The sequence below is a fragment of the Paraburkholderia sp. RL17-337-BIB-A genome (genome assembly GCF_046025895.1).
GTDB classification, from domain to species: Bacteria; Pseudomonadota; Gammaproteobacteria; order Burkholderiales; family Burkholderiaceae; genus Paraburkholderia; species Paraburkholderia fungorum_C.
In genome coordinates this window covers 1,377,523-1,492,865 of sequence record NZ_JARESY010000001.1, presented here as the reverse complement: position 1 = coordinate 1,492,865, position 115,343 = coordinate 1,377,523, and the positions used below count along the sequence as shown (strand labels likewise).

The 115,343-nt window shown below is 61.9% G+C and carries 91 protein-coding genes, 1 tRNA gene, 1 pseudogene and 1 riboswitch (1 of these 94 running past the window's edge); of the genes and pseudogenes, 34 read left to right on the top strand and 59 right to left on the bottom strand.

The window, feature by feature from the left end; all coding sequences use genetic code 11:
- Nucleotides 1–108: 108 nt before the first annotated feature.
- From P0D84_RS06875 to P0D84_RS06845, 7 genes are all read right to left on the bottom strand, one after another.
- Nucleotides 109–2,418: a putative bifunctional diguanylate cyclase/phosphodiesterase gene (locus tag P0D84_RS06875; protein WP_408333975.1), complete on the bottom strand. Its 2,310-nt coding sequence runs from the start codon at nt 2,416–2,418 to the stop codon at nt 109–111.
- Between the two features lie 114 nt (nt 2,419–2,532).
- Complete coding sequence (locus tag P0D84_RS06870; RefSeq protein WP_408333972.1) at nt 2,533–2,715, bottom strand: hypothetical protein; 183 nt, start codon at nt 2,713–2,715, stop codon at nt 2,533–2,535.
- Nucleotides 2,716–3,028: 313 nt separating this feature from the next.
- Nucleotides 3,029–3,820 carry an SH3 domain-containing protein gene (locus P0D84_RS06865; protein ID WP_408333969.1) on the bottom strand — a complete coding sequence of 264 codons (792 nt, stop codon included), beginning with the start codon at nt 3,818–3,820 and terminating at the stop codon, nt 3,029–3,031.
- A 415-nt stretch (nt 3,821–4,235) separates the two neighbouring features.
- Nucleotides 4,236–4,784, bottom strand: coding sequence for a nucleoside deaminase (locus tag P0D84_RS06860; protein WP_408333966.1), 549 nt, complete (start codon nt 4,782–4,784; stop codon nt 4,236–4,238).
- A gap of 43 nt (nt 4,785–4,827) precedes the next feature.
- Complete coding sequence (locus tag P0D84_RS06855) at nt 4,828–5,970, bottom strand: BMP family ABC transporter substrate-binding protein (RefSeq protein ID WP_408333963.1); 1,143 nt, start codon at nt 5,968–5,970, stop codon at nt 4,828–4,830.
- A 221-nt stretch (nt 5,971–6,191) separates the two neighbouring features.
- Nucleotides 6,192–6,500, bottom strand: coding sequence for a helix-turn-helix domain-containing protein (locus P0D84_RS06850; RefSeq protein WP_408333960.1), 309 nt, complete (start codon nt 6,498–6,500; stop codon nt 6,192–6,194).
- 28 nt (nt 6,501–6,528) lie between these two features.
- The gene (locus tag P0D84_RS06845; protein WP_408333957.1) at nt 6,529–7,962 is read right to left on the bottom strand and encodes an aminotransferase-like domain-containing protein; all 1,434 of its coding nucleotides are present in this window, start codon (nt 7,960–7,962) and stop codon (nt 6,529–6,531) included.
- A gap of 170 nt (nt 7,963–8,132) precedes the next feature.
- Between P0D84_RS06845 and P0D84_RS06840 the strand changes: the two genes are divergently transcribed.
- Nucleotides 8,133–10,451 (top strand): FdhF/YdeP family oxidoreductase, encoded by a 2,319-nt coding sequence (locus tag P0D84_RS06840; RefSeq protein WP_408333954.1) that lies wholly within the window; start codon nt 8,133–8,135, stop codon nt 10,449–10,451.
- A gap of 92 nt (nt 10,452–10,543) precedes the next feature.
- Here P0D84_RS06840 and P0D84_RS06835 read toward each other — a convergent pair whose 3' ends face one another.
- The 4 genes from P0D84_RS06835 to P0D84_RS06820 all read right to left on the bottom strand — a co-directional run bounded on the left by P0D84_RS06835 (nt 10,544) and on the right by P0D84_RS06820 (nt 13,741).
- Nucleotides 10,544–11,047: a YgjP-like metallopeptidase domain-containing protein gene (locus tag P0D84_RS06835; protein ID WP_408333951.1), complete on the bottom strand. Its 504-nt coding sequence runs from the start codon at nt 11,045–11,047 to the stop codon at nt 10,544–10,546.
- A gap of 92 nt (nt 11,048–11,139) precedes the next feature.
- Complete coding sequence (locus P0D84_RS06830; protein WP_408333948.1) at nt 11,140–11,514, bottom strand: hypothetical protein; 375 nt, start codon at nt 11,512–11,514, stop codon at nt 11,140–11,142.
- Nucleotides 11,515–11,599: 85 nt separating this feature from the next.
- Entirely contained in the window at nt 11,600–12,499 is a 900-nt protein-coding gene (locus P0D84_RS06825) for a ribosome-inactivating family protein (protein ID WP_408333945.1), read from the bottom strand.
- Between the two features lie 594 nt (nt 12,500–13,093).
- Nucleotides 13,094–13,741 carry a hypothetical protein gene (locus P0D84_RS06820; RefSeq protein ID WP_408333942.1) on the bottom strand — a complete coding sequence of 216 codons (648 nt, stop codon included), beginning with the start codon at nt 13,739–13,741 and terminating at the stop codon, nt 13,094–13,096.
- Between the two features lie 603 nt (nt 13,742–14,344).
- Between P0D84_RS06820 and P0D84_RS06815 the strand changes: the two genes are divergently transcribed.
- Nucleotides 14,345–15,388 carry an AraC family transcriptional regulator gene (locus tag P0D84_RS06815; RefSeq protein ID WP_408333940.1) on the top strand — a complete coding sequence of 348 codons (1,044 nt, stop codon included), beginning with the start codon at nt 14,345–14,347 and terminating at the stop codon, nt 15,386–15,388.
- Nucleotides 15,389–15,448: 60 nt separating this feature from the next.
- Here P0D84_RS06815 and P0D84_RS06810 read toward each other — a convergent pair whose 3' ends face one another.
- From P0D84_RS06810 to P0D84_RS06790, 5 genes are all read right to left on the bottom strand, one after another.
- Nucleotides 15,449–16,612, bottom strand: coding sequence for an HlyD family type I secretion periplasmic adaptor subunit (locus P0D84_RS06810; protein WP_408333937.1), 1,164 nt, complete (start codon nt 16,610–16,612; stop codon nt 15,449–15,451).
- Between the two features lie 8 nt (nt 16,613–16,620).
- Nucleotides 16,621–18,738 (bottom strand): ATP-binding cassette domain-containing protein, encoded by a 2,118-nt coding sequence (locus P0D84_RS06805; RefSeq protein ID WP_408333934.1) that lies wholly within the window; start codon nt 18,736–18,738, stop codon nt 16,621–16,623.
- Nucleotides 18,735–20,018 (bottom strand): TolC family protein, encoded by a 1,284-nt coding sequence (locus P0D84_RS06800; protein ID WP_408333931.1) that lies wholly within the window; start codon nt 20,016–20,018, stop codon nt 18,735–18,737. The genes P0D84_RS06805 and P0D84_RS06800 overlap by 4 nt, the downstream gene beginning before the upstream one ends.
- 148 nt (nt 20,019–20,166) lie before the next feature.
- Nucleotides 20,167–32,913 carry a hypothetical protein gene (locus P0D84_RS06795; protein WP_408333928.1) on the bottom strand — a complete coding sequence of 4,249 codons (12,747 nt, stop codon included), beginning with the start codon at nt 32,911–32,913 and terminating at the stop codon, nt 20,167–20,169.
- 345 nt (nt 32,914–33,258) lie between these two features.
- The gene (locus P0D84_RS06790) at nt 33,259–33,525 is read right to left on the bottom strand and encodes a hypothetical protein (RefSeq protein ID WP_408333925.1); all 267 of its coding nucleotides are present in this window, start codon (nt 33,523–33,525) and stop codon (nt 33,259–33,261) included.
- On the opposite strand from P0D84_RS06790, the pseudogene P0D84_RS49035 reads away from it, so the two are divergent.
- Together P0D84_RS49035 and P0D84_RS06785 are read left to right on the top strand one after the other, a co-directional pair.
- Nucleotides 33,421–33,651, top strand: a pseudogene (locus P0D84_RS49035) (hypothetical protein); the annotation flags it as partial. The gene P0D84_RS06790 and the pseudogene P0D84_RS49035 overlap by 105 nt on opposite strands.
- 102 nt (nt 33,652–33,753) lie before the next feature.
- Entirely contained in the window at nt 33,754–35,061 is a 1,308-nt protein-coding gene (locus P0D84_RS06785; protein ID WP_408333922.1) for an MFS transporter, read from the top strand.
- Between the two features lie 244 nt (nt 35,062–35,305).
- Here the strand turns inward: P0D84_RS06785 and P0D84_RS06780 are convergent.
- Nucleotides 35,306–35,390: transfer RNA gene (locus tag P0D84_RS06780), tRNA-Leu, on the bottom strand.
- A gap of 183 nt (nt 35,391–35,573) precedes the next feature.
- Here P0D84_RS06780 and P0D84_RS06775 point away from each other — a divergent pair.
- From P0D84_RS06775 to P0D84_RS06750, 6 genes are all read left to right on the top strand, one after another.
- Entirely contained in the window at nt 35,574–36,656 is a 1,083-nt protein-coding gene (locus P0D84_RS06775) for a LacI family DNA-binding transcriptional regulator (protein WP_408333919.1), read from the top strand.
- A gap of 66 nt (nt 36,657–36,722) precedes the next feature.
- A complete protein-coding gene (locus tag P0D84_RS06770) occupies nt 36,723–37,802 on the top strand; it encodes an ABC transporter substrate-binding protein (protein ID WP_408333916.1) in 1,080 nt (359 codons plus the stop codon).
- Nucleotides 37,799–38,623 carry an ABC transporter permease gene (locus tag P0D84_RS06765; RefSeq protein WP_408333913.1) on the top strand — a complete coding sequence of 275 codons (825 nt, stop codon included), beginning with the start codon at nt 37,799–37,801 and terminating at the stop codon, nt 38,621–38,623. Before P0D84_RS06770 ends, P0D84_RS06765 begins: the two co-directional genes overlap by 4 nt.
- Before the next feature lie 44 nt (nt 38,624–38,667).
- Nucleotides 38,668–39,576: an ABC transporter permease gene (locus tag P0D84_RS06760; RefSeq protein ID WP_408339706.1), complete on the top strand. Its 909-nt coding sequence runs from the start codon at nt 38,668–38,670 to the stop codon at nt 39,574–39,576.
- Nucleotides 39,573–40,619, top strand: coding sequence for an ABC transporter ATP-binding protein (locus tag P0D84_RS06755; RefSeq protein WP_408333910.1), 1,047 nt, complete (start codon nt 39,573–39,575; stop codon nt 40,617–40,619). Before P0D84_RS06760 ends, P0D84_RS06755 begins: the two co-directional genes overlap by 4 nt.
- Nucleotides 40,620–40,665: 46 nt before the next feature.
- Nucleotides 40,666–41,493: a phosphodiesterase gene (locus P0D84_RS06750; RefSeq protein WP_408333907.1), complete on the top strand. Its 828-nt coding sequence runs from the start codon at nt 40,666–40,668 to the stop codon at nt 41,491–41,493.
- An 18-nt stretch (nt 41,494–41,511) separates the two neighbouring features.
- Here P0D84_RS06750 and P0D84_RS06745 read toward each other — a convergent pair whose 3' ends face one another.
- Nucleotides 41,512–41,997 (bottom strand): DUF2569 domain-containing protein, encoded by a 486-nt coding sequence (locus P0D84_RS06745; RefSeq protein WP_408333904.1) that lies wholly within the window; start codon nt 41,995–41,997, stop codon nt 41,512–41,514.
- 276 nt (nt 41,998–42,273) lie between these two features.
- Between P0D84_RS06745 and P0D84_RS06740 the strand changes: the two genes are divergently transcribed.
- A complete protein-coding gene (locus tag P0D84_RS06740; RefSeq protein ID WP_408333901.1) occupies nt 42,274–43,467 on the top strand; it encodes an MFS transporter in 1,194 nt (397 codons plus the stop codon).
- An 851-nt stretch (nt 43,468–44,318) separates the two neighbouring features.
- On the opposite strand, the gene P0D84_RS06735 is transcribed toward P0D84_RS06740, so the two are convergent.
- The 5 genes from P0D84_RS06735 to P0D84_RS06715 form a co-directional block, all read right to left on the bottom strand.
- Complete coding sequence (locus tag P0D84_RS06735) at nt 44,319–44,747, bottom strand: response regulator (protein ID WP_408333898.1); 429 nt, start codon at nt 44,745–44,747, stop codon at nt 44,319–44,321.
- 20 nt (nt 44,748–44,767) lie between these two features.
- A complete protein-coding gene (locus P0D84_RS06730) occupies nt 44,768–45,400 on the bottom strand; it encodes a response regulator (protein WP_408333895.1) in 633 nt (210 codons plus the stop codon).
- A gap of 432 nt (nt 45,401–45,832) precedes the next feature.
- Complete coding sequence (locus P0D84_RS06725; RefSeq protein ID WP_408333892.1) at nt 45,833–46,405, bottom strand: ferritin-like domain-containing protein; 573 nt, start codon at nt 46,403–46,405, stop codon at nt 45,833–45,835.
- Nucleotides 46,406–46,492: 87 nt separating this feature from the next.
- Nucleotides 46,493–46,654, bottom strand: coding sequence for a DUF1328 domain-containing protein (locus P0D84_RS06720; protein WP_006052455.1), 162 nt, complete (start codon nt 46,652–46,654; stop codon nt 46,493–46,495).
- 142 nt (nt 46,655–46,796) lie between these two features.
- Nucleotides 46,797–46,973, bottom strand: coding sequence for a DUF1328 domain-containing protein (locus P0D84_RS06715; protein WP_179733025.1), 177 nt, complete (start codon nt 46,971–46,973; stop codon nt 46,797–46,799).
- Nucleotides 46,974–47,219: 246 nt separating this feature from the next.
- Between P0D84_RS06715 and P0D84_RS06710 the strand changes: the two genes are divergently transcribed.
- Nucleotides 47,220–48,692, top strand: a complete 1,473-nt coding sequence (locus P0D84_RS06710) for a sensor histidine kinase (protein ID WP_408333888.1) — start codon at nt 47,220–47,222, stop codon at nt 48,690–48,692.
- A 232-nt stretch (nt 48,693–48,924) separates the two neighbouring features.
- Entirely contained in the window at nt 48,925–49,059 is a 135-nt protein-coding gene (locus P0D84_RS06705; RefSeq protein WP_012433647.1) for an entericidin A/B family lipoprotein, read from the top strand.
- 1 nt (nt 49,060) lies between these two features.
- Here P0D84_RS06705 and P0D84_RS06700 read toward each other — a convergent pair whose 3' ends face one another.
- Nucleotides 49,061–49,213 (bottom strand): hypothetical protein, encoded by a 153-nt coding sequence (locus P0D84_RS06700; RefSeq protein WP_408333884.1) that lies wholly within the window; start codon nt 49,211–49,213, stop codon nt 49,061–49,063.
- 104 nt (nt 49,214–49,317) lie between these two features.
- Entirely contained in the window at nt 49,318–50,112 is a 795-nt protein-coding gene (locus tag P0D84_RS06695; protein ID WP_408333881.1) for a DUF4397 domain-containing protein, read from the bottom strand.
- Between the two features lie 362 nt (nt 50,113–50,474).
- Between P0D84_RS06695 and P0D84_RS06690 the strand changes: the two genes are divergently transcribed.
- Nucleotides 50,475–52,574 carry an oxidoreductase gene (locus P0D84_RS06690; protein ID WP_408333878.1) on the top strand — a complete coding sequence of 700 codons (2,100 nt, stop codon included), beginning with the start codon at nt 50,475–50,477 and terminating at the stop codon, nt 52,572–52,574.
- Between the two features lie 127 nt (nt 52,575–52,701).
- Here the strand turns inward: P0D84_RS06690 and P0D84_RS06685 are convergent, their stop codons facing one another.
- The 4 genes from P0D84_RS06685 to P0D84_RS06670 all read right to left on the bottom strand — a co-directional run bounded on the left by P0D84_RS06685 (nt 52,702) and on the right by P0D84_RS06670 (nt 55,995).
- On the bottom strand, nt 52,702–53,643 hold the full coding sequence (locus P0D84_RS06685) for an EamA family transporter (RefSeq protein ID WP_408333875.1): 942 nt from the start codon (nt 53,641–53,643) through the stop codon (nt 52,702–52,704).
- A 480-nt stretch (nt 53,644–54,123) separates the two neighbouring features.
- On the bottom strand, nt 54,124–54,372 hold the full coding sequence (locus P0D84_RS06680) for a pentapeptide MXKDX repeat protein (protein WP_408333872.1): 249 nt from the start codon (nt 54,370–54,372) through the stop codon (nt 54,124–54,126).
- A 121-nt stretch (nt 54,373–54,493) separates the two neighbouring features.
- Entirely contained in the window at nt 54,494–55,297 is an 804-nt protein-coding gene (locus P0D84_RS06675; protein WP_408333869.1) for a molybdopterin-dependent oxidoreductase, read from the bottom strand.
- Nucleotides 55,298–55,347: 50 nt separating this feature from the next.
- A complete protein-coding gene (locus tag P0D84_RS06670) occupies nt 55,348–55,995 on the bottom strand; it encodes a cytochrome b/b6 domain-containing protein (RefSeq protein WP_408333867.1) in 648 nt (215 codons plus the stop codon).
- Nucleotides 55,996–56,587: 592 nt separating this feature from the next.
- Between P0D84_RS06670 and P0D84_RS06665 the strand changes: the two genes are divergently transcribed.
- From P0D84_RS06665 to P0D84_RS06645, 5 genes are all read left to right on the top strand, one after another.
- Entirely contained in the window at nt 56,588–56,998 is a 411-nt protein-coding gene (locus tag P0D84_RS06665) for a GreA/GreB family elongation factor (RefSeq protein ID WP_408333864.1), read from the top strand.
- A 154-nt stretch (nt 56,999–57,152) separates the two neighbouring features.
- Nucleotides 57,153–57,271: riboswitch (TPP riboswitch) on the top strand.
- A gap of 177 nt (nt 57,272–57,448) precedes the next feature.
- The gene (gene thiC / locus P0D84_RS06660; protein WP_408333861.1) at nt 57,449–59,380 is read left to right on the top strand and encodes a phosphomethylpyrimidine synthase ThiC; all 1,932 of its coding nucleotides are present in this window, start codon (nt 57,449–57,451) and stop codon (nt 59,378–59,380) included.
- 403 nt (nt 59,381–59,783) lie between these two features.
- On the top strand, nt 59,784–60,305 hold the full coding sequence (locus P0D84_RS06655; protein WP_408333858.1) for a hypothetical protein: 522 nt from the start codon (nt 59,784–59,786) through the stop codon (nt 60,303–60,305).
- Between the two features lie 411 nt (nt 60,306–60,716).
- Nucleotides 60,717–62,315, top strand: a complete 1,599-nt coding sequence (locus P0D84_RS06650; protein WP_408333855.1) for an L-lactate permease — start codon at nt 60,717–60,719, stop codon at nt 62,313–62,315.
- 680 nt (nt 62,316–62,995) lie between these two features.
- The gene (locus tag P0D84_RS06645) at nt 62,996–63,922 is read left to right on the top strand and encodes a DMT family transporter (protein ID WP_408333852.1); all 927 of its coding nucleotides are present in this window, start codon (nt 62,996–62,998) and stop codon (nt 63,920–63,922) included.
- A 1,144-nt stretch (nt 63,923–65,066) separates the two neighbouring features.
- Here the strand turns inward: P0D84_RS06645 and bamC are convergent.
- Nucleotides 65,067–66,299 (bottom strand): NlpB/DapX family lipoprotein, encoded by a 1,233-nt coding sequence (gene bamC / locus P0D84_RS06640; RefSeq protein ID WP_408333849.1) that lies wholly within the window; start codon nt 66,297–66,299, stop codon nt 65,067–65,069.
- A gap of 38 nt (nt 66,300–66,337) precedes the next feature.
- On the opposite strand from bamC, the gene P0D84_RS06635 reads away from it, so the two are divergent.
- Nucleotides 66,338–66,697 carry a hypothetical protein gene (locus P0D84_RS06635; RefSeq protein ID WP_408333846.1) on the top strand — a complete coding sequence of 120 codons (360 nt, stop codon included), beginning with the start codon at nt 66,338–66,340 and terminating at the stop codon, nt 66,695–66,697.
- 22 nt (nt 66,698–66,719) lie between these two features.
- Here P0D84_RS06635 and P0D84_RS06630 read toward each other — a convergent pair whose 3' ends face one another.
- Nucleotides 66,720–66,869: a hypothetical protein gene (locus P0D84_RS06630; protein WP_408339924.1), complete on the bottom strand. Its 150-nt coding sequence runs from the start codon at nt 66,867–66,869 to the stop codon at nt 66,720–66,722.
- On the opposite strand from P0D84_RS06630, the gene P0D84_RS06625 reads away from it, so the two are divergent.
- The 3 genes from P0D84_RS06625 (at nt 66,817) to P0D84_RS06615 (ending at nt 70,745) form a co-directional block, all read left to right on the top strand.
- Complete coding sequence (locus P0D84_RS06625; RefSeq protein ID WP_408333843.1) at nt 66,817–67,236, top strand: DUF2844 domain-containing protein; 420 nt, start codon at nt 66,817–66,819, stop codon at nt 67,234–67,236. The genes P0D84_RS06630 and P0D84_RS06625 overlap by 53 nt on opposite strands.
- 54 nt (nt 67,237–67,290) lie before the next feature.
- Complete coding sequence (locus P0D84_RS06620) at nt 67,291–68,574, top strand: DUF3443 domain-containing protein (protein WP_408333840.1); 1,284 nt, start codon at nt 67,291–67,293, stop codon at nt 68,572–68,574.
- A gap of 299 nt (nt 68,575–68,873) precedes the next feature.
- Entirely contained in the window at nt 68,874–70,745 is a 1,872-nt protein-coding gene (locus tag P0D84_RS06615) for a glycosyl transferase family 1 (RefSeq protein ID WP_408333837.1), read from the top strand.
- 218 nt (nt 70,746–70,963) lie between these two features.
- Here the strand turns inward: P0D84_RS06615 and P0D84_RS06610 are convergent, their stop codons facing one another.
- Nucleotides 70,964–71,542: a hypothetical protein gene (locus P0D84_RS06610; protein ID WP_408333834.1), complete on the bottom strand. Its 579-nt coding sequence runs from the start codon at nt 71,540–71,542 to the stop codon at nt 70,964–70,966.
- Nucleotides 71,543–71,965: 423 nt separating this feature from the next.
- Between P0D84_RS06610 and P0D84_RS06605 the strand changes: the two genes are divergently transcribed.
- Nucleotides 71,966–72,589 carry a cadmium resistance transporter gene (locus tag P0D84_RS06605; RefSeq protein WP_408333831.1) on the top strand — a complete coding sequence of 208 codons (624 nt, stop codon included), beginning with the start codon at nt 71,966–71,968 and terminating at the stop codon, nt 72,587–72,589.
- Between the two features lie 139 nt (nt 72,590–72,728).
- Here the strand turns inward: P0D84_RS06605 and P0D84_RS06600 are convergent, their stop codons facing one another.
- Nucleotides 72,729–73,055, bottom strand: coding sequence for a hypothetical protein (locus tag P0D84_RS06600; RefSeq protein WP_408333828.1), 327 nt, complete (start codon nt 73,053–73,055; stop codon nt 72,729–72,731).
- Between the two features lie 430 nt (nt 73,056–73,485).
- Between P0D84_RS06600 and P0D84_RS06595 the strand changes: the two genes are divergently transcribed.
- The gene (locus P0D84_RS06595) at nt 73,486–74,364 is read left to right on the top strand and encodes a class I SAM-dependent methyltransferase (RefSeq protein WP_408333825.1); all 879 of its coding nucleotides are present in this window, start codon (nt 73,486–73,488) and stop codon (nt 74,362–74,364) included.
- A 364-nt stretch (nt 74,365–74,728) separates the two neighbouring features.
- Nucleotides 74,729–76,447 (top strand): 2-isopropylmalate synthase, encoded by a 1,719-nt coding sequence (gene leuA / locus P0D84_RS06590; protein ID WP_408333822.1) that lies wholly within the window; start codon nt 74,729–74,731, stop codon nt 76,445–76,447.
- Between the two features lie 238 nt (nt 76,448–76,685).
- Here the strand turns inward: leuA and P0D84_RS06585 are convergent, their stop codons facing one another.
- The 9 genes from P0D84_RS06585 to P0D84_RS06545 form a co-directional block, all read right to left on the bottom strand.
- A complete protein-coding gene (locus P0D84_RS06585; protein ID WP_408333819.1) occupies nt 76,686–77,633 on the bottom strand; it encodes an IS110 family RNA-guided transposase in 948 nt (315 codons plus the stop codon).
- A gap of 362 nt (nt 77,634–77,995) precedes the next feature.
- Nucleotides 77,996–78,784: an amino acid ABC transporter ATP-binding protein gene (locus tag P0D84_RS06580; protein ID WP_408333816.1), complete on the bottom strand. Its 789-nt coding sequence runs from the start codon at nt 78,782–78,784 to the stop codon at nt 77,996–77,998.
- Complete coding sequence (locus tag P0D84_RS06575; RefSeq protein ID WP_408333813.1) at nt 78,784–79,461, bottom strand: amino acid ABC transporter permease; 678 nt, start codon at nt 79,459–79,461, stop codon at nt 78,784–78,786. Before P0D84_RS06575 ends, P0D84_RS06580 begins: the two co-directional genes overlap by 1 nt.
- A gap of 22 nt (nt 79,462–79,483) precedes the next feature.
- Entirely contained in the window at nt 79,484–80,266 is a 783-nt protein-coding gene (locus P0D84_RS06570) for an amino acid ABC transporter substrate-binding protein (RefSeq protein ID WP_408333810.1), read from the bottom strand.
- Between the two features lie 354 nt (nt 80,267–80,620).
- Entirely contained in the window at nt 80,621–82,072 is a 1,452-nt protein-coding gene (gene hydA, locus P0D84_RS06565) for a dihydropyrimidinase (RefSeq protein WP_408333807.1), read from the bottom strand.
- Between the two features lie 84 nt (nt 82,073–82,156).
- Nucleotides 82,157–83,668, bottom strand: coding sequence for an NCS1 family nucleobase:cation symporter-1 (locus P0D84_RS06560; protein WP_408333803.1), 1,512 nt, complete (start codon nt 83,666–83,668; stop codon nt 82,157–82,159).
- 129 nt (nt 83,669–83,797) lie between these two features.
- Nucleotides 83,798–85,138, bottom strand: coding sequence for an NAD-dependent dihydropyrimidine dehydrogenase subunit PreA (gene preA / locus P0D84_RS06555; protein ID WP_408333800.1), 1,341 nt, complete (start codon nt 85,136–85,138; stop codon nt 83,798–83,800).
- Nucleotides 85,139–85,222: 84 nt separating this feature from the next.
- A complete protein-coding gene (locus P0D84_RS06550; RefSeq protein ID WP_408333797.1) occupies nt 85,223–86,572 on the bottom strand; it encodes an NAD(P)-dependent oxidoreductase in 1,350 nt (449 codons plus the stop codon).
- A 142-nt stretch (nt 86,573–86,714) separates the two neighbouring features.
- A complete protein-coding gene (locus P0D84_RS06545) occupies nt 86,715–87,995 on the bottom strand; it encodes a Zn-dependent hydrolase (protein ID WP_408333794.1) in 1,281 nt (426 codons plus the stop codon).
- A 302-nt stretch (nt 87,996–88,297) separates the two neighbouring features.
- Here P0D84_RS06545 and P0D84_RS06540 point away from each other — a divergent pair, with 302 nt between their 5' ends.
- Complete coding sequence (locus tag P0D84_RS06540; protein ID WP_408333791.1) at nt 88,298–89,062, top strand: TetR/AcrR family transcriptional regulator; 765 nt, start codon at nt 88,298–88,300, stop codon at nt 89,060–89,062.
- Between the two features lie 83 nt (nt 89,063–89,145).
- Here P0D84_RS06540 and boxA read toward each other — a convergent pair whose 3' ends face one another.
- From boxA to P0D84_RS06520, 4 genes are all read right to left on the bottom strand, one after another.
- Complete coding sequence (boxA, locus tag P0D84_RS06535; RefSeq protein ID WP_408333788.1) at nt 89,146–90,390, bottom strand: benzoyl-CoA 2,3-epoxidase subunit BoxA; 1,245 nt, start codon at nt 90,388–90,390, stop codon at nt 89,146–89,148.
- A gap of 65 nt (nt 90,391–90,455) precedes the next feature.
- Nucleotides 90,456–91,883: a benzoyl-CoA 2,3-epoxidase subunit BoxB gene (boxB, locus tag P0D84_RS06530; protein WP_408333785.1), complete on the bottom strand. Its 1,428-nt coding sequence runs from the start codon at nt 91,881–91,883 to the stop codon at nt 90,456–90,458.
- A gap of 97 nt (nt 91,884–91,980) precedes the next feature.
- Entirely contained in the window at nt 91,981–93,651 is a 1,671-nt protein-coding gene (gene boxC, locus P0D84_RS06525) for a 2,3-epoxybenzoyl-CoA dihydrolase (RefSeq protein WP_408333782.1), read from the bottom strand.
- Nucleotides 93,652–93,767: 116 nt separating this feature from the next.
- Nucleotides 93,768–94,775 carry a helix-turn-helix transcriptional regulator gene (locus tag P0D84_RS06520; RefSeq protein ID WP_408333779.1) on the bottom strand — a complete coding sequence of 336 codons (1,008 nt, stop codon included), beginning with the start codon at nt 94,773–94,775 and terminating at the stop codon, nt 93,768–93,770.
- Nucleotides 94,776–94,960: 185 nt separating this feature from the next.
- Here P0D84_RS06520 and P0D84_RS06515 point away from each other — a divergent pair, with 185 nt between their 5' ends.
- The 6 genes from P0D84_RS06515 to P0D84_RS06490 all read left to right on the top strand — a co-directional run bounded on the left by P0D84_RS06515 (nt 94,961) and on the right by P0D84_RS06490 (nt 102,268).
- Nucleotides 94,961–95,440 carry a DUF4863 family protein gene (locus P0D84_RS06515; RefSeq protein ID WP_408333776.1) on the top strand — a complete coding sequence of 160 codons (480 nt, stop codon included), beginning with the start codon at nt 94,961–94,963 and terminating at the stop codon, nt 95,438–95,440.
- 8 nt (nt 95,441–95,448) lie between these two features.
- Entirely contained in the window at nt 95,449–97,047 is a 1,599-nt protein-coding gene (locus P0D84_RS06510) for a 3,4-dehydroadipyl-CoA semialdehyde dehydrogenase (protein ID WP_408333773.1), read from the top strand.
- Between the two features lie 100 nt (nt 97,048–97,147).
- Nucleotides 97,148–98,740, top strand: coding sequence for a benzoate-CoA ligase family protein (locus P0D84_RS06505; RefSeq protein ID WP_408333770.1), 1,593 nt, complete (start codon nt 97,148–97,150; stop codon nt 98,738–98,740).
- Between the two features lie 8 nt (nt 98,741–98,748).
- On the top strand, nt 98,749–99,579 hold the full coding sequence (locus P0D84_RS06500; protein ID WP_408333767.1) for an alpha/beta fold hydrolase: 831 nt from the start codon (nt 98,749–98,751) through the stop codon (nt 99,577–99,579).
- A gap of 163 nt (nt 99,580–99,742) precedes the next feature.
- Complete coding sequence (locus tag P0D84_RS06495; protein WP_408333764.1) at nt 99,743–100,075, top strand: hypothetical protein; 333 nt, start codon at nt 99,743–99,745, stop codon at nt 100,073–100,075.
- Nucleotides 100,076–100,156: 81 nt separating this feature from the next.
- Nucleotides 100,157–102,268 (top strand): phosphocholine-specific phospholipase C, encoded by a 2,112-nt coding sequence (locus P0D84_RS06490; protein ID WP_408333761.1) that lies wholly within the window; start codon nt 100,157–100,159, stop codon nt 102,266–102,268.
- A 107-nt stretch (nt 102,269–102,375) separates the two neighbouring features.
- On the opposite strand, the gene P0D84_RS06485 is transcribed toward P0D84_RS06490, so the two are convergent.
- Genes P0D84_RS06485 through P0D84_RS06455 form a run of 7 tightly spaced genes read right to left on the bottom strand, consistent with a single transcriptional unit; the run spans nt 102,376 to nt 108,213 of the window.
- The gene (locus P0D84_RS06485; protein WP_408333758.1) at nt 102,376–103,665 is read right to left on the bottom strand and encodes an MSMEG_0569 family flavin-dependent oxidoreductase; all 1,290 of its coding nucleotides are present in this window, start codon (nt 103,663–103,665) and stop codon (nt 102,376–102,378) included.
- Nucleotides 103,666–103,691: 26 nt separating this feature from the next.
- Entirely contained in the window at nt 103,692–103,976 is a 285-nt protein-coding gene (locus P0D84_RS06480; protein WP_408333755.1) for an MSMEG_0570 family nitrogen starvation response protein, read from the bottom strand.
- Nucleotides 103,977–103,989: 13 nt separating this feature from the next.
- Nucleotides 103,990–105,009: a sll0787 family AIR synthase-like protein gene (locus tag P0D84_RS06475; protein WP_408333752.1), complete on the bottom strand. Its 1,020-nt coding sequence runs from the start codon at nt 105,007–105,009 to the stop codon at nt 103,990–103,992.
- Nucleotides 105,006–105,605, bottom strand: a complete 600-nt coding sequence (locus tag P0D84_RS06470; RefSeq protein ID WP_408333749.1) for an MSMEG_0567/Sll0786 family nitrogen starvation N-acetyltransferase — start codon at nt 105,603–105,605, stop codon at nt 105,006–105,008. The genes P0D84_RS06475 and P0D84_RS06470 overlap by 4 nt, the downstream gene beginning before the upstream one ends.
- Before the next feature lie 2 nt (nt 105,606–105,607).
- A complete protein-coding gene (locus P0D84_RS06465; protein WP_408339704.1) occupies nt 105,608–106,678 on the bottom strand; it encodes an MSMEG_0568 family radical SAM protein in 1,071 nt (356 codons plus the stop codon).
- Nucleotides 106,671–107,711 (bottom strand): Nit6803 family nitrilase, encoded by a 1,041-nt coding sequence (locus tag P0D84_RS06460; RefSeq protein WP_408333746.1) that lies wholly within the window; start codon nt 107,709–107,711, stop codon nt 106,671–106,673. The genes P0D84_RS06465 and P0D84_RS06460 overlap by 8 nt, the downstream gene beginning before the upstream one ends.
- Before the next feature lie 19 nt (nt 107,712–107,730).
- A complete protein-coding gene (locus P0D84_RS06455; RefSeq protein WP_007181138.1) occupies nt 107,731–108,213 on the bottom strand; it encodes an MSMEG_0572/Sll0783 family nitrogen starvation response protein in 483 nt (160 codons plus the stop codon).
- A 347-nt stretch (nt 108,214–108,560) separates the two neighbouring features.
- Here P0D84_RS06455 and P0D84_RS06450 point away from each other — a divergent pair, with 347 nt between their 5' ends.
- Complete coding sequence (locus P0D84_RS06450; RefSeq protein WP_408333742.1) at nt 108,561–109,952, top strand: aminotransferase-like domain-containing protein; 1,392 nt, start codon at nt 108,561–108,563, stop codon at nt 109,950–109,952.
- 30 nt (nt 109,953–109,982) lie between these two features.
- Here P0D84_RS06450 and P0D84_RS06445 read toward each other — a convergent pair whose 3' ends face one another.
- From P0D84_RS06445 to P0D84_RS06420, 6 genes are all read right to left on the bottom strand, one after another.
- Entirely contained in the window at nt 109,983–110,363 is a 381-nt protein-coding gene (locus P0D84_RS06445; RefSeq protein WP_408333740.1) for a DUF5594 family protein, read from the bottom strand.
- A 120-nt stretch (nt 110,364–110,483) separates the two neighbouring features.
- Complete coding sequence (locus P0D84_RS06440) at nt 110,484–110,834, bottom strand: ribbon-helix-helix domain-containing protein (protein WP_408333737.1); 351 nt, start codon at nt 110,832–110,834, stop codon at nt 110,484–110,486.
- 147 nt (nt 110,835–110,981) lie between these two features.
- Nucleotides 110,982–112,568 carry a GMC family oxidoreductase gene (locus tag P0D84_RS06435; RefSeq protein WP_408333734.1) on the bottom strand — a complete coding sequence of 529 codons (1,587 nt, stop codon included), beginning with the start codon at nt 112,566–112,568 and terminating at the stop codon, nt 110,982–110,984.
- A gap of 25 nt (nt 112,569–112,593) precedes the next feature.
- Complete coding sequence (locus tag P0D84_RS06430) at nt 112,594–113,283, bottom strand: tat (twin-arginine translocation) pathway signal sequence (protein WP_408333731.1); 690 nt, start codon at nt 113,281–113,283, stop codon at nt 112,594–112,596.
- A gap of 56 nt (nt 113,284–113,339) precedes the next feature.
- A complete protein-coding gene (locus P0D84_RS06425; RefSeq protein ID WP_408333728.1) occupies nt 113,340–113,738 on the bottom strand; it encodes a VOC family protein in 399 nt (132 codons plus the stop codon).
- 315 nt (nt 113,739–114,053) lie between these two features.
- Nucleotides 114,054–115,343: the 3' portion of an acyl-CoA synthetase gene (locus P0D84_RS06420; protein ID WP_408333725.1), read on the bottom strand. The gene runs 387 nt beyond the window's last position; only the last 1,290 of its 1,677 coding nucleotides appear in the window; its start codon lies beyond the right edge, outside the window — the gene reads right to left on this strand; the stop codon is at nt 114,054–114,056.

Below are 115,343 nucleotides of genomic sequence, written 5' to 3'. Positions count from 1 at the left end.
GAACAATCGAGTCTGGGCGACTGCGGCAACAGAGTCCAATGCTGTATTAGCCCGTCCGGCAAAGTGGTTTTGCCGCGCCTGCGACCGTGGCCGGAAGCATCAGGACAGTCATGACGCCCCGGCCAGCCCCATCTGCGCGTCGCACAGACTGCGCGCATAAGCGCTCGCCCCAACCGGCCGGCTATAAAAATACCCCTGCTGCTTGTCGCAAGCGATCCCGCGCAAAAACGCCGCCTGCTCGGCAGTCTCCACACCTTCAGCAGTGACATTCATGCCGAGCGAATGGGCCATCGCCACCACCGCCTGGGTGATCGCGATCGAATCGCGATGATCCGGCAAGCCCGCGACGAAGGATCGATCGATTTTGAGGTTATGCAGCGGAAACCGCTTCAAATACGACAGCGACGAGTACCCCGTGCCGAAATCGTCGACGGAAATCCGCACGCCCATTGCGTTCAACGCGCTTAGCATTGGCAACACGGCGTCACTGTCGCTCATCAACAGCCGCTCGGTGATCTCCAGTTCCAGCGCCTCCGGCTCGAGCCCCGACTGCGCGAGACAGCGCTCGATCCGCTCCACCAGCCCGCCTTTGAACTGGCGCGGCGACAGATTCACCGCGACGATCAAATCCGGCGCCAGCGTGCGCCGCCATTGCGCGATCTGTTCGCAAGCCCGCGCCAGCACCCAGCCGCCGATTTCGCCGATCAGGCCGGCGTCTTCGGCCACCGGGATGAATTCCACCGGCGAGACGTTGCCCAGCTCGCTGTTGTACCAGCGCAGCAGCGCTTCGGCGCCGATCGTGCGGCCGCACTGGCTGTCGACGATCGGCTGATACACAAGGCTCAGTTCGTTGGCGGCGAGCGCGCGCCGCAAGGCCTGCTCGATCATGAAGCGGCGCTGCAGATGCTGATTCAGCTCGGCGGTGAAGAACTGAAAGTTGTTACGGCCGCATTGTTTCGCGTGGTACATCGCCGAGTCGGCGTTGCGCATCAGCGTGGGCACGTCCTGGCCGTCCTCCGGAAACAGGCTGATGCCGATCGATGCCCCCATGTAGTATTCGTTGTCCGCCACCGCGAACGGCACCGCGATCATCTCGAGAATGCGCTGGGCGAGCGCGATCAGATGAGCCGTGCTTTCGTACGCGCTGGCCACGATCACGAACTCATCGCCGCCCACGCGCGCGAGCGTGTCGCTCGATGCGACACACGCCGAGAGCCGCTCCGCGACGCTGCACAGAAGCGCATCGCCGGCCTCGTGACCGGCGGTGTCGTTGACCTTCTTGAAACCGTCCAGATCGACGAACAGCACGGCGACCCGCGCCAGCTCACCCATCCCCGTCACGCCGCCCGGTGCGAACAGATCGCGCATTCGCTCGGCCAGATAGGCGCGGTTGTAGAGGCCGGTGAGCGGATCGCGGGTAGCCAGAAACCTGAGTTGCCTTTGTGCCTCGCGCACCGGCCCGATGTCGGTGAACGAGATCAGCACCGAGCTGGGTTCGCTGTCGCCCGGCTTGACGATCGGCACGACATTCTCGGTAATCCAGACGATATCGCCGTCAGTCAGCTCCAGGCCGATCGTGGTGCCGAGCACGGGTTTGCCGGTCGCCAGCACCCGGGTGGTCGGGCGCTCGGCCTCGGTTAAGGGCGAACCGTCTTCGTGGTACACCCGCACCATCACCGTGAGAATGTCGCGGCCGATCAGGTCGACGTTCGCCCGCAAAATACGTTGCGCACTTGGATTGCAGGCCAGCACCACGCCGTCGCGCGATTGCACGACGATGCCCTCGTTGAGATGATCGACGACCAGCCGGTGATGCTCCTCGCTGCGCGCGAGGCGTTGCGCCATGGCGTCCTGATGAACGGCGAGACCGACACTGCGGCTGATGTCGTGGAGCATCGCCTCTTCTTCGAGGGTCGGCCGGCGCGACGTGCGGTAATAGACCGCGAACGCGCCCAGCACCGTGCCGGCATCGTTTTCAAACGGCACCGACCAGCACGCGCGCAAGCCGAGCGGCAAGGCGAGGTGCCGGAAATCGGCCCACAGCGGATCGGTTTCGATATCTTCGACCGCGACCATGCGCCGTTCGTACATGGCGGTGCCGCAGGACCCGGCCCGTGGACCGATCGCGACGCCGTCGATCGCGGCACTGAAATGCGCCGGCAGCGAAGGCGCGCCGCCCACGCGCGCGCGAACGCCGTCCGCATCCAGTAACAGGATCGAACAGGTTGCCCCTTTGCCGAGCAGCGCTTCCGCGCGACGGCATACTTCATTCAGCAATTCCGGCAGCGGCGTGTTGCGGGTAATCAGCCGCAACACCGTACGCTCCGACGCCAACACCCCCTCGGCCAGATTCGACCCATAGTGGGTGCCCTCAGGCGTTGCTCCCATCGTGCTATCTGATGTCGCTTCGCGTGTCATTTGTGCGCCCCCTAACCCGACATCGGCAAGGTAGTGTACGCGGCGTACCGGGGTTTACGCGAGGGTGGCGCACTTTAATCGCGATACATGGCGCGAACCGCATAAACCGGCCGGTCAGCCGGTCAACCAATGCGGCGACAGCACCATCAACACGGCGAATCCGAGGATCACGGCCGGCGCCAGCGCGAGGCCCGCCAAGTGAGCGATTAGCGCCGCGCGGGCATCGGGCGGCGGCGTGGACGGATGACAACGGACCATCGGCCCAACGTTGCCGACCTCAAAGTAGTGGTATTGCATACGCGGCTGAGCGACCCGCGCTCCCAGGAGACCTTGCGGGCGGTTAGTTCGGCGTTTCTGAATGCGGCGTATTGACTGGACGCGCCGGCTCACTCTGTCGTCGGTATCAGGACGGCGATGCGCTGAGGTACACCTCAAAAGGCCCCAAGACATGCCACGGCGCAGTTCGGCTTCCCGAAAACCGTTGCGCGGCTAAAGCGAATGGGTGACGCATCGGACGGGTTCCGCTTACGTGTCGCATCGATACGGAACACGAATCGGGCTAAAGCGGGTCGAGGATCACTTGTCCCCGCCGCCTGTGCCCGTTGTTCGATCAGCCGTGCTGATCCGGTGGCCGGCCACCGCCGCCACCGCCGTTTCCTCCACCTGAGGGTCTGCCGCCACCACCTTGCGGGTGACCACCGCCGTTGCCTTCCGGCGGACGGCCACCTGCATTGCCGCCCGGCGGATGACCGCCTCCGTTCCCCGGTGGGCGTCCACCCGCATTCCCCGGTGGCGGACCGCCCGGCGGCCGTCCACCCGCATTCCCCGGTGGCGGACCGCCCGGCGGCCGTCCGCCCGCATTCCCCGGTGGCGGACCGCCCGGCGGCCGTCCGCCTGCATTCCCCGGCGGCGGACCACCCGGCGGCCGTCCGCCAACATTCCCCGGCGGTCGCCCGCCCGGCGGCCGTCCTGCACCCGGTCTCAGCGGCGGAGGCGGCGGATGATGCGCCCAGCGGGATTGCTGGCCATACCACGGCCGGCCTCGATAATAATTGCCCCAATAAGTACCGATCGAGAACGTCACGATCGGCAGTCCGATCACGGTGCCGTAACTCATCACCGGCACGTTGCTGCCCTGATAGGGATAGCTGAGCCGCCCGGCATAAACCCAACCGCGCAGGTTCGGCGCGGCGACGTCACACCATTGGTAGTTGCTGACGCAACCCATCACCGTAACCGGGACGCCGCCCGGCAACTGCGTCACGATCGGGTAATCCGAAGCGGGCCCGGCGCGCACGTTGACCGTGCTACTCGTATAAGCCTGCGACTGCGCAAACGCCACTGCGGGCAACGCCAGCAAACCAGCCGCCGCGCACCCCCATCGAACGAGGTGTTGTTTCATTTTTCTCCCGTTTTTAGTCCCGCATTTGTGTGCGCGCCGCTATGGCCCGCACGCGTGCCTGTCTGCTCGCATGTGTGAATGCGTCGGGCGTGTGATCGCCCCTGCTGACGTAGCGGCCAAAGCATGCCTGCTATTCTCGCCTGCAATGCTCATGCCTGAAAGCGTCCGGTAAACGCGAATCCGGGGATCATTGTGAATGACCGGTTGCCCTACTGGGATCAAGGGAAGCATGGTCAGTGAAAATATCCCGCACGGCGGCGACCGGTTCTGCTGACCAGCTATGCTCGCACCCGTGGAGGCTGGCTCGCCACAGTGAGATTTTGCGTCGTTGTGTTTGCCCGCGGCGTCCAATTTTAATTTTCATTCCGGCCCGCCGCAGGCAAACAGACCTCAGCAACGCCGAGGAACAAACACGCTATCTGCCGCTCCAGAACCGCCGCTGAACCTCCATCACCTCGGTCTCCACCTCGGCCACTGGACCGATCACCTCGACGGGCTTCTGGCAATGATCGAACACATACCGGCAGTCCACGCTCATGGTCGGATTCTCGGCATGATCGCCGGTCGCCTCCAGCAAGCGCTTCTCGGTCATGCCAAACACCACGCGGCCGATATTGGCCCAATACATCGTCCCGGCACACATGCAGCAAGGCTCGACCGAGGTGTACAAGGTACAACTCCATAAGTACTCCGGCGTGAAATTCAACGCCGCCACGCGAGCCAGCACCGACTCGGCGTGATTCACCGTGTCCACATTGCCCTGCTCCATCAGGACGGTCTCCTGATCCGGGCCGACCAGCACCGCGCCGAACGGGTGGTGGCCCAGCAGCGTCGCCCGCTCGGCCACCCGGCTCGAATGCCGCAGATGCCGCATGATCTGCTCGTGCGTCGGCGTTAAACCCTGCGGCGGATAAGTCGCCGCCGCGCCAGCGGCTGCGGCATCGGTCGAGACGGTAAGACTCACGGGCGATCTCCTTTGGTAATAGTTAGGCAAACCAATCAATTCATTACTTCGGGAGCGACCCATCCACGCCTTGCACGAACCAGTTCAAACGCAGCAGTTCCACATCGCTCAAGGATTTGCCCGCGGCGACCTTCACCACGCCGGACTGATCCGCGATCGGGCCGGCAAACGGATTGAACTTGCCAGCGATGATATCGTCACGCTTCTGGTTCAGCGCCTTTTGCGCCGCCGGCGACACCGCGTCCGTATTGATGTCGGCCAGATCGATCGCTTTCTCTTTCAGCCCCCACCACACCGGCGAATTGTTCCATGTACCCGCCATCACCTGCTGCACCAGATGCGTGTAGTACACGCCCCAGTTGCTCACGCAGGCGCCCAGCTGCGCGTTCGGCCCGAACTTCTTCATGTCGGAGTCCCAGCCGAATGCATGCACTTTCTTCTGTTCGGCCGTCTGCATCGTCGCCGTCGAATCGGTGTTCTGGATCAACACGTCGGCGCCCTGGCCGATCAGCGTCTCGGCGGCCTGCTTTTCGCGGCCCGGATCGAACCAGCTGTTGATCCACACGACCTTCACACGCGCCTTCGGGTTGACCGAGCGCGCCCCCATCGTGAACGCGTTGATGTTGCGCACCACCTCCGGCACCGGCACCGAGCCGACAAAGCCAAGCGTGTTGGACTTCGTCGTATAGCCGGCGACCAGGCCGGCCAGGTAGGCGCTCTGATAGGTCCGCACGTCATAGGTGGCGAAGTTGGCCGCCTTCTTGTAGCCGGTCGCATGTTCGAACACGGCGTCCGGAAAGTCCTTGGCGACCTTCAGCTCGAAATCCTGGAAGCCGAAGCTCGAGCCCACCACGATCTTGTTGCCCTTGGACGCCAGGTCGCGAAACACGCGCTCCGAATCCGCCGACTCCGGCACGTTCTCGACGCGCGTCACTTTGATCTTGTCGCCGAATTTCGCCTCGACCTCTTTCACGCCCTGCTCATGCGCATAGGTCCAGCCGGCGTCGCCCGGATTACCGAGGTAGACGAAGGCGATGCCGAGCGGTTGCGCGCTCGCCGCTGCGGCCGCCGCGGCGTTGAACGCGAGCGATGTGCAAAGTGCTGCGCCGAACGCCGCGGCGAGAACCGTCCGCACAGATTTGATCCGCAATGAGTGATGCAGTGCGCGCGCCAGCTTTGTTTTCATGAATTCTCCGACGATGGTTTCCAGGTGCCTGCCACAGCGCCCGGGACACGCCCGGGCAAGGCTTCAGCATAGGGGGCCATATTCGAAGGCCAATTTCAGCGGAAAAATTATTATTCGTTATCCCGCTCATATCGGAATCTTTATCTTTGCGCGCCGAAAATATGCTCGGCATCGCCGAGCGGATACACCGGCAAAGCCCGCGCGCCCAATTCCGTTGCCACTCAATGGACCTGTGGCGGCGGGTCCGACTGCTCATGCTCCGGCGGCCCACCCTCATCGAACAGCTCAGCGCACAAGCCCTGGCCGAGCTCGCTCAGGCGCGCCGTTCCCGTGCCTTCCTCGGTGAAGGTGGTGTCCACCAGACCACCGTCGACCAGCGCCGTTAACTGTCGCCGCAAGCCGCTCATCGGCACGTCAGCCTGCTTGGAAAGCTTGGCGAGCGACCACGCGCCGCCAGGCGTTTCCTGATACGCACGCCACAGTTGCGCCAGCACGGCCACCAGCACCGGATCGAGTTCGTCTTCTTCCATAGTGAGTCTCCTTACCTCTCCAAACCTGTCAAGCCATATGCGCGACCAGTTCGCCCAGCGTCTTCAAAGCCGCCTCGGTCTGCGCCGTCCACGGATAGCTGTAATTGAGCCGGATGAAGTGGCGAAAATCGTCGCGCATCGAAAACATCATGCCCGGCCCGATCGTGATGCTGCGCGCGAGTGCCGCCTGATAGAGCCGCATTGAATCGACGCGTTCGGGCAATTCCACCCACAGCACGTACCCGCCTTGCGGCGTCGACATGCGCGTGCCCGCCGGGAAAAACCGCTGCACCATCGCTGTCATGATGCTTGCCTGCTGCCGGTACACCTTGCGCACGTGCCGCAGATGGCGGTCGTAGCCATCCTGCTTCAGATAATCGGCGACCGCGACTTGCGGCACCGAGGGCGTGGTCAGCGTATTGAGAAACTTCAGCTTCTCGACCTGCGCGCGGTAGCGCCCCGGCATGGCCCAACCGATCCGGTACGAGGCCGTCAGGCTCTTCGAAAACGACGCGCAATGCAGCACCAGCCCCTTGGTATCGAAGTTCTTCAACGTCGACGGCCGCGCCTCGCCGAAGTACAGCTCCTGATAGACATCGTTCTCGATGACAGGAATCTCGTGCGCGGCGAGCAGTGCGACCAGTTGCTGCTTGCGCGCGTCCGGCATCTGGAAACCGAGCGGATTCTGGAAGTTCGGCATCACCATGCACGCGGCGATCTTTTGCCTGGCGATGACGTGGGCCAACGCCTCGATATCGATGCCGTGGACCGGATGCGTGGCCACTTCGATTGCCCGCATACCGAGACGCTCGATGGCGTGCAACATCGCGTAGTAAGTCGGCGACTCGACGGCGACCGTATCGCCCGGCTTGGCGACCGCCTGCAAGCTGAGATTGATCGCCTCGGTCGCGCCGAGCGTGATGATGATTTCGTCCGGATCGACCGGCACGCCGTTCTCGGCATAGCGCCGCGCGATCTGCCGGATCAGCTCGGAATTGCCGGGCGGCAAATCGTCGATCAGGTTCCAGCTCGCCTGGCGGCGGGCAATCGCGTTCGCGTACTGGTTGATGCGGCGCCACGGGAACAGCGACGGATCGGGGTACGGTGAGCCGAGCGGCACGGCGTCGTGCGCGCGGATGCTGCGCAGGGTCGACAGCACCAGCCGGCTCACGTCGACGGCGGCGGCCACCGGCGGCGTTTGCGCGGCCGGCTGGCGGCTTAGACGCGACTCGTCGAGCGCCACTGCCGTCGCCACCGCGTCGCGCACGAAATAGCCCGACTGCGGACGGGTCTCGACAATCCCCCGGCTTTCCAGCAACGCGTACGCGTGCAGCACGGTCTTGATGCTGACGCCGTGCTGCTGGCTTGCCTGCCGCACCGATGGAATCCGCTCGCCCGCCGCGAAGACGCCGCGGCGCACGGCTTCGGTCAATTCATCGGCGAGTTTTTCATACAGTTTCAAGGACGTGGCTCAAACAAACGTGTGGGCGGGAACGTCAGTCTATGACAAATATCAAACAACTGTATCCCTCGGCTTTCCGATTTTCTGTATGCTGCGCCGCTTTTGGAACACAGTAGGCTACTGGGCATCGGCATTAAAGCCTCGTCCAGGCCTCATCCGGGGGCAAGATCATGAAGAAACCCGCAGCTCGCATTGAACCGTATACGCACCCCGCCGCTGGCTGGGGCGCGCTCAAATACGTCGCCATCAACCTGATCAAGGAAAAGGTGACGGGCGGCGACTACCGCATGCTGTTCAAGCAGAATCAGCCAGACGGCTTCGACTGCCCTGGTTGCGCATGGCCGGATCGCGAGCATGCGTCGACCTTCGAGTTCTGCGAAAACGGCGTCAAGGCCGTGGCTGCCGAGGCGACCAGCAAGCGCGTGACGCCGGCGTTCTTCGAGAAACACACGGTTGAAGAACTGATGGCACAGTCGGATTTCGAATTGGAACAACACGGCCGTCTGACCGACCCGCTCGTCTACGACGCCGTGCGCGACCGTTACGTGCCGATCGGCTGGGACGAAGCCTTCGACCTGATCGCCGAACACCTCAAGCGCCTCGACAACCCCGACAGCGCCGCCTTCTACACCTCGGGCCGCGCCAGCAACGAAGCCGCATTCCTGTACCAGTTGTTCGTGCGCATGTACGGCACCAACAATTTCCCCGATTGCTCGAACATGTGCCACGAAGCGACCAGCCGCGGTTTGCCGCACACGGTCGGCATCGGCAAGGGCACGGTCACGCTCGACGATTTCGAACATGCCGATACGCTCCTGATCTTCGGCCAGAATCCGGCGACCAACCATCCGCGCATGCTCGGCGAGCTGCGTGAGTGCGCGAAACGCGGCGCGACCATTGTGTCGATCAATCCGCTGAAGGAACGTGGCCTGGAGCGCTTTGCAAGCCCGCAACATCCGGTCGAGATGATCACGATGGGCAGCACCAAGATCAGCTCCGTGTTCATCCGGCCGAAAGTCGGCGGCGATTTCGCGCTGCTCAAGGGCGTCGCCAAACGCGTGATCGAACTCGACGACGAAGCGTTGGCCTCGGGCCTCGAACGTGCGCTCGACGTCGCGTTCATCGCCGAACACACGGTCGGCTTCGACGCGTTCGCCGACGATTTGCGTGCGGAAAGCTGGGACACCATCGTCGCCGAATCGGGCGTGCCGTTTGAAGACGTGTTGAAGCTCGCCGACATCTACGTGAAGGGCCGCGCGGTGATTTCGACGTGGGGCATGGGCCTCACGCAGCACAAGAACTCCGTGCCGACGGTGCAGATCCTGTCGAACCTGATGATGATGCGCGGCAATATCGGCCGCCGCGGCGCGGGCTTGTGCCCGGTGCGCGGACACTCGAACGTGCAGGGCGACCGCACGGTCGGCATCGAGGAAAGGCCGACCCAGGCGTTTCTGGACCGGCTCGGCGAAGTCTATGATTTCGAGCCGCCGCGCGAGCATGGCCTCGACGTCGTCAACACGATCCAGGCGATGCTCGACGGCAAGGTGAAGGTGTTCATCGGCCTCGGCGGCAACTTCTCGATCGCGACGCCGGACACGCCGCGCACGTGGGAAGCGATGCGCTCCTGCGACTTGACCGTGCACATCACCACCAAGCTGAATCGCAGCCACCTCGTGCATGGCCGCGACGCGCTGATTCTGCCGACGCTCGGGCGCACCGAGATCGACTTGCAAAATGGCGTGGCGCAAGGCGTGAGCGTCGAGGATTCGATGAGCATGGTGCACATCTCGTACGGCATGAACAAGCCGGCCTCGGAGAATCTGTTGTCGGAGATTGCGATCGTCGCGCGCATGGCACACGCCACGCTCGGCAGCGGCAAGGTCGACTGGCTCGCGCAGGCGGCCGACTACGCGTTGATTCGCGACGGCATCGCGCAGGTGATCGAAGGCTTCCAGGACTACAACGAGCGCCTGAAGAATCCGGGCGGCTTCCACCTGGGGGTGGCATCGCGCGAGCGGATCTGGAAAACGCCGAGCGGCAAGGCGCAGTTCCTCGTGCATGCGATTGACGTCGACACGCCGATTCATCAAGCGCGCGCAGAGCACGGCGAGCGTCTGATGACCTTGATGACGACCCGTTCGCACGACCAGTACAACACGACGATCTACGGCCTCGACGACCGTTACCGCGGCGTGTACGGGCAGCGGCGCGTGCTGTTCGCCAACAAGGACGATCTGGCGATGCTGGGATTCGTTGCGGGCCAGCGCGTGGATATCACGAGCGTGTGGGCCGATGGAATCGAGCGTCACGCGGCCGGGTTCCTGCTGGTGGAGTACGACATTCCGCGCGGGTGTCTTGGCGCTTACTATCCGGAGACGAATCCGCTGGTGCCGCTTTCTTCGGTTGCCGATGGCGCGGGGACGCCGACTTCGAAGTCGATTCCGGTGTTGTTGAAAGCGTCGGCGGTGGTTGAGGCGATTGCTGCTTGAGGGAGGTTGGTTGAAGGGTGGTGGTTTCAGGGGCGCTGTGTTCCGGGTGGCGAAAGCTGCCCGGCGCGCGATACCTGAAGCGTGAACGAAGCTCAGCTCTGGTTCTTTGTCAGATCGCGATACGTCAGATACAAACGCAGATCGAATTCGATCTGATGGTAGCCTGGTTGCATGAACTCGCAGAGACGGTAGAACGCCTTGTCATGGTCGCTTTCTTTCAAATGAGCGAGCTCATGCACGACGATCATTTTCAGGAATTCCGGCGCTGCTCCTTTGAATAGCGACGCCACGCGGATTTCTTTTTTCGCCTTCAGCTTGCCGCCCTGCACACGCGAGATGCTCGTGTGCAGGCCGAGCGCATGCCGCACGACGTCGAGCTTGCTGTCGTAAGTGACTTTGTCGATTTGCGCGCCGTTGCGAAGATGTTCGCGCTTGAGCTCCGCGCAGTACTCGTACAGGGCCCTGTCTGTTTGCACGTCATGCGTGCCGGGGTACCTCGCGGCGAGGTACGGGCCGAGTTGCTCATCCGCGATCAGCTTGCGGACTTTTTCCTGTAACTGGGCGGGATAGCCGGTTAGGTATTTCAAATGCGGCATAGGGTTGCTCTTCAAAACGTCGCTTATGATACCCCGGCGGCGACGCCCCTATGCCTTTGGCGGCAACATTGCTCATTCACCTCCGCCCTCGGTCAGTTTGAAACTTCAACAATCAAAATTGTGTTCGGACTCGTCCTGTTGTCAACGCAAAGGTTAACGGGCAATCCCGCAAAAAATGCGAATTGTAGAATTTTTCGAATTTCCGTGTTTTGAGACGGGGATTTTTCATTCAGCGAGCCATCGATCCTGAATACCGCCCCGCTTGGGAAATACAAACGCGCTTCACCACTTTTGTCAGTCGAACTTTCGATGTAGCGATTGGGTGGACGGCTCTGTTCATGTATTTCTCCTCCTGCCGCGCGACACATATCCGCGAACCCCGGAGTCGCGGCATGCGCCGCATTTGCAGCGGGGACATGAAAAGCAAGCGCGCATACTGCAGCAACCTTTTCCTGGATTTTTATCATGACGCCGACCTCCACTTAAAAGTAAAAATTCAATCAGTATTTATCAATCACCACCCAGACCAGACAGAAAACCACCCTGCGAAATTCACCTAAACATATAGAACAGGGCAGCTCGGTACTTTACATCCATATAATTACCGCCAAACAGGACGAGATCAGCTTTATTCTCACCGCAGCCTCCCCCTGCCGCATTGCCGACGCCATTCAGACTGCGTGGCGAACGGGCTATACAAGTCAAGGCAAGCGCCAATATCCCGTAAAGGTGGTCCCTTCTTACGCCGTTGGCTCCATCTGAATAGAACCTTGCGTTCGAATTGGCCTGGGCAGACATGGTCATTGCGTACTGGCTAAATGCCCCCCAGTTTTGCGTTAGCCGTGCCAACCGCGGACCCAGCTCCCAGGTTGGATCATTGTAATTAGCAACGACGGCAGTTGAGATCGCACTGAACCTCGCCGATTCAGATATCGCCGTGATGAGCATTAACAACTCCCTCGCCACCAATCGCAACGGGACACTGCCGTTTCCATAACGGGAAATATTCCGGATAGCGCCTTCAAATGCCCGATAGCCGATATTTATACTTTCCCTGTTCGTTGCCCCAACCCGCTCAAGACTGCTGTAGTGCGACGACATCCGGAGATCATTCAAAACAGCATTCGCAACTGTTATGTTTTCAAATTCCCTATCATTGAATCTATAGAAAATCCCGCCCGCGACATATCCAACGACGTACAGGTTTTGACGAAGCAGAACAAGGCGAATTGTATCGGCCGTTGAATTTGCAAGCGTAACGTACAACAGACTTTGCCCCGCTCCTGCATGCATGACAAGAAGGCCAGGGACATTTTGCAAAATCCGGCCAACTTCATTTCTGATTTTCTTTATCGACGCAATATAAGTTCGCTCATTCGTATAATCGAAATTCTCTTGTGAATACGAATACTCGCAGAAAACCGCAAATATGACGGCCCAAAGGAACTTCATCGAACACCTCCACAGCCCATCAATGGCCTGAGTACGCACAATCTGATGCGCACTCATCCTTTTCGATAGACAGGTCTCAAATTCAACAGTCAGGCGTCACGCGAGTTATCGGCGCGCATGCCTTATATGCTCCGAGATAGAGAGTCACGTCGACCGTAGTGGATCGGGCAAATCTCAGCAGATAGACGAAAGGCTGGTGCTGCGGAGCCGTTCGTCAGTGCATGACTTCATCATAGGTGAACCGGTGCGCCGGGTAGCGGCGCGGATTGTCGCACGCCACGCACACCGCACACCGCAGCGGGCCGGAGACGGCGAAACGCCCACGATCCACATAACTGAACCGTGGGCAGTGACAGGATCAATGTGAGGCCGGGGACGGAATACCAGCCGAAACTGACGCCAGCGTTACGCGAATGCCCCTATGTGCACGCGAGTAATGACGATTCGGCGATAGTCACCGCCTGATCGTTTCCGGTACGCATTGGGAGTCCATCGAATTGAGGAAGGCGAACTGATGAAAGCCAGTCTTGATGCCTGGCGACCGCTCTGTTTGGTCTTGCCAAATGCGACGCGCTGATCTTTCAGAAGTTTGGGCTAGTTACCACAGTTACGCTCGCAGTCTGACCAATAACGCAACGGATCCCGATGCAGCGGAAACTGCCCGTCAAGCCACGCAGACAGCCTCGCCCAATCTGGATGATGGGTACCCGTCTGCGCCGACCAGCTCGACGATCGCTCAAGAATGTGTCCGTTCTCGCGATCACGTACAAGCAAACTGCCGAGACCGTTCGAGCTGTTCTCCTGCGATTCCACCAGATAGCGCGGCAGAATCCTGAGTTCGGCATCTTCTGCCCAACCGTATAGGGCGCGGACAACCCCGTTCGCGTCCCGTAACTCCACCGGCCCGCTTTTTGGCCTGACGGCCGACCAGTCTTCGGGGAATTCCGCAACGATCTCGTTCCTCGCTTCCCGGACCCATTTCATCCGCCACGCCCGCGCCATCGCTTCGCGCACACGTGAGGCCGATTCATACCCAGGCGGCAACTCGATCCCCATGGGCAAGGTGACGAGGTTCTCTTTCCAGAGAGATTTTTCGTCACGGTCATGCCGGTCGACTGCCTCGAATGCCTCGCTGCCAAACGGATTGTCGGGCCGACTCCCGATGTGGGCGCCGCTCGGTTTCAAATCAGGGAACAGTCCGTCAGCATGCTGACGCGTGAACTTCGGCTTTCCGTTCTTCATTGGCCTCTCCGCTCCATGGCGCTCGCATGAACACCTAACGTGGTTAGACCGGCTGCGTTCCGACAACGCGCTGCAGATCCGGCTTGTCGCGCGTGTTAGCCACGACTGGACTTCAGGGTCGATTGTAACGGACGGTCAGCTCGAGCGAACGGACCGCGCGACGTGGCGCGATCTGCCGGCATGTCTCGTCGGGCAATTAGCGTGAGATTGCCGTTTCGGCGTGAGAGGCCCACGCCAGTCAATGGGTGGCAAGTAATGCCGGAAAAGGTCAGCGCTTAGGGCCTCTCCTTATACTGCTCATCCCGCTATATCCACTTCAGCAAACCCCGAATAAAACGCGCCTCGCAAACGTTTTCCATAGGATAACTTTACGTTTTTGGAATCAACGGCTCGACTTCCTCAAGACAGCCCTCTGAAGGAGGCTGGCCACTTTTGTCACTCGCTCCCACGTGCCAGACTTTTTGTTAGCGGTTTCGAGCAAATCTTCTTTTAAATAGTGCCTCGTCAAGAGCATTTTCCGGTTACATTCCGACACGTTTCTGGTTAAATTCGGACACTGTTCGATCCACCCCTCTTTGCCTATTTCCGTAAAGGAGCGCCCGCATGAACCTCGGCGCGAACCCAATTCAAGTTCATTCTCCGCTCAAACCCGGCATTGCCCATAGTCATTTCGACGTGCGTACGAAACCGCCCCAGCGGCAGTTGCTAGCCTGGCGGGATCGGGTCGGCCATGTGATCGACGTGCTGCCCTCGCTATCCCAGCTCGACGAGCCGTTCCAGGCTTCGATTGATCGCTATCAGGTTGGCCAACTCGCGTTTACCGATTGCCGGTCCGACCGGATGCTGCTCGAGCGCTCCCAGGCCCGAATTTCGACCGACAAGGTGCGTGATGTCGCTTTTCACGTGTTTCTGGAGGGCGGCGTTGAGAACATCACACTGCGCGCCACGCCCCCCAAAAGCGCGCCTGCGCCCGCGGCAACGATCCTTGCACTCGATTTGAACCAACCGGTCAGGATGCAGCGCAACGCCTGCAGGGTGCTCACGCTGTTCGTGCCGAGCGAGACGGTGCAGGCAGAATTTCCTGATGCGGAGGCCATCCATGGCCGCACGATCCACGGGACGACACCGTTCACGCGGTTAATCGTCGACCATCTGAGCGCGCTCAGTCAGAACATCGCACAGATGAGCGCCGAGTCAGCGGACGAAGCCGTCCGCTCGGGCGCGCAGATGCTGATCGCACTGTTTGGCAAACAGGCACTCCTGAGCGGGAATGCGCGCGCAGCCGGCCGCGCGGCCATGTTCGGCCAGGCGAGACGCTATATACAGGCCAACCGGCACAACGCGGCACTCTCTCCCGAAAGCGTGATGAGCGCGTTGGGACTTCCTCGCCAGACCCTGTACCGCCTGTTTCAGCATGAGGGCGGTGTGGGCGCCTACATCCGTCACATCAGGCTACGTCATGCTGCCGATGACCTGATCCGCAAGCCGCAGACGGCGGTGGCAAATATTGGCTACGAACTCGGCTTTAAAAGCGCCACCGATTTCACGCGTGCCTTCCGCCGGGCCTATGGAATGACGCCGCTGGATTTCCGCACGCTCACCGCGCAAGACCGGCAAAGCGCGCTCAAGCCGGTTCGCCGGACGTAAAGTCGGACCGGTTCGAGCGAGCACGGTGACGGGCGCATCGCTGCGCCCTCCTGACGCGCACTAGCGCTCGCCCATCGATTCGGTCACGGTCTTGGTGATCGGCTTGGTCAGGTAGTTCAGCACCGTGTTCGAACCGGTCTTGATTTCCACGGTGGCCGTCATACCCGGCTGCACGGAAATCCGATGCCCCACCGCGCGCCCCAGATCATTGCCGTTTGTCTTCACCTGCACGCGGTAGAAGGGCTGCTCATTGGCAGGATGGGTGTCGTCATTGAGCGTATCCGCACTGATGTACGTCACTGTGCCCGACAGCGTGCCGTAGATCGTGTAGTCGTAGGCATCCAGCTTGATCTTCGCCGGCAGCCCTGGCTTGATGAAGGCGATGTCCTTCGGCTTGACCTTAGCCTCGATGATCAACTCGTCGTCGACCGGCACGATCTGCATGATTTCATCGCCGGCGCGCGCCACGCCACCGGGCGTGCTAATGCGGACGTTGCGCACAATGCCGTCGACCGGCGAATCGATCACCGTGTGGTCGAGCTGGTCCTTGCGCTGCGCAACGACCTGGTCAACGCCCGCGAGATCCTCAAGCGCCTTGGACAGATCGGTCTGCGAATCCTGCATGTACTTGTTGCGCCGGTTGGTAATCTGCCCCTGGAGATCGGCGACCTGCCGCTCGAGCTTGAGCACGTCGGCCCTGCTGACATCGCCCGATGCCAGCAGCGGCAGGTTGATGTTGAGCTCGTCCTGCACGTATTCCAGCGACTTGCGCATCGCCGCTACCTCGTCGTCGACCGCCGCTTGCCGTTTGCGGAACAGCAGTTCCTCGTTCGAGCGGATATCGGAATAGGCGTCGAGTGATTTCGGAAACTGCGGCGTGCCGCCGTAAACTTCCGCGTGCAGACGCGCCACCTCCGCCTCGAGCGACATCTCCTTGCTCTGCGATTCGAGATAGGCTGCCTCGGCGCGAGTGCGCTCAAAGCGCACCAGCGGCTGGCCGCGCTTGACGTCCGCACCTTCCTTGACCAGAACGGCGTCGATGGTCATCAGATCCTGGGACTGGATGATCTGGTCGCGCGAACTGGCGATCACTTGCCCTTGTGCCCGCGTGATCTGATCGAGCGAAGCCCAGCGCGCCCACACGATGAAACCGACTATCGCCACCCCGCAGCATGCGGTCAGCGCCCACCGGGCACGCGGAATTTCTTGTGTAATGTCCGACATAAAGCGAATCAAACCTCAGAGGTAGAAGCAACCGGCGACGTGCCGAACAGTTTGTCGATGACCTGATCGCGTGGGCCGTCCATCACAACACGGCCGTCGCGCATCACCAGCAGCCGCCGGGTCACCGGCAGCAGCGCGGTCTTGTGGGTGGCGACCAGCACGGTTGTGCCGCGGGCGGCGATCGCGTCGATCACGGCAACGATGCGTTTCTCGGTGGCCGAGTCCATCGATGCGGTCGGCTCGTCGAGCACCAGCACTTTGGGCCGCATCAGCAACAGCCGTGTGAACCCGATCAATTGCCGCTGTCCGCCGGAAATGCCGCGCCCGCCTTCGGTGATCGGCAGTGCGAGTCCCTTCGGATGCCGGGTGATCAGGTCCATCAATCCGGTCAGCCTGGCGACTTCGAGCAGGCGCTCGTCGCCGGGATCGGGCAGGCCTTGCACGAGGTTGCCGCGCAAGGTGCCGCTGATCAGGCGGATTTCCTGCGGCAAGTAGGCGATCTTTTCATGCAGGACCTCAGGGAGGATCAGCGCCATGTCGATGCCGTTGATCGAGATCCGGCCAGCGGCGGGCCGGAACAGGCCCGACATCAGTTTCAGGAGCGTGCTCTTGCCCGAGCCGATCGAACCGATGATGCCGATCCGCTCGCCGGTCTTGATGTCGAGCTGCTCGATATCGACGGCCGCGTCGCCACCGTGGCCATAACTGAACTTGACGCCGTCGATGCGCATCGCGCCGTCGACGATTTCCGGAACCAGTGCACGGCCGCGCGCGTCGTTGTCGTTGGGCAGGGAGATCAGCTTGTCGAGACCGTTCGCCGCGGCGCGCGCATTGGACCACTGCACCAGCGTCGCAGGCAATTGCGCGATCGGCGACATGGCCCGCCCGCTGATAATGGTGCAGGCAATCAGCGCGCCCATGGTCAACTTGTTATCGGCGACCAGATACGCGCCGAACGCAACCAGCCCGACATAGCCGAGCTGCTGCAGCGCCACGGTCAAGTGCTGCGACAGCGACGAATAGTTTTTCACCTTGTAGTCAGACGCGCCGGCATCGTCGACGAGTCCCGACCAGCGGCGCTGCAGCGACCAGTCGGCACCGTTGGCCTTGAACGATTCCGCGCCGTCGATCGACTCCACCAGCAAACCTGCCTTGCGGTGGCTCTGCCCCTGGTTCTGCCGCGAATGGAAGGCAATCTGTCTCTGGAACATCAAGCCCGCGCACAGCGAGATCGGGAACATCAGCAGCGGCACCAGCACGAGCCGGCCGCCGATCAGCCCGATGATCAGGATAAAAAGCAATGCGAACGGAATATCGACCAGCACGAACAACGAGGTCGAACTCAGGATCGCGCGCACCGACTCGAAGCCCTTGACCTGTGAGGCGAGCGAGCCGATCGACGACGGCCGGTGTTCAAGCCGTATGTTGATCAGGCGGTTGTAAAACCATACCGACAGACTCTCGTCGATGCGCCTGGCAGTGCGCTCGATCGACGCGCCGCGCACCTGTTTGAGCAGCAACTCCAGCAGGATCGCCGCGCCGACGCCGACCGACAGCACCACGAGCGTGGCGAAGCCGCGGTTCGGGATCACGCGGTCATACACCTGCATGCTGAAGAGCGAGGTCGTGATCGCGAGGATGTTGGTCAGCACCGTCGCCAGGATCGCTTCGAGGTAGTGCGACTTGTTGCGCCACAATGCGTCCAGCACGAGACGCTTGGCGGACGTGTTTGGGCTGGAGGGGTCGGCCGGATCGGACCCGCCGAACGCGTCGTCGTGCTCGACAGGCAGGCCGATGCACACCGCGCCCTCGAGGCCGTCGAGCCGCGCCATCTGGCCGTCGGCCGCGCGCGCGGTCCAACTGCCGTCGGCGTTGCGGGCCAGCACGATCCACCATTCGCCCGACTCGGCACGCGCGAGAAACGGGCCTTGTCCGGCGCCTGGCGCAGCGAGTTCGTAGACTTCGCCGGTGAGGCTGCCGGCCTGCCAGGCTGCCCTGACCCGCTCGAGCACCGGCGCATCGGCGCCCACCTCGAGCACAGTCTGGACATCTTGCAGCAGCGCTTGCGGGACGGTCTGGCCGACTGCCTTGGCAGCCAGCGTAATTGCGGAGAGGAGCGGGTTCATGGGGTCGAATTGTTTTGAGCGGGGGGGACGTTGCTGGCTTCGTCGAGGAACGGCGTCTCGCCGGTCCTGACCTCGAGCCGCAACGCCGCGGCGGTCATCTGCGCCTTGGCGTCCGCAGTCGTCATCTCGGACTGGGACGCTTCCCGCACGGTATTCATCACGTCGAGCCACGACTTCTTGCCGATCGTGTACTGGCGCACGTACGACTCGTACACCGCCTTCGAACTGGCAGTGGACAAGGTCGAGCTCTGGAAGCGTTCGCGGGCGCCCATATACTCGTCCCAGTCGGTCGACACCAACAGCCGCAGGTCGCGCAGCGCGGCGGTGCGTGCTTCGATTGCGGCGTTCTTTGCGGCGACAGCTGCGCCGACGCCTGCAGCGGCCGACAGGCCCGCGCCCGGTTCCGCCTGGATAACGAGCATGACGCGGCTTCCACGCGTGGTGTCTTGCGGCGTGATCAGATCCTGCCCGTAGAACTTGTCGAAGCGCACCGAAACCTGCGGCAGGTAGGCCGCCTTTTTCACTGTGATATCGGCTTCGGCGGCCTTTTCCTGATAATCGTATCGCTTGAGCGTCGGCGACACGCCGGTGGCCAGGTCGACCGCGGTATCGACGGAATCGGGCATCATCTGGTCGATGCTGTAGTCGTCGACGGCCGGCACGCGCTGCCCGACGAGCTGCGAGAGCTGCGAGAGCGCCGTGGCAAGCGCCTGCTTTGCCGCCGATAAATCGTTGTCCGCCTGGTACAGGCGGGACTGCGCCAGGTCCCGGTCCACGGTAGCGCTCGCCTGGGCGTCGACGCGCCGGCTGATCATGTCGAACAGCTGCTGATGCTGCTCCACTTCCTTTTCGGCGATCGCCGTGCGCGCCTGCTGCCGCATCGCCTCGACGAAAGCCGTCGCCACGCGCAGCAGAATATCTTCGCGGGTTTCGTCGACGCTCGCCGAGGCCGCGTCCTTTTGCGCCTCAGCGGAGGCGATGGTCCCCGAGATGCGGCCGCCGGCCCAGATCGGCTGCGTCAGGCTGATATCGGTAAAGCGCGGGTTGCCGTCGTTGGCCTTGCCGCCTTCGACGGCGAGGGTCGGAAAGCGTTGCCACGACGCGGCCTTCACATTCGCTTCCGCTGCATTGAGCGAATATTGCTTGCCGACAATTTCCGGATGCGTGGCGAGCGCCTGCCGCGCCATCTGGCCTAGCGACCAATCGGCGGCCGAGGCCCCGAGGCTCGCCGTAACAAGCGCGGTTGCTACCGCACCTGCCATGTAATTCTTCAAGAACATTTTGTACACCAACTTCTGGTTTTTTTACGGCCGTTCGACCCCCGTTATCTGTCGAACGCTTTTCTAGCTCAATCGAGAAACGGCCCCACCGGACTTCGGTGGGGCCATTCGGTCTTACTCAGTCTTTACCGGCGCTGCTTCGACACGGTCAGATCACCGTGAACGTGTGCTGATTCGGCTCCAGCGTGACGCTCGTCACGTTGGCCAGCACGACCGAATGAACATGCGAACTCGAGTCGTCCCAGGTCAGCGTCTTCGCGCTGGTGTCGAAGAAGTACTCGCCTGCCTGGTTGACTGCCTGCGCACTGCCCACCGCTGACGTCAGGGTGCTGGTGCCGACGTTCAGCGTGTCGTTGTGCTGCAGGCCCGCGATGGTCACCGTGGCGTTCGCCGCCACCTCGTCGTTCAGGTCGAGGTTGAGGGTCGTCGTCGAGTGCGTGACCAGCGAAAGCGTGTCGCCGTTGTTCAGCGCATGCGTATCGGATTCCGTCACCGAGCCACCGCCCAGCGTATCGTTCACGAAGTTGATCTGGCCGAGCTGCGTATCGGTCAACGTCACCGAATTGCCGTTCAGATCGAGTCCGTGCACGAGGCTGTTGAGTGAGCTCGACGTCAGGTCGCCGCCTGTGGTGAACTGCTCCACCACCGACCCGGTGAGGCCCGACGACGAATCGATGAGACCGTGGGTCAGCCCGCTGGCCAGTTCCGTGTCCGTCAGCTTGACCGTGTAACCGGCGAGATCGAGCTCCTGAACATGGCTGTTGAGGCCGGTCGTCAGGTTGGTCGAACCCTGGAGCTGCTCGATCACGTAGCCGCCACCCACTGAGTCGCTGATGGTGAGCGAGTTCAGCTCAGCTGCCGTCATCGTTGCCACGTGACCGTTGAGGTCGATGCCCGTGATCAGGCTCGTCGACGCCAGGGTCGTCAGGTTCGTGTCCTGCGTCAGCTGTTCGGTAATCGTGCCGCCACCCACCGAGTCGCTCACCGTGAGGTTGCTCAACTCGGTGCCTGTCAGCTTCACCGTATGGCCTTCGAGGTCGATTGCCGTAACGTTCGAATTCAGGGTCGTCGTCAGGTCGAGGTTTGCAGTCAACTGCTCCTTGATCGAGCCGCCGACGGCCGAATCGGTAATCGTCAGCGCGGCCATCGCGTTCGCGGTCAAGGTGGCCTGGTGGCCGTCGAGGTCGAGACTGGTCACGAAGCTGTTCAGCGGACCGCTGACGTTGGCCGACAGTTGCTCGGCGACGCTGCCGCCGCCGATGCTGTCCGTGAGGCCGCCGACCAGCAGGGCGAGCTCGGCGCTGGTGAGTTGCGCCGTGTGGCCGTTCAGGTCGAGGGCAGTTACCGCCCCGTTGAGCGCGAAGCTGCCGCTCATCAGGTTGCGGTTCGCCGACAGAACTTCTGTCACGGTACCGATGCCGACCAGGTTCAACTGCGCCTGGCTGTCAGTCATCTTGACGGCCTGACCGTTCAGGTTGATGGCGGTGACGCCTTGATCCAGTGTCACCGTCGTCAGGTTGGTCGACGTCGAAACGACGGCCGTGACGCTGGTTGCCCCTGTGAAGGTCGCCCAGTTGTGCTGACCGGTGCTGAGATTGGCCACCGTATCGGAGATCGTGTAGCTCTTGGCGCCCGTCACGGTGAAACTGTTGATGGTCACCGCCTGCGTCGCGTTCGCCGGGTCCGATACCGTCAGGTTGACCGCGTGGCCGTTGATCACGGCTGCGTTGGCAGCAACCAAGTCCGCTGCCGTATCGGAGATGCTGTAAGTCGTGTTCGAGTTCAACGCGTACAACGAAGCCGCCGTTGTGATCGACACGGTGTCGGTGGCTGCCACCGCGGAGGCGGCTGACACTGCAGCCGAGTTCGCTGGCAGCAGGAGATCGGTCGATGTGTCGGACAGCGTAAAGCCGTTGGTGATGTCGACGCCCGCTTGCTGTAGCGTCGCGACGGCGGACAGGCTGATCGCAACCGGACCTGTGTCGTTCGTTGAGATCGTGCCCTCGCCAATCGAGGTGATTGCGATGTCGTGGTTCTGGATTGCCGCCAGCAGCGACGATTCCGAATCCGACAGGTTGTAGCCGTTCGTGATCACCACGTGTGCGTTCAGCAGCGTGTCCGCGTCCGACACGTCCAGCGCCAGTGCGCCACCGTCCGTCGTCGAGATCGTGCCCGTGCCGATCGAGGCGATTGCGATGTCGTGGTTCTGGATCGCCGCCAGCAGCGACGCTTCCGAATCCGACAGGTTGTAGCCGTTCGTGATCACCACGTGTGCATTCAGCAGCGTGTCCGCGTCCGACAGGTCAAGGCTGACCGCCGTTGCGTCGTTCGTCGAGATCGTGCCCGCACCAATCGAGGTGAACGCGATGGCGTTGTTCTGGATCGCCGCCAGCAGCGACGCTTCCGAATCCACCAGGTTGTAGCCGTTCGTGATCACCACGTGTGTGTTCAGCAGCGTGTCCGCGTCCGACAGGTCAAGGCTGACCGCCGTTGCGTCGTTCGTCGAGATCGTGCCCGCACCAATCGAGGTGAACGCGATGGCGTTGTTCTGGATCGCCGCCAGCAGCGACGCTTCCGAATCCACCAGGTTATAGCCGTTCGTGATCACCACGTGTGCGTTCAGCAGCGTATCCGCGTCCGACAGGTCAAGGCTGACCGCCGTTGCGTCGTTCGTCGAGATCGTGCCCGCGCCAATCGAGGTGAACGCGATGGCGTTGTTCTGGATCGCCGCCAGCAGCGACGCTTCCGAATCCGACAGGTTGTAGCCGTTCGTGATCACCACGTGTGCATTCAGCAGCGTGTCCGCGTCCGACACGTCCAGCGCCAGTGCGCCACCGTCCGTCGTCGAGATCGTGCCCGTGCCGATCGAGGTGAACGCGATGTCGTTGTTCTGGATCGCCGCCAGCAGCGACGCTTCCGAATCCGACAGGTTGTAGCCGTTCGTGATCACCACGTGTGCGTTCAGCAGCGTGTCCGCGTCCGACACGTCCAGCGCCAGTGCGCCACCGTCCGTCGTCGAGATCGTGCCCGTGCCGATCGAGGCGATTGCGATGTCGTGGTTCTGGATCGCCGCCAGCAGCGACGCTTCCGAATCCGACAGGTTGTAGCCGTTCGTGATCACCACGTGTGCATTCAGCAGCGTGTCCGCGTCCGACAGGTCAAGGCTGACCGCCGTTGCGTCGTTCGTCGAGATCGTGCCCGCACCAATCGAGGTGAACGCGATGGCGTTGTTCTGGATCGCCGCCAGCAGCGACGCTTCCGAATCCACCAGGTTGTAGCCGTTCGTGATCACCACGTGTGTGTTCAGCAGCGTGTCCGCGTCCGACAGGTCAAGGCTGACCGCCGTTGCGTCGTTCGTCGAGATCGTGCCCGCACCAATCGAGGTGAACGCGATGGCGTTGTTCTGGATCGCCGCCAGCAGCGACGCTTCCGAATCCACCAGGTTATAGCCGTTCGTGATCACCACGTGTGCGTTCAGCAGCGTATCCGCGTCCGACAGGTCAAGGCTGACCGCCGTTGCGTCGTTCGTCGAGATCGTGCCCGCGCCAATCGAGGTGAACGCGATGGCGTTGTTCTGGATCGCCGCCAGCAGCGACGCTTCCGAATCCACCAGGTTGTAGCCGTTCGTGATCACCACGTGTGCATTCAGCAGCGTGTCCGCGTCCGACACGTCCAGCGCCAGTGCGCCACCGTCCGTCGTCGAGATCGTGCCCGTGCCGATCGAGGTGAACGCGATGTCGTTGTTCTGGATCGCCGCCAGCAGCGACGCTTCCGAATCCGACAGGTTGTAGCCGTTCGTGATCACCACGTGTGCGTTCAGCAGCGTGTCCGCGTCCGACACGTCCAGCGCCAGTGCGCCACCGTCCGTCGTCGAGATCGTGCCCGTGCCGATCGAGGCGATTGCGATGTCGTGGTTCTGGATCGCCGCCAGCAGCGACGCTTCCGAATCCGACAGGTTGTAGCCGTTCGTGATCACCACGTGTGCATTCAGCAGCGTGTCCGCGTCCGACAGGTCAAGGCTGACCGCCGTTGCGTCGTTCGTCGAGATCGTGCCCGCACCAATCGAGGTGAACGCGATGGCGTTGTTCTGGATCGCCGCCAGCAGCGACGCTTCCGAATCCACCAGGTTGTAGCCGTTCGTGATCACCACGTGTGTGTTCAGCAGCGTGTCCGCGTCCGACAGGTCAAGGCTGACCGCCGTTGCGTCGTTCGTCGAGATCGTGCCCGCACCAATCGAGGTGAACGCGATGGCGTTGTTCTGGATCGCCGCCAGCAGCGACGCTTCCGAATCCACCAGGTTATAGCCGTTCGTGATCACCACGTGTGCGTTCAGCAGCGTATCCGCGTCCGACAGGTCAAGGCTGACCGCCGTTGCGTCGTTCGTCGAGATCGTGCCCGCGCCAATCGAGGTGAACGCGATGGCGTTGTTCTGGATCGCCGCCAGCAGCGACGCTTCCGAATCCACCAGGTTGTAGCCGTTCGTGATCACCACGTGTGCATTCAGCAGCGTGTCCGCGTCCGACACGTCCAGCGCCAGTGCGCCACCGTCCGTCGTCGAGATCGTGCCCGTGCCGATCGAGGTGAACGCGATGTCGTTGTTCTGGATCGCCGCCAGCAGCGACGCTTCCGAATCCGACAGGTTGTAGCCGTTCGTGATCACCACGTGTGCGTTCAGCAGCGTGTCCGCGTCCGACAGGTCCAGCGCCAGTGCGCCACCGTCCGTCGTCGAGATCGTGCCCGTGCCGATCGAGGTGATTGCGATGTCGTGGTTCTGGATCGCCGCCAGCAGCGACGCTTCCGAATCCGACAGGTTGTAGCCGTTCGTGATCACCACGTGTGCATTCAGCAGCGTGTCCGCGTCCGACAGGTCAAGGCTGACCGCCGTTGCGTCGTTCGTCGAGATCGTGCCCGCACCAATCGAGGTGAACGCGATGGCGTTGTTCTGGATCGCCGCCAGCAGCGACGCTTCCGAATCCACCAGGTTGTAGCCGTTCGTGATCACCACGTGTGTGTTCAGCAGCGTGTCCGCGTCCGACAGGTCAAGGCTGACCGCCGTTGCGTCGTTCGTCGAGATCGTGCCCGCACCAATCGAGGTGAACGCGATGGCGTTGTTCTGGATCGCCGCCAGCAGCGACGCTTCCGAATCCACCAGGTTATAGCCGTTCGTGATCACCACGTGTGCGTTCAGCAGCGTATCCGCGTCCGACAGGTCAAGGCTGACCGCCGTTGCGTCGTTCGTCGAGATCGTGCCCGCGCCAATCGAGGTGAACGCGATGGCGTTGTTCTGGATCGCCGCCAGCAGCGACGCTTCCGAATCCACCAGGTTGTAGCCGTTCGTGATCACCACGTGTGCATTCAGCAGCGTGTCCGCGTCCGACACGTCCAGCGCCAGTGCGCCACCGTCCGTCGTCGAGATCGTGCCCGTGCCGATCGAGGTGAACGCGATGTCGTTGTTCTGGATCGCCGCCAGCAGCGACGCTTCCGAATCCGACAGGTTGTAGCCGTTCGTGATCACCACGTGTGCGTTCAGCAGCGTGTCCGCGTCCGACAGGTCCAGCGCCAGTGCGCCACCGTCCGTCGTCGAGATCGTGCCCGTGCCGATCGAGGTGATTGCGATGTCGTGGTTCTGGATCGCCGCCAGCAGCGACGCTTCCGAATCCGACAGGTTGTAGCCGTTCGTGATCACCACGTGTGCATTCAGCAGCGTGTCCGCGTCCGACAGGTCAAGGCTGACCGCCGTTGCGTCGTTCGTCGAGATCGTGCCCGCACCAATCGAGGTGAACGCGATGGCGTTGTTCTGGATCGCCGCCAGCAGCGACGCTTCCGAATCCACCAGGTTGTAGCCGTTCGTGATCACCACGTGTGTGTTCAGCAGCGTGTCCGCGTCCGACAGGTCAAGGCTGACCGCCGTTGCGTCGTTCGTCGAGATCGTGCCCGCACCAATCGAGGTGAACGCGATGGCGTTGTTCTGGATCGCCGCCAGCAGCGACGCTTCCGAATCCACCAGGTTATAGCCGTTCGTGATCACCACGTGTGCGTTCAGCAGCGTATCCGCGTCCGACAGGTCAAGGCTGACCGCCGTTGCGTCGTTCGTCGAGATCGTGCCCGCGCCAATCGAGGTGAACGCGATGGCGTTGTTCTGGATCGCCGCCAGCAGCGACGCTTCCGAATCCACCAGGTTGTAGCCGTTCGTGATCACCACGTGTGCATTCAGCAGCGTGTCCGCGTCCGACACGTCCAGCGCCAGTGCGCCACCGTCCGTCGTCGAGATCGTGCCCGTGCCGATCGAGGTGAACGCGATGTCGTGGTTCTGGATCGCCGCCAGCAGCGACGCTTCCGAATCCGACAGGTTGTAGCCGTTCGTGATCACCACGTGTGCATTCAGCAGCGTGTCCGCGTCCGACACGTCCAGCGCCAGTGCGCCACCGTCCGTCGTCGAGATCGTGCCCGTGCCGATCGAGGCGATTGCGATGTCGTGGTTCTGGATCGCCGCCAGCAGCGACGCTTCCGAATCCGACAGGTTGTAGCCGTTCGTGATCACCACGTGTGCATTCAGCAGCGTGTCCGCGTCCGACAGGTCAAGGCTGACCGCCGTTGCGTCGTTCGTCGAGATCGTGCCCGCACCAATCGAGGTGAACGCGATGGCGTTGTTCTGGATCGCCGCCAGCAGCGACGCTTCCGAATCCACCAGGTTGTAGCCGTTCGTGATCACCACGTGTGTGTTCAGCAGCGTATCCGCGTCCGACAGGTCAAGGCTGACCGCCGTTGCGTCGTTCGTCGAGATCGTGCCCGCACCAATCGAGGTGAACGCGATGTCGTGGTTCTGGATCGCCGCCAGCAGCAACGATTCCGAATCCACCAGGTTATAGCCGTTCGTGATCACCACGTTCGTGTTCAGCAGCGTATCCGCGTCCGACAGGTCAAGGCTGACCGCCGTTGCGTCGTTCGTCGAGATCGTGCCCGCACCAATCGAGGTGAACGCGATGTCGTGGTTCTGGATCGCCGCCAGCAGCGACGCTTCCGAATCCACCAGGTTGTAGCCGTTCGTGATCACCACGTGTGCATTCAGCAGCGTGTCCGCGTCCGACACGTCCAGCGCCAGTGCGCCACCGTCCGTCGTCGAGATCGTGCCCGTGCCGATCGAGGTGATTGCGATGTCGTGGTTCTGGATCGCCGCCAGCAGCGACGCTTCCGAATCCGACAGGTTGTAGCCGTTCGTGATCACCACGTGTGCGTTCAGCAGCGTGTCCGCGTCCGACAGGTCCAGCGCCAGTGCGCCACCGTCCGTCGTCGAGATCGTGCCCGTGCCGATCGAGGCGATTGCGATGTCGTGGTTCTGGATCGCCGCCAGCAGCGACGCTTCCGAATCCGACAGGTTGTAGCCGTTCGTGATCACCACGTGTGCATTCAGCAGCGTGTCCGCGTCCGACAGGTCAAGGCTGACCGCCGTTGCGTCGTTCGTCGAGATCGTGCCCGCACCAATCGAGGTGAACGCGATGGCGTTGTTCTGGATCGCCGCCAGCAGCGACGCTTCCGAATCCACCAGGTTGTAGCCGTTCGTGATCACCACGTGTGTGTTCAGCAGCGTGTCCGCGTCCGACAGGTCAAGGCTGACCGCCGTTGCGTCGTTCGTCGAGATCGTGCCCGCACCAATCGAGGTGAACGCGATGGCGTTGTTCTGGATCGCCGCCAGCAGCGACGCTTCCGAATCCACCAGGTTATAGCCGTTCGTGATCACCACGTGTGCGTTCAGCAGCGTATCCGCGTCCGACAGGTCAAGGCTGACCGCCGTTGCGTCGTTCGTCGAGATCGTGCCCGCGCCAATCGAGGTGAACGCGATGGCGTTGTTCTGGATCGCCGCCAGCAGCGACGCTTCCGAATCCACCAGGTTGTAGCCGTTCGTGATCACCACGTGTGCATTCAGCAGCGTGTCCGCGTCCGACACGTCCAGCGCCAGTGCGCCACCGTCCGTCGTCGAGATCGTGCCCGTGCCGATCGAGGTGAACGCGATGTCGTTGTTCTGGATCGCCGCCAGCAGCGACGCTTCCGAATCCGACAGGTTGTAGCCGTTCGTGATCACCACGTGTGCGTTCAGCAGCGTGTCCGCGTCCGACAGGTCCAGCGCCAGTGCGCCACCGTCCGTCGTCGAGATCGTGCCCGTGCCGATCGAGGTGATTGCGATGTCGTGGTTCTGGATCGCCGCCAGCAGCGACGCTTCCGAATCCGACAGGTTGTAGCCGTTCGTGATCACCACGTGTGCATTCAGCAGCGTGTCCGCGTCCGACAGGTCAAGGCTGACCGCCGTTGCGTCGTTCGTCGAGATCGTGCCCGCACCAATCGAGGTGAACGCGATGGCGTTGTTCTGGATCGCCGCCAGCAGCGACGCTTCCGAATCCACCAGGTTGTAGCCGTTCGTGATCACCACGTGTGTGTTCAGCAGCGTGTCCGCGTCCGACAGGTCAAGGCTGACCGCCGTTGCGTCGTTCGTCGAGATCGTGCCCGCACCAATCGAGGTGAACGCGATGGCGTTGTTCTGGATCGCCGCCAGCAGCGACGCTTCCGAATCCACCAGGTTATAGCCGTTCGTGATCACCACGTGTGCGTTCAGCAGCGTATCCGCGTCCGACAGGTCAAGGCTGACCGCCGTTGCGTCGTTCGTCGAGATCGTGCCCGCGCCAATCGAGGTGAACGCGATGGCGTTGTTCTGGATCGCCGCCAGCAGCGACGCTTCCGAATCCACCAGGTTGTAGCCGTTCGTGATCACCACGTGTGCATTCAGCAGCGTGTCCGCGTCCGACACGTCCAGCGCCAGTGCGCCACCGTCCGTCGTCGAGATCGTGCCCGTGCCGATCGAGGTGAACGCGATGTCGTGGTTCTGGATCGCCGCCAGCAGCGACGCTTCCGAATCCGACAGGTTGTAGCCGTTCGTGATCACCACGTGTGCATTCAGCAGCGTGTCCGCGTCCGACAGGTCAAGGCTGACCGCCGTTGCGTCGTTCGTCGAGATCGTGCCCGCACCAATCGAGGTGAACGCGATGGCGTTGTTCTGGATCGCCGCCAGCAGCGACGCTTCCGAATCCACCAGGTTATAGCCGTTCGTGATCACCACGTGTGCGTTCAGCAGCGTATCCGCGTCCGACAGGTCAAGGCTGACCGCCGTTGCGTCGTTCGTCGAGATCGTGCCCGCGCCAATCGAGGTGAACGCGATGGCGTTGTTCTGGATCGCCGCCAGCAGCGACGCTTCCGAATCCACCAGGTTGTAGCCGTTCGTGATCACCACGTGTGCATTCAGCAGCGTGTCCGCGTCCGACACGTCCAGCGCCAGTGCGCCACCGTCCGTCGTCGAGATCGTGCCCGTGCCGATCGAGGTGAACGCGATGTCGTTGTTCTGGATCGCCGCCAGCAGCGACGCTTCCGAATCCGACAGGTTGTAGCCGTTCGTGATCACCACGTGTGCGTTCAGCAGCGTGTCCGCGTCCGACAGGTCAAGGCTGACCGCCGTTGCGTCGTTCGTCGAGATCGTGCCCGCGCCAATCGAGGTGAACGCGATGGCGTTGTTCTGGATCGCCGCCAGCAGCGACGCTTCCGAATCCACCAGGTTGTAGCCATTCGTAATCGTCACATGCGCGTTCAGCAGCGTGGCCGCGTCCGACAGGTCAAGGCTGACCGCCGTTGCGTCGTTCGTCGAGATCGTGCCCGCACCAATCGAGGTGAACGCGATGTCGTGGTTCTGGATCGCCGCCAGCAGCGACGCTTCCGAATCCACCAGGTTATAGCCGTGCGTGATCACCACGTTCGCGTTCAGCAGCGTGTCCGCGTCCGACAGGTCAAGGCTGACCGCCGTTGCGTCGTTCGTCGAGATCGTGCCCGTGCCAATCGAGGTGAACGCGATGTCGTTGTTCTGGATTGCCGCCAGCAGCAACGCTTCCGAATCCACCAGGTTATAGCCGTGCGTGATCACCACGTTCGCGTTCAGCAGCGTGTCCGCGTCCGACAGGTCAAGGCTGACCGCCGTTGCGTCGTTCGTCGAGATCGTGCCCGTGCCAATCGAGGTGAACGCGATGTCGTTGTTCTGGATTGCCGCCAGCAGCAACGATTCCGAATCCACCAGGTTATAGCCGTTCGTGATCACCACGTTCGCCCCCAGCAGCGTGTCCGCGTCCGACAGGTCAAGGCTGACCGCCCCTGAGTCGTTCGTCGAGATCGTGCCCGTGCCAATCGAGGTGAACGCGATGTCGTGGTTCTGGATCGCCGCCAGCAGCGACGATTCCGAATCCGACAGGTTGTAGCCGTTCGTGATCACCACGCCCGCGTTCAGCAGCGTGTCCGCGTCCGACACGTCCAGCGCCAGTGCGCCACCGTCCGTCGTCGAGATCGTGCCCGTGCCGATCGAGGTGATTGCGATGTCGTGGTTCTGGATCGCCGCCAGCAGCGACGCTTCCGAATCCGACAGGTTGTAGCCGTTCGTGATCACCACGTGTGCGTTCAGCAGCGTGTCCGCGTCCGACAGGTCAAGGCTGACCGCCGTTGCGTCGTTCGTCGAGATCGTGCCCGCACCAATCGAGGTGAACGCGATGGCGTTGTTCTGGATCGCCGCCAGCAGCGACGCTTCCGAATCCACCAGGTTGTAGCCGTTCGTGATCACCACGTGTGTGTTCAGCAGCGTGTCCGCGTCCGACAGGTCAAGGCTGACCGCCGTTGCGTCGTTCGTCGAGATCGTGCCCGCACCAATCGAGGTGAACGCGATGGCGTTGTTCTGGATCGCCGCCAGCAGCGACGCTTCCGAATCCACCAGGTTATAGCCGTTCGTGATCACCACGTGTGCGTTCAGCAGCGTATCCGCGTCCGACAGGTCAAGGCTGACCGCCGTTGCGTCGTTCGTCGAGATCGTGCCCGCGCCAATCGAGGTGAACGCGATGGCGTTGTTCTGGATCGCCGCCAGCAGCGACGCTTCCGAATCCACCAGGTTGTAGCCATTCGTAATCGTCACATGCGCGTTCAGCAGCGTGGCCGCATCGGCCACGCTCAGCGTGACTGCAGTCGCATCCGTCGTCACCAGACTGGTCACACCCGTCAAGCCGACATCGCCATGCCCGATCGCCGCTAGCAGCGCCGCAGCCGTATCATCCACCGCCCCAATCACCGTCGCCGAATTCAACGCGTGCAATGCATCCGCATTCGCCACCGACACAAAGCTGTCAGTCACCGTTACCGCCGACGCCGACGCAACCGCGCTGTGATTGGCCGAGAGCAGCAGATTAGCCGCCGTATCGTGAATCGCCGTGATGGTCGTGTGCGCGTTCAGTGCATACAAGGCCGTCGCGTCACCCGCCGACACGAAAGCGTCGGTCGTGACGACCGAGCCAGCCGCCGTCACCGCTGCGCCACCCGCCAGGATATGCGCCGCCGTATCGCTAATCGTGTAGGTCTGTGTGCCGCTGTTGGCAAACGCATGAATCGCCGTGGCTTGCGCCACCGTCGCCGCAGTCGTCGCGACGACATTGACCACGTTGGCGGCCAGGCTCGCCGGCGCCGCTGCCAGGTTGGCCGCGGAGTCCGACAGGTCGTATGTCGTCGACGAGCCGCTCGCGACCAAAGCCTGCGCGCCCGCCACCGTTTCCGTCAGCGTTGTCAGCGTGGCGCTCTGCGCCGCCGCAACGGAGTCCGCCGAACCCGAGTTCAGCGTCGTTGCCTGCCCGATCGCCACGTTGCTGGTCGTCGCGCTGTTCAGCTCACCCGTATTCAGCAGATTGCCGGCGTCGCTGTTGATCGAGCTCAGTACCGAACTGCTGGCCAGGTTGATCGGGGTCTGCCCTGCGTTCGCGACCGCGTTGGTCAGCGCGCTCAGCATCGAAGCCTGCGCTGTCGACGAAACACTTCCCGCCTCGGAGTTCGCCGTGACGGTCAGGATCGTGGCAATCTGCGCCGCGATTTTCTGTACCGCGAGTGCGGTCGGATCGTTGGCGGCCGCCGCCAGCGGGTCGTACGTCGTCAGCGAGACGCCGGCCGGAATGCCCAGCCCTTGCGCAATCACCGCATCGGCTGTTGCGACCGAAACGCCGTGCTGAGCCGCATACGCCTCAACCAGCGTCGTCAACGGATTGACGACGGTCGATCCTTGCGGGGCCATCAGCGTGACCGTGTTCGGCAGACCCGTATCGATGTTGACGCCACCCACCGCGATGATCGAGCCCTTCAGGGTGGTGGTCAGACTGAAATTACCGTTCGCATCCGTCACCACACCGGTATCGCCGGCGGCGACCGGGATACCGTCGCCGTTCACGTCGATATAAATGTGCGCGCCCTTGATCAGACCATCCGCCACCTCGCCGGAAATCGTGGTGCCGGACGCCGCGGTGGTGGAGCTACTACTGCTGCTACCACCACTACTACCGCCGCCACCGCTAGCAACGGCGGCCGCCACGCCGCCGACCACCGCGGCACCGAGCAAGCTCAACCACACGCTGGTCGGCACGCCACTCGACGCAGCCGGCGCGGCTCCCGCGCCCGCCTCCGAACTGCCGTCCGTTGTGCCGCCGACATCCGCGCTCCCGCTCGCGTCGCCGGCCGGGCTGCTGGCATCGCTCATGACGCCCGTCGAGGCATCGGTCGGCGCGGTGCTGGTGTCGGCCGCCTGGACCGCGCCACCATTCGTATCGTGCGATGTCACCGCGTCGCCGTTGTGGGCACTCGCGTCATGTTCGACTTTGTCGCCCGTCTCGTGGCTCCGCTCCTTATTCGGATGCTTATGCCGTGGGTCCAGCGGATTCAAATGGTCAGCAATGACAGCGCCATTCGATGCGACTGCAACAGTGTGATTCGCGTCAGTTTTCTTTACGCGATGATTGTCGCCAGGCTTCTTGACCGACTGTACCGTTGAATTCTTGATGCTCACTGTCTTGCTCCCCGAAGAAATCGTAATAGCTCATGCCGCTGCTGGCCGGATATCGCTTCCGGTGCGGCTTACCACAATGAAGTTGATATGGTTCAGCGCTCGGATCGATGACGACCCGAGTGTTGAACGACCGTGCCAGTGGGTCCGCCAATGAAGCTCGCAACGCTTTAGGAGATGGCCCTGTTGATGTTCTTTTTCGCGCCTGGATCTTAGGTCCACGCTGGTCGATCGGCACGATACCAGAACTCTTCTTATCGAAATTTACCGTGCGTATCAGTTTTAAAAAGAACCGCGAATTTATTAGAACAACCGACCGTACCCTTCAAATAGCTGATTTTTGGCACTTTATTCACAGTCGAAAAAGCAAACGTTTGCCATTCGAAATATCGAAGCACCGGCACTCCTTAAAATGGAAAGTGAATCGGCCAAGGCGTGGGGTTGAACGAACCAATAGTTGGCGATCAGTAAGCTGAAGTAATCTGAAATAAGCTGAATAGTCTTGACGAGTTGTTCGATGGGCGATACTTTGATCGCGAATTCATCATTCCGTGTGCCCGCTGGTTCCTGCGCCACCAACTCAGTCTGCGGGATCTTGCCGAGATGATCCCCCAAGGGGACTTCCTGCGGGGCGTGGCTGAACGGAGTTTGTCGCTCGCACAGACGACGATCCTGCGCTGGGTACAGCGCTATGCGCCGGAGTTCGTCGCGCGCTGGAATCGCTTTGGCACGCCCACGGGACTCAATAAGACATCCTATATATAGAGACAATATCGTTCCGGCCGGCTATTTGCACCAGAGCCCGTATGTCTACCGGCACCCAGAATCACTCCAGGAAATGAAATGTGCATGCCCCCCTTCGTGACGGCCGCCCAGCCGGTCGCGGACACCAATGATCGCGGCGGACTTCTCAGGATCGTTATCGCCACCTCGCTCGTCAATGGTCTCGAGATGTTCGATTTCACCGTGTTCGGATTCTTCGCGGTGGTGATTGGCGATCAGTTCTTCCCCGCAGCGAATCCGATGACGTCGTTACTGCTGGCGGTCGGTACGTTCGGCGTCGGCTTTTTCACGCGTCCACTTGGCGCGACGATGATCGGCGCTTACGCGGATCGCGTCGGACGCCGCGCGGCGATGATAACGACCAGTTGGATGATGGCGCTGGGGACGGCGGCGATCGGCCTTTGCCCGCCGTTTGCCACGATAGGCGTTGCGGCGCCGCTCATTGTCATCGCCGGTCGATTGCTGCAAGGTTTCGCGGCCGGCGGCGAGGCAGGCGCTGCCGCAGCCTTCCTGATGGAAGCGGGGCCGGTGTCACGTCGCGGCTATCTGGTCAGCTGGCAGCTCGCCGGCCAGGGCGCCGCTGCATTGCTGGGCGCCTTGCTAGGCGCGCTTCTCACCAGCATGATGTCACCGGCCAGTCTCGCTTCCTGGGGCTGGCGCATTCCGTTCCTGATAGGTCTCCTGATCGCGCCAGTCGGTTTGTACGTCCGCCGCCGACTTCGCGAGAACCCGTTCGCCGATAGCAACGACAAAGCGGCTAGCACACTGCTTGCCGAACTGTATCGTGAGCACGGCATGACGGTCATCCTGGCAACGTTGATGATCGGGGGACAAACGGTACCGTTCTACGTCATCGTCTACTACATGCCTGCCTATTTGTCCCGGGTCATGCACATGCCGGCCATCACCGGTTTTTTGTCGTCGGTGTTAGCTGGCTTGCTGCTGGTCGCCGTCTCTCCGCTGTCCGGTCTTCTCGCAGACTGGCAACCCCGCCGCAAGCCAATGGTTCTCGTCACATCGGGATGCACCGCACTGCTTGCCTACCCGGTCTTTCTGTTGATCGTTCATGCACACAGTGTGTGGCCGGTTCTCTGTGGCGTCGGCATCGTGAGCGTACTGCTGGCGCTCAACGCCAGCGTCGGTACGGTGCTGGTGCTCGAAGCGTTTCCTGGACGGCTGCGTGCGTCCGGTCGTGCGGTCTCGTATGCACTGGGCGTTGCGTTATTTGGCGGTACCGCTCAATTCATCGTCACCGGGCTAATCAAATGGACTGGCGATCTAATGTCCGCGGGCTGGTATGTCGCATCGTCATGTCTTCTGGGTTTCCTCGCGACTGCTCTGCTCGCTGAACAGCCCGTCCGGACCTGAGCCAGCACAGACGCTTGCCGATGCCGGTCTTTCCGCTGGCGATAAAACATGGCGATACTTAAGCCGCCCGGCTGGACCCCTTGGGGCATTTTTTGCAACGACATCGGTTTTCACACCGACTTGCCCCCACATACCCCCAGATGTCAACGGAGCGCGGCGGATTGTCCAGGAAACAAAAAACCCGCGGAGCCTTTAGCTATCGCGGGTTTTCAGGACTTTATCTGGAATCAGGCGGAATATTTCCTGGTGCCGGGGACCGGACTCGAACCGGCAAGCTGTGAAGCGGCGGATTTTAAGTCCGCTATGTTTACCAATTTCATCACCCCGGCAGGGGCCAGAACCGCTTGTGGACGCGAATTCTACCATTGCCCGGCGGGCGCACCAAACTGGCTCGATCCAGCCGCGGTCCACACCACTTCACACCGCGCAGGCGTCAATATTGACGTCATCCGGGAGTCACAAACCTTCCCGATAATCCGCTCACGAAAACGTTTACAACCAGAGCGGAAACGATGATCCCAACGATCAAAGACGTCGCTGCCCACGCGGGTGTTTCCATCGCCACGGTCTCGCGCGCGATCAACGCGCCGCACACCGTCAACCCGGTCACGCTCGACAAGGTGCGTCAATCCATCGACGCCCTCAATTTCCGCCCCAGCCCGCTGGGGCGGCAACTGCGCGGCGAACGCACGCGCCTCATCGGCGTGATCCTGCCGACGCTCGCCAACCCCGTGTTCGCCGAATGCCTGCAAGGCATCGACGAGCTCGCCTCGGCGCAAGGTTACCGGCTCATGCTGATGACCACCCAGTACGATGCCGACCGCGAACGCCACGCCATTGAAACGCTGCGCGAGCATCGCGTGGAAGGCCTGATCCTGACCGTCGCCGATGCCGACACGCATCCGCTGCTTGACGATCTCGACCGCGCCGGCCTGCTCTACGTGCTCATGCATAACGACACCGTGCGACGCCCCTCGGTCTCGGTCGACAACCGCCTCGCCGCGTTCGACGGCGTACGCATGCTGATCACGCACGGCCATCGCCGCATCCTGATGCTCGCCGGCACACTGGCCGCCTCGGACCGCGCCCGTCAGCGGCACCTCGGCTACGCCCAGGCGATGCAGCAGGCCGGCCTCACCCCCGCGCCCGCACTCGAAGTCGATTTCAATGCCGACGAACTGTCGCCGTCCGTGCTCGCTCATCTGACCAGCGGCCCGAACCGCCCGACCGCCCTCTTCTGCAGTAACGATCTGCTCGCCATGGTCGTGATGCGTGGCCTGCGTCGTGCGCGCCTGCGGATTCCGCACGACATGTCGATTCTCGGCTTCGACGGACTCGCCATGGGCGAGTTGCTGTCGCCGCCGCTGGCAAGTATCTGCGCGCCCAATCGCGAGATCGGCTGCGCCGCCTGGCAACGTTTGCTGACGCGCGTCACCGGCACCTGCGAAACATCAGGTGAAACGTCGCTCACGCTGACGTTGCCGCACAGCTTGCGCGAAGGCGCCACCATCGCGGCGATTTCGAACCGCAACGAGAATCCGCCGACGCATGCATCGGCATCGGCATCGGCATCGACCGAGAAACCGTTTGTATAAGTCGTTGCATTCGCATCTAACTCGAATCCCGAACCACCCGCTCTCTTCCTCTTCAGGAGACCCGCAGTGATCCGCTCTTCAACCCGCCTTGCTTCGTCGATCAAACCGCTTTGGCGCCGCCTCGCCCGCACCACAGGCGCCGCGCTATCAGCCGGCATGATCGTCACCGCCGCGCTCGCAGCCCTCGCGCCGCAATCCGCCCATGCCGACGAAACCGCGATCTGCTACAACTGCCCACCCGAATGGGCCGACTGGGCGAGCCAGATCAAGGCGATCCAGCAAAAGACCGGCATCCGCGTGCCGTCTGACAACAAGAACTCCGGCCAGGCGATTGCACAACTGATGGCCGAGCAGAAGAGCCCGGTCGCCGACGTGGTTTATCTCGGCGTGTCGTCGGCGTTTCAGGCGAAAGACAAAGGCGTCATCCAGCCGTACAAGCCCGCGCACTGGGACGATATCCCCGCGAACATGAAAGATCCGCAAGGCTACTGGTTCTCGATCCACTCGGGCACGCTGGGCTTTTTCGTCAACAAGGACGCGCTCGAGGGCAAGCCGGTTCCGCGTTCATGGGCCGACCTTCTTAAGCCTGAATACAAAGGCATGATCGGTTACCTCGATCCGTCGAGCGCGTTTGTCGGCTATGCGGGCGCGGTCGCGGTGAATCAGGCACTCGGCGGCACGCTCGACAATTTCGAGCCGGGCCTCGACTGGTTCCGCAAGCTGAAGGCCAACGAGCCGATCGTGCCGAAGCAAACCGCCTATGCGCGCGTGATGTCCGGCGAAATCCCGATCCTGCTCGACTACGACTTCGACGCTTACCGCGCGAAGTACAAGGATCACGCCAATGTCGAATTCGTGATTCCGAAGGAAGGCACGATCTCGGTGCCTTACGTGATGAGTCTCGTGAAGGGCGCGCCGCATGAAGCGAACGGCAAGAAGGTGCTCGATTTCGTGCTCTCGGACGAAGGTCAGAAACTGTGGGCCGAAGCCTATCTGCGTCCGGTACGCGCGAATGTAATGAGCCCGGAAACCGCCGCCAAGTTCCTGCCCGCAAGCGACTATGCCCGCGCCAAGCCGGTCGACTTCGGCAAAATGGCCGAGAAGCAGTCAAGCTTCGGCGAGCGTTATCTACAGGTGATGCATTGAACGACGTCACGTTCCCGCTGCGCTGGCGCATCGCGTTGATCGCGCCGGCGCTGGCGGTTTTCATCGCGTTCTGGCTGCTGCCGATGGGTGTGCTCGCGCAAATCAGCGGCGACGGGCACGCGTTCGCGACCTATCGCGCGATGCTGACCAATCCGCGCTACATGTCGAGCCTCGGCGCGACCGTGATGTTGTCCGCGGCGGTTACGGCGGCGACCCTGGTGCTCTCGGTGATCGCCGGCTTGCTGCTGGCGCGCCGTGAATTCCCGCTCAAGCGCACGTTGCTGGCGCTGCTGACGTTTCCGTTGGCGTTCCCAGGCGTCGTGGTCGGCTTCATGGTCATCATGCTGGCGGGACGCCAGGGTTTGATCGGCGCGCTCTCGCTGAAACTCACCGGCGACCGCTGGGTGTTCGCTTATTCGATGAGCGGCCTCTTTCTCGGCTACCTGTACTTCTCGATTCCGCGCGTGATCGTCACGGTGATGGCCTCCGCCACCAAGCTCGATGCATCGCTCGAAGAAGCCGCGCGTTCGCTCGGTGCATCGCCGTGGCGCATTACGCGCGACATCGTATTGCCCGCGTTGTCGCCAGGTCTGATCGCAGCGGGCGCCGTCTGTTTCGCGACCGCGATGGGCGCGTTCGGCACAGCCTTCACACTGGCCACCGACATCGACGTGTTGCCGATGACCATCTACACCGAGTTCACGCTGAACGCGAACATGGTGACGGCCGCGGGTCTCTCGATCGTGCTCGGCATCGTCACATGGCTCGTGCTGGCGTTCGCTCGCAGCATGAGCGGCTCGGCGGTCGCGGCCAGCGCATGAGCATGAGCATGAGCCGCATGTCCAAACCGAATGACAAGACTTCGATGAATTCCATCACCGCTCCAGTCCAGTCGAGCGCAAAAGCGCGCTCGCGGCGCCTCAGGCTGCCAACGTCACGCACGTGGCTGGCAGCCGGCCAGTGGCTCGTCACGCTGCTGCTGTGTGCGTTTCTGATCGTGCCGGTCGTGATGTCGATCATGGCGGGGCTCACGGTCAACTACTTCAAGGGCGTATCGAGCGGGCTCACGCTGCGCTGGCTCGGCGAAGTGTGGACGCAGTATCACGACTCGGTGTTTCTATCGCTCGAGGTGGCGGCAGCAACCTTGTTCATTACGCTGCTGACCGGTGTGCCGGCCGGCTACGTGCTGGCTCGCAGCAAGACGCGGCTCTCGCGCATCATCGAAGAGTTTCTGGTGCTGCCGATCGCGCTGCCCGGCCTCGCTTCCGCGCTTGCCCTGCTGGTGGTCTACGGCGGCTTCACGATGTTTCGCATGAGCGTCGCGTTTATCGTCGTCGGGCACGTGGTGTTCACGCTGCCGTTCATGGTGCGCGCGGTCGCTGCCGTGTGCGCAAGCAGCGATCTGCGCACACTCGAAGAAGGCGCGGCGAGCCTCGGCGCGAGCTTTTTTCAGCGCTTCATAACGATCGTGCTGCCGAATGCGCGGCCTGGGATTGTCGCCGGCGCGCTGGCGGTGCTGACGCTCTCGATCGGCGAATTCAATCTGACGTGGATGCTGCACACGCCCGACACCAAGACGCTCCCGGTCGGTCTCGCCGACACCTATGCGTCGTTGCGCATCGAAATCGGCAGCGCGTACACGATTCTGTTTTTCATCATGACCATGCCGCTGCTCGTTGCAATGCAGTGGCTCGGCGTCGACGCGACCGGCCAGCGCAGCGCGGGTAAAAAGCGCGCGAACGCCTCTCCTTTGAAGTCCACACCTACGCCATGAAACTCGACTCCGTTCCCATCACGCTCACGCAATGCGCGAAAACGTTTCGCGGCACGCGCGTGCTCGAACCGCTCGATTTGCACATCGGTGCCGGTGAGACATTGGTGCTGCTCGGGCCGTCCGGTTGCGGCAAGACCACCACGCTGCGCATGATCGCCGGCCTCGAGACACCCGACGCCGGTGGCGCCATTGCATTTGGCGATGAAGATGTCACCGCGCTGCCGATCGAAAAACGCCAGGTGGGCATGGTGTTCCAGAGCTACGCGTTGTTTCCGAATCTGACCGTGCGCGGCAACATCGGTTACGGACTGAAGATCAAGCGCGTACCCGCTGACACCGCGCGGCAACGCGTCGACGAACTGCTCGCGATGATGCGTCTCACGGCCCACGCGGACAAACCCATCGATCAGCTGTCGGGCGGGCAGCGTCAGCGTGTTGCATTGGCGCGCGCACTTGCCGTGCAACCTCGCGTGCTGCTGCTCGACGAACCGCTCACCGCGCTGGATGCGCGGTTACGCGATACGTTGCGCAGCGAAATGAATACGCTGCTGTGCGAACTGGGCATCACCACCGTCTACGTCACGCACGATCAGGCCGAAGCAATGGAACTCGGCGACCGCATCGTCGTGATGAGCGCGGGGCGTATCGAGCAGATCGGCTCGCCGCGCGACATCTACTATCGGCCGGCGAATCGTACCGTCGCGCAGTTCGTCGGCACCATCAACCGGCTGGCGGGCGAACGGCGCGCGGGTCTGCTAACCACGACCGGCGGCGCTGTCCCCCTGCCGGCAGGTCCCGCGCAAGCAAGCGCGGCGCACGAAATCTTCTTTCGCCCTGAAGACGCATACCTCGCCGACCCGGCCAACGCCCAATTGCGCGGCCATATCGAAAGCACGGCGTTTCTCGGCGAGCGCACCCGTTTGACGATTGGTGGCGCCGCGCCGGACGCCTTGCCGATCGATGTCGCCGGCCGGGTCGAACTCGCGCGCGGCACGCCGGTCGGGATATCGATCGCCCAGGACGCGCTGATTGCGCTATCGTAATGACGCCGCGCTGTTTATCTAGCGCGCCATAAGAAAGGAAATCCCCATGCTACTGGCTCAAATTAGCGACCTGCATATCAAACGGCCCGGCGCGCTGGCTTACCGCCGCGTCGACACCGGTGCCTATCTCGCGCGCACCATCGCCGCGCTCAATGCGCTGGAACCGCGTCCCGATGCTGTGATCATGACCGGCGACCTTGTCGATCAGGGCCACCCGGAACAGTACGAACATTTGAAAGTGCTGCTCGCGCCACTCGAGATCCCCTACTACCTGCTGGTGGGCAATCACGACGAACGCGCTGCGTTGCGCGCGGCATTTCCCGATCGCGCGGAATTGCACAGTGGCGGCGAGTTCGTGCAATACGCGGTGGACGTCGGCCCATTGCGGATCATCGCGCTCGATTCGATGGTGCCCAGTGAAAGCGCCGGCAATCTGTGCGATGCGCGCTTGACGTGGCTCGCTGCACAACTCGATGCTGCGCAAGGCAAGCCCACGGTGGTGGCGTTGCATCATCCGCCGTTCGTCTGCGGCATCGGGCATATGGATGAATTACGGCTCGATCCCGCGGCCGCCGGCAAACTCGCCGCCTTGCTCGCGAACTATCCGAATGTGGAGCGGGTGATTTGCGGCCATGTGCATCGGCCGATGTTCGTGCGTTTTGGCGGCACGATTGCGTCGGCAGTGCCGGCGCCCGCACATCAGGTCGCACTCGATCTGCGTGAGGATGCGCCCTCCGCTTTCGTCATGGAGCCACCCGCTTACGCGCTGCATCGCTACGATCCGGCGACGGGCATCGTCACGCATCATGCGTATGTCGATGCAGCGGATGGGCCGTATCCGTTTTACGAACCGGAAGGCGAGTTGATCGATTGAAGCTGTCGCGTCGCCGGTTCAGGCAACGACGAAAGTTTGCTGTACGCGCTGGGAACACCTGAAATACGGTATCCCGAGCGCGGCGGCGACAACAGCCTGAATGAAACCGTCGAATGGAATCGCGATGGCGACGCCGATGGCGTGAGTCATATGATCGCCAAGCAGATAGGCGATGGTTCGCATAGCGACGATGGCCAGCAACCACGCCTGCACCTGAACCGGAAAGCGCGCCGATTTGCGCCACGCGAGCAGCGCCAGCCAACCGGCGCCGGCAACGATGAACGACCCGGCGATCACGTCGCAGCCGACCATTGCGATCACGGTGCGATACCAGCCGTGGGTTTCGGGGCGCACGAATACCGCCAGCAGTTCCCATTCGAGCATGAGCTTCAGCGGGTCGCGCAATGCGACTGCGGTCGAAAGCACCCATGCGGCGAGGCAGATCAGGGCCAGCAACAGCCAGCCGCCGATGGCCCGCGGTGCGGGTTGTGTCGTTATATTCATGAAGTCGTCACGTCGTAGTTTGAATTGCACCCGTTGCGGTGCGTGCCGATTCTACGAACGAAAACCGAACGACCATCTCATTTTTGCCGCGGGGCCATCAAAACGACCTTCGCCTGGAATCTGCTTTGCAGTCATTTCGCCCTCGTGTCTGCCTTAACGTCTTTGACGCATCGAAACCAGACGCTCTCGACCGTCAGCACGATCCCTCCTGCTCCGGTATGATCGGCACGCTTGAGGACCGTGCATGGGCCGGTCCGTCGATGATTTACCTCTTTCATGTCCACATCCGACGCTTCTACTCCCGCTTCCGCCGACAGGTCGTTGCGCGGCTTGCTGCTTCTGCTCGCCACGATTGCCGGCGTGTCAGTCGCAAACATCTATTACAACCAGCCGTTGCTCGACAATTTCCGGCAGTCGTTTCCGAACAGCGCGTCGTGGGTCGGCGCGGTACCGGCCGTGACGCAGCTCGGCTACGCCGCCGGCATGTTGTTGTTGGCGCCGCTCGGCGACCGTTTCGATCGACGCTTCCTGATCCTGTTGCAGATCGCGGGCATGTGCGTCGCGCTGGTGCTGGCGGCCGCGGCGCCGACGTTGTCGGTGCTGATCATCGCGAGCCTTGCGATCGGCGTACTCGCCACCATTGCGCAACAGGCGGTGCCGTTCGCGGCCGAACTCGCGCCCGCATCCGAACGTGGCCATGCGGTCGGCACCGTGATGAGTGGACTGTTGCTGGGGATTTTGCTGGCACGGACTGCCTCGGGCATCATCGCCGAGTATTTCGGCTGGCGCGCGGTATTCGGTGCTTCGGTCGTCGCACTGCTGGTGTTGGCGGCGGTGATCATTCTGCGTCTGCCGAAGAGTAAGCCGACGTCGACACTGCCGTACGGCAAACTGATGGTCTCGATGTGGCACCTGGTGGTCGAACATCGCGCGCTGCGTGAAGCCTCGTTGACGGGCGCAGCGATGTTCGCGGCGTTCAGCATTTTCTGGTCGGTGTTAGCGTTATTGCTGGCGGGCGCACCGTTTCATCTTGGGCCGCAGGCGGCCGGGCTATTCGGGATTGTGGGTGCCGCGGGTGCGATGGCCGCGCCGCTCGCCGGCAAGTTTGCCGACCGGCGCGGACCGCGGGCGATTATCACGCTGTCGATTGTGCTGGTGGCGATTTCGTTTGTGGTTTTTGCCTTGTCGGCGAAGAGCATTGCTGGATTGGTGATTGGCGTGATCGTCCTCGATATTGGGGTGCAGGCTGCGCAGATTTCGAATCAATCGCGGATTTATGCGTTGAAGCCTGATGCGCGGAGTCGCGTGAATACCGTTTATATGGTGGCTTATTTTATTGGCGGCGCCGTGGGGTCGGGGGTCGGTGCGGTGGTTTGGCCGGCTTTTGGATGGGTTGGAGTTAGCGTCGCTGGGGTTGTTTTTGCCGGGCTGGCGGGGTGGAATCATTTGAGGCTTCCAGCCAGGGGGTGAAGGTTTTGGCCTGCGGCGCTTATTGTCTGTATGCGTGCGGCGTGGGCCTTTCCTTGATTTCTTTGCGTTGCGATTGGTTGTCTGTTTGCCTACGGCGTTGGCCTTTCCTTGATTTGTTAGTGGTCTATTAGCGTCGCCCCTGTGCGGGGCAGGCACCTACTTTTCTTTGCCTGCCGCAAAGAAAAGTAGGCAAAAGAAAGCGGCTCAAACCGCAAATTCTTAAGCGGGTCCCCCGCACAGTCGCGGTAGTGGTGCATCTGGAATCCGTGCTCTCGCACATTCGGCGCGAGTGACAAGGGCGTCATACTTCCCGCCTCGCACTGCGTGCTCGCCGGAAGGGTCCATCGGGAAGAGTGGCTGCTTCGCTCGAGACCCGTATCAGCCAGTGTCTTTTCTTCTATAAGGCCAGCATGCTTCCAGTGGCGCCGTGTGAGGCCAGCATGCTTCCGGTGGCGCGACGTGCGCCGAAGCGCACTTCATAAAACCGACCACTGCGTTTTCACGCTCACGCAGCACTGGGCATTGCACCGAGACGAAGCTGATGGCCCCCACCACGCCCGAACAAAGCCACTGGTTTGCATGATCATCCCTTCCGGCGAGCACGCAGTGCGAGGCGGGAAGTATGACTGCCTGGTCACCAAGGCTGAATGTGCGAGAACACGGATTCCAGATGCACCACTACCGTAACTGTGCGGGGGACCCGCTTAAGAATTTGCGGTTTGAGCCGCTTTCTTTTGCCTACTTTTCTTTGCGGCAGGCAAAGAAAAGTAGGTGCCTGCCCCGCACAGGGGCGACGCTAATAGACCAATATCAATTCAAGGAAAGGCCAACGCCGTAGGCAAACAAACCCCTCACCCAGCGCCCCGCGCAAAAGCATACTCATGTAACGCATCAATAACCCGATCAAACTCAAACGATTTATCGTAAAAGTGCCGCACACCATATTGCTCGCAACGCTCCCGATACGCCGGCAAGGCGTGATTAGTCAGCACTGCGGCAAACACCGAATCGATCATCCCCTCGCGCTGCAAATAAGCAAGCACCGGCACCCCTGACCCCTGCTTCAGCTGCAAATCCACAATCACCGCATCAAAAGCCTCATCGCTCAACAAAGCAATCGCCTGATCGGCAGAATCCGCATACGCGGCCACCCGCAGCAAACCCGATGCATCGATGGCCTCGACGAGGCTTCTGCGAATCAGCGGCGAATCCTCGATCAGCAACACGCGTAACGGCGCGCGACTGGCTGGCTCGGCAACAGGGTTCGATTCGCTATTCATCGGTGTGTCTCGATCGTTCATTATTCGATCAAGCCGTTCTTGATCGCGTAATAAGTCAGATCGGCATTGTTTGCCAACCGCATCTTCTCCAACACGCGAGCCCGGTATGTACTCACGGTCTTCACGGATAAATGCAATTCCTCCGCAATCTCAGTCGGAATCTGTCCCGCCGCAAGCTTGCAGAAAATCTGGAACTCGCGCTCGGACAACGCTTCGTGCGGCCGCCCGGCAGCCGGCTTGTCGAGATTATCGGCCAGCGTATCGGCCACCGCCTCCGACAGGTAACGGTGCCCGCGTGCCACCGCGCGGATCGCCCGCACAATCTCCTCGGGCTCGCAATCTTTGTTGAGGTAACCGTTGGCGCCCGCGCGCAGCAGATTGATCGCGTATTGGCTCTCCGGATAGCCCGATAGAATCAGCACGCCCTGCTCCGGTCGCACCTGCCTGATCACACGCAACGTGTCGATGCCGTTCTTGTCCGGCATCGCGATGTCGAGCAACACGACGTCAAATGCCTGCTCCCGCACGAGGCTAATGGTTTCGTCGCCGGTCGCGGCTTCCGCCGCGACGCACATGTCCGGCTCGTCAGCGACGAACTGCCTGAAGCCACCTCGGACGATCGCATGGTCGTCAGCTATCAACACTCGAATCATCGGTCTCGTGTCCGTGCAATAGGATTGCTCCAAAGCAGACATTGTAATGACCTTCGCCAGCACCTCGGTCGAAGGTGTAAAGCCACACCAGTACAAGCGGCGAACATTGCCGGCGCGGGAAACCATCTAGACCCTCCCGCGCCAGCAATCTGCGACTGGACAGGCGCAGCAGCCGAAGCGACAACTCGCGTTGCGAACGCCGGGCGCTTACCGATAGGCGTTTCTCGACATCCGCTTCTCGGCATCCGCTTCTCGGCATCCGCTTCTCGACGTCCACGCTTATCGACATCCGTTTCCCGACATCCGCTTCTCGCCGCCCACGCTTATCGACGTCCGCTCCTTGACCTCAGCGCCTCGACATCCGCTTGACATCCGCTCTTCTCGACATCCGCTCCTTGACGTCCGCGCTTCCCAGCGTCCGCTTCGGGCTTGTTACTCGCGGCCTTCGAGCAGATCCGCCATATCGTCGGCATGCTCTTCTTCGACGGCGAGAATTTCCTCGAACAAACGGCGCGTCGTCACGTCCTTCTCGCCAAGATAATGCACGATCTCGCGATACGTATCGATCGCGATACGCTCCGCGATCAGATTCTCGCGGATCATGTCCGTGAGATTGTCGCCTTCCTTGTATTCCGAATGCGAACGCGTCTTCAAACCGTCCGGCGCAAAATCCGGCTCGCCGCCAAGCTGCACGATGCGCTCGGCAATACGGTCGGCGTGCTCCTGCTCTTCCGCCGCATGCTCCGCGAATTCCGCCGCCACCGCCTCGGAGTTGATGCCCTTGGCCATGAAATGATGCCGTTTATAACGGAGCACGCAGACGATTTCGGTAGCCAGCGAGTCGTTGAGCAGCTTCAGCACTGTCTCACGGTCCGCACCGTAGCTTTGCGTGACCGGCCCATCCGACATGTGCTTGCGCGCGTCCTCGCGGATCTTTTTAATATCCATCACGAACGGATCGCTGGATTGAGATGCTGCGCCTTGGGCGCCAGAAGACTTTGCCATTGATTTTCTCCTTTATCCGGTATTGGGGGAATTGCGTATCACGCACGAATCGCGCCTGATACGCCGGTTCAAGGACCGAGTATTCGTCTACGTTCGGAAGACGCCGAGCAGCAGCGTGACCACGAACACAACAAGAAAAATGTAGAACAGGATCTTCGCGATTTCCGCAGCACCTGCTGCGATACCGGTAAAACCAAACACGGCGGCGATGATCGCAATCACGAAAAAGACGATGGCATAGTGAAGCATGGCGACTCTCCTTGTTGGTATCTGCGTACAACGAAGCTTGAGTAAGCCTGGGCGCTCCCAAGGCAAATCCGAAGCGCAAACCTGAAACGAACCGCTCCCTCACCATCGCGGGAACGGCACGCACCGGCCTCATCGGGCGGCGCTAATCGATGATTTTCTTCGTGACAACGAAACCAAGCACGAGGAACACCACGCACAGAATCACGAACACGACAAACAGGAACTTCGCAATCGCCGCCGCGCCCGCGGCTACGCCGGTAAAGCCAAGAAGGCCGGCGATCACTGCCACGACGGCAAAGAACAATGCCCATTTCAACATGATGGCTTCCTCCAGAATCAATCAATGAACGATCAGGTTCATCCTATCGATCGGCAACAGCGGGCGCATTCCGACGCACGCCGTTTTTCGTGTGAGAATCCGCTTACATTGGATTACGGCAGCGTTACGCCACGGGCCTCGGTGACTCAGGCGCGGACGATGCGACTCAAAGGGCAATGCACGCCATCCCTCCTCGAATCCTCGAGCCGGCGAACGTTACACTGATGCCCACCCCAGGAGCCGAATGTGCCGAATGTGCCAAATGTGCCGAACCCGCAGAAACCAGGCGCCGCCGCGCGCCTGAGCGACTGGATGCGCAATCGCAGTTGGGCGATCGCGATGACCGTGGCGATCGTCATCACGGTGGGCGGCCTCGTGATTCTCGAAACCGCGCGGGAACGCATTGCCGCTGAATACGAAACCGCGCTCGAAGCGCGCGACATCACCGTGCAACTGAGCACGCTCGCCAGTCAACTAGCCAGTCTGAGCGCGCACCAGAGCGATTTTCTTCTGACGAAGCAGGACGCGTCCGCTCAAGGCTTTTGCGCGACCGCCGTGCGCATCAGACAGAACGAACAACAACTGAGCAGGTTTTACCGTGGCGGCAAGGCGGACAGCGCCGAGCTCGCGAGCTTCACGCAAATCGCCGCGTTGATCGATGCGCGCATCGGTGCGGGCGCTGCTGCATTGCAACGCGCGGTACCACGGCCGCTCGATCTCTCCGCCTGCGGCACGGCGAGCGAGGCCAATCCCGCCGACGCCACCCTGGTCGACAACACCCTCACGCTGCTGCGCGACAACGAGGAGCGCCGCGCGCAGCACGCCCTCGACGCAAGCCGCGCCGACCAGCGCATCTCCACGCTGTGCGCGGCCGGGCTGTCGGCGCTGAACATCGTGCTGTTCATCCTGCTGTTTCGCAATCTCGGCATCCAGATGGATCGGCAAGCGCGCGTGCAGCGTCAGTTGATCACGCAACAGGAAGAGCTCGACCAGCTCGTCAACGAGCGCACACGCCAACTCGAAGCACTGGGCTGGCACCTGCAGGCCGTCAGCGAAAACGAAAAAACCCAGCTCGCGCGTGAACTGCACGACGAACTCGGCGCAATTCTGACCGCGAGCAAAATGGACGTGGCCTGGGCCAACCGCAAACTGAAGGACAGCGCCCCGGACATCTCGGAGAAACTCAAACGCGCACTCGCCAATCTCGACCAGGGCATCGCGCTGAAACGCCGCATCATCGAGGACATGCGGCCCACCGTGCTGGCGAACTTCGGGCTGGTCACCGCGCTGCGCACGCTCGCCGACGAAGCCGCGCAGCGCAACAGCTGGACACTCGAATCGCACCTGCCCGCCGACGATATCCAGCTCGACGAGCAAACCGAGATCGCGCTCTTTCGCGTGGCGCAAGAGTCGCTGACGAACGCGGCCAAGTACGCACACGCCTCGAGGGTATCGATCGCCTTGCAGGTCGGCGACGGCGAGGTGGCGTTGCATATCGCCGACAACGGCGTCGGCATCACACCCGCCGATCTGAAACGCACGCACACCCACGGCTTGCTCGGCATGCGCCAACGCGTGGCCGCGCACGGCGGGCGCTTCGAGATCCAGCGCGGCGTGCCGAACGGCACCGACATCCATGTGGTGATGCCGAGTGTCAGCACGGCAACGCCATCGATCGATCTGCCGCCCTCAACGCCGTCGCGAACCTCCGTCGAATAAGGCCTTGCGAGCTGTTGCAGAAACCCGTGTAGGAGTGCGCCGACGCAAACACCGGAGCACGCCTACAACAAAATCGCAGCGCAACTGACAGCGCGATCCCCGCCCTTTTTTTACCATGCAATCAGACCGGATCGACTGGCGTAAGCCCCGGTCGGACGACAGCTAGCCGAGCTAGCACGGGCCGTAAAACATAGGCACGTCAACCGATGCATTCTCGACAAGGAGAACTTTCATGAATCGACTGATCGCTTTGCTTCTCATTGCAGGGACGGCTGCGCTCGCCGGTTGCAATACGATGGCGGGGGCTGGGCAGGACATTTCGAAGGGTGGCAACGCCATCACGAACTCAGCCGAACAAGCCAAGTAAGTCAGAGATAACCAATCGATTGCTGGGCGCCTCGCGGCGCCTTGCAATGCACGATCTCCACAGCCCGTCGCGGGAAATCGCGGTGGGCTTTTTTCATGGCCCGATCTGCCGGATCCATGGGCGGCCCGCCAAACAAAACGGCGATCCACTCCACGTGGATCGCCGCTCTGTCCTCCTAGGCACTGTCGCTTATTGTGTGTATCGCATGCTATGTACACATGCTGATTCGCGGGCTTATTGACGCTTTATTCGCGCGCCTTATTGGCCCGTCAGTGTATTCGCCAGCTCGACGCTCGGCGTGCTCGTATTGCCGTTCTGTGCAATCAGCAGATGGATCTGCCCCGGCACGAGCTGGCTCAGCGCACCGGCGATCGGCACGGACGTCACCAGCCAGTCGGCGTTGTTCGACAGCGAGAAAGACTGCGACTGGAAGATCGGCGTCTTGCTGCCCGCTACCGTCGCGATCAGCACGTATTGGCCGCCGGAAACATAGATCGAATCCTGGCCGCTTGCCGGCACCGCGTTCTTGAACGACACGCCCGCCATCGTCGGGCCGACCTTGCTGATGTCAGTGCTGGTTGCCTGAACCAGATAGAAATCGAGGTTGGTCGCGTTAGCCGATGCGTTGAAGCCACGCAGGCGCGCGCTGTTGGACAGCAGACCCTTGTCGAACGGATCGTCGATCAGGCCGATATCCGGCGCAGCCAGGCCCGGCAAAGCCAGCACCGTGTATTCATGGCCCTTCGCCACATCGGGGAAGTTGCCGCTCGCCAGCGCGGTCGTCGTGCCGGTGGCCGAGTAGGCAACGGTGGTCGAACCCGTGTTGATATTGGTGAAGTTCGTCACGCCCTTGTAGCTGACATTAGTCTGGCCCGATGGCGCCTTACCGTTCACGAGAAAGTCGACTGCCGGACCGCCCGGAATGGCGTGGATGAAATGAATCTCCGGGTTAGTCAAACCGAGTTCCTTGCCTACGTCGTCGGAGCCGCCGCCGCATGCGGTCAAAACGGATGCCACCGCAACCACAGCCGCCATGGTTCGGATCATTTTCATTGTGTTCACCTTTATCGATGTTGGGCGCTCGACCCGTTAATTTGTGGGCGCTCCGCTTCGGACATCGCGCCGTCTGAAACCTGGTCCGTCGGTCTTTGAAACGGTTTCAGCCGGCTCTCCGAAATGAAGTGCCCCCTCCCTATCCTGCTGCACATCGCACCTGTTTTTTGTGAGTGGCGCGGTCCGTGTCGATGGACGCTGGCACTCAGCAATGCGTGTGCCGCAGGGTTCGATATGGCGTATGCATCCTGAAGAATGTCTTACGGAGCAACGAGTTGCGCGGATTAGAATTTTTCCTCGGAGGGTTGGCCCGATGAGCGGTGTATTGTTCGTGCGCACCCAATACTTACACGGTCCCTTCCATGTCTTACCAACAACTACTCGCTGAACTCGACCTCGGCTTCACCCGCTTGCGCAACCGCGTGGTGATGGGTTCGATGCATACCGGCATGGAGGACCGCTTCTGGAATTACCCGAAGCTGGCCGCGTATTTCCGCGAACGCGCGAAAGGCGGGGTCGGCCTGATCGTCACGGGCGGCATCTCGCCGAACCGGCAAGGCTGGCTGCTGCCCTTCGGCGGCACACTGAACTCGGTGTTCGATCTGCGCAACCACCGCTTGCTGACAGAGGCCGTGCATGCCGAAGGCGGCAAGATCGCGCTGCAGATCCTGCACGCAGGCCGCTATGGGTATCAGCCGTTCGTCGTGTCGGCGTCGGCGCTCAAGTCGCCGATCTCGAAGTTCAAACCGCGCGCGCTCACCGAAACCGGCATTGCGCGCACCGTTCGCGACTACGCACGCTGCGCGCGCCTCGCCCAACGCGCCGGCTACGACGGCATCGAGATCATGGGCAGCGAAGGCTATCTGCTCAACCAGTTCCTGTGTCCGCGCACGAACCGGCGTACCGACCGCTACGGCGGCAGCATCGAGAACCGCATGCGGCTTGCGCGCGAGATTGTCGAGCGTGTGCGCGCGGTGTGCGGCGAACGCTTTATCGTGGTGTACCGGATCTCGCTGATCGATCTGGTGGAAGGCGGCAACACCTGGGAAGAAACCGTGCAGGTCGCCCGGGCGCTCGAAGCCGCCGGCGTCACGATGTTCAACACCGGCATCGGCTGGCACGAAGCACGGGTGCCGACCATCGTGACGTCGGTGCCGCGCGCTGCTTTCGCTGCGCTCAGCGCGCGGCTGAAGGCGGCGGTCACGGTGCCCGTGATCGTGTCGAACCGCATCAATACGCCCGAGGTGGCTGAAGCACTGCTCGCTCAGGGCGCGGGCGATCTGGTGTCGATGGCGCGACCTCTGCTGGCCGATCCCGAGTTCGTGCTGAAGACCGCCGCGGGACGCGCGCACGAAATCAACACCTGTATCGCCTGCAATCAGGCCTGCCTCGATCACACGTTCAGGAACCAGCGCGCGAGTTGCCTCGTGAATCCGCGTGCGGGCCGCGAGACCGAGCTGGTCTATCGGCCGCTCGCAGGCCCGCAAACCGCGCGTTCGGTCGCGGTGGTCGGCGCGGGTCCGGCGGGACTTTCCGCGGCGAGCGTCGCGGCATCACGCGGGCATCGCGTGACCTTGTTCGATGCGAGCGCAACCATCGGCGGCCAGTTCAATCTGGCCATGCGCGTGCCGGGCAAGGAAGAGTTCAGCGAAACCATCCGCTATTTTCAGAGCCAGTTGCAGCGGCATCGCGTCGACCTGCGGCTCGATACGCGCGTCGATCCTGCTTTGCTTGCGGCAGGCGCTTACGACGATGTGATCATCGCCACCGGCATCGTGCCACGGAGCCCGGCGATTGCCGGCATCGACGGCGCGAACGTGCTGTCTTACGTGGATGTCCTGCGCGGTGCGCCGGTGGGACGCCGCGTCGCGGTGATCGGTGCGGGCGGGATCGGTTTTGACGTCAGCGAGTTCTTGCTGCATCGCTCGGGCGATCCTCTGCCGATGCCGCGCGATGCATGGCTCGCCGAATGGGGCGTCGATCTCGCGGTGCGGGAGCGTGGCGGCCTGAAACCGCCGGCGCCGGTGCAGCCGTTCCGCGAGATCTGGTTGTTGCAGCGCAAGGCGGGCAAGCTCGGCATGGGGCTCGGCAAGACCTCGGGCTGGGTGCATCGCGCGACGCTGGCCAGAAACGGCGTGAAGATGCTGGGTGGCGTGTCGTATCTGGAGATTAGCGAACGCGGTTTGAAGATTGCGCGCGAAGGTGTCGAAGAATGGCTCGAGGTGGACACGATCGTCGTGTGCGCCGGGCAGGAATCGCTGCGCGATCTGTATCCGGAGACGGCGGCGCGGGGGGCGGACAAGACAAGTAGTGCGAATGGGACGCAAGGCGCTAACCACGCGACACGCCCCACCGGTGCGAAGGTTCCGCGCTATCACGTGATCGGCGGTGCGAAGGTCGCGACCGAACTGGATGCGAAACGCGCGATTCGCGAAGGCGCGGAAGTGGCGGCGGCGCTCTGACGAAAGTGGCCGCTGCGCTGCGACGCGGCGGCAAGCGTAAGTGTCCGCCACGCTCTCAAGCAACGAACCACGGAACGCGGCGATCGAAGAGCGAGAGACAGGCGGCAGACAGCGAGCCGCCGGCGCCTCAAGCGAGGCCCTTCTTCCGGTAATCGAACCAGAAAGACAGACCCACGCTGACCAGAATCACCACAGTCGCAATCACCGTCGAATACGTGACCGGCTCACCAAGCAACACCGCCCCGAGCGCCACCGCGACCACCGGATTCACATACATGCAACTGCTGGCAATGATCGGACTCGTATGCCGGATCAGAAAGCCGTACGCGACGTAGGCGGCCATCGTGCCGATCAGCATCAGGTAGATAAAGGCCAGCACCGGCAGAAAATGCACCGCCATCATCCGCTCGCCCGACACCCACGCGACCAGTGTCGACATCGCGCCGCCCAAGCCGATCTGCAACGACGTCGATAGAAACAGGTCCGACGGCAGTTTCAGCCGTCCGGCCAGATGCGCGCCGCCGGCCCAGAAGAGCGCACCGCAGAGAATCGCGAGACTGCCGCCCGCCGACCCCGGCGCGCTATCGCCATGACTCAGGATCGCGATACCCACCAGCCCGAGGCCCACCGCGAACCACTCGCCTCTGCCGATCTTGCGCCCCGCCACCGCCGCGATCACCGTCGCGAACAGCGGCACAGTCGCGACCATCACAGCCGCGGTGCCCGTGCCGACGGTGCGCATGCCGTAAGCCAGCATGCCGCTCGACAGGCCGACCAGCATCGTGCCGACAAGGCCGGCATTGCGGATTTCACCCGCGCTCGGCCAGACCGGATCGCGGCGCGCCGCGAAGATGAAGAGCCCTACCCCGGCAAACAGATTGCGCAGACCCGAGAGCAGCAAGGGCGGAAACGAACCGAGCGCGACGTGCACGGCGAGATAGGTCGAGCCCCACACGAGATAGACGACGGCGAGCGCGAGCGCGATCTGTCCACTACGGGACTGCGGCAAACGAATCTGGAAACCACGCGGCAAACCACGCGGAAAGCGGCTTGGGAGTTGCGGCGACATGGGTTCAATCCGCCTGTGCTGCTCGAGGTGCTGCGCCTCCGCTAAAAGCCCTGGTTCGGGATAGCGGACACCGCATCGGCGATGCGGTCTGGCGGGCGAGGCTGGCGGACATGTCGGTGGAACAGGAGGACGATAGATGGCCAATGGGGCCACAACGCCGTGGCAGTCGAAAGAAATCGATTCACGGCTGACACGCGCCAAACGTTTGACGCGACGCCGCATTATGCAGTAAGCGCCCGCCGCGACGCTCGAAAGAATCGTAACTTTTCGGCGTACTTGCAACAAAAAAGCCGGGGGTGTTCCCGGCTTGGACTGCTTACCAACCCCACGTTTTCAGGAACGTGGGAGGTTGCTTTTCAGGCGCAGCAAATCGCGGCGCGGAGCGCTAGTTTGGGGCAATCAGCGCCGGGGCGTCCCCCGACTTTTGCACCGCCCGGATAAGGAGCGCTCAAGCGATGCAAGCGGCATCCGCGGTAACGCTCAATTGGCCATCGCGCCTGAGGCTTCGTGCTTCATGCCCATCGAGTCGCTGCCCTTTTTCATCTTGTCGGACTTCATTGTGCCCTTCTTCATGCTGTCCTTTGACATGCTGTCCTTCGACATCGTGTCCTTGGACATTGCATCCTTCGACATCGAATCGTTTGACATCGCGCCGCTTGCCTGCGCGAATGCGGCGCCGCCGTTGGTCAACAAAGCGAGGGCCATTGCTGCGATTGCGAACTTTTTCATGGGATAACTCCGTTTCGTTATGGATGAATCAGAACCGGCTTTCAACTCGAGCCGGGTATTTCCGAAGCCTCTGCCGCCCGGAGGTCGCGCGTGCAGCCTGGCACGCGGCGACCCGCGCGCGTCAGGAGCCTCCGAACCAGTTGTAACCCTGGTCGACCCAATAGCCGCCGGGATACGTATTGGTGACGAACATCTCGACGATGTGCTTCGGATTCTTGTAGCCGAGCTTGGTCGGCATGCGCAGCTTCATCGGGAAGCCGTATTTCGCGGGTAGACGCTCGCCGTCGTAGGAGAACGTGAGCAGCGTTTGCGGGTGCAGCGCGGTGGGCATGTCGATGCTTTCGTAATAGTCGTCGGCGCATTTGAAGCCGACGTATTTCGCGCTCGTGTCCGCGCCGATGCGCCGCAGGAAATCGCTGAACGGCGTGCCGCCCCAGCGGCCGATCGCGCTCCACCCTTCCACGCAGATATGCCGTGTGATCTGCTCGGCATGCGGCAGCGCGTACAGCTCGGGCAGGGTCCAGACACGCTGACCGGTGACGAGGCCGCTGATCTTCAGCGTGTAGCCGGAAGCATCGACATCGGGGACGTCGTCGATGCCGTAGAACGCGTTGAACGGAAACGGCCGCGTGATTTGCGCTTCGGTGTAGGTCGGCGCCAGTTGCTTCGGATCGAACAGGGCGGCCTGCGCGCGGTCGTTCAGACGCGACACTGCCGTCAGGAATGCGTTGACGGAATCGTTGTCGGTGAGCGAGCAGCCGGTCAGCATCGAGAGGCCGCCGAGCGTTAGAAGCCGTTTGCCGAACAGGCGCCGCGACGGCATGGCGAGTTCGCGCCGGGCGTCGATCAGGATCGATTCGCGGTCGAGCTTATCGTCAGGCATAGGGCCGGCCTTTCGATCGGTTTTTGTCCAGGGCTTATTCATGATTCGATGTCCTTAAGCTTCGCGTAGCCGTCTCCCGGTGGATGAGCGGCTTAGTGTCCGCGCAGCATTGCCAGCAGCGAGCGCGGCACGAGCGCCACCATCGCCAGATGCACGACGATGAACGCCGCCAGCAGCGACATGGCGCAGAAGTGGACAATGCGCGCGTTGTCGTAACCGCCCATCAGCTCGCGCAGCAGCGGAAACTGCACCGATTTCCAGATGGCAAGACCCGAGAGCACCAGCACGAGCAGATCGCAGACCACGAATAGATAAGCGAATTTCTGCACCGCGTTGTAGGCGCGCAGATCGGCGTGCGAGAGCTTGCCGGTCAGTGCGGCGATGAAATCGTGCAGCACGGCGCGCGGCGAGACCGGCAGGAACTTGCGCACGAAGCGTCCGGTGGCGAGATTCAGCGCGAGATACAACAGACCATTGAAGACCAGCAGCCACATCGCCGCGAAATGCCATTGCAGCGCACCGCCGAGCCAGCCGCCGAGCGTGATTGCCGGCGCAAACGTAAAGCCTTTGAAGATCGGCGACGCGTCATAGATGCGCCAACCGGACAGCATCATCAGGATCGCCGCGAGTGCGTTGAGCCAATGCGTGAGGCGCACCCACACAGGATGAATCGTGCCGTGCGTGGGTGCGGCGGGCGGAGCGGTTTCGTCGAAAGCTCGGCGGGTTCGTAGGGTTCGCATGGCGTGCTCCATCAAGATCTGCACGTTTGTCGAACCACGAGACCGGTTATGACAGCCAGTTTTGAATTTTTATTTTTGGTTTGAGTTGTTCGCCCGCGGTCGCGACCATACCATGCTGTTTATGCCCACGGGGCGCGACATGTCTGTACGTTGGCGGGCAAACTGCCGCGAACGCCCCGCTGTGGCCGGCTATCGACAAAACGCTCAGCCAGCCCACACCCCGTCCAGGCAGCACCTTCAGGCAGCAATTAAGGAGACGCCCGGCCCGTGCTAACATTCACCTTTCGATTGCGCCGATCAAGCTTTCTTTGCGGCGCTCACCCAAACATCTTTCACTCTCTGCCGGCTACCTCGATGCGCTTTCCGATCTCCCGTGCCTTCAACCGCTTGCGCCCCCGCCGCGCAACCGGTTGCGCGCGCGCGGACGTCGCGACGCCGCACCCCAGCCAGCCGTTCCGAACGCTCCCGCTTCTCGCCGCCCGGCGCCCGATCTGACGTTGCTCCCTCCATTACCGGAGCCACGTCGTCGGGCTCCGGGCTGATCTCATCCGTACGCAATTCCCTTATATGCAGATCAATTGGAGAACCCGTCATGAAAAAGACGAAAACCTGTTACCTCACCGAAATCGATGTCGCCCGGCTTGAAAAGCACGCGGCCGCGCCCGGTGCCGACGCCAAATTGCAAGACATGCTCGACGACGTGCTGGAACGCGCCGTGATCGTCGAATCGCGCGACATCCCCGCGAACATCATCACGATGAATTCACAAGCTACGCTGGTCGACGAAGGCAGCGGCGAGCAGATGACCTGGACAGTTGTCTATCCGCCCGATGCGGAGTTCGCGCAGGGCCGCCTGAACGTATTTTCGCCGCTCGGCCTCGCGCTACTCGGCGCCAGGCGCGGCGAACGCATCCGCTTCACGCCGCCAAGCGGCACGGAGAAAGTGCTGAAGCTCGAAAAGATCCTGTTCCAGCCCGAAGCCGCCGACGATTTCACGCTGTAACGCAAAGCACACTCGCGATTCAAATTTCCGCACCGCATCACACCCGGCAGCCCTATCACCATAAGAATAGTGCGTGGCTGACCGGCGTTATCTCCGACATCTGACTTTTTCAAGACGGGTTGCCAAGCAGCGCCCGGCCGGTGTATCGTGTGCGCTGCTAACGCGGGGGTCCTGCGTGGCGCGGGGGTTGGAGGTCCGTGCTGCGTGGGTGAGAAATACCCTTTGAACCTGATCTGGATAATGCCAGCGCAGGGAAGCGTACGGATTTCGCACCCCAGCTTTATCGCCTCACCTCTCGCGAATCCGACAACTTCCATCTCGTCTCCTGCTTAGCGGCCCACACATGGGACCGGAGTTGGTGCTTTGCGCCAACTCTCGTCGACCGCAACAAGTTGCATGGGACCGGAGCAAGGCGCGAAAGCGCCAACGCCGGTCGAAGAGGAGATCCGCATGAACGCCAATCCGAAGTTTCTTTCCGCCGACGCCCACGTCGACGCCGCCGCTGTCGCGCCGCTGCCGAATTCCCGCAAGGTCTACGTGACCGGCTCGCGGCCCGATATCCTCGTGCCTATGCGCGAAATCTCGCAGGCCGACACGCCGGATAGCTTCGGCGGCGAGAAGAATCCGCCGGTCTTCGTCTACGATACGTCGGGGCCTTACTCCGATCCGGAAGCCAAAATCGACATCCGCGCCGGCCTGCCCGCGCTGCGTCAAGCCTGGATCGAAGAGCGCGGCGACACCGAGGCGCTGACGGGTCTGTCGAGCGACTTCAGCCGCGAACGCGCCGCCGATACCGCGACCGCCGACCTGCGCTTCAAGGGCCTGCACCGCACGCCGCGCCGCGCGATCGCCGGCAAGAACGTCTCGCAGATGCACTACGCACGTCGCGGCATCATCACGCCGGAAATGGAATACATCGCGATTCGCGAGAACCAGCAGCGCGCCGCGTACCTGGAAAGCCTGAAGACGAGCGGCCCGAACGGCGAGAAGCTCGCCGCGATGATGGGCCGCCAGCACCCGGGCCAGGCATTCGGCGCGAGCGCATTCGGTCCCGACGGCCTGAAGGAAATCACGGCGGAATTCGTGCGAGAAGAAGTCGCGCGCGGCCGCGCGATCATCCCGAACAACATCAACCACCCGGAAAGCGAGCCGATGATCATCGGCCGCAACTTCCTCGTGAAGGTGAATGCGAACATCGGCAACTCGGCGGTGACCTCCTCCATCGGCGAAGAAGTCGACAAGATGACGTGGGCGATCCGCTGGGGCGGCGACACGGTGATGGATCTCTCCACCGGCAAGCACATCCACGAAACGCGCGAGTGGATCATCCGCAACAGCCCGGTGCCGATCGGCACGGTGCCGATCTACCAGGCTTTGGAAAAGGTCAACGGCAAGGCCGAAGACCTGACGTGGGAAATCTTCCGCGACACGCTGATCGAACAGGCCGAGCAAGGCGTCGACTACTTCACGATCCACGCGGGCGTGCGGCTGCAATACGTGCCGCTGACGGCGAAGCGCATGACGGGTATCGTCTCGCGCGGCGGCTCGATCATGGCGAAGTGGTGCCTGGCTCACCACAAGGAAAGCTTCCTGTACGAGCACTTCGAAGACATCTGCGAAATCATGAAGGCGTATGACGTGGCCTTCTCGCTCGGCGACGGCCTGCGTCCCGGCTCGATCTACGACGCGAACGACGAAGCACAGCTCGGCGAACTGAAGACCTTGGGCGAGCTGACGCAAATCGCGTGGAAACACGACGTGCAGACCATGATCGAAGGCCCCGGCCACGTGCCGATGCAACTGATCAAGGAAAACATGGACCTGCAACTGGAATGGTGCGACGAAGCGCCCTTCTACACGCTCGGACCGTTGACCACCGACATCGCGCCTGGCTACGACCACATCACCTCGGGCATTGGCGCTGCAATGATCGGCTGGTTCGGCACGGCGATGCTCTGCTACGTCACGCCGAAGGAGCACCTTGGGCTTCCGAACAAGGACGACGTCAAGACGGGCATCATCACCTATAAGCTCGCCGCGCACGCCGCCGACCTGGCAAAGGGCCATCCGGGCGCGCAGGTGCGTGACAATGCGTTGTCGAAGGCACGCTTCGAATTTCGTTGGGAAGACCAGTTCAATCTCGGTCTCGACCCGGACAAGGCGCGCGAATTCCACGACGAAACGCTGCCGAAGGATTCGGCCAAGGTCGCGCACTTCTGTTCGATGTGCGGCCCGCACTTCTGCTCGATGAAGATCACCCAGGACGTGCGCGAATTCGCCGCGCAACAAGGCGTCACCGACGACGAAGCGCTGAAGAAAGGCATGGAAGTGAAGTCGATCGAGTTCATGAAGAAAGGCGCCGAGATTTATCAGCGGCAGTAAGGGGCGGATTGCGGGCGCATCAGTACGCGCCCGCCATTCGAACTTCGACATGAACGCGTTGCAGCACCGAAGCCCGCCACCGGCGGGCTTTTGCCTTTCCACGCGGGCGGGCACACCGCATGCTCACGGAAGGGAAACACTTGATTACGAACCCGATAGTCTGCTGACAAGCTCACACATCTGGATACGGGCTTCGGGATAACATCAAATGCAAAGTGCCGCTCATTGACGGGCGTGTGACCGTACGACGACGGCGACCGCGCCACGCCGGTTGCTTCGCAAAGCGGCCTGCAATGAGGTGAAATAAGCCGTTACGGTTTTGCAATTCTGCTGGCGCGACGGCGGCGTAAGCTCAAGCCATTACGCCCCGAATGGCGGCGTCCGATTAAAACAGGAGCGCGTCATGAAGTCCCGCCTCAACACCACGGTCAGCGCGATCAGCCGGCGGCTGCCGCGCCGCTTCCCACGTATTTCACAAACGGGACTGGCGCTCACCGGCGCGGTCTGCATGCTGACGTTGTCCGGCTGCTATTACCCTTACGGTTACTATCCGGCCGGCTACTACCCGTATTACGCCACGGTCCCGGCGGGCGCGACACAACAGGACGTGCAGGTCGGGCCGCCGGATCCGCAAGCGGCGCAGCAGGCCCAGCAGGCGCAGCAGCAGTTTTCTGCGCAGCAGGCGCAGAACGCCCAGCAGAGCCCGCCGCCCGCATATGCGGTTGCGGCCGTGCCCCCCGTCTATGTGGCGCCGGCTTATCCCGTCTACTATCCGCCGCCGGTGTATCCGGCTTACTACGGGTATCCTGGCTGGTACGGGCCGTCGGTCTCCATCGGCTTCGGTTTCAGCAGCTATTGCTGCGGCGGCCACGGTGGGTGGGGTGGCCATGGCGGGTGGGGTGGTGGCCACGGCCACTATCACTAGTCTCGCGGCCTGAGATCGCTGACCGGCTTCGAGCATCCCGTGCCCGTATTTGCCAGGCACGGGACCGGTCTATGCCGCATAACGCGCGCGTCCCGCGTTGCCCCAAAGCCGGCCAGCCCGCCGGCATGCGGTTTGCCGCGCCGAATTGGCCCACGCGCATCCTTGCGCGAGCAAGGCGGCCCGCTCGCCTCAGCGCTTCGCTCTCGCCCTTTCTCCGCGCGCCCGTAGTTTCCCTTCTTGACGCCTGACGCCTGGGCATTATGCTTTGGAAGCCACACGCATGCAGTACCTGTTTAAATAAGCGACCCGGCACGCTTCGACGCGCCGCTGGCGCCCATCCGTCCTAACAGTGCGACGCGCCCGCAGTGCGTAGTGCCGCGTCGAGTTCGAACAACAACGAAGGAGACGTGGATGTTCCACCAGCTACTCACCCCCGTCGGCAATTCACTATTGCCGTCATTCCTGGTTGCCGCGCTACCGATCATCGTCGTCCTGCTGCTGCTCGGCTGGGCGCGCCGGCCCGCCTGGCAGGCTTCGCTCGCGGGGCTGATCGTCGGCCTTATCGTGGCCATCTTCGTGTGGCAGTTTCCGGTGGGTCTCGCGGTCAATTCGGTGGTCGCCGGCGCGGTCTTCGCCTGCTGGCCGGTGATGTGGATCGTGTTCACGGCGATCCTGCTCTACAACATCTCGCAGCGCTCGGGCCGCTTCGCGGCCTTTCGCATGTGGATGATCGACAACCTGCCGAACGACCGGCGCGTCGTGCTGGTCGTGATCGGCTTTTCGTTTGGCGCCTTGCTCGAAGGGATTTCGGGCTTCGGCACGCCGGTCGCGATCACCAGTTCGCTGCTGATCCTGCTCGGCTTCCCCACCCTCGAAGCCCTCACCTTCACGCTGATCTTCAATACCGCGCCGGTTGCGTTCGGCGCGCTCGGCGTGCCGATCACCGTGCTCGGCGCGGTCACGCATCTGCCGGCCGATTCGCTCGCCAAGATGGTGGGCCGCCAGTTGCCGTTCTTCGCCTTCCTGCTGCCGTTTTACGTGATCGGCGTGTATGCGGGTTTTCGCAACATGCTGCGCGTCTGGCCGGTGCTGCTGGTGGCCGGTGCGAGCTTCGCGCTGACGCAGTTCGTCGCGTCGAACTACGTGAACTACAGCCTGACCGATGTGTTGTCGTCGATGGTGTCGCTGGTCCTCACCATTGCGTTTCTACGCGTCTGGAAACCCGCCGTCGATCCGAAATTCGCGGTCAACATCGACCGCGTCGGCGAGGTACGCGGCAAGATCGGCGGCGCCCAGGGCTGGTATCCGTGGATCATCGTCTCGGTGGTGGTGATCGTGTGGACCGTCGCGAAGGTTTTCCTGATCGGCGACGTCAAGGTGCTGTGGCCGGGGCTCGACAAGGCCGTGTTCATCACGCTGTATAACACGCCGTACGGCGCGATCTGGGACTTCCAGCCTTTGGCGACCGGCACGGCGATTCTGGTGTCGGCGATCATCACGGCGCTCGTGGTGAAACTGAGCGCGCGTGAATTCGGCGCGGCCATCGCCGACACGTGGGTCCAGACGCGCATCGCCATTCTGACGGTGGCGACCATCGTCGGCCTCGCGTATCTGATGAACTACTCGGGGCTCACCTACACGCTCGGGCTGGGTGTCGCGTCGGTCGGACCGTTCTTTCCGCTGGTGTCGGCGTTCCTCGGCTGGGTCGCGGTGTTCCTGTCCGGCAGTGACACGTCGGGCAACGCGCTGTTCGGTAACCTGCAGGTGGTGGCGGCCAATCAGTTGAACCTGAACCCGATCCTGATGGCGGCGACCAATTCGTCGGGCGGCGTGATGGGCAAGATGATCTCGCCACAGAACATCTCTACCGGCGTGGCGACCACCGAACTCAAAGGCAAGGAAGGCGTCGTGTTCGCCAAGACCTTCAAGCACTCGATCCTGTTGACGGTGATTCTCGGCGTACTGGTCTGGGTGCAGCAGAACTTCCTGCAGTGGATGATTCCCCATTGAGGTGGGCCTGAGCTGAGGTGTATGTGGGTCGTCGGGGTAACGACATGTGCGTGGCTCGCCTTGACGCGGTGGGCTGCGCGTTGGGTCCGATCAGGTAGCCAGGATCGGCATGAGTGGCCAGTCGGCGTATGTATCGGCGCGCTGGCCCACCTTGAACCGATGGCTTGGGCGATGGGTCCGATCAAGTAGTTGGCATCTGCATGAATGAACCGGCGGGCGTGCTCTTCCGAATGCACGCCCGTTTCTTATTGATGGGCTGTATTCGACTCGCCCGAGTCAGCGCGGGGGCCTATTGCATTTGACCCGCCCGAGTCAGCGCGGGGGCTTGGCATTCGACTCGCCCGAACCAGCGTAAGCGACTGGCTCTGCTCGCGCCAACGGCACTGCCGTCAACGTCCCGCGCGCGACTGCCTGTCGCAAAATAATTCAAGCTCTTTCATCCCCCGATATTGCCGGGCCTGCGCCTCGCCCTCCCGACGCCGATCTCATCGCAATTTTTCTCACATCAGCGTGAGAATTGCTCGTTTTGCGGCCCATCGGGCTGCGCTTACGATGACGGCTATCAGACGTCCTTCACCTCTCCCGAATCTTGCCGTTTCATTCCAGCCTGAAACGTTTCGCGCAATCGCGCTGCTACGATGCTCAGGCGTCCCGACTCAACCGCGCGCGGCGCCACCACCATGAATGCCAAAAACCTGCTGCAGTTGCTGATCCTGGCCGCCCTGTGGGGCGCCTCGTTTCTGTTTATCCGCGTCGGCGTGGCCGACTTCGGCGTCGCGCCGCTGATGGCGCTGCGTGTCGGCATCGGCGCGATCTTCCTCGCCGTTGTCCTGATCGCGCGGCGGCCGCTGCGTCAATCCGCGACGATCCTGCGCACGCGCGCTTTTCCGCTGCTGGTGGTCGGCATCCTGAATTCGGCTGCGCCCTTCTGCCTGTTCGCTTATGCCGAACTGACGCTGTCGGCGGGCGTGACGTCCGTGATCAATGCGACCACGCCGCTGTGGGGCGCGCTCGTCGCGTTCCTGTGGCTGCGCGACCGCCTGAGCACGCTGCGCACGCTCGGTCTCGCGATCGGCTTTCTCGGCGTCCTGATGCTGGTGTGGGACCAGATCGCCACACCGGACGGCTCGGCCGCCACGCCGCTCTCCACCGGGCTCGCAGCAGCCGCCGCGCTCGGCGCCACGCTGCTCTATGGCATTGCCGCCAATTACACGAAGCGTCACCTGACCGGCGTCGACGCATTGACTGTCGCGACCGGCACGATGACTGGCGCCACCATCGTGCTGCTGCCGCTCGCCGTGATCTACTGGCCAGCTGCGCCGATCGCGCTGCACGCATGGGGCGCGGTGATTGCGCTGGGTGTCGCGTGTACTGGTGTCGCCTACATGCTGTTCTTCCATCTGATCGCGGTGGCCGGGCCGGCACGCGCGATTACGGTGACCTTCGTGATTCCGATCTTCGGGATTCTGTGGGGTGCGTTGTTTCTCAGCGAAACCGTGTCGCCGGGCATGCTGGAAGGCTGCAGCGTGATTCTCGTGGGCACCGCGCTGGCCACCGGCGTGATCAAACGTCTGCCTTGGGTCGGGCCGCGCCGCGCCGACACCTGAGAGCCACCTGGCGCGATGCGTTTGGCGCCGTGTGCTGCTCGCCTTGTCGAGAGGCACGCCGGCTCCAGAACACCGCTTCGCGCAACGTCTCCTTCGGCGCCGCCGCTTTTCTGTCGCGTGGGTCTTGCTGTGTAGATGGCCTGGCAAGCTCTCCGCCGTGTCGGAGGCCCCGCAGCCTTTCGTCGTGTTGAAGGCCCCGCAACCGTTCGTTGCGTCGGAGGTCTGGCAGCCGCTCGTCGTGTCGCAGGCCCGGTAGCCTTTCGTTGCGTCGGAGGCCTGGCAGCTTTCCTCGTGTCGGAGGCCTGGCAGCCTCTCATCATGCGGAGGCCCGGCTACCTCTCGCCCCGTCTGCGGCATGGCCACCCATTTCGAGCACCCAAAAAATAGCCCGCACTCCATTGGGAGTGCGGGCGAAACCGTCGCCCTACGAGGATAGGCGACGGGGCCACCGAGGCCGCGCGCCACGCGCGCAGGCCATCATCGGGCTAAGCACAGGTTCGTTCGCCGGTGCTGGAATGATCTGGGAACGCCGTGTGGAAATTCACCGCACTTGCATCGGATGTTACGAATCCGGCCCCATGAATCATTAAAAGCAGCTTGCATGCCAATTATTCAACTTGACGAAAAATTGATCGCAAATCGTTGATTGTTATTGTAATTTTTTTCAACGAAAGGATATTGGCAGGATTAGTGGAAGGAGGTTTGCGAGTTACGTCACCGGGGTAACGTCACGTTACATGCGGCCGCACGGAGGAACGGCCGCAACGTGTCGCTTCAGGCATCTGAAGCAGCTCGAACATCAATGCATCGGCCATTTCGGGCGTTGCGCAGACGTATGCCGGACCCTCAAGCCAGCTGGCCGCCGCGTCTCGCGCTGGCCTAAGGCCGCGCCACATACGAGCGCAAGGACGAGCAAGCTCGCTGCCCACATCCAATAGGGGATTACGTCGAACATGGCCATCTCCTGTTGAGCGCCGATTCATACCGGTGTTTTAGACGTAAGCAAAACACGTGCGCGGTACGACGACGCTCTCATGGCTTGCGGGTGCCTCGGGCGAGGGATGAGACGGGCGTAAAAAAACCCGCCCGGATTGCCTTCCGGGCGGGTTTTTCAGACAGCATTCGCTGCTTGCTACAACTTCGTTCAGTGCAACTGGTCGGCCATCAGACTCATGATCTGCTTGGCCTGCGGGGTCTGATCAATACCGCCCTTGTCGTCCACCACTGCCACACGGGTCTGGTTAGGCGTCACCGCGCGCACGTTCACGAGATACTGCTTGGCGACCTTTTCCTTCTTGCCATGGAACACCTGGCTCCAGAAGCCCTGCTCTGCCGATGTCATGTCCTTCGGATCGACGTAGCGCACGAAGTACAAACCGCGCGTCGCATCGCGATCGTCAACGGTGAAGTTGCTGCGGTCGAGCGCGAGGCCCACGCGCAACCACGCACGGTCATACGGCTCGCCAAGCGTCAGCTCGGTGGACGAGAGTTGTGCTGACGTAGTGTTCGCCGCGTCATCTGGCATGGGCGATTGCGCCGACAGTGCCACGTTTTGCGCCGCCGTGGCAGCCGCCGCCGACTTCGCACTCACCGTAGCCGCGTTCGGTGCCGTTTGCGCACCCGCCGGCGAGAGCTCGGCGCTTTGCGTATCGGCCGGCTTCGCGCGCGAATCGGCCAGCGCCAGCGCTGCCATCAAGCGCTTCAGGTATTCCTGTTCGAGACCCGGATCGTTCGGCTTGGCTTGCCACTGGGTCGAATCGTTGTTCGTGCCCGTGATGGCCTCGCGCATACCCTTCTGGCTGATGAACACATAGGTGCCGCCGTTCGGCGCCGCTTCGAGACGCGTGCGGTACTTGTTGCGCTCAGAACTCACGTAGCTGGTGCCCATTGCCTTGGACAGCGTGTTGCGGATCAGGCCGTCGTTGATCTGTGCGTGCGTTTCGTTCCAGTCGGTTTCCATCACGCCCTTGTCGCGCTGGTCGACCACCAGCAGGAAGCCCTGTTCCTGCCAGAAACGGCGGATTTGCGCCCATGCCTGGTCGGGCGCCTTGTTGTCGATCACGAGCCAGCTTTCCGTACCGTCGCGCTGGATGTGCATGCCGTTCACCTGCGGCACCACCGTCAGGGTGTTGGCGGCCGGGGCTTGTGCCTGGACCTGCTGGAGCGTGGTCAGCGAGGTTTCGCCGCCTTGCGGGGGCAACGAACGCTGATCGGACGTCTCATCGATCATGTTCGGCGGTACGGCCAGTGACACTTGCTTCGACTTCGAGTCGCTTTTGTAGTCGATTTTGGTCGGCGACGAGGTGCCGCAGCCGGCGACCAGACCGCCTGCCATCAGCATTACTGCAAACCGCTTGGTAAGACGAAGATCAGTCATGTTCGGGGAATCCTTCCGCTACGCCACGGCAAGTTTCCGTGGATCAACCCAACATTTTACCGATCCCGACGAGACATGTGCAAAAACTGGGGTTTGCCCGTGAATTGAGCGGCCCGCGGCCGGCCAAACGCAGCAGCGCGTGGATCGGCGTGGAGGCGGTTGAATCGCCACGATCCAGCGAGCTTCCCGGCGTGAAAAGAGGCCCCGCTCCGCTGCAGCGATCCGCGCCACAAGCCGCCAATTTAACAATCCACAACATTTCCCAATCGATCGTAGGATATGCCGCACACGATCGTCAGATCATTGTTTTAAAAGGCACTTTCGCGCCTGGCCTCACCCTATTTTCGAGATTACCCAAAGCGCCGCACACCGCTCCTGACAACGATCAGGAAACCTGAGTGTTATCTTGAATTAGACGTCTCAATAAAGATTGAACGCGCCAACCGCGAGCCATGTAGCCATGCCAAATCCTTGTTTCTCATCCGCCTTTTCACCGGTCATCGCCGCCTCGGCAATCGTGGCTGCCCTTCTGTGCATCAGTGCCGATGCACGTGCCGAATTGGGCAGCACGATGCCCAGCCAAGCGGGTTCGACGGCTGCTGCGCCCCAAACCCTGCTGAACGGCGCCTTACGAATGCGCACGCTGACCGATGCTGGCAATACCACCATCAACGAGTACGCGACCAATTCCGGCCAGATCATTGCCTACACGTGGCAGGGCCCGACCATGCCGGATCTGCGCGCATTGCTCGGCAAATACGCCGACTCTTACCGGACGGGCGCCGCCGCATCGGCGCCGGACGGCAATCTGCACGCCTCGCGGGTGGTCCGCCCGGACGTGATCGTGGAATCCGGCGGCCCGATGCGCGGCTATGCAGGACGCGCGTGGCTGCCGGCGGCCTTGCCGGCTGGGATCTCGGCAGCCGATTTCCGCTAACGCCGCGCGCCCGCCATCAAGAAAACGTCTCGACGATCGGTTGCCGACCTCAACATGAAGACTCCTTCTCGTTTCCACGCCCTGCTCCTCGTCTGCGCGGCAGTCGTCACTGGTTGCGGCGGTGGCGGTAGCGGCGACACCGCTTCCTCTCAGGCAGGCGCAGCCAGCCCGGCCAGCAGTCCGGGCGCGGCGGGCTCGTCAGGTGCCAGCGCGCCATCCAAGGGTGGCGTCTCCAGCACGGCCACGTCCGTGCCGCAGTCGACCACGCCCAACGTCCAGCCGATCACGGTCGGCGCCGTGCCGGGTCTGACGCGCAACATCTTGACGACGAGCGTCACGGTCTGCCAGCCCGGCACCAGCAGCTGCGCGACGATCGACAACATTCAGGTCGACACCGGCTCGCACGGCTTGCGAATCCTCGCTTCCGCGTTGCCGTCCAGTCTCACGCTCGCAGCTGTGGGTTCAGGCAGCGGCGTGACGGGTGAGTGCTCAGTATTCGGCAGCGGCTATACGTGGGGCTCGGTGCGTAGCGCGGACGTGCGGATGGCCGGCCAACTGGCCGCCTCGCTTCCGATCCAGCTGATCGCCGACCCCACGCTGCCCACTGTGCCCTCTGACTGCGCCAGCTCCGGCCCATCGATGCTGACCGGCTCGAAAACCTACGCCAACGGCATTCTCGGCGTCGGCCTGTTCGCCGCCGACTGCGGCAGCGGTTGCGTCAATTCAGCTCTGCCCCGCTGGTATTACAACTGCGACGCCAGCGGCGCCTGCCTCGCGAGTACGCAAGCGCTCGCGCAGCAGGTCACCAATCCAGTCAGCCGCTTCGCGCTCGACAACAACGGCGTGGTGATCGACCTGCCGGCCATCGCCGATGCGGGCGCGGCCAGCGTGTCAGGCTCGATGATCTTCGGCATCGGGACCCAGGCGAACAACACGCTCGACGGCGCAAGCGTGGTCAAGGCGAATCAGGTCACGGGGTTTGTGGTCACCAGCAGCGCCGGCCAGACTTATGCGCGTAGCTACATCGACAGCGGCTCGAATGGCTTGCTCTTCAGCAGTAGCCAATTCCCGCAATGCGGTTACTGGTATTGCCCGAGCTCGACGCAAACAGCGAATGCCTCGATCACGGGCACCAACGGCGTGTCGACCACGGTGTCGTATGCGATCGGCAATTCGTCCGCACTGTTCGCCTCGACGAACAACGCGTTCAACAATCTGGCTGGAGGTGTCGGCAATGGCTTCGGCTGGGGCCTGCCGTTCTTTTTCGGACGGCGGGTCTATACGGCGATCGCGTCGCGCGCTACCTCGGCCGGCCCGGGTCCGTACTACGCGTTCTGAGTGCTTGATGCCCGAGCATCCACCTTGCGAAATGTCGGCTATTCTGGATTTCTGAGGGCCGTCTCCACACAGCGGCGCCGGGCGGGTCTGATTGAGCACCTGCCACGACTCTCCCTGTCATTAGCGAATTCCCACACTAAAACACGATAAATCCTACAGCCCGATCAGACTTTCCCGCAGGGAAAATTCCTAAATCCTCATCCCAGACCTATTTGATACGGCCTGACTGCAATAATCATCGTTTCCGGCTAGCGCCATCTCGATATCGTTAGTCCTGCATATCTATCAAAGATCAAACGATGGAACTCACGTTTTCGCTCGACCATTTCGAGCAACTCGTTTATACGCAACAGCATGCGCAGGCCTCGGTCCAGCTCATTGCCGCACTCGCACTCCTCCAACACACGCGCGGCGAACTGGACGCAAACTTCCAGGCGTCAGGCATGACCGACCTGCCTCCCCAGGAGCAACGCCAGCGTTTTTGCACGCGCCTGACGAGCGCCGTATCAACGTTGTTCGCCGACCCGGACTTCCAGCCGCCCACCGCGTGCTTCAGGCTGTTTCTCACGCTGCATGAATGGATCGGCGTGCTGTTCTCAGCCACGGCGTCAGGCAATGCGGACCATGTCGCCCGCTATCTGAATCCGCGCGGCCCGGCGGATGCGCAATTCCTGCCGGGAGATAGCTTCATCGAGAAGCTATGCGTGCTCTATTCGACCGAGTCAGAACTGGAACTCGACTTCGCCGCGCTCTGGGCGTACGACAAAACCATCGCGGCCTGTCTCGCCCTCGTTTTGCTGGCACCGGTGTTCAAGGGCTCGCCGAGCGCGCATCTCAAGCGCGAGGCGTTGCTGGAATGGCTGCCTGGCAGGCTGCAGCAAATCGACGACCTCGACGACCTGCCCTCGGCCGTGCTGCATAACGCCTATATGTTCTGCAGCTATGCCGACACGCCGCGGCGGCATGCGATCAAGCAGGACATCAACGTGCTGGTACGTCGCAAGCTGGCACAACTCGGCCTGACCGACCTGCCGGCGTCAAAACGCACGCCGGTCAAAAGCAAATCGCGGCGCGGCAAGAAACCCGTGATGGCCGTGGTGCTGGAGTGGTTCAGCGGCGCGCATTCGATCTACCGCACGCACTCGCGCACGCTCGAAGCCGCGCGCGAACATTTCGAAGTGGTGGGCTTCGGCTTCGGTTACGCCGTCGACGACGTGGGGCGGAATATCTTCGATCGCTTCATCGAACTGGAGCAGCCGGAATACATCGGCGAGTGTCTGAAGACGATTCGCGACTTTGCCGAGGCCGAGCAGCCGGACGTGCTGTACATGCCGAGCGTCGGCATGTTCGTGCTGACGGTGTTCGTGTCCAACCTGCGCGTCGCGCCGTTGCAGATCGCGGCGCTCGGCCATCCCGCCACCACGCACTCCGACAAGGTCGACTACATCAGCGTCGAAGAAGATTATGTCGGCGACCCGGCCTGCTTCAGCGAACAACTGATGAAGCTGCCGAAAGACGGCCAACCGTACCGCCCGTCTGTCGCACTGCCGGACATCGTCGCGCGGATTCCGCCGCCGCGCGAGACGCTGCAGGTGGTCATCGCTGCCAGCGCGATGAAGCTCAATCCCGGCTTTCTTGATGCATGCCGAGCAATCGGTCAGCGGGCCGCGACGCCTGTCGAGTTTCACTTCATGAGCGGTGTGCCGTCCGGTTTGCCGTTTGACCGTCTGCGCGATGTCATCGCGCGTGCGCTGCCAGGCGCCGTCGTTCACGACTTTCACGACTACGCCGCGTATCTGGCGCGCGTCAACCAGTCCGACTTGTTCCTCAGCCCGTTTCCGTTCGGCAACACCAACGGTATTGTCGATGCCTTGACGCTCGGCTTGCCCGGTGTCTGCAAGCGCGGTCCGGAAGTGTTCGAGCGAATCGACGGCGCGCTGTTCGAGCGCGTGGGCATGCCGTCGTGGACCACTACGGACAGCGTCGAGGCTTATATCACCGCAGCCGTGCGGCTGATCGACCAGCACGACGAGCGCACCGCGCTGCGCCAGCGCCTGATCGATACGCAGGCGGTAGAGCGCTGCTTTGAAGGGCGGCCGGAGGCATTCGGCGAAAGCGTGTTGAAACTGCTGCGCGAAAACAAAAGCCGCCACGTGACCGGGGCGGCTTGAGGGGCGGCTTGAGGTGCGTCTTGCGTCGGCCGGATCATGCCGTGGTCATTGAGCACGGCACAAAGTACTCAGCGGAATGCTGACCGGCGGTAACAGGCGCGACGGGCATTCAGACTGCTGACCAACCCCACGTTCTCCGAAGCGTGGGGTTTTGTTTTTCAGGCGGCGCGGATCGCTGTGTGGAGCTGAGTCTGCGGGCAAGCAGGGTCAGGCAATTGCTATTCAGTGGCTTCGCTGGCTTTATCGGCCGGCTTGATGAGCGTTGCCGGCGCCAGCCAGCTGAATGCGCCCAGCACCGAACCGTGAAACGTGCACTCGGCGGCGGCGGCCGTGGTGGTCTTCTTCGGCTTGGCGGCTTTGATCGAGGTAGCTTTGGCCCCTGACGCGGCGACGCTCGCAGAAGCGGCCGCAGCACCCGAGGCCGCTCCAGCCGTCGCGCCGGAAGCTGCCGCGGCGTCCGCAGCTGAAGAAGCCGCCGGCACCGTGGATGCCGCGTATGCCGCGCTCGCGCCCGAAGCCGCCCGAGGCGCATTCGCCAGTTTCGCGGCGGAAGCTGCCGCGGGTGCCGCAACTTCAGAAGCCGACACCACATGCTCGATCGATCCTTCGACGACTACCCGGGAACCGTCGATACCGGTGCCCGTATGCGTGATCTTCAGCGTATCCGGCGACGTTTCAGCCAGCTTGCTTCGCATCAACTGCTCGCATGCATCCGAGTTCTTATAGACGGCCGTGCAGCCCGCCAGCAGTGCGGCAGCGGTCGTGACACAGGCGATAGTGAGAATCCGAATCTTCATTGATGTTCCGTTTTTCAAGCCGTCGGCAATTGTAGCTTACGGGCTGATGGGTCGACAGCGAGGCCCACGGAAGCGGCGCAGGAACGGGGCAGGGCCAGTGGCAGGCGCTGATGCAGGACGGACGGGACGGGACGGGACTGGACTGGACTGGACTAGCCGAGACGAGACAGCACGCCACGCCACGCCACCGCACCGCACCGCACCGCACCGCACCGCACCGCACCGCACCGCACCGCACCGCAAAATATTAAGCCACCAGGCGCACACATCGCCCAACAGGCAGAGACACGACTTGACCGCGACGCTCTGCATCGGCATCGTGTCGATCGGCCGCCACGCCTTAGGCACTGCCGCCTCTTCGGCTAGACCCGCGTTGCTGGGTATAGACCCGTTTTCCCACTGTGCATTGACCGCCTTTCCCGCATGTTCAACCTTGCCCTGCTCGCTGTCGCGGCTTACGTCGCGACCAATATCGACAACCTTTTCGTTCTGCTCGCATTCCTCGCGGAAGCGGCCGGCCAACGGCGTCGCGTGATCGCCGGGCAGTTTGCCGGTTCGCTGACCTTGATCGTGGGGTCGATTCTGTTCGCCGCATTGTTGACGCGCTTATCCACCGGCTATGTCGGCCTGCTCGGCGTCTTGCCGATCGGCGTGGGTCTGGGCAAAGCGTGGACGCGCTTTCGCCCTGGCGGCACGGATCAGGAGGAAGAGGCGCACGCCGCGGCACGCAAGCGTGAACCGGGAGCCGGCGCAGGCTCGTCATGGTGGACAGTCGCATGCGTGGCGGTCGCCAATGGTTCGGACAATCTTGCCGTCTACGTGCCCTTGTACGCGAGTCACTCGCACAGCGAGGGCATGTTCATCTCGCTGGTGTTCGTCGCCATGATCGGCCTCTGGTGCGCTGGCGCGGTGTGGCTGGTGGACCATCCGTTGCTGGGGGCCCCGATCCGGCGCTACGGTACCGCGTTGCTGCCGCTGATCCTGTTGGCGATCGGCGTCTCGGTGATCGTGCAGAACGATGCGCTGCGGATCGTGTTCGGCATCTGAGTGAGACCGCCGGGAACAATCACAATCCGATGATCATGCTATCGGACCACACGCCGGAACAGAAAATCGCGGTCCGCGCCAGGATGCGCTGCTGTCAGCGCGCGATGCAGCAGGACCGGTCTTCGCCCGCGCAAAACGCTCAGTTTGCGGGCATTTGCGGCTGCACGTAGGTGCGCACGCCGGCAAGCGGCGAACCGTAGCCACCCGACTGAGTGTTGTTCGGCAAACCGTTGACCAGTTGCGCGCGCGGATCGGTCGGATTCAGATTCAGTTCGCCCGCCTGCTGGTTGCCGTGCGTCGGATATTCGCTGCCGCGCGCCGCGTTCGGCATCACACGCGTACTGTTTTGCGGCGCGTTAATGTCATCCTGCACGCTCAGGCCCTGCGCACCAGCCTGTGCGGCGACACCGCACGCAGCCGCGCACAGCAATACCGCCGCTACCCTCGACGTCGATGCTCGTTTCATACCTGCCTCCGGCAAAGTGAAAGGAAAGGCGACCATGTCAGCGATTCCAATTCCGGCGAGCCAGCGCGCTGACAGACGCTGAACACATTATTTATACGCGCCAGTGCGTCTTTCGGATTCGGCTAAATCTGCACCGCCCCACAAATACGAACCACCCCGCACTTCGGACTCAGCTAAATCTGCGCGGGGCCGCCACAATTAGCGCCTCGCCGTCTTTCGGATTCGGCTAAATCTGCACCGCCGACCTTAAATATGCGCCGTCCCATCCTTCGAATTCGGCAAAATCCGCGCCGTCCGCTACAAATCGGCAGAACGGGCGCAAAACGTGGCCTGGCCGAAGCATCCAGGGGACACGGGGACATAGCAAATACCGTTGGCGCATAAGGTTATGTCGATCGGCGATTTCTTTCCAGGCGGATCGCGCCCGATAATGGGTGCCATGAACTTCTACCCCATTCCCCAAGCCCGCTCGCTGCGGTCCACGTTCGCGGCCCTGAGCGCCGCGCTGCTGCTGGCCGCCTGCGCCGCCCCAACGGCGTCGACCTCTTTTACAGCCGCTGATTCAGCCTCGCTCGATGCCGCAATTTCCGGACCGCAGCGCAGCGACAAGAACCGCGCGCGCGATGTGTACCGGCATCCGAAGGACACATTGCAATTCTTCGGAGTGAGGTCGTCGCAGACCGTGCTGGAGATCGCGCCCGGTGGTGGCTGGTACACGGAGATACTCGCACCCTATTTGCACGACCACGGCAAACTGTACGAGGCGCAATACGACAGCCCGGACGCGGCGTCGGCCGCAGAGGAGCAGGCTGGGCGGGCGTCGTTCGCGCGCAAGCTGGCGGCCACACCGGCTGTGTATGGCAACGTGGTGGTCGGCACGCTGCGAGCGGGCCAATTCAGCGGCTTTCCGGCCGACGGCAGCGTCGACCAGGTGCTGACCTTCCGCAATATCCACAACTGGATCAAGGACGGCCAGATCGACGCGAACCTGCGCGCCTTCTATACAGCGCTTAAACCGGGCGGCGTCCTCGGTGTCGAGGAACATCGCGCGGCGCCGGGCACTTCCCTGCAACAGATCATCGACACCGGTTATGTGGCCGAGGCCTATGTCATCGAACACGCGCATGCCGCAGGCTTCGAGTTGCTTGGCGAGAGCGAGGTGAACAGCAATCCGCGCGACACGAAAAACTATCCGCACGGCGTGTGGTCACTGCCGCCCACGTATGAAGGCCACGACGTCGATCGGGCGAAATACGCGGCGATTGGCGAGTCGGATCGCATGACCTTGCGTTTCGTGAAACCCAGGTGACGGATACGACGGGCCAGGGTTTCAGTACGTCCCCGCTGGGATAAACCCCTCCGAACGGCACGTTTTCTTGACGGGAAAGGCCGTCGCAGAAAGCTCGGCGCGGATTGCTTCGCCTCACCGCGCTTGACGCCGTCCTAATAATATGGTCCTATTGCGCACTATGTACCGCGCCCAGACCACTCTATCGCTACTACTAGCCCGCTCTACCGGGCTAGGTCTGCTGCTGCGCGCTTCCATCTGATACACCCGAAGCACCGCTGAATTCCCCAGTAACTGACCCAGCCCCGGTTTCCGACCGGCGGCCATGCTTTTGTTTTCGTCGTCCGGTCGACACCCAGGTTGATCGATCCCAAGGATGATGAAAATGTTGAAGAACCCTGCTACCAAATATCACTCGTTCAAACCCATCAATTTGACGGACCGCCAGTGGCCGTCGCGTGTCATCACACGCGCGCCGATCTGGATGAGTACCGATTTGCGTGACGGCAACCAGGCGCTGTTCGAGCCGATGAACGCGCAACGCAAGATGCGCATGTTCAAGACGCTGGTGCAGATCGGTTTCAAGGAAATCGAAGTCGCATTTCCGTCTGCCTCGCAGACCGACTTCAATTTCGTGCGTGAGCTGATCGAAGGCGGCCATATCCCCGACGACGTCACGATCGAAGTGTTGACGCAAGCTCGCGACGACCTGATCGAACGCACCTTCGAATCCTTGCGTGGCGCGCCGCGCGCTATCGTTCACCTGTACAACGCGACCGCGCCGGAATTCCGCCGCATCGTGTTCGGCCTCGAAAAGAGCGGCGTCAAAGAACTCGCGCAAAACGCCGCGCGTACGATGAAGCGTCTCGCCGACGCCACGCCGGAAACGCACTTCACGCTGCAATACAGCCCGGAAGTGTTCAGCGGCACCGAGCTCGAATTCGCCAAGGAAGTGTGCGACGCCGTGTTCGACATCTGGCAACCGACACCCGACCACAAAGCGATCGTCAACTTGCCCGCTACCGTCGAAATGGCTACGCCGAATGTGTACGCGGACCAGATCGAATGGATGCACCGCAATCTCGCGCGTCGCGATTCGTTGATCGTTTCGGTGCATCCGCATAATGATCGGGGCACGGCTGTGGCCGCCGCGGAACTGGCGGTGATGGCGGGAGCGGATCGTGTCGAAGGGTGTTTGTTCGGCAATGGCGAACGTACCGGCAATGTCGATCTCGTGACGCTTGCGCTGAATCTGTACACGCAGGGTGTCGATCCTGAACTCGACTTTTCGAATATCAATGAAGTGGCGCGGACCGCTGAGGAATGCACGCAGTTGCCGGTGCATCCGCGTCATCCGTATGTCGGCGATCTGGTGTTCACCGCTTTCTCCGGCTCGCATCAGGATGCCATCAAGAAGGGGTTTGCTGTGCAGAAACCGGATGCCGTCTGGGAAGTGCCTTATATGCCGATTGATCCGAGCGATCTCGGGCGGACTTATGATTCGGTCATTCGTGTGAATAGTCAGTCAGGCAAAGGTGGGATTGCTTATTTGCTCGAGCAGGGTTATGGGGTGGTTCTGCCGCGGCGCTTGCAGGTTGATTTTAGTTCTGCTGTGCAGCGGTTTACTGATTCTAGTGGACAGGAGGTCACGCCTGCGCAGATCTGGGAATTGTTCCAGCAGGAGTATGTGCAGAATGCTGCGCCGATTCATTATGTTGGGCATAGTTTGTCTGAATGCGATGGGCGTGAGCATATCAAGCTCACTGTTGAGATTCATGGCTCGCGGCGCGTTTTGAATGGTGAGGGGAATGGGCCGCTTGATGCTTTGATGCATGCTATTGGCGCGCCAGTGCGGATTCAGCACTATGAGGAACGGGCTTTGACTCAGGGTGCCGATGCTCGCGCTGTGGCTGTTGCTGAGATGGCTGGGACTGATGTGGCTGGGAGTGCGTTTGGGGTTGGTATTGACGCTAATCTGGTTACGGCTTCGATTCGGGCTGTTATTAGTGGGGTTAATCGGGCTTATGCGAGGGTTCATGCTGACGCGCAAGGGCGGTTTTTTGAAGTTGCTATGAGTGATGATGCGGAGCGGGTGGCTGTGTGAGGGGGGGTTTTTCTTGGCCTCTCCTTGATTTTGTAGTGGTCTATTAGCGTTGCCCCTGTGCGGGGCGGCACCTACTTTTCTTTGCCTGCCGCAAAGAAAAGCAACCGTATTGGAAGTCAAGCGGGAACCTGTTCCTGGGTGCTGGATTTTCAATGTGGTCGCCAGTTCGTACAGGCGAGCGCAAACCACGCGAGTGATCGCGTTCAGGCACCGCATCCAGGCAAGGCTATACCGCCGGTTAATCCGTCGATGGGCTCCAGGGTGTTGAGTTATGGACCATGGCGTTGAGCGTCACGATGAGCTTGCGGATGCACGCGGTCATGGCCACCTTGAAGGGTTTGCCGGCTTTGCGCAGACGGTCGTAGAAGGCCCTGATCACCGGGTTGAAGCGCAGCGCGGGAATGCAGGCCATATAAAGCGCGCGCCGCACGATGGCACGACCGCCCTGAATGCGCCGCTTGCCGGTGTGCCTGCCGCTGTCGGAATTGAACGGTGCGACACCGGTGAGCGCGGCGATCTCGCGGCGGTTCAGTGAACCGAGTTGCGGCATGAATGCGATCAGCGTGGCCGCCGCACCGGGACCGATGCCGGGCACCGAGCGCAGCAGGTCCTCCTTCTGGCACCACGCGGGCGAAGCGCGCATGAACGAATCGATGTCCTTGTCGGCGACGGTGAGCTGCTGCTTGAGCCATTTGATGTGGTCATTCAGGCTTTCCTTCGCCGCGGCGTGAGCGCGCTCCAGGCGGGCCTTTTCGGCCACGAGCATGTCGATGAGCTGGGCACGGCGCAGCAGGAGTGCCTGCAGCTGCTCGGTCTGCACATCGTTGAGCGGACGCACGACGGGTTTGATGACGGCGGCGAAATGGGCGATGACGAACGCGTCGATGCGATCGGTCTTCGCCCGTTTGCCGGTGGCTTTGGCAAAGTCGCGCACCTGTCGGGGATTGACCGCGACCGCGCGCAGGCCGGCCTGGCAGAGCGCCCTGAGCACGGCGAGTTCGAGCTTGCCGGTGGCCTCCATGACGATCAGGGTGGGGTTCAGCGCGATCAGACGCTGGACCAGCTGGTCGATGGCGGCGGTTTGATTGTCGACACTGAAATGTTCGGTCGTGTCGTGGATGGCAACGTCGAGCGTGCTACCGCTGACGTCGATGCCGATATAAAGGGACGAAGAGGTCTGGTTCATCACGGTACCCATACTTGCAGGAAAATACGAGCTCGGGGCTCAGTCAACTGTTCGGGTTAAGAGGATGAAAAGGACAGTCGCTCAGGCTTTTCTGCGGGCTCGAGGCACTGTAGGCAGACGAGCTGACTGTCCGTGTGGCGACAACTGATCGGGTCGGCGCCACGGAAGGGAATATACAAGTAGGCAAAAGAAAGCGGCTCACACCGCTAGCTCATAAGCGGGTCCCCCGCACAGTTTCGGTAGTGGTGCATCTGGAATCTGTGCTCTCGCACATTCGGCGCACGTGACAAGGCCGTCATACTTCCCGTCTCGCACTGCGTGCTCGCCGGAAGGGTCTGCTCGCAAACCAGTGGGTACATCCCCTACTCTCCCTCCAGGCCGCCCCGCTCCGCCCATGCGTCCGGCAAGCTGTGCGTCAGCGTCGATACGAAGCGCGCTGTCTCCGGTTCGCGCGGATTCATGAAAATGTCCCTTGATGGGCCCGCCTCGATCACCACGCCGTTGTTCAGAAACACCACGTCTCGCGCAATCGTTGCGGCCAGGCGCAAATCATGTGTCGCCATCAGCATCGTCATGCCTTCGATGGCAAGCTGCTTCAGGACTTCCACTACCTCCGCGGCCAGTCCCGGGTCCAGGGCCGAGGTGGGTTCGTCGCATAGCAACACCTCCGGTGAGGGGGCCAGCGCCCTCGCAATCGCTACGCGTTGCTGCTGGCCGCCAGAGAGCGTCGAGGGCCATGCGTCCGCTTTGTGCGCAATGCCGACTTTTTCAAGTAGTTCGTCCGCCCGGACCCGCGCCTTTTCCTTGTCCCACTTCAGGACGGTTATCAAGCCTTCCATCACGTTCTGACGTACCGTCAGATGCGGAAATAACTGGAAATTCTGGAACACCATGCCGGTGCGGCGGCGGATCGTCAGCACCGCCTCGCGCGATGGCTTGTGATCGCGACTGAATTCAAGGCGCTGGTCGCCAAGTTCAAGTGAGCCGGACTCAGGGATTTCCAGCAGATTCACGCAACGCAAAAGCGTACTCTTGCCGCTGCCGGACGGACCAACCAGCGCAGTGACATTACCCGATGCGAGTTGCAGGTCCACCGAACTCAGCACGCGATTCTCGCCGAAGTACTTGTCGATTTTTTCCAGTCGAATCATCAGTTGCCCGCCTGGAAAAGTGCGTGACGGCCGAACTTGCGCTCAAGCCGCACTTGCGCCGACGACAACACCGAACTGAACACGAGATAAACCAGTGCCGCCTCGGTATAGAGAATCAACGGTTCATATGTCACCGACGCAATCCGCTGTGCCGCCTGAAATACCTCCGGCACCGTCAGTACCGCGGCAAGCGAGGTGTCCTTCACCAATGCAATGAACGAATTCGACAGCGGCGGCAGCGCGACGCGCGCCGCCTGCGGCAAGATCGCGCGGCGCAACGCCTGTGAACGCGTCATTCCCATCGAATACGCCGCTTCCCACTGCCCCTTCGGTATCGACTCGATCACGCCGCGTATCACTTCCGAGTTATACGCGCCGACATTCAGCGAAAAACCGATAATCGCTGCCGTCAACGGATCGAGGACGATGCCGACATTCGGCAAGCCGTAGAAAATCACAAACAGTTGCACGAGTAGCGGCGAGCCGCGAAACAGCCATACGTAGAAACGCACGACCGCCACCGCCCATCTCGGCCCGAACAGCCGCACCAGCGCAACGATGAACGCCAGCGCAAGCCCGATCGCGAACGATATCAACGTGAGCGGCACGGTGAATACGAGCCCCGCATACAACAGGGGCCACAGCGACTGCGCCATCAAATGCAACCATGCCGGCATGATTCAGACTCGCAGGTGACGCTTATTGGGAAACGTCTTTACCGAAGTACTTCTGCGAGATCTTCGCGTAAGTGCCGTCTTTCTTGATGTCGGCGAGTGCCTTATTGATGGCTGCCTGCAACTCCGGGCTGCCCTTGCGGATCAGCACCGCGGATTTGTCGCTGCTGTCGGCCGACGTATCGAGCGTGGCGATCTTTACCTTCGCATCCGGCTTGTGCTTCTTGAAGTCGAGGAACGACAGCGAATCGTTCACGGTCGCGTCGACGCGGCCCGAAGTCAGCAGGTCGATCGATTCGTTGAAGCCCTGCACAGGAATCACTTCCGCGCCGTGCGCGGCCGCGATCTTGCCGAAGTTGCTGGTCAGCGTATTGGCCGACTTCTTGCCCTTCAGGTCGTCGAAGGTCTTGATCGTGGTGTTGTTCGAGGCCACGATCAGCGCCGCGTGCGAGGTGATGTACGGGTCCGAGAAATCGTATTTCGCTTTGCGTGCGTCGGTCACCGCGACTTCATTGATCACCGCGTCGTAGCGATTCACATCGAGACCGGCGATCAGACCGTCCCATTTGCCCTCGACGAATTGCGGCTTGACGCCCAGGCGCTGCGCGATCGCCGTGCCGATCTCGACGTCGAAGCCAGTCAGCTTGCCGGATTCATCGTGGTACGTGAACGGTGCATAGGTGCCTTCGGTGCCGATCTTGAACACACCCGCGGACTTGATCTGCGCGAGCTCGTCAGCAGCGAATGCGGGGCTCAGGGTCACCGCTTGCAGCAGCGCGATCAGTAGAATGGAACGAATCGACTTCATCAGGTGGCTCCTAAAGTTTGCTATGTCGGTTGCATGGTTTTGTGTGCGCCATTCCGCCGGCGCAAAGGCTCGGCAGAGTGGGCGGACTGTAGCAAACGGTCTGCGTTTTTACAAAGGATCAGGTTTCCGATCAATATGCGCATGCGTGCTAAGCGGACAGCCAAAGCATCTCATACAACGTTGAATCTGACTTTACAGCAGATATGACAGACGCGGCATGCATCGCACCATGGATCGCGTGCCGGGCGCCATCGGGGAAAACGCGGGAGGGTAGCGGGAGAGTGGCGCCGCGGCGAACGCGCGGCCTTGAAAAACGGGCGGCACTGCCAGGCCGCCCGTCCGATTGCAAACGGCTTATCGCTCCACCGGATGCGGCTCCTTGCGCTTATTGGCCACCCGGATCGCATCGAAGTAAGCCGGATTCGGCGGACGCTTCAGATAGCGCCCCGCGCCACGCTCAGCCCGCAGTTCGCCATCGGTCCACGCGAGCGCGCCGCGCGTGAGCGTATGCATCGCCACGCCCTGCACCGTCATTCCTTCGAACACATTAAAGTCGACTTTCTGATGGTGCGTCTTCACCGAAATCGTTTTGCTTGCCTTCGGATCCCACACCACCAGGTCGGCATCCGCGCCCACCTGTACCGCACCTTTACGCGGATACAGGTTAAAAATCTGCGCGGCGTTGGTCGACGTGATGCGCACGAATTCATTCGGCGTGAGACGGCCGGAATTCACGCCGTGATGCCAAAGCACCGCCATACGATCTTCGACGCCACCGCAGCCATTCGGGATCTTTGTGAAATCCTCGCGACCCATGGCCTTCTGCGACGCACAGAACACGCAGTGGTCGGTCGCGGTGGTGTGCAACTGACCTGCTTGCAGACCCCGCCACAATGCCTCGCGATGCTCCGCGGAGCGGAACGGCGGGCTCATCACGTGCGCCGCCGCGCGAGTCCAGTCGGGATCGCGATACACCGCTTCGTCGATCACCAGATGACCCGGCAGCACTTCGCCGAACACGCGAAGGCCTTCGCTACGGGCGCGCGCAATCGCGTCAACCGCATCTTTCGCGGACACGTGGACGATATACACCGGCACGCCCAGCACCTGGGCGATGCGGATCGCCCGATTGGCCGCCTCGCCCTCCACTTCCGGCGGCCGCGACAGCGGATGGGCCTCCGGACCCGTAAAGCCCTTTGCCAGCAACTGACGCTGCAACTGAAACACCAGTTCACCGTTTTCCGCATGCACGGTAGGCAGCGCGCCGAGTTCGAGTGAACGCGAGAAGCTGTTCACCAGCACTTCGTCATCCGCCATGATCGCGTTCTTGTAGGCCATGAAGTGCTTGAAGCTCGATACGCCATGTTCGTGCACCAGCGTGCCCATGTCGCGATAGACCGAATCGTCCCACCACGTCACCGCAACGTGAAAGCCATAGTCGGCCGAAGCCTTTTCGGCCCAGCCGCGCCACGCCTTGAAAGCCTCCATCAACGATTGCTTCGGACTCGGAATCACGAAGTCGATGATGCTGGTCGTGCCGCCGGACAAACCCGCGGCCGTGCCCGTATAAAAATCGTCGCTGGCCGTGGTGCCCATGAACGGCAATTCCATATGCGTGTGCGGATCGATGCCGCCGGGCATTACGTACTGCCCGCCCGCATCAACGATCGTGGCGCCCGCCGGCGCCTCCAGGTCCGCGCCGATCTGCAGGATCGTGCCGCCGTCCTGCGGGTCCGCGCACAAGATGTCCGCACGATACGTGTTCTCCGCGTCGATAATCGTGCCGCCGCGAATCAGGGTCGTCATGTTGCCGCCTCCTTATGAACTGCTGGTTTCGGTGCTACGTACTTCATTCTCTTCATGCGCGCGCTCATGGATGCGCTCATACGCTCATGCACTCGCCACGCGCGCGCTCGGTCCTTTGCTCAGCTTCATCCACGCGCTGTATACGATCGAGGCCAGCGCGAGTCCGACGAACCATGCATAGGTATAGAGCGTGTTGAAAATCGCCGGCACATTCGGGAACGATGCCGGAAACGCGGTATGCAGGAAGCCCGGCAGATTCGGCAGCACGCCGATCACGAGCGCCACCACCGCGCCGATATTCCAGCCGCCGGTGTAGCTGTACTCGCCATGCTCGTCGAACAGTTCCCGCGGGTCCAGCCGGGTGCCGCGAATCAGGAAATAGTCGACCATCAGAATGCCCGCCACCGGACCGAGCAAAGCCGAGTAACCGACCAGCCACGTGAAGATATAGCCCTGCGTGGTAGCGAGAATCTTCCACGGCATCATCACAATGGCGATGGTCGCGGTAATCATGCCGCCGACGCGATACGAAATGCCCTTCGGCCACAGGCTCGAAAAGTCATAAGCCGGGCCGACGAGATTCGCCGCGAGATTGCAGCACATCGTATCCAGCGTCAGGATGATCAACGCAAGGCCGACGCCAATGCCGGTCATGCGGCTCGTCAGGTCGATCGGATCCCAGATCGCCTTGCCGTAGATCACCACGGTCGCCGACGTCACCACCACGGAAATCACCGAGAGCAGCGCCATCGGAATCGGCAAACCCACCGACTGGCCGATGATCTGATCCCGCTGTGTTTTGGCAAAGCGTGTGAAGTCGGGGATGTTCAGCGCGAGCGTCGCCCAGAAGCCCACCATCGCCGTGAGGCCGGGCCAGAAGGTCGCCCAGAACATGCCCTCCTTCTTGCCGCCCGCGACGAATTGCGACGGTGCCGACAGCATCGAGCCGAGTCCGCCCGCTTTCGAGGTCGCCCACCACACCAGCGCGATACACATCACGATCTTGATCGGCGCGGACCAGCTTTCGAGCCAGCGAATCGAATCGGTGCCGTGCACGATGAAGTAGATCTGCAGCGCCCAGAACACGAGGAAACACGCGAGCTGCGCAAGCGAGATGTCGAGGAACGGCAAGGCCGCGCCGTGCAGCGCGTTGCCGGTCAGAATGTTCAGCAGCGTGTAGATCGCGCTGCCGCCAAGCCATGTCTGAATGCCGTACCAGCCACACGCGACGATCGCCCGCAACATGGCCGGCAATTTCGCGCCTTGCGTGCCGAAGGAAGAACGCACTAGCACCGCGTAGGGAATCCCGTGCTTCGCACCCGCGTGACCGATCAGCAGCATCGGCACCAGCACGATCAGATTGCCGAGCAGCACCGTTGCCACCGCCTGCCACGGCGACATGCCCTCCTCCGTCAAACCGGCCGCGAGCATGTACGACGCAATGTTCATCACCATCCCGACCCAGAGCGCGGCGAAGTGATACCACCTCCACGTGCGCTGTGCGACGCCGGTCGGCGCAAGGTCATCGTTATAAAGACTGCTGCCCTGCGCGCCGGCCGCAAAGTGCGGATCGACGGGTTGCGCTGTCTGCTTCATCGAAAGATCTCCACTGATCGTTGAGGCCTGCGCGGCTTCTGATGGCGCGTCAGGCCTTGAGGGAACATTACAGCTTCAGTACAAGCGCTTCGCTTCGCTTCGTTTCCTTTTCTACAGTCAGCTCGTGTTTCAGGCTGCCTTTGCTGCATGCTCATGCGCATGCGCAGGTTCGCTGGCTTCAGCCGCGTCTGACGTCACGCTTGCTCCGGCATTCACCCGTGCCGGGTTATTCGCATGCGTGGTCCAGTTCGCGTATTCACCGCTGTCCACCCGCTCCATCGTGATGCACTGCTCGACCGGACACACGTGCATGCACAGATTACAGCCGACACATTCGGAGTCCATCACTTCAAAATGCCGAACGCCATCTTTTTCTTTCATGATCGCCTGGTGAGCGGTGTCTTCGCAGGCGATATGGCACAGGCCGCACTGAATGCATTTGTCCTGATCGATGCGCGCCTTGATGTCGTATTTGAGGTTCAGGTACTTCCAGTCGGTGACGTTCGGCACGGCGCGGCCGCGAATGTCGTCGAGCGTCGCGTAGCCTTTTTCGTCCATCCAGTTCGAGAGGCCATCCGCGAGGTCGGAGACGATACGGAATCCATAGTGCATCGCCGCCGTGCAGACCTGTACGCTGCCCGCGCCCAGCACCATGAATTCGGCCGCATCGCGCCACGTCGAAATACCGCCAATGCCGGAGATCGGTAAATTCGGCGTTTCCACGTCGCGCGCAATTTCAGCCACCATGTTCAGCGCGATCGGCTTGACCGCCGGACCGCAATAGCCGCCGTGCGTGCCCTTGCCGTCGACCATCGGCAACGGCGACATGGCGTCGAGATCCACCGCGACGATCGAGTTGATGGTGTTGATCAGCGAGACGCCGTCCGCACCGCCTTTATAGGCGGCACGCGAACCGAGGCGGATGTCGCTGATATTCGGCGTGAGTTTGACGAGGCACGGCAGCTTCGTGCCTTCCTTGACCCAGCGCGTGACCATTTCCACATACTCGGGCACCTGCCCCACCGCGGCGCCCATGCCACGCTCGCTCATGCCGTGCGGGCAGCCGAAATTCAGTTCGACCGCATCGGCACCGGTGTCTTCGACGAGCGGCAAGATCCACTTCCAGTCGCGCTCGTTGCACGGCACCATCAGCGAGACGATCATCGCGCGGTCCGGCCAGTCGCGTTTGACCTGGGCGATTTCCTTAAGATTGACGTCGAGCGGACGGTCGGTGATCAGTTCGATGTTGTTCAGGCCCGCGATGCGCTGGCCGTTCCATTGCACCGCGCCATAGCGCGAGCTGACGTTCACTACATGCGGGTCGAGGCCCAGCGTCTTCCACACGACCCCGCCCCAGCCCGCTTCGAATGCGCGGTTCACGTTATAGGCTTTGTCAGTCGGCGGCGCGGAGGCGAGCCAGAAAGGATTCGGCGAGGTAATGCCGGCAATCGTACAGCGCAGATCGGCCATGTTCGGCTCCTTGGGGACTGCTGTTTTATCCTGGTGTGATGCGTGGCTTAAGTGGCTTGAATGGTCTCGGCGGCCTCAGCGGTATCACGCGGCTTTGACGGCGGTGCGCGCGAACTGAGCGTCAATCGCGGCGGCGGCAAGCTTGCCGTCCTGCACCGCTTGTACCGTCAGATCGATCCCGCCTGTCGCCGCGCAATCGCCCCCTGCCCATACGCCTGGCAGCGAGGTTTGTCCGTTTGCATCGACCGCGATGCGGCTCCCGTCGAGCGTCAACAATTCGCGCTCGACGCCCACAGGCACCAGCGTCTGCCCGATTGCCTTGAGCACCATGTCGGCTTCCACCACGAAGCGCTCCTGATTGCCATCGCCCGACGTGCGTTCGAATTCGACACCCGTGACCACGCCGCCTGCTCCGATCAAACGCATCGGCGTTGCGTGCGTGATGAGCGTGACGCCATTGGTCTGCGCGAAATCGCGCTCGGCCCACGTCGCGCTCATCGATTCGACGCCGCGTCGATACACCATCGTCACCGACGTCGCACCGAGCTTGCGGCTTTGTACGGCGGCATCCACTGCCGTATTGCCGCCGCCGATCACGACGACCCGGCGGCCCACCGACACCGTGCCGAAGTCACGCGCGGTGCGCACCTGTTCGATGAAATCCACGGCGTTCATCACGCCGCTCAGGTCCTCACCTTCCATCGCCAATGCGCGCACGCCCGTGAGACCGATCGCGAGGAACACCGCATCGTGCTGCTTGCGCAGCGCATCGAGGTCCACGTCACGCCCAAGCGCCACGCCATGTTTGATCTCGATGCCGCCGATCGAACACAGCCACTCCACTTCGCGCTGCGCAAAATCGTCGACGGTTTTATAGGCAGCGATACCGTACTCGTTCAGACCACCCGCTTTCGCGTGAGCGTCGTAAACGGTGACGTCATGGCCGGCTAGCGCGAGGCGGTGCGCGCAGGCGAGTCCAGCCGGTCCCGCGCCCACCACCGCGACATGGCGCCCCGTTTCAACGGCGCGTTTGAATAGCGGCTCAACGCGCGCCATCGCCCAATCGGTCGCATGACGTTGCAGCGCGCCGATCGCGACGGGCTTCGCATCCTGATGGTTGCGAACGCAAGCACCTTCGCACAGGATCTCGGTCGGACAAACCCGCGCGCACATACCGCCCAGCGGATTCGCCGACAGAATGTCGACCGCCGCGCCCTTCAGATTGCCGTTGCTGATCTTGCGAATGAAACTCGGAATATCAATCTGCGTCGGACACGCGTTCACGCACGGTGCGTCGTAACAGTAGTGACAACGGCTCGCCGCAGCGGCTGCGGCACTTGCGTCGAGCAACGGCGCGATATCGGAGAACTCGCACGAGAGTTGATCGGCCGATAGGCGCTGAGGCGCAATATCGCCGGTTTGCTTGATGGCCATACACGTTCCTTCTTCAATGTGAGGACGTAGCCGCTCCCACCGGCCGCGCTGGAGCGGAGCCGGGACGGCATGTTTTTATGGGCACTGCGGTGCGGCTGGTGAATCGTCCAAAACCGCGACCAATACCGCAACCGCTAAAGCGTTATGAAACCGGCTCGCACGCTCGTTCGAGCATGGCGTGCAACAACACGTTGGCGCCGGCTTCGATCCATTCGAAGGTGGCGTCCTCGATCTCGTTGTGACTGATCCCGTCCACGCACGGCACGAACACCATCGAGGTCGGCGCGACTTGCGACAGATAGCAGGCGTCATGTCCCGCACCGGACACCATGTTGCGATGCGGATAACCGAAGCGCTCGGCCGCGGCGCGTACGGACTTCACGCAGGCTTCGTTGAAAGCGACCGGCGCGTAGTAAAAAATCTGCTCGAGGTCGGTTTCCAGACCAATACCGTTCGCGATATCCGCCACGCCTTGACGCAACGCGGCATCCATCTTCGCGAGCACGGCATCATCCGGATGACGGAAATCGACGGTGAAGAACACGCGGCCCGGAATCACATTGCGTGAGTTCGGGTAGACCTGCATCATGCCGACCGTCGCGCAACCGAACGGCGCGTTATCCAGCCCGATGCGATTGACCAGATCGACCACGCGGGCCGCGCCGAGCAATGCATCGCGACGGCGCGGCATCGGTGTCGGACCCGCATGCGCCTCCTGGCCGGTCAACGTGATTTCGTACCAGCGCTGACCTTGCGCGTCGGTCACCACGCCAATGGTTTTTTGCTCGGCTTCGAGAATCGGCCCTTGCTCGATGTGCAATTCGAACGCGGCGTGCAACGGGCGGCCACCGCAAGGCAGATCGCCTGCATAGCCGATGCGCTTGAGTTCCTCGCCAATGGTCTTGCCGTCCACGTCCTTGCGCGAGAGGCCGTAGTCCAGTGTGAAAACACCGGCGAACACGCCTGAGGCGACCATTGCCGGCGCGAAGCGCGAGCCTTCCTCGTTGGTCCAGATCACCACTTCGACCGGATGTTCGGTCTCGATGCCGTGATCGTTCAGACTGCGGATCACTTCGAGTCCGCCGAGCACGCCGTAGATGCCGTCAAAGCGGCCGCCAGTCGGCTGCGAGTCCGCGTGCGAACCGGTCATGACCGGCAACGCATCGGGATTGCGTCCGGCGCGGCGCATGAATACATTGCCCATCCGGTCGACATTGACCGTACAACCCGCTTCCTTCGCCCAACTGACGATCAGGTCGCGCCCCGCTTTGTCGAGGTCGGTCAGCGCCAGCCGGCAGACGCCGCCTTTGGGCGTCGCGCCGATCTTCGCCATCGTCATCAGGCTGTCCCACAGCCGCTTGCCGTCGACCTTGATCGACGTGGCGGGTTCCGCGTGCCTCAGTGCTTCGGATACCGCATTCATTCGTCTCGCTCCTTTCGATGAACCGACATGAAACTGGTGCATGGGCGGCGGGTTTTGGGGCGTGGCCGCACGGCGGCGGTGCACATTCGATGCCTTCGATCGCCTCTTCGTCAGAGGGCAAACCCTGGGGCATCGCCCGCTCTCTCAATCCTGTCCAGTTGGACAGGTTGTAGACGATTAAGCCCGCCAAATCAATGCTTTTCGTACGGCGGGATACAGAGCGAGAAGCGTGCCATTGCACTGCAGCACGCGTTTTCCAACGGCTCCGAATGCGCGTGTTGATCCGCGCTCGAACGGCTAGAATGAAGCGCGACGCGGCACGCATGCCGATGAAGGCCAACATGAGAGACGACAACGTGGCTGCCGACATCACGGAAAACGACGAGACCAAGGACGAAACCCGCGCGCCTTTGCGGCGGCGCAAGGCGCACATTCGCGAGTCGAATGAAGCGCATTTATTGGCGTGTGCCGAAGCGGTGTTCGCGGAGCGAGGACTCGACGGAACCAGTACGGCGATGATCGCGGAGCGTGCAGGCTTACCGAAAGCTAACCTGCATTACTACTTCCCGACCAAGCTCGCGTTGTACCGGCGAGTGCTGGAAGACCTGTTCGAAGACTGGTACCGCGCAGCGGATACGTTCGAATGCAGCGACGATCCGGTCGAGGCGATTGGCGGCTACGTACGCGCGAAAATGGAATTGTCGCGCCGCCGGCCATTGGGCTCGAAGGTATGGGCAAGCGAGATCATTCACGGCGCTGAGCATATGGAGGACATTCTCATGGGGCGCGTGAAGCCGTGGCTGGATAGCCGGGTGAAGGTGATTGACGACTGGATCGCACGCGGGTTGTTAGCGCCGGTGAACGCGCAAACGCTGATGTACATGATCTGGGCAACCACCCAGCACTACGCCGACTTCGACGCGCAGATTCGCGCGCTTAGAGGCAAACGTGCGTTGACGCAGAAGGCGTTTGAGGCGACGACTGAGGAAGTCGTGCAGTTGGTGATTCGGGCGTGTGGGGCGGTGTCGCCGACACAGCACGAGGACGGCGCGGACCCGTCGAGGTAAAAAGCAAAAGCCCGGCTGCGCTTTTTAACCGCGACCGGGCCTTCGCACTATTGCGTGATGCCTGTCTCTCGATGCCTGGTGATTCAATACGTCTCCAGATGCAACCGCCCTTCCCGCTTCAGCTTCAACCACAGCCCATCCCAATCGAGCTGATGCTGCTCGCCGATTTCCCTGAGTGCCTGCAGCACACCGTCTTCCATCCCCTTCAACCCGCACACGTAGATATGCGTGTTGTCGTCCTTCAGCATATGCGCGACGTCGACCGCGCGCTCGCGCATCGCGTCCTGCACGTAGCGCTTGGGCTGACCCGGCGTGCGCGAAAATGCCAGATTCGTATCGATGAAATCTTTCGGCAGATTCGTGAGCGGCCCGAAGTACGGCAACTCTTCTTTCGTGCGCGCGCCGAAGAACAGCATCAGCTTGCCGGTCGCGCCTTTCAGACGACGCCGCCTGCGATACTCGGTCATCGCGCGCATTGGCGCCGAACCGGTGCCGGTGCAGATCATCAGCAGATGTGAGTTCGGATGATTCGGCATCAGGAACGTGCCGCCGAACGGCCCTATTACGTTGACCACGTCCCCCTTCTTCAGATCGCACAGATAATTCGAGCAGACTCCATCCAGCGCGTCGCCGTACTGCTGGGAAACGCGTTTCACGGTGAGAGAAACATTGTTATAGCCGGGCCGTTCACCATCGCGCGGGCTCGCTATCGAATACTGCCGCGCGTGATGCGTGCGACCGTCGGCAGTCGGTCCCGGCGGCAGGATGCCGATCGACTGGCCCTCCAGCACGGGAAAAGGCATCGAACCGAAATCGAGCACGATGTGATGGATGTCGCTATCCGTCGAGACGTCGGTGAGCCGGTAGTTGCCTACCACCGTCGCGGTGGTCGGCGCCTTGTGCGTATAAAGATTCACGTACGGTTTCGCAGCGGACCACGGCGGCACAATGGACCCGCGCACGGTATCGACTTCAATACCGCTTGCGTCCGCCGATGTATCGCCCGACGCCCCCGCCGCTGCTGCGGCATCTTCCGCCGCGGGCACCGCCATCGTGTTCTGCTCCGGCAGCACATCCCATTTGAACTGCTCGTCGATGGGATACGCATCGGCCTTCAACACCGTGCGCCAGTTATCGATCGCGCCGGTCGGACACGGCGGCACGCAAGCCATGCAGCCGTTGCAGACATCCGCCTTGACCACGTAATTGTTCTCGTCGTGCGTGATCGCATCGACCGGGCAAGTCTCTTCGCAGGTATTGCAGCGAATGCAGATTTCCGGATCGATCAGGTGCTGCCTGAGAACTTCGATCGATACTGGGCCGTTCATGACTTCCTCCACCCTATATTCGTGCGGATACGGTGCCGCACGCCACACGTTTTCAATCGCCGTACTCAGTTGAAGCGCACGTATTCGAAGTCGACCGGCTGACGATTCACGCCCATTGCCGGCGGCGCAATCCAGTTCGCAAACTTGCCGGGTTCGGTGACGCGGCCCATCAGCGAAGCGACATACGCGCGGTCTTCCGGCGTGGCGAGCCACTTCGCCTCATTGGCCGCCCATTCGGTCTCGCTGATCACACGGCCGTCCGGCGACACACGGGTACCCGCAAACGTGCCAATTTGCCGATTGAACGCTTTATGCGGCACCGTCATGCGGAAATCGATGCCGGCCTTTTCAAGCACCTTGTTCCAGCGGCCGACGCCCGCCACCGAATCTTTAATGTAGTCGTCGCGCAGCACTTCATTCATGGCGTTAAGCATCGGCACTTCACGCTCGACCAGTTTGCCGTCCTGCACGTCGAGCAGCTTGTAGCTTTGACCGTTCAGTTGATGATCGTCGTCGCGCTTGTTCTCTTCATAACGCCCCTTCAGGCCGGAGCTGTAGAACGTGGCCGCATTCGAGGAATGATCGGCGCCGAAGAGGTCGATCGTCACCGCGTAATGGAAGTTCAGATAACGCTGGATGGTCGGCAAATCGATCACGCCGGCCGCGCGAATCTTCGCGACGTCGTCCGTGCCCAGTTCGTTCATCACTTGCGCGGTACGCTGGATCACGCGCGACACGCCCGATTCGCCCACGAACATATGATGCGCTTCTTCAGTCAGCATGAACTTCGTGGTACGCGCAAGCGGATCGAAGCCCGACTCGGCGAGCGCCGACAACTGGAACTTACCGTCGCGATCGGTGAAGTAGGTGAACATGTAGAACGCGAGCCAGTCCGGCGTCTTCTCGTTGAAGGCGCCGAGAATGCGCGGATTGTCGTCGTCGCCCGAACGGCGGCCGAGCAGTGCTTCGGCTTCCTCACGTCCATCGCGGCCGAAGTAGCGATGCAGCAGATACACCATCGCCCACAGATGGCGGCCTTCTTCCACGTTCACCTGGAACAGGTTGCGCAGATCGTACATCGACGGCGCCGTCAAGCCAAGATGCCGTTGCTGCTCGACCGAAGCCGGCTCCGTATCGCCTTGCGTCACGATGATGCGGCGCAGATTCGCGCGATGCTCACCGGGCACGTCCTGCCACGCAGCCTCACCCTTGTGTTCGCCGAAATGGATCTTGCGGTCCTGCTCGCCAGGCGTGAGGAAAATGCCCCAGCGATAGTCCGGCATCTTGACGTGATCGAAATGCGCCCAGCCGCCCGCGTCGACGCTCACCGCCGTGCGCAGATACACGTCATAGCCATGCGAGCCTTCGGGGCCCATATCGCCCCACCACGACAGAAAATTCGGCTGCCATTGTTCGAGCGCGCGTTGCAAGGCGCGGTCGTCGGCGAGATTGACGTTGTTCGGAATCTTATCGCTGTAGTTGATCGTTGACATGGTCGGTTCCTTGGTCGGAATACAGAGCTTGCGGATGAGCGGCGCGTATCAGGCAGGCGGCGTTGCCTTCAGTTAAGTGGCGTCGCGTCGAACGGAATCAAACGCGCGAAACGTCGAATTGCGCCTTGCTGCCCTTGCCGTACACCTTGAGCGCGCCCTTCTCGCCCACTGCGTTCGGCCGGTTGAAGATCCAGTTCTGCCATGCGGTGAGACGCCCGAAAATACGTGTCTCCATCGTTTCAGGGCCATTGAAGCGCAGATTCGCTTCCAGACCGGTCAATGCATCCGGCGACATGGCCGCGCGTTCTTCGAGCGCGATGCGGATTTCGTCTGCCCAATCGATATCGTCGGGCGACGCGGTGACAAGGCCCAAACGTTCGGCTTCAACCGGCTTGATCGCCTGGCCGATCTTCGAACGCACCGCGTCGAGCGGTTCGGCCTCTTCATAGAAGCGGCGGGCGAGGCGCGATTGATGCGTGACCATCGGATAGAGACCGAAGTTGACTTCCGAGAGCGTGATCGCCGGTTCTTCGTCTTCGTTGCTCGGCAGTGCCGCCATATAGCTGCGGTCGCAGGCGAAGGCGAGTTCAGCGAAGGTGCCCGCAAAGCATGAGCCCGGTTCGATCAGCGCGAACAGCGAACGCGACGATACGTCGATACGCGCCAGCGTGCGGCGCAAGAGGCCGATGGTCTCGCGTACGAACCAATGATCCTCATGCTGCATCAGCGTGGCGTCGGCGGCGAGCAGGTTACGGGCGTCGCCTTCGGTCCTGAAGACCCAGGTGCCGACGTCGAGCTCGTTGGTGCGCATCGACAGAATCGCGTCGTCGAGTTCGCGGGCGAACTGCAGCGGCCACCAGCTCGTGCCGGCGGCAACGATCGCGTCGATCTCCGTGGGTTGTCCGGCTTGCGGGGCTTTCGCGGTGAAGGTGGCGATGCGCTTCGCACGATCGATCGTGATGTCGAGCGTTTTATAAGTCAGGCCGTCCTCGCGGTTGGTGCGTTCGATACGCGTCAACACGACGCCTTGCGCGTCCGCGGGACGATCGCTCTGTGCGGCGAGTTCGAGCGCGCGTGCCTGGATTGCCTGGTCGAACTGATTCGGCTTCACGACTTCATCCACGAGACGCCATGCTTTCGCTCGCTCACCGCGAACGCCTTCAACCACCGTACAGAAGATGTCCGCACGATCGTGCCGCACCTTGCGTTTGTCGGTGACGCGCGTCAGGCCGCCCGTGCCCGGCAGCACGCCCAGCAGCGGCACTTCCGGCAGCGACACCGACGACGAGCGGTCATCCACCAGATAGATTTCGTCGCAAGCGAGCGCGAGTTCATAACCGCCACCGGCGCACGCACCGTTCACGGCAGCGAGAAACTTCAGACCGGAATGACGCGACGAGTCTTCGAGACCGTTGCGTGTTTCGTTGGTGAACTTGCAGAAGTTGACCTTCCACGCATGCGTGGACAGGCCCAGCATGAAGATGTTCGCGCCCGAGCAGAACACGCGGTCCTTCAGGCTCGTCAGCACCACCGTTCTGACTTCGGGATGCTCGAAACGGATGCGCTGTATCGCGTCGTGCAGTTCGATGTCGACGCCAAGGTCGTATGAATTCAGCTTCAGCTTGTAGCCGTCACGGATGCCGCCGTCCTCGGCGATGTCGATGCCGAGGGTCGCGACGGGACCGTTGAAACTCAGCTTCCAATGCTTGTACTGCGAGGGATCGGTGCGATAGTCGACCGGCGCGATTGCGGTTTCTGCTGTGGACATGGGGCGTCTCCTGACTGGACGATGCAAACCTGTTTTTTGAACAATAGTGCATCGTCAAACCCATGTAAAGCACTTTAGTGCATGTTTGCTAGTAAACCCTGGCACCCCACTGCATTTCAGCCCATCCGTGCGTCGTCCGGCGATTCCGCCGCAAGCCTTGCGGCAAGCCGGTCACGCAGCTGCAAGTAGGCATCGGCCAAGGTTTTTTCGCTGGTGTCGAAGGTCATGTCGGCGCGGCCGTACAACTCGCTGCGCCCCGCGAGAATGCGCTTCAGGTCATCCATGGCTTCCTTGTTGCCGGACATCGGCCGCAGATCGCCTTGCGCGACGACACGGCGCATATGCTCTTCCGGCGTGGCCTGCAGCCAGACGGTGTAGCAGTGCGACAGCAGCGCGTTGAAGGTGCCCGACTCCGACACCAGGCCGCCCGGCGACGCAATCACGGCGCGCTCATGCTCCTGAATCACCGCCTCAAGCGCGCGGTGTTCATAACGCCGATAAGCGCTCGCGCCGTAGAGGGAATGAATCTCCGACGGCGGACAGCCGGCGAGCTGCTCGATCACCCGCGTCAACTCGACGAACGGCACCTTGCGCTCCTGCGCCAGCATCCGTCCCAAGGTCGACTTACCGGCCCCGCGCAGGCCGATCAGCGCGATCCGATCCTTGCGATGCGGGTCGCGCGGCGCTTGCGCGAACATCTCGGCAAGCGCTACGCGGGCGCGCTGCAACGCTGCCTGGTCGCGCCCCTGGAGCAGTTCGCGGATCAGCAGCCATTCAGCGGAGGCGGTGGTTTCGTCGCCGATCACCTCGGCCAACGGGCAGTTCAGCGTCGCCGCGATCTGCCGCAGCACCAGTACCGAAGCGTTACCGACACCCGATTCGAGGTTCGCCAGGTGGCGCTCCGACAAGCCGGTTTCCGTGGCCAGCGTCTTGCGCGTCATGCCGCGGCGGGCGCGCAGCAAGCGCACGCGATCGCCCATCGCCGTAAGAAAGGGATCGCGCTCAGAGCCACGCTCCGCCCCGCGCTCGGGTCCGCCGCCGGTCCCGCGGTCGGTCCGATCGGCGCGGCTTGCGTCCTCATCGGCAGGGTCGTCCACTGGGGCGGGAGAGTAATTTTGGTTCATGTTTAACTACCTATTAACTGCGTTACATGTACTATAGTGCTTGACAGACACCCTGTGAACGGTTAATTTTCGCCAAATATTGATCCAATAACAAACGCCGTCGAGATTTTTCGGCGGCGTCACGGAGATGGCGCGGCAACACGCATGAATTAACGTGCGTGCACCGCGCCGATCTGGAGGCTCGCATGTCCCCACCTGACTTCCAACGCCTGATTGCGGGCGTGACAGAGCAACTCGCCGGCCGGCCGCTCGACGCCGCGTTGGCCACGTGGCTCAACGATACTTATCCCGCGGATGGCGCGACCTTCCGCGCTCTGATGGAGGCCTGCCGCACGGGCGTGGCCGAAGGCTGGCTGTGCAACCGCGAAGGCGGCGGCATTCGCTATGGCCGGATCTTCAAGGCGCTGCCGGATACCCACGGCTTTTCCGTCGACGTGGTCGATATGAAGGATATTGCCGGTCCGCACCACGTTCACCCTAACGGCGAAATCGATCTGATCATGCCGCTTACTGCTGGCGCCACCTTCGACGGTCATCCGGCCGGCTGGTGCGTGTACGGCCCTGGTAGCGCGCACCGTCCCACCGTCGCGAACGGGCAGGCGCTGGTGCTGTATCTGCTGCCGCAAGGCGCGATCGACTTCACCGCCGCTCCATCTTCTGTCTGAGGCTCGCCATGACTGAACTATTGAAAAACTACGTTGCCGGCCAGTGGGTCGCGGGCGGCGGCGAAGGCGTGACGCTGACCGATCCGGTCACCGGTGAAGCGCTGGTGCGCGTGTCGAGCCAGGGTCTGGATCTCGCCCACGCATTTGGCTTCGCTCGCGAAGAAGGTGGCGCCGCCTTGCGTGAACTGACCTACGCGCAGCGCGCCGCCCGCCTCGCCGAGATCGTCAAGCTGCTTCAGGCCAGGCGCGACGACTACTACGCAATCGCTACGGCGAACTCGGGCACGACGCGCAACGATTCGGCGGTCGACATCGACGGTGGAATCTTCACGCTGTCGTACTACGCGAAACTCGGTGCGTCGCTCGGCGACGTGCATGCGCTGCGCGACGGTAACGCCGTATCGTTGAGCAAGGACCAATCGTTTAGCGTGCAGCACGTGCTGACGCCGACGCACGGCGTCGCGCTCTTCATCAACGCGTTCAATTTTCCGTCATGGGGCTTGTGGGAAAAAGCAGCGCCTGCATTGCTATCGGGCGTGCCCGTCATCATCAAGCCCGCCACGGCAACCGCATGGCTCACGCAACGTATGGTGGCCGATGTGGTCGACGCCGGCATTCTGCCGCCCGGCGCGTTATCGGTCATCTGCGGCAGTTCCGCAGGTCTGCTCGATCAGATTCAGGCATTCGACGTGGTGTCGTTCACCGGCTCCGCGGAAACCGCCGCAACATTGCGTGCGCATCCGGCATTCATTGAGCACGGCGCGCGTCTGAATGTAGAGGCCGACAGTCTCAACAGCGCCATCCTCTGTGCCGATGCGACACCCGGCACACCGGCCTTCGACCTGTTCATCAAAGAGCTCGTGCGGGAAATGACCGTGAAGTCCGGTCAGAAGTGCACCGCGATCCGGCGCGCGTTCGTGCCGGAAGCATCGCTCGAAGCAGTGCTCGACGCGCTCAAGGCAAAGCTCGCGAAGATTACCGTCGGCAATCCACGCAACGACACCGTGCGGATGGGCTCGCTCGTGAGCCGAGAACAATACGAGAACGTGCTGGCCGGCATTGCCGCGTTGCGCGAGGAAGCGGTGCTTGCATTCGACGGCTCCGCGGCCCCCCTTATCGATGCGGATGCAACGATTGCGGCGTGCGTCGCGCCCCATCTGTTCGTGGTCAACGACCCCGATAGCGCGACGCTGCTGCACGACGTCGAAGTGTTCGGACCGGTGGCAACCTTGGCGCCCTATCGTGTTGCCGCCGCAGCAAACGGCGGCCTCCCCGAAGCGCATGCCGTGGCACTCGCGCGACGCGGCCAGGGCTCGCTCGTCGCGTCGATCTACTCGAACGACGACGCGCATCTCGGCAGGCTCGCACTTGAACTCGCCGATTCGCATGGGCGCGTCCACGCGATCTCGCCATCAGTCCAGCAGAGTCAAACCGGCCACGGCAATGTGATGCCGATGTCGCTGCATGGCGGACCGGGGCGTGCGGGCGGCGGTGAAGAACTCGGCGGTCTGCGTGCACTGGGTTTCTATCACCGGCGCTCGGCCATCCAGGCATCTTCTGCTGCAATCGACGCACTCACGCAGACCACGCATTTGCCCACTGCGTAGCGGCACGAGACAAGCAATCAAGGCAAGCACTTGGCACGCAAGCATCGCGCGGATCACGAGCACATAACCGCCGGACCGCCCCACCCGATGGAGGAGACATATGGAAGCCCTGCTGGACACGGCTGCGAGTCAGCCCGCCGCGACGGTCGAGCCGCCGCCCGCGCTATTCAATTTCGCGGCCTACCTGTTTCGACTGAATGAATCCCGCGCCGGCAAGACCGCTTATATCGACGACACCGGCACCACCACTTACGGCGAACTCGAAGAACGGGCCCGGCGCTTCGCGAGCGCATTGCGCACACTCGGCGTGCATCCGGAAGAGCGCGTGCTGCTGGTCATGCTCGATACCATCGAACTGCCGATTGCCTTTCTCGGTGCGCTCTATGCGGGCGTCGTGCCAGTCGTCGCGAACACGCTGCTCACCGCTGCCGACTACGTGTACATGTTGACGCACAGCCACGCGCGCGCCGTGATCGCATCGGGCGCATTGCTGCCGAACGTCACGCAGGCGATGGATACGGCCGAACACGACGGTTGCCAGTTGATCGTCTCGCAGCCGCCCGAAAGCGAGCCTTTGATGGCGCCGCTACTCAAGGATCTGATCGACGCGGCCACGCCGGCCATCAAAGCGTCCACGACAGGTTGCGACGATATCGCATTCTGGCTGTATTCGTCGGGCTCGACCGGCAAACCAAAAGGCACGGTCCACACGCACGCGAATCTGTACTGGACCGCCGAGTTATACGCGAAGCCGATTCTCGGCATCGTCGAAAGCGATGTGGTTTTCTCGGCGGCCAAACTGTTTTTTGCGTATGGACTCGGCAACGGTCTGACGTTCCCGCTTTCAGTTGGCGCTACTGCCGTGCTGATGGCCGAGCGACCCACCGCTGACGCCATTTTTACGCGCCTTGTGAGGCATCGCCCGACCGTTTTCTATGGCGTGCCGACGCTGTACGCGAGCATGCTCGTGAGCCCTAACCTGCCCGCGCGCGCCGATGTTGCGATGCGCGTGTGCACGTCGGCGGGTGAAGCGCTACCGCGCGAAATCGGTGAGCGCTTTACAGCGCACTTCGGCTGCGAGATTCTCGACGGTATCGGCTCAACCGAAATGTTGCATATCTTCCTGTCGAATCGCACGGGGGAAGTTGAATACGGCACCACGGGACGCCCCGTGCCCGGCTACGAGGTCGAACTGCGCGACGAAGCCGGTCATGCCGTGCCCGACGGCGAAGTCGGCGATCTGTATATCAAAGGGCCGAGCGCGGCGTTGATGTACTGGAGCAATCGCGAGAAGTCGCGCGCGACATTCCTCGGCGAATGGATTCGCAGCGGCGATAAGTACTGTCGTCTGGCGAACGGCTGCTACGTGTACGCGGGCCGCAGCGACGACATGCTGAAAGTGAGCGGCCAGTATGTATCGCCCGTCGAAGTGGAAATGGTATTGGTACAGCACGATGCGGTGCTCGAAGCGGCGGTGGTCGGCGTGGATCACGGCGGCCTCGTGAAAACCCGCGCGTTCGTGGTGTTGAAGCGTGAATTCGCGCCCTCTGAGATACTCGTGGATGAGTTGAAGGCTTTCGTCAAGGAACGGCTCGCGCCGCACAAGTATCCGCGCGATATTCTATTCGTCGACGATTTGCCGAAAACCGCTACCGGTAAGATTCAACGCTTCAAACTGCGCGAACAGTCATAAGGTGATCCATGCAGAACCCCGCAACCGCAATCTCTAACAGCGACTTCGCAGAACTGCCCGCTACTGCATCGCATGGGCCATTGCGCATCGAATATCGTTGGGTGAATGAAGCGGCGGCTAATGCACCGATTGCCGTATTCCTGCATGAAGGACTCGGATCGATTGCGATGTGGCGCGACTGGCCGCAGTCCTTGTGCGAGCAACTCGGCATGCGTGGGCTCGTCTACTCACGGCCCGGTTATGGACTCTCCACTCCGCGCGAGCATGATGTCAAATGGCCGGTGGATTTCATGACCGCGCAAGCGCGCGACATCCTGCCTGCTTTGCTCGACGCACTCGATATCAATATGCAGGAACGCAAGCGCATGTGGCTGATCGGCCATAGCGACGGCGGCTCGATTACGCTGCTCTACGCAGCGCTGCATCCAGATGCATTGGCCGGCGCGGTAGCAATCGCACCGCACGTATTCGTCGAAAATATCTCGGTGGAAAGCATCGCGCAGACGAAACAGCTCTACGAAACAACCGACCTGCGCAGCAAGCTAAGCCGCTATCACGCCGACGTCGATTCCGCGTTCTATGGCTGGAACGATATCTGGTTGAATCCCGCGTTTAGAGAATGGCGCATCGTCGATGAGTTGGGCGCTATCAGGCAACCGCTGCTCGCAGTGCAAGGCCACGACGACAACTACGGCACGATGGCGCAGATCGACACGATTGGCGAGCGTGTGCCGCACGCGCAACTGGTGAAACTCGACGATTGTGGGCACTCGCCGCATCGCGATGCGCCGGTTGCGTTGAATGAGGCGATTGCGGCATTTATTTCGCGGCGGCGTTGAACATCGTTACGGCACGCCGGCGACGGTCACGAACCTCACCATGTATCACCATTGCATTACCGCTCCTTCACAAAACTTACACAGATCAGCGACTATTCTCTTGCATCGCTGACCTTGGCACGCGAATGCCTCAGCGCTCCCTCCCCCGTGCTGGAGACATTCCATGTCCGCTGTGTCGAAGCCGACTGCTGCTTTACTGCGCAAACGTTTGGCAGGCGCACTGATCGTCATGTCCTTATGCGGCATGCTCGGTGCCTGTGGCAACGGCGACGACCCATCACCAGACACGCACGCAGCGAGTTCCACCGATAACGGCGGCACGTCACAGGTTCTGTCAGCGAACCCGTCGTCCGCCGCGCCTGCCTCACCCGCCCTACCCGTACTACCCGCACTGACGATTCAAACCCCTGCACTGCCCGCATCAAGCGCCGACACGGCTCTGTCCGCAGCCGCCTCGACGCCGCTCGCCACACCCGTCATCCATACCGTAGATTGAGTTCCGCACCCCATGCGCCACGTGGCTCACGCTCGCGCGCCGCATGGTTCGTTCCTCTCATGAAGATCGAAAGCCAAAACCATGACTTCAAAAAATCGCCGTGATTTTCTGCGCTCCGCCGCGCATGCAGCCGGTTCCGCCACCGCGTTGAGCATGTTGCCGCTGGGCATTCGCAACGCCCTCGCGATTCCCGCCAACAACAAGACCGGCAGCATTCGCGACGTCGAGCACATCATCGTGCTGATGCAGGAAAACCGCTCGTTCGACCACTACTTCGGCACGCTCAAGGGCGTACGCGGTTTCGGCGACACGCGCGCGATCAACCTGCCCAACGGCAAACCAGTGTGGTATCAGCCGCTCGCCGCGGATGCCGGGTATGTATTGCCGTTCCGCCCGACGGCACCGACCCTGGGCCTGCAATTCCTGCAGGACCTCGCGCACGACTGGACCACCACGCACGCAGCATGGAACGGCGGCCGTTACGATCAATGGGTGCCGTCCAAGGGCACCACGACGATGGCTTACTTCACGCGCGAGGACATTCCGTTTCACTACCAGCTCGCCGACGCCTTTACGATCTGCGACGCATACCACTGCTCGCTGATGGGCCCGACCGACCCGAACCGCTACTACATGTGGAGCGGCTGGGTGGGCAACGACGGCTCTGGCGGCGGCCCGGTGATCGATAACGCCGAACTCGGCTACGGCTGGTCGACCTATCCGGAAGTGCTGCAGAACGCAGGCATCACTTGGAAGATCTACCAGGACATGGGTACCGGGCTCAACGCAAGCGGCGCGTGGGGCTGGACGCAGAACCCCTACATCGGCAACTTTGGCGACAACTCGCTGCTCTACTTCAACCAGTACCGCAACGCGCAACCGGGCAACCCGCTGTACGACAATGCGCGTATCGGCACCAATGCGGCCAATGGCGACGGCTATTTCGACATCCTCAAGCGCGACGTGCAGAACAACGCCCTGCCGCAAGTCTCGTGGATCGTCGCGCCGGAAGCGTATTCCGAGCACCCGAACTGGCCGACCAATTACGGTGCGTGGTACATCGATCAGGTCTTGCAGGTTCTCACGTCCAATCCCGAGGTGTGGAGCAAGACCGTGCTGCTGATCAACTACGACGAGAACGACGGCTTCTTCGATCACATGGCGCCGCCGTTCGCACCGGCCTCGAGCGCGAATGGTTTGTCCACCGTCGACACCAGCAATGAAAACTATGCCGGTGACAGCAAAACACCCGCAGGCCCGTACGGCCTCGGGCCGCGCGTGCCGATGCTGGTGGTCTCGCCGTGGTCGAAAGGCGGCTACGTGTGCTCGGAACTGTTCGACCATACTTCCGTGATCCGCTTCATCGAAAAGCGTTTCGGCCAGCAGCACAACCTCGGCGAATCGAACATCACGCCGTGGCGTCGCGCGGTGTGCGGCGATCTGATGTCGGCATTCAACTTCAGCAACCCGAACGACGCGTTCCCGGCGCTGCCGAGCACGAGCGGCTATGTCCCGCCCGATCAGAACCGGCATCCGGACTATGTGCCGCTGCCGCCGCTCCTGCAGGCCGTGCCGAAGCAGGAACCCGGCGTGCGCCCGGCGCGCGCGTTGCCATACGAATTGTTCGTGCGCGTGCAAGGCGAAGGCTCGGGCAACCAGCTGACAATGCGTTTCGTCAATTCGGGCCGCGCGGGCGCGGTGTTTCTCGTCTATGCAGCGAACGGTCTCGACGCACCGCGTACGTATACGGTCGAAGCCGGCAAGCAGTTGCAGGACCCGTTACCATTGAATGCCGACGGCACGTACGATTTCACCGTGTACGGACCGAACGGTTTTCTGCGCCGCTTTGCCGGCAAACCGGTCGCGAGAAACTGGTGGAACGGGTCCGATATTGCGCGCCCGGAAGTTGCCGAAGGCTACGACGTCGCGAACGGCAACCTGCAATTGCGGCTGGCAAACGCGGGCAGCGCGCGCTGCCAGTTCACGATCGTCAACGCCTATGACGCGAACAACGTGATCAAGCATTCGGTGCGCGGCGGCGATACCGAACAGTTGTATCTCGATCTGCGCAACGCCCATGGCTGGTACGATCTGGCGATTACCGTCGACACGGACCGGTCGTTCGCGCGCCGCTTCGCCGGACACGTGGAAACCGGCCAGAGCAGCATGAGCGATCCGGCGTTGGGAAGCTAAGCTTCAACTGCATTTCAATTCGGCCGGTACCCGAAGAAGCGGCCGCTGCTTTTTATCGCAGCGGCCGCTTCTTCATGCATTCGCGTCGCAACGCATAAGCCACAGTCTCACGCCGCCACAGCAGCCCCCACCGACACTCGTTCTTGTGCCTTCTCGCGAATCGCGTGCACCACGAACTCCGCATCACGCGCTACGCCGGAGAAGCGCCCCGAACCCCACGTATGCAGCCACGGCAGGCCGACGAAATACAAACCGTCGATGGGTGTAATGCCACGCGTGTGCGCCGGATAACCGCGACCGTTGAATACCGGGGCGTCTAGCCAGCTAAAGTCCGGCGTGAAACCGATGCACCAGATGATCGCCGAAATGCCGCTAGTGTGAAGATCGAGCGTCGTTCGTTCTTCGCCTGGCCGCCAGACGGGTTCGTAAACCTCGCCCGCCGGTGCGTCGATGCCATGCTTTTCAATAAAGCCGTCGATGCCCGCATTGATCCGGTTGTACGTATCGTCCGCGGCATCGAGATTCGCTGCGAGTGTCGGCGCGAAATGGAATTGTCCGTCGCGCAGATCGTCGAGCCTGCCGTACAGTTCCATGCCTTCGGCGGCGAATTTGCGCAGGTCGATGTCGCGCCCGCCATCGCGGCCGGTCACATAATGATTGGTGTTGTCGCGCACGCCTTCGCGCAACGGGTGCTTTTCGACCGGCATGTCGTAGTACTGCATGTCAGCGAGCCAATCGACCACATCGCGCCCACGATAGAAACGCGCGCAACGCGGCGCCTCGCCGACCGCAAGCACCACCTTGCGTCCGGCCAGATGCAGGTCCTCCGCGATCTGCGCGCCGGACTGCCCGGTGCCGACCACCATGACCGCACCCTCGGGCAACGCCTGTGGATTCCGATACGCGGACGATTGCAACTGCACGATGCTTGCGGGCAAGCGCTCTGCGAGCCGCGGCACGATCGGCGTGTGATAGCCGCCCGAAGCGACCACGACCTGATCCGCTGTGAAATCACCTTGCGTGGTCACGATCGAATAGAGGCCGTCGTCGCGTTGCTTCACGCGCTTGACTTCCGCGTGTTCGATCGCCGGCGCATCGACGTGCGCGATGAAGCCGTCGAGGTAGTCGATGATCTCGTGCTTCTTCATGAACCCGTGCGGATCGTCGCCGAGGTAGGGGTAGCCGGGCAATGCGCACTGCCAGTTCGGCGTCACGAGACAAAACGCGTCCCAGCGCTGCTGGCGCCACGTATGCGTCAACGTGTTCTTTTCCACAACCAGATGGTCGATACCCGCCTGGCTGAGGTAGTAGCTGACCGACAGACCCGCCTGCCCACCGCCGATGACGAGCACGCTGAAATGCCCGTCAACGCGCGCGTGACGTGCTGGATTCGACATGATGCATCCTCTGCAAAAATAAGCGCCTAGCTGAACTCGATCACCTTGACGGTCGCCTCGGGTTGATCGCGAAAACGCTCGGCGTCGCGTTCGATCCGCGCGAGCTGATCCATCGCCGCCGAGCACGCAAAGCCGTACTTCGCGCGCACACGCTCCAACGCGATACCTAACGCCTGCCGCGATCGTTCGACGAAATCGTTCAGCGCGTAGGCTTCACCAGGTTTTAAGAAATCGCCAATGACGAGCGAAGGCGAATAGCAGTTCGCTTCATCGCCGTCAGGCCACTGAATCCGAAAGTGCATGACAGGCATTGCCAATCCTCAATCAATCATTCAATCCATGAATAGCCAATGCATGCGTCGCAAGCGACTTGTCCTTTGCCACAATGAACGGCTCGCGATTGAAGTCCCACAACGTCGCAGCCTCATCGTGCTGACGCACAACCACTTCAGACGTAGCGTCGACCGAACCGATCACGGCGCAAGCCAGCGCGCGCGCGTCGAACTGCGCCTGCACTGCATCGACATGTTCTTCCCGAACGGATAGCAAATAACCAAAGCTCGGGAATGCCGTGAGCCAGCGTTCCAAAGGAACCTCGGCAGGCTTCGGAATACGGTCGAGCTCGATCCGTGCGCCGACCCTGGAGCATTCGAGCAGCATCAACGCCGTGCCGAGTGTGCCGGCCATGCTGATGTCTTTCGCCGCATCGCATAAGCCACTTTCCGCAAACCGCGGCAACAGTTCGAGATCCGCTCTCAAACGCTCAGGTGGCGCATCCACCGATGCATTCCAGAACGGATACGGCTCCTCGAAGCGGCCGCACAAATCGATGGCCATCATCAACCGGTCACCGGGCTTCGCGTTGAAACTCGAGAGCAGCGCTTTTGCGCGCCCCACGATCGATACCGCCAATTGCGACGCATCGCTGCGCGTATTCGTATGACCGCCCACTATCGGTACGCCATAAGCGACCGAAGCCGCCGCCATGCCCGCGAGCACTTCCTCGGCCGCGCCGATTCCCTGGCTCCATAGTGCGTCGACCACCGCCAGCGGCCGCCCGCCCATCGCATAGATATCGCTGACGTTGACCATCACGCTGCTGTAGCCGGCAAACCACGGCATCGCGCTCACGAAATCACTGACCATGCCTTCGATTGCGAACAGCAGATAGCCATCGCCATCGGCAATGGCCGCGCAATCGTCGCCAAGCGCGACGGCCTGCGCGAGGTCCTGCTCGCCGCGCGGCATATGCCGTGCGAGTGAGCCGACCACATCGACGATATCCGTCTTATGCCGGAACCCGCGACTCTCCCGCAAGCTTGCAACGAGATCGGCCACGCTCATGCCGCGCTCCGTGCAGCAGCAAGTCCGCGTTGTTGCGTGTGAGTCACGAAGCCGCCATACGGCGTCACACACGGTGGATACCAGTCCAGTTGCGCCTGCATCAGGTGATGCGGCCGCCCCAATAACATTTCTTCGGCGAGCACATCCCAATGCATCGCGCGAAACAACGGCACGTTCTGACTCTGCACGTGCGCGAGGAAAGTCTCACAGCCGAGCGCATGGGCACTGCTCACGGCGAGACGAATCAGCGTCGCGCCGATCTTGCCGTGACGGCGAAACGCGGCATGGACGGCGAGGCGCGAACCAAACCATACGTTGCCCTTATCACGATGAATCCGCACCGTGCCAACCACCTGCTCCGGCATGCCAGCCACACAGCTCACTGCCACGAGTTGTTGCGCGTGGCTGTCGATCTCGTCCCGGTCATCGCCGACAAAGATGCCTTGCTCAATGCAAAACACCGCACGCCGCAGCTTGTACGCTGCGTCGGCTTCCCAATCGAGCGTCGTCCACTTGATGCGAAACTCGTTTGGGGCATAGGGCACGAAACTCACTTCGCCGTCGGGCGCCTCGCCTGCAATCGCTTCACCGAACATGATCACTCCTCGTACGACGACAGCGACGAACACGCGCCGCATTTTCCGCAACCGGCCTTGATATCGCTGGAGCGCATCGCCGCGGCGTTGAGCATGCCGCCGAGCGGCTGCAGAATCGACTTCATGAATTCAGGCGTAGGCGCCGGATGATCTTCCAGTGGCGTGCCGCTGATCGGCACAAAAGGCACGACGAACGGATAGACGCCGAGTTCGATCAACTCGCGCGACATCGTCAGAATCGCTTCCGCGCTATCGCCCAGACCGGCGAGTATGTAGGTACTCACCTGAGCGCGTCCAAATACTGCAACCGCAGCTTTGAATGCTTCCATGTATCGCGCCAACGGCACACTCGCTTTGCCCGGCATGATGCGGTCCCGCAATGCGGGCGTCACCACTTCGAGATGCATGCCGAGCGTGTCGATGCCGCTTGCTTTCATGCGCGCGAACCAGCGGTCGTCGTCGGGCGGCTCGCATTGGGCCTGGATCGGCAGATCGACCGCCGCCTTGATGGCGAAGGCGCTTTCGCACAGAATCTGCGCGCCGCGATCGGAGGTGGGCGGCGTGCCGGTGGTCAGCACCATATGCTTGACGCCGTCGAGCAAGACGGCGGCGCGCGCCACTTCGGCCAATTGCTCCGGCGTCTTGCGCGCAATCGTGCGTCCCGCCGCGAGCGACTGCCCAATCGCACAGAACTTGCAACTCTTGCGGCGGCTCTCGTAGCGAATGCAGGTTTGCAGCACGGTCGTTGCCAGCACGTCCGCGCTGTGCAGCGTGGCAATGTGCGAGTACGGCACGCCGTCGAGCGTCTGCATGCCGTAAAAGCGCGGTGCTTTTGGAAAGCTGATGTTGGCAATCGGAATCGTGCCGCGCAGCAACGCACTCGACCCGTTCACATCCGGCGTCTCTGCAACGAACGGCGAATGCCAGGCGGTGCTCGTATGCACCGGCACCATGATCGTCACGCCGTCGACCGTGACCGCCTTGTGGTCCGATGGACCCGCGCCGCCACGCCGGCTCGCGGCGCCCGCATCCGGAGACACGAGCCGCAAACCGGCCGACTGCAATTCAGTCATTAATTGCCGGCTCGCTGCCGACAGTGTCTCGCTGGAGTTCATCGCGCCATCCCTCGTTTGAATTGAAACCGGTGCTTGCGTTTGCAGCGCTGGGGCACGCCGGCATCGGCGCGACGGTTTCCGCCGGCCGCCGGTTGATCGCAAGACTCAACAATTCGGGCCGCGCGTAGTGGCCGACCGAATCCATCATGCGTTTGCGTTTGGTGATCAACGCCATGTCGAGATCGGCGATCACCATGCCCTCGCCTTCACGCAGCGGTTGCGCCAGATGTTGCCCTTCAGGTGAAACGATCGCGGTATTGCAACCGCCGCGCAGCGCCTTTTGCAGATTCGTATCGGACGTGACCGAAGCAATCTGCGCCTCGGTCAGCCAGCCCGTCGCATTGACCACGAAGCAGCCCGACTCCAGTGCGTGATGCCGGATCGTCACCTCGATCTGATCAGCGAAAATCGGCCCCACCAGCGAGCCGGGGAACTGGCTGCAATGAATCTCTTCGTGCTGCGTCATCAACGCATAACGTGCGAGCGGGTTGTAGTGCTCCCAGCAAGCGAGCGCGCCGACGCGCGCCACCGCCGTTTGCGCGACCTTCAAACCGGCCGCATCGCCCTGGCCCCAGATCATCCGTTCATGAAACGTCGGCGTGATCTTGCGGCGCTTGAGCACCAACTGACCGTCCGCGTCGAAGATCAACTGCGTGTTGTAGAGACTGCCGTGATCGCGCTCGTTGACGCCAAGCACCACCACCATCCGATGCAAGCGCGCCCGCTCGGCCACCGCCTGTGTCACCGGGCCCGGCACGATCACGGCTTCCTCATAGAGTTTCATGTGATCGGCGCCGGAAGCAACCGGCGGGCGCACGAAAGAAAAGTACGGGTAGTACGGCACGAAGGTTTCGGGGAACACGATGAGCTGCACGCCTTCGCGCGCTGCTTTCTCGATGGCCTCGCAGACCTTCTCGAGGGTGCCGCCGCTGCGTTCGAAGTCCGGTGCGATCTGGACCGCGGCGGCACGCACGATGCGTTTGTCGGACATAGGGGTCACCCGCCTCTCGTCAAACCGTCCACGTGTGGATGACCAGCGCGTTGTCCTTGCGATGCAGCAGCTGGATATCGAGCACGTCGAGCGGACTGATCGGGCGAATGCCTTCGATCAGCGAGGCCTCGCCGTGCCCATAGAGGGCTTGTAGCGCGAAGCGGCAGGCGTACACCTTGCCGCCCTCTTCCATGAACTTCGTCAATTGCTTGTTGAAGTTCAGGTGGCCGGGGAACGCTTCATCGCCGAGCGTGGGAAAGCCGCGTTGCAGACCGAGCGTGACACCCGGCCCGTACAGCAGTACGGATGTTTCAAAGCCCTTGCGTTGCAGACGCGTGGCCTGCAACAGATTGACGAAACCGATCGACCCTTCGAACGCGACCGTATGAAACGTGACGAGTGCCTTCTCGCCAGGTTCGGCCTTCACGTCTTCGAAGACTTTCTCTTCGTAGTCGACAAGGTAATCGCCCTTCTGATGCAGCGGTTTGTTGACGGCTGGCATGACACTCTCCGATCAGGTTTGCTAAGTAAAAGATGGCGCGCGTTCGATCTGTGCGCCCTCTCCTTATGCAACGGCCGTGCCATTGATCGACCACGCAAATGCGATCAATCAGCAATCAAATCGGTCTCGATTCGAGATGCGACTCGAAAATATTTTTGGCGCGAAGCTTGCGTACAGCCGGAGCATCGCGAGCGATCGCCTCTAGCGCGTCGATATCGCACCAGCCGGGTGCGGTTTGGCTGTCAAGACGTGTCGGGGTGGTGCACTCATTCACCACGGACGATCAATCCGATCATTGATCGCATTCAGATCCGATCAATGATCATGGCCCCAACGGACGCCTATTAATGAGCAGCCCGACACATCACTGGATCAAACGTCTCGCCGACATTCGCAAGCCGGCCTATCTCGCGATTCCCGATCTGATCGAAGAAGATCTCGCCACCGGCAGGCTGCGGCCGCGCGACCGCTTGCCGGGACTGCGCGATCTGGCCGAAGCACTCGCGCTGAACTACACGACGGTGGCACGCGCGTATGCGGAAGCGAAGAAGCGCGGCCTGCTCGATTCGCGCGCCGGCAGCGGCACCTTCGTGCGTGGTCGCACTGCTACCTTGCCGCTCGCCGGCGGCAGCAGCATCGAGATGTCGATGAACACGCCGCCGGAGCCGCCCGACCATGCCGCGCGTTTGCGCGACTCGGCGGCTCGTCTGATGAACGACAGCGATCCCTATCAGTTACTGCGTTATCAGGATTTCGGCGGCTCGGCCGCCGACAAGGACGCGGGAGCCGAGTGGCTGAAGCGTCGCGTGCCGCATTGCGACGCGCAGAACGTATTGGTATGCCCCGGCATTCACAGCGCGCTGGTCGCGCTCGTCTCCCAGTTGGCGCGGCCCGGCGGCACGATCTGCCTCGACACGCTGGCTTACCCCGGCATCAAGGCGATCGCCGCACAACTCGGCGTACGTCTGCAAGCCCTGCCGCGCGACGACGAAGGGCCGCTCGCCCACGCCTTCGAAGCGCTCTGCAAAACCGATAAGCCGAGCGCGTTCTATTGCAATCCGACGCTGCAAAACCCGAGCACGCTGACGCTCACGCACCAACGGCGCGAGGCGCTCGCCGACGTCGCGTTGCGCTACAGCGTGCCGATCATCGAAGACGATGCCTACGCCATGCTGCCGCAGAGCGCGCCCGACGCGCTCGCGAGCTTCGCCCCCGAACTGACCTACTACGTGACGGGTCTATCGAAGAGCTTCGGCGCCGGTTTGCGGGTTGCGCATCTGCACGCGCCGACTGCAAGGCAAACCCAGCGCCTCGCCGGCGCGTTGCGCGCGACAACGGTGATGGCAAGTCCGTTCACGGTCACGCTCGCGACGCAATGGATCGCCGACGGCACCGCGCTCGACATGCTCAACGCGATCCGCAATGAATCGCGTGCACGCCAGGCGATTGCCTCGCGCATGCTCGAATCGTGGCCTTACGAAGCGCATCCGGACGGCTTTCATTTGTGGTTGCCGGTGCCGGTCGAGAGCGGCTGGAGCGCGTCGGAACTTGCGTTGCAACTGCGCAATCAGGGGATCGCCGCGGTTGCAGGCGCGGCATTTTCCACCGACGGTAATCCACCGAACGCGATGCGCGTGTGTCTCGGTGGCTCGAAAACGCGCGACGAATGTGCAGAGGCGCTACGCATCGTGGGCGAGACACTCGACCATCCGCATCATCTGCATTCTCCGGTGATGTGAGTTGTCCGCCTGGATCAACGCGGCGGCGGCCTAAGACTCGAAGTCGAGGCCGCCGATCAAAACCGCCGGCTCGGCCTGTGTGTGCGAGAGAAAATCCAGTTCGCGCACATGGCGCCAGGCTTCGAGTTTGCGCGGCAACGCCGCCAGATAGCCAGCGAAGCGCGCCGCCCCTCCGGAACCCATCAGCCGTTCGATCTCGTCGCTATCCCAGGTCAGAAACAGATTCAATGGATGCGGGTAGTGGCGCAGGTCTTCGATCGGCGTTGCGTGAATCCGCACGCGGGTGGGGTGTCCATGCCCGCCATAAGGCAGCACTTCGGTATGCACGGTGGTGGCGAAACAGGCGGCGAGCGCCTCGGCGATCCGAGGCGCAAACTGTTCATCGAAACGGGCGGCACTCTCTGGACGCATGGAAGTCTCCGACGTTCTTCACAACGAGCGAAGCATCGTAGCATGCGAAACCGGCCGCACTTACCGCTGACGCGGCGTGCGCGATGTTCAGACGCGGCGTGCGCGCAGGCCGTTTGGGCATCAAACCTTTTTCAGAATCCGCGGCCTCGTCTCGTTGACCACTGTTGCCGGTTCCGGCGTGGCATCGGACACGCTCGTGGCCTTCTCCGTTCGCATCGACAGATAGCGCAAACAGCACACCCGCAGGAACGATGCAAAGTTGGTCGGCATCTCGCCACGTAGCGCGATGAGTTCATCGTATAACTTCACCGCGAACTGACTGGTCGTCATATTCTCGCGCGCGGCAATCTCGTGCAGCACATCCCAGAACAGATTCTCCAGCCGGACCGTTGTGATCACACCGTGAATCCGCAGCGAGCGGGTGCGCGATTCATAGAGAATCGGATCGGCGTTGATGTAAATCCCACACATGGCCATTACTCCCTGTCTACAGGCGCACGTGCCACGGCTTGCTTCATTTCGCCGCGGCACGCCGCCCTCCGTCATCAACATACGCCGGCATCCAGCACTCGACCATCGTATCGAACCCGAACGCCGCATCCGGCTCACTCACCCGCCTTACACCATCCGCTTGTTCATCTGCGCCGCGATGTGATCGGCCTGGCGGATCGCTAGCGTCACGATCGTCATGGTCGGGTTTTCCGCCGCGCCGGTGGTGAACTGGCTGCCGTCCGAGATGAACAGATTCGACACCTCGTGCGTCTGGCCAAAGTTGTTGCACACACCATCTTCGGCCCGCGCGCTCATCCGCGCGGTCCCGAGGTTATGGGTGGACGGATACGGCGGTACGCGGTACACCGTCTTCGCGCCCGCGGCTTCATATACCGCCGTGCCCTGCTTGAACGCATGCTCGCGCATCGCTTCGTCATTCGGGTGATCGTCGAAATGAACGTTGGCCACCGGCTGGCCGTACTGATCCTTCACGTCGGTATTCAAGGTCACGCGATTGGTCTCGCGCGGCATATCCTCGCCGACGATCCACATCCCCGCCGTGTACGCGTACTGATCCATCGCCTGGCTAAAGGTCGGGCCCCATGCGCCCGGGTCGAGAAAAGCCGCGTAAAACGGCAGACCGAGCGAAACGGTCTCCATGTGATAGCCGCCCGCGAAGCCGCGTTGCGGATTGAACACCGCTTCGTCTTCGATGATGCCGGCCATCGTGGTGCCCTTGAACATGTCGACCTTGTCGTTGAACACCGCATACACCGAGCCGGTGGTGTGGCGCATGTAATTGCGTCCCAGCTGCCCTGAGCCGTTCGCGAGGCCTTGCGGGAATTTGCTCGAATGGGAATTCAGCAGCAGACGCGGTGTTTCGATCGCATTGCCCGCCACCGCGACGATGCGTGCCTTTTGCCGCTGCAACTTGCCGTTGCCGTCGTAGTAGAGAACTTCCTTTGCCTTGCCACGTGCATCGGTTTCGATACGCACCACATGCGCCTGCGTGCGCAACTCCATATGGCCCGTGGCCTGTGCGCGAGGCAATTCGGTGTAGAGCGTGGACCACTTCGCTCCGGTACGGCAACCCTGAAAACAGAAACCGCGCTGGAAGCAATGCGCGCGATCGTCACGCACCACACTGTTGATCGCCATATGGCCGGTATTGCACTCCTTGTAGCCGACCTTCATCGCGCCGGCGGACATCACCTTGAAGTTGTTATTGCCCGGCAGGCCCGGCAGACCTTGCGTGCGCGTCACCCCCATCTTCGCTTGCGCGCGATCGTAATACGGATCGAGTTCCTCGCCGGTGAGCGGCCAGTCGAGCAGGTTGGCATCCTTAATATCGCCGTAGGTCGTCTTCGCCTTGAACTCGTAAGGTTTGATACGCAGACTGGCGCCCGCCCAGTGCGTGGTCGTGCCGCCCACCGTCTTGCAGATCCATGCGGGCAGATTCGGGAAATCCGTCGCGATGCGCCATGTGCCCGACGTAGTGCGTTTGTCGAGCCATGACAGCATCTGAAACGAGCCCCATTCGTCCGTGGTGAAATCGGCTTGCGTATGCGATTTGCCCGCTTCCAGCACGACGACGTTGATGCCCTTCTGCGCCAGTTCGTTGGCCAGCGTGCCGCCGCCCGCACCCGAACCGATGATCACGACGACCTTGTCGTCGTTGTGCGAAAAACGCACCTTGTTGTGGTCTTGATCCATGTTCTGTCTCCGCTGTTCTGGCTATTTAGCTATCCGTCGGAATCGGGCCGCTGGCGCCCGGCGGCGGATTGGGCAGCCACGAGAGGCTGTTGAAACCCTTATTCAGGTAGCCGCCATCGCCCTCGGAGGCGCCATAGCCGAAATGGGCATACGCCATGGTGTTGCTGTACAGCGAGACCACGGCCGTGCTGCGCACCGTGTTGAAGAATGGCGTCCCCGCGAGCGCTGCAACGTCCGCGGCCTGTGCAGCCGGCGTGCGCGTCAGCCAGTTGGAACCGGCTTTCGCGTCGAGCTGTTTGACGCCGTCCGCGAGCTGCTGACGCACCGCCGGGTCCGCCTTCGCCTTGGCGTCGAGGTCCTTGACCACGAGCGCATAGACCGCGTTGTCGAGCGTGGCGTGCGGGTAGATCTGGCGCGTGAAGACCAGAATCACTTCGCCCTGGTGCGTGTCCAGTCCCTGTAGTTCGAGCGCCCATGCGCGGCTCGGCGCGAGCGTCGACAATATCGATGAGAACGCCAGCGTGCCCATGAGTACGCCTGTGCCTCTCAACAGTTCGCGTCGCGTAAGTGGAATCCGCAATGCCGCGGTGGCAGCCTTCGCCGCGCGATGCTCATGGCCGTCTTTATAAGCGGGCTCGTGGTCATGCTCGTGACCATGATGATGCGCATGATGGGCGTGATCCGAATCGACGATCGGGATGACCGTTGTCTTCATGTCTGTCTCCTTGTGGGGTATTGCAACTACGCGCGGCGGCCGCCTGGTTTGGTTTGCTATTGATAATGGCCGTAGCGTTCCAGCACTTCGATCTTGTAGCCGTCAGGGTCCTGAATGAAAAAATAGCGCGCCAGCAACTCACCGTTGTCGTTATGGAATTCGCGCAGATCGTTCGGCGTCATGCCGAGATCGATCAGGCGTTGACGTTCGCGCTTTGCATCGTCGACACAGACGGCCACGTGGCCGTAGCCGTCGCCATGCGAATACGGTTCGGTGCGGCTTTTATTCCAGGTCAGCTCGATTTCGGCGTCGGCTTCTTCGTTGCGCAAATAGACGAGTGTGAAATCGGGAAAGTCGAGCCGGTGCGAAACGTTGAAGTTGAAGGCGTTCTGATAGAACTGCAACGAGCGCGGCAGATCCTGCACGCGAATCATCGTGTGGATGAGTTTGGCCATCGGTGTCCCCTCCTCTTTCAATCAAGTGTAGGAGGCTGCTCACGCGAATGGTAATGCACGGCTAAATCGTGCCAGGGACTTGCCCTATGCTGCACGCGCGTCGCCGGCGAGGTTTTCGCACGCGCGTAACTGGCGCGAGCGGCAATGGACGCGGCCCCGCGGTAAGTTGCAATGCAGCAAGCAGCAAGCGGCACAGACTCTATGCCCGCAAGCTGAATGGCGTTAGGCGAAACCCGGCATCGGCGCCGGATCAACGCGAGTTCGTTGACGCGCATTCGTATTTGCCGGGAAGCGTGCACGCTTCGTCATCGCTATTCAGGGTTTGGTAGCGGGATTGTCCGTATCGTGCCCGAGTCCCTCGCGCAATGCTTTGCGAATCACCTTGCCGGTGGCGGTCATTGGCAGGCTGTCGACGAAGCGGATTTCGCGCGGATATTCGTGTGCGGCGAGGCGCGTTTTGACATGCTGCTGAATCTCGCGTACCAGTGCCTCGTCGCCGACGAAGCCGGGCTTCAGCACCACGAACGCCATCACGATCTCCGTGCGCTCGCGGTCCGGCGCGCCGATCACTGCGGCCATCGATACCGCCGGATGGCGCAGCAATGAATCCTCGATCGAAGCCGGCCCGATGCGATAACCAGCGCTCGTGATCACGTCGTCGCCACGGCCGACGAAACGGATGAAGCCGTCCGCATCGCGTGTCCCGAGGTCGCCGGTGACCAGAAACTTGCCACGGAATTTTTCGCGCGTGGCCGGCTCGTTGCCCCAGTAGCCGAGGAACATGACCGGGTCAGGCGCGGCTACCGCGATATCGCCGATGGCGCTTTGCGGCAGTTCGTTGCCGTCGGCGTCGATGATCGCCACGTGATGCCCCGGCACCGCGCGGCCGATCGCGCCGAAGCACGGCTCGAACAACGCCGCACATGACGACACCACGACGTTGCACTCGGTTTGTCCATAGAACTCGTTGATCGTGACGCCCAGCGCCTTACGTCCCCAGCCGATCAATTCCTCGCCGAGCGATTCACCGCCGCTTGCCACCGAGCGCAACGCGAGCGTCCATTGTTCGGGACGCTCGACGCCGCGCATCATCTTGAGCGCGGTGGGCGGCAGGAAGGTATGCGAGACCGCGTGACGCGCCATCAGATCGAAAGCGGCCTGGCCGTCGAATTTTGCAAAGCGGCGCGCAAGCACCGCGACGCCGTGATGCCATGACGGCAGCAGCACGTCGAATAGCCCGCCGATCCAGGCCCAGTCCGCAGGTGTCCACATCAGCGTGGCGTGCGCGGGGAAGCCCTGCTGGGACAGCTCGACACCCGGCAGATGGCCGAGCAACACCCGGTGCCCGTGCAAGGCGCCCTTCGGTTTGCCGGTGGTGCCCGATGTGTAGATGATGACCGCGGGGTCGTCAGCGGCGGTGTCGGCCGGTGTGAAGTCGGCGGATGCGCTGTTGAGTGCTTGCCAGAAGGAACGCGCTGTGGCTTGCTGGCCGTGGTTGTCGCTGTCTATGTTGTCACGGTCTATGTCGACGCTGAACACGGTGCGCAGTGCAGGCAAGGCGTTGCGGATGTCGTCGATTTTTTGCACGCCTGCGTGGTCGGTGAT

Excerpts from the sequence above, each read along its gene's own strand:
- P0D84_RS06875 (WP_408333975.1), bottom strand. The coding sequence starts at position 2,418 with ATGACACGCGAAGCGACATCAGATAGCACGATGGGAGCAACGCCTGAG.
- P0D84_RS06870 (WP_408333972.1), bottom strand. The coding sequence starts at position 2,715 with ATGCAATACCACTACTTTGAGGTCGGCAACGTTGGGCCGATGGTCCGT.
- P0D84_RS06865 (WP_408333969.1), bottom strand. The coding sequence starts at position 3,820 with ATGAAACAACACCTCGTTCGATGGGGGTGCGCGGCGGCTGGTTTGCTG.
- P0D84_RS06855 (WP_408333963.1), bottom strand. The coding sequence starts at position 5,970 with ATGAAAACAAAGCTGGCGCGCGCACTGCATCACTCATTGCGGATCAAA.
- P0D84_RS06850 (WP_408333960.1), bottom strand. The coding sequence starts at position 6,500 with ATGGAAGAAGACGAACTCGATCCGGTGCTGGTGGCCGTGCTGGCGCAA.
- P0D84_RS06840 (WP_408333954.1), top strand. The coding sequence starts at position 8,133 with ATGAAGAAACCCGCAGCTCGCATTGAACCGTATACGCACCCCGCCGCT.
- P0D84_RS06835 (WP_408333951.1), bottom strand. The coding sequence starts at position 11,047 with ATGCCGCATTTGAAATACCTAACCGGCTATCCCGCCCAGTTACAGGAA.
- P0D84_RS06830 (WP_408333948.1), bottom strand. The coding sequence starts at position 11,514 with ATGATAAAAATCCAGGAAAAGGTTGCTGCAGTATGCGCGCTTGCTTTT.
- P0D84_RS06825 (WP_408333945.1), bottom strand. The coding sequence starts at position 12,499 with ATGAAGTTCCTTTGGGCCGTCATATTTGCGGTTTTCTGCGAGTATTCG.
- P0D84_RS06820 (WP_408333942.1), bottom strand. The coding sequence starts at position 13,741 with ATGAAGAACGGAAAGCCGAAGTTCACGCGTCAGCATGCTGACGGACTG.
- P0D84_RS06815 (WP_408333940.1), top strand. The coding sequence starts at position 14,345 with ATGAACCTCGGCGCGAACCCAATTCAAGTTCATTCTCCGCTCAAACCC.
- P0D84_RS06810 (WP_408333937.1), bottom strand. The coding sequence starts at position 16,612 with ATGTCGGACATTACACAAGAAATTCCGCGTGCCCGGTGGGCGCTGACC.
- P0D84_RS06805 (WP_408333934.1), bottom strand. The coding sequence starts at position 18,738 with ATGAACCCGCTCCTCTCCGCAATTACGCTGGCTGCCAAGGCAGTCGGC.
- P0D84_RS06800 (WP_408333931.1), bottom strand. The coding sequence starts at position 20,018 with ATGTTCTTGAAGAATTACATGGCAGGTGCGGTAGCAACCGCGCTTGTT.
- P0D84_RS06785 (WP_408333922.1), top strand. The coding sequence starts at position 33,754 with ATGTGCATGCCCCCCTTCGTGACGGCCGCCCAGCCGGTCGCGGACACC.
- P0D84_RS06775 (WP_408333919.1), top strand. The coding sequence starts at position 35,574 with ATGATCCCAACGATCAAAGACGTCGCTGCCCACGCGGGTGTTTCCATC.
- P0D84_RS06760 (WP_408339706.1), top strand. The coding sequence starts at position 38,668 with ATGAATTCCATCACCGCTCCAGTCCAGTCGAGCGCAAAAGCGCGCTCG.
- P0D84_RS06755 (WP_408333910.1), top strand. The coding sequence starts at position 39,573 with ATGAAACTCGACTCCGTTCCCATCACGCTCACGCAATGCGCGAAAACG.
- P0D84_RS06750 (WP_408333907.1), top strand. The coding sequence starts at position 40,666 with ATGCTACTGGCTCAAATTAGCGACCTGCATATCAAACGGCCCGGCGCG.
- P0D84_RS06745 (WP_408333904.1), bottom strand. The coding sequence starts at position 41,997 with ATGAATATAACGACACAACCCGCACCGCGGGCCATCGGCGGCTGGCTG.
- P0D84_RS06740 (WP_408333901.1), top strand. The coding sequence starts at position 42,274 with ATGTCCACATCCGACGCTTCTACTCCCGCTTCCGCCGACAGGTCGTTG.
- P0D84_RS06735 (WP_408333898.1), bottom strand. The coding sequence starts at position 44,747 with ATGAATAGCGAATCGAACCCTGTTGCCGAGCCAGCCAGTCGCGCGCCG.
- P0D84_RS06730 (WP_408333895.1), bottom strand. The coding sequence starts at position 45,400 with ATGATTCGAGTGTTGATAGCTGACGACCATGCGATCGTCCGAGGTGGC.
- P0D84_RS06725 (WP_408333892.1), bottom strand. The coding sequence starts at position 46,405 with ATGGCAAAGTCTTCTGGCGCCCAAGGCGCAGCATCTCAATCCAGCGAT.
- P0D84_RS06720 (WP_006052455.1), bottom strand. The coding sequence starts at position 46,654 with ATGCTTCACTATGCCATCGTCTTTTTCGTGATTGCGATCATCGCCGCC.
- P0D84_RS06715 (WP_179733025.1), bottom strand. The coding sequence starts at position 46,973 with ATGTTGAAATGGGCATTGTTCTTTGCCGTCGTGGCAGTGATCGCCGGC.
- P0D84_RS06705 (WP_012433647.1), top strand. The coding sequence starts at position 48,925 with ATGAATCGACTGATCGCTTTGCTTCTCATTGCAGGGACGGCTGCGCTC.
- P0D84_RS06695 (WP_408333881.1), bottom strand. The coding sequence starts at position 50,112 with ATGAAAATGATCCGAACCATGGCGGCTGTGGTTGCGGTGGCATCCGTT.
- P0D84_RS06690 (WP_408333878.1), top strand. The coding sequence starts at position 50,475 with ATGTCTTACCAACAACTACTCGCTGAACTCGACCTCGGCTTCACCCGC.
- P0D84_RS06685 (WP_408333875.1), bottom strand. The coding sequence starts at position 53,643 with ATGTCGCCGCAACTCCCAAGCCGCTTTCCGCGTGGTTTGCCGCGTGGT.
- P0D84_RS06680 (WP_408333872.1), bottom strand. The coding sequence starts at position 54,372 with ATGAAAAAGTTCGCAATCGCAGCAATGGCCCTCGCTTTGTTGACCAAC.
- P0D84_RS06675 (WP_408333869.1), bottom strand. The coding sequence starts at position 55,297 with ATGAATAAGCCCTGGACAAAAACCGATCGAAAGGCCGGCCCTATGCCT.
- P0D84_RS06670 (WP_408333867.1), bottom strand. The coding sequence starts at position 55,995 with ATGCGAACCCTACGAACCCGCCGAGCTTTCGACGAAACCGCTCCGCCC.
- P0D84_RS06665 (WP_408333864.1), top strand. The coding sequence starts at position 56,588 with ATGAAAAAGACGAAAACCTGTTACCTCACCGAAATCGATGTCGCCCGG.
- thiC (WP_408333861.1), top strand. The coding sequence starts at position 57,449 with ATGAACGCCAATCCGAAGTTTCTTTCCGCCGACGCCCACGTCGACGCC.
- P0D84_RS06655 (WP_408333858.1), top strand. The coding sequence starts at position 59,784 with ATGAAGTCCCGCCTCAACACCACGGTCAGCGCGATCAGCCGGCGGCTG.
- P0D84_RS06650 (WP_408333855.1), top strand. The coding sequence starts at position 60,717 with ATGTTCCACCAGCTACTCACCCCCGTCGGCAATTCACTATTGCCGTCA.
- P0D84_RS06645 (WP_408333852.1), top strand. The coding sequence starts at position 62,996 with ATGAATGCCAAAAACCTGCTGCAGTTGCTGATCCTGGCCGCCCTGTGG.
- bamC (WP_408333849.1), bottom strand. The coding sequence starts at position 66,299 with ATGACTGATCTTCGTCTTACCAAGCGGTTTGCAGTAATGCTGATGGCA.
- P0D84_RS06620 (WP_408333840.1), top strand. The coding sequence starts at position 67,291 with ATGAAGACTCCTTCTCGTTTCCACGCCCTGCTCCTCGTCTGCGCGGCA.
- P0D84_RS06615 (WP_408333837.1), top strand. The coding sequence starts at position 68,874 with ATGGAACTCACGTTTTCGCTCGACCATTTCGAGCAACTCGTTTATACG.
- P0D84_RS06610 (WP_408333834.1), bottom strand. The coding sequence starts at position 71,542 with ATGAAGATTCGGATTCTCACTATCGCCTGTGTCACGACCGCTGCCGCA.
- P0D84_RS06605 (WP_408333831.1), top strand. The coding sequence starts at position 71,966 with ATGTTCAACCTTGCCCTGCTCGCTGTCGCGGCTTACGTCGCGACCAAT.
- P0D84_RS06600 (WP_408333828.1), bottom strand. The coding sequence starts at position 73,055 with ATGAAACGAGCATCGACGTCGAGGGTAGCGGCGGTATTGCTGTGCGCG.
- P0D84_RS06595 (WP_408333825.1), top strand. The coding sequence starts at position 73,486 with ATGGGTGCCATGAACTTCTACCCCATTCCCCAAGCCCGCTCGCTGCGG.
- leuA (WP_408333822.1), top strand. The coding sequence starts at position 74,729 with ATGTTGAAGAACCCTGCTACCAAATATCACTCGTTCAAACCCATCAAT.
- P0D84_RS06585 (WP_408333819.1), bottom strand. The coding sequence starts at position 77,633 with ATGAACCAGACCTCTTCGTCCCTTTATATCGGCATCGACGTCAGCGGT.
- P0D84_RS06580 (WP_408333816.1), bottom strand. The coding sequence starts at position 78,784 with ATGATTCGACTGGAAAAAATCGACAAGTACTTCGGCGAGAATCGCGTG.
- P0D84_RS06575 (WP_408333813.1), bottom strand. The coding sequence starts at position 79,461 with ATGCCGGCATGGTTGCATTTGATGGCGCAGTCGCTGTGGCCCCTGTTG.
- P0D84_RS06570 (WP_408333810.1), bottom strand. The coding sequence starts at position 80,266 with ATGAAGTCGATTCGTTCCATTCTACTGATCGCGCTGCTGCAAGCGGTG.
- hydA (WP_408333807.1), bottom strand. The coding sequence starts at position 82,072 with ATGACGACCCTGATTCGCGGCGGCACGATTATCGACGCGGAGAACACG.
- P0D84_RS06560 (WP_408333803.1), bottom strand. The coding sequence starts at position 83,668 with ATGAAGCAGACAGCGCAACCCGTCGATCCGCACTTTGCGGCCGGCGCG.
- preA (WP_408333800.1), bottom strand. The coding sequence starts at position 85,138 with ATGGCCGATCTGCGCTGTACGATTGCCGGCATTACCTCGCCGAATCCT.
- P0D84_RS06550 (WP_408333797.1), bottom strand. The coding sequence starts at position 86,572 with ATGGCCATCAAGCAAACCGGCGATATTGCGCCTCAGCGCCTATCGGCC.
- P0D84_RS06545 (WP_408333794.1), bottom strand. The coding sequence starts at position 87,995 with ATGAATGCGGTATCCGAAGCACTGAGGCACGCGGAACCCGCCACGTCG.
- P0D84_RS06540 (WP_408333791.1), top strand. The coding sequence starts at position 88,298 with ATGAAGCGCGACGCGGCACGCATGCCGATGAAGGCCAACATGAGAGAC.
- boxA (WP_408333788.1), bottom strand. The coding sequence starts at position 90,390 with ATGAACGGCCCAGTATCGATCGAAGTTCTCAGGCAGCACCTGATCGAT.
- boxB (WP_408333785.1), bottom strand. The coding sequence starts at position 91,883 with ATGTCAACGATCAACTACAGCGATAAGATTCCGAACAACGTCAATCTC.
- boxC (WP_408333782.1), bottom strand. The coding sequence starts at position 93,651 with ATGTCCACAGCAGAAACCGCAATCGCGCCGGTCGACTATCGCACCGAT.
- P0D84_RS06520 (WP_408333779.1), bottom strand. The coding sequence starts at position 94,775 with ATGAACCAAAATTACTCTCCCGCCCCAGTGGACGACCCTGCCGATGAG.
- P0D84_RS06515 (WP_408333776.1), top strand. The coding sequence starts at position 94,961 with ATGTCCCCACCTGACTTCCAACGCCTGATTGCGGGCGTGACAGAGCAA.
- P0D84_RS06510 (WP_408333773.1), top strand. The coding sequence starts at position 95,449 with ATGACTGAACTATTGAAAAACTACGTTGCCGGCCAGTGGGTCGCGGGC.
- P0D84_RS06505 (WP_408333770.1), top strand. The coding sequence starts at position 97,148 with ATGGAAGCCCTGCTGGACACGGCTGCGAGTCAGCCCGCCGCGACGGTC.
- P0D84_RS06500 (WP_408333767.1), top strand. The coding sequence starts at position 98,749 with ATGCAGAACCCCGCAACCGCAATCTCTAACAGCGACTTCGCAGAACTG.
- P0D84_RS06495 (WP_408333764.1), top strand. The coding sequence starts at position 99,743 with ATGTCCGCTGTGTCGAAGCCGACTGCTGCTTTACTGCGCAAACGTTTG.
- P0D84_RS06490 (WP_408333761.1), top strand. The coding sequence starts at position 100,157 with ATGACTTCAAAAAATCGCCGTGATTTTCTGCGCTCCGCCGCGCATGCA.
- P0D84_RS06485 (WP_408333758.1), bottom strand. The coding sequence starts at position 103,665 with ATGTCGAATCCAGCACGTCACGCGCGCGTTGACGGGCATTTCAGCGTG.
- P0D84_RS06480 (WP_408333755.1), bottom strand. The coding sequence starts at position 103,976 with ATGCCTGTCATGCACTTTCGGATTCAGTGGCCTGACGGCGATGAAGCG.
- P0D84_RS06475 (WP_408333752.1), bottom strand. The coding sequence starts at position 105,009 with ATGAGCGTGGCCGATCTCGTTGCAAGCTTGCGGGAGAGTCGCGGGTTC.
- P0D84_RS06470 (WP_408333749.1), bottom strand. The coding sequence starts at position 105,605 with ATGTTCGGTGAAGCGATTGCAGGCGAGGCGCCCGACGGCGAAGTGAGT.
- P0D84_RS06465 (WP_408339704.1), bottom strand. The coding sequence starts at position 106,678 with ATGACTGAATTGCAGTCGGCCGGTTTGCGGCTCGTGTCTCCGGATGCG.
- P0D84_RS06460 (WP_408333746.1), bottom strand. The coding sequence starts at position 107,711 with ATGTCCGACAAACGCATCGTGCGTGCCGCCGCGGTCCAGATCGCACCG.
- P0D84_RS06455 (WP_007181138.1), bottom strand. The coding sequence starts at position 108,213 with ATGCCAGCCGTCAACAAACCGCTGCATCAGAAGGGCGATTACCTTGTC.
- P0D84_RS06450 (WP_408333742.1), top strand. The coding sequence starts at position 108,561 with ATGAGCAGCCCGACACATCACTGGATCAAACGTCTCGCCGACATTCGC.
- P0D84_RS06445 (WP_408333740.1), bottom strand. The coding sequence starts at position 110,363 with ATGCGTCCAGAGAGTGCCGCCCGTTTCGATGAACAGTTTGCGCCTCGG.
- P0D84_RS06440 (WP_408333737.1), bottom strand. The coding sequence starts at position 110,834 with ATGTGTGGGATTTACATCAACGCCGATCCGATTCTCTATGAATCGCGC.
- P0D84_RS06435 (WP_408333734.1), bottom strand. The coding sequence starts at position 112,568 with ATGGATCAAGACCACAACAAGGTGCGTTTTTCGCACAACGACGACAAG.
- P0D84_RS06430 (WP_408333731.1), bottom strand. The coding sequence starts at position 113,283 with ATGAAGACAACGGTCATCCCGATCGTCGATTCGGATCACGCCCATCAT.
- P0D84_RS06425 (WP_408333728.1), bottom strand. The coding sequence starts at position 113,738 with ATGGCCAAACTCATCCACACGATGATTCGCGTGCAGGATCTGCCGCGC.